Source organism: Rhizobium leguminosarum bv. viciae, assembly GCF_012276115.1.
GTDB classification, from domain to species: Bacteria; Pseudomonadota; Alphaproteobacteria; order Rhizobiales; family Rhizobiaceae; genus Rhizobium; species Rhizobium leguminosarum_T.
This window is the reverse complement of the sequence record NZ_WIEU01000003.1, coordinates 455771-538241: the sequence shown is the minus strand read 5'-3', so window position 1 is coordinate 538241 and position 82471 is coordinate 455771. Positions and strand designations below refer to the sequence as shown.

The following is an 82471-nucleotide window of genomic DNA, read 5'->3' as shown; positions in this document are numbered from 1 at the left end:
TCCAAACTCGCGCCCAGAACACAAACCAGCAATCGCCAATCCGCTTGAGTTTCTTTAGAACGAAAGACTTCGTCGCCAGCAGCGCCGCCGCCCTCGTTCAGTGAGTGGGCTTATAGAACTAACCCTCATAAACAGTCAACACACCCAACCAAAGTTTTTTGACATTTTTGTAACAGGTTGAAAATGAAGGGCTTTTATCGCCTGCCTCCAAAAACGAGCAAATCCACCACCCAATCGGACGGTTTTTGAGATTCGTTTTTGCCGAATCCTGAAGGATAGGCTTCGGCGAGGGAGATGAGCCTTATATGGGGCGCCTGACGCGGAATTCCAGGGTGCTTGCCTATGCCGCGCCTCACTCGCTAGTTTGGCGATGAAGAACGATGCGGCGGAGTGAAGAATGCTTGTCCTTGATGAAGAACAAACGCGCGCGGCCCTGCCCTGGCCGGAACTGATCGAGGCGATCGCCCGCATGTTCCAGAGCGAATGCGTGATGCCGGTGCGCCATCACCATGAGATGGAGGTACCGGGTGAGGAGAGCGCCACACTGCTCCTGATGCCGGCCTGGGTTCCTGGACGCTATGCCGGGGTGAAGACTGTCTCGGTCTTTCCAGGCAATGTGCGGCGGAGCCTGCCGGCGATCTTCGGAACCTATCTTCTTTCCTCCGGCGCTACCGGGGAAATGCTTGTCGCAATCGACGGCGGCGAGTTGACGGCGCGGCGGACGGCGGCAGCATCGGCGCTGGCGGCCCGATATCTCGCCCGTGCCGACGCGGAAGAGCTGCTCGTCTGCGGAACCGGGCGGCTGTCGCTCAACCTGATGCTTGCCCATGGCACGACCCGGCCGATCAAGAGGTACCGGGTCTGGGGCCGTAACGGGCAAGCGGCGGAAAAGATCGCAGCCGAAGCCCGGGCGCTCGGACTGAATGCCGAGGCGGTCGCGGATGCTGAAGCCGCAGCGCGGACGGCCGATATCATTTCCTGCGCCACGCTTTCCAGCACGCCGCTGATATCAGGCGGATGGCTGAAGCCCGGCGCGCATCTCGATCTCGTCGGCGCTTTCAAGCCGAGCATGCGCGAAAGCGACGACGAGGCCATCCGCCGTGCCTCCGTTTATGTCGACACCCGCGCCGGCGCCATCGCCGAGGCAGGCGACATCGTCCAGCCGCTGAAAAGCGGCGTGCTGAAGGAAGGCGACATCAGGGCTGAGCTTGCGGAACTCGTCAGCGGCGCCCATGGCGGACGAAGCCATGACGCAGAAATCACGCTGTTCAAGTCGGTGGGTGCGGCGTTGGAGGATCTCGCCGGCGCCATCCTTGCCTATGAGACAGTGACGGGCCAAAAGTGACAATCAGTGCATCCTTGCCGGAGCTTCCGGTTTCACATGTCCTGCCGGCCGTCGCTACCGCGCTGGAAAAGCAAAAACGCGCCGTTCTTTCCGCCCCGCCCGGTGCCGGCAAGACGACGCTGGTACCGCTTTACCTGCTCGACAAGACCTGGCGCGGCGACGGCAAGATCATCCTGCTGGAGCCACGGCGGCTGGCGGCGCGAGCAGCGGCAAGCCGGATGGCATCGCTCATCGGCGAACAGGTCGGCGAGACGGTCGGCTACCGCATGCGCCTCGACAACAGGATATCGGCAGCGACACGGATCGAGGTGGTGACCGAAGGGGTTTTCGCCCGGATGATCCTCGACGATCCGGAACTGAACGGCGTCTCGGTCGTGATCTTCGACGAATTCCACGAGCGTTCGTTGGACGCAGACTTCGGGCTGGCTCTGGCGCTCGACGTCCAGTCGGCGCTGCGCGAGGATCTGCGCATCCTCGTGATGTCGGCAACCCTCGACGTCGAACGCGTGGCCGGCTTGCTCGACCATCCACCTGTTATCGAAAGCCTGGGGCGCAGCTTTCCGATCGATATCCGTTACCAGGATCGGCCGGGCGGCGAGCGTATCGAGGATGCGGTGACGCGGGCGATACTCGATGCCCATGCCAATGAGGCCGGCTCGATCCTCGCCTTCCTGCCCGGCCAGGCGGAAATCACCCGGACCGTCGAACGACTGCAGGCGCGATTCGGAGCCGAAACGCTGATTGCGCCCCTTTACGGCAATCTCAGCCAGAAGGAGCAGGATGCGGCGATCCGGCCGGCATCCCAGGGGACGCGCAAGATCGTGCTTGCGACATCGATCGCCGAAACATCGATCACCATCGACGGTGTCAGGATCGTGATCGACAGCGGGCTGCAGCGCCTGCCGGTGTTCGAGGCGTCGACCGGGATCACGCGGCTGGAGACGGTGCGCGTGTCGCGGGCTTCCGCCGATCAGCGGGCCGGCCGTGCCGGACGAACGGAACCGGGCATCGCCGTCAGACTGTGGCACCAGGGACAGACGGCGGCGCTGCCGGCCTTCACCCCGCCGCAGATCCTTTCCAGCGATCTCTCGGGGCTGGTGCTCGATCTCGCGCATTGGGGCGTTCAAGATCCGGCATCCCTTGCCTTTGTCGATCAGCCGCCGGAAACGACGCTGAGGGAAGCGCGGGTGCTGCTTGGCCAGCTTGGCGCGCTCGACAAGGACGGAGCGCTGACAGCGCGCGGCAAGGTGATGCGCGATCTGGCTTTGCCGCCGCGGCTTGCCGCCATGGTCGTCTCGGCGGGAGAAGCGGGATATGCACGCGATGCGGCGATGATCGCCGTGCTGCTCACCGAACAGGGGCTTGGCGGAACGAGTGTCGATATCGAGGAGCGGCTGCGACGCTTCAAGGCCGAGCGGGGCGAAAGAGCGGAGGCCTCGCGGCGGCTGGCGGGGCGGCTGGCGAGCGGCCTCGACAGGGTTGCCTCAACAGCGCCGGCGCTTGCAGGTCAGCTGCTGCTGCATGCGTTCCCGGATCGAATCGCACTTCAGCGCGGCGGGCGCGGCCGATTCGTGATGGCGAACGGGCGCGGAGCAGAGCTGCCGGAAACCGAGAGGCTGGCCGGCAGCCAGATGCTGGTGATCGCCGACCTGACCGGACGGGCGGCGCAGGCGCGGGTTCTGGCGGCAGCCGAGGTGACACGCGGCGACATCGAAGCCGAACTGCCCGGTGAGATCAAAACCGGCGACCAGATATTCTTCGACCGCCAGAGCCGGCAAATCCGGGCGCGGCGGGCAACCCGGCTCGGCGCGATCGTCTTCGAAGAGACGCCCTTGCCGCGCCCTTCCGGGGCAGCAGTCACCCAGGCGCTAGTGGAAGGGGTACGCGAGTTGGGGCTCGATCAGCTTGCCTTCTCGAAGGAGGCCATTCAGCTTCGCGAGCGGATCGGCTTTCTCCACAGGACGATCGGTGAGCCCTGGCCCGATGTCAGCGATAGTGCCCTGCTTTCCCGGCTGGACGACTGGTTCGCACCCTTTCAGACGGAAGCCCGCGGCCTTTCCGAGATTTCCGCAGCCGGGCTTTCGAACGGACTGATGTCGCTGGTGCCGCACGAATTGCAACGCGACCTTAGCCGGCTTGCGCCGACTCATTTCGAAGCGCCGACCGGCCAAAGGCATCCGATCCAATATGAGGGCGAGGAGCCGGTGCTGATGATCCGCGTGCAGGAGCTGTTTGGACTGAAGCAGCATCCAGCCATTGCCGGTGGCCGCCTGCCGCTGCTGCTCGAGCTCACCTCGCCAGCACACCGGCCGATCCAGACGACACGCGACCTGCCGGGCTTCTGGGCCGGATCGTGGAAGGATGTGCGCGCCGATATGCGCGGGCGCTATCCCCGGCATCCCTGGCCGGAGCGGCCGGAGGATGCGTTGCCGACGACACGGGCAAAACCGCGTGGTACATGAGGGCCACTCAAGGAGCCGTCGGCATGATCGATAAGCCTGACATGATCGACAAGACGGAAGGCTATACGCTGGAGGACCGGCATAGTAGCCGCAGGCTGCGCCTGCAGACACTGGTGCGGCTGCGCTGGCTTGCCGTCGGCGGACAGGCGCTGACGGTTTTCATCGTTGCCTTCTGGCTGAAATTTCCCCTGCCGCTGATTGCCAGCTCTTCGTTGATCGCCGCCCTGGCCTGGGTGAATTTCTACCTGACGATCCGCTATCCGCCGACGCATCGGCTGGAACCGCCGGCCGCCTTTGCGCTGCTCGGCTTCGACCTTTTGCAGCTCTGCGCGCTGCTCTTCATCACCGGCGGCCTTGCCAATCCCTTCGCAGCGCTCGTCTGCGTGCCGGTCATCATCTCCTTTGCCTCGCAGCCGATTCGCTACAGCACCGCGCTGATCGGCGTTGCGATGGTCTGCATTACGGTGCTTGCCTTTTCGCCCTTTCCGCTGCCCTGGTTCGACGGGGCCGAGATCAACGTGCACACCGTCATGCAGTTCGGTGTCTGGTGCTCGATCGCCTCGACCATGGCATTCGCCGCTTTCTATGCCTATCGGGTCTCGATGGAAGCAAGCCAGCTCGCCGATGCGCTGGCTGCGACCGAACTGGTGCTGCAGCGGGAAAAGCACCTTTCGCAACTCGATGGGCTGGCCGCCGCGGCCGCCCATGAACTCGGCACGCCGCTGGCGACGATCAGCGTCGTTGCCAAGGAAATGGAGCGGGAACTCAAGGATGACGATCGTTTCCGCGAGGACGTCATGCTGCTGCGCAGCCAGAGCGAACGCTGCCGCGACATCCTGCGGCGGCTGACGACGCTTTCCTCCGAAGGCGAGGCGCATATGCGCCGGCTGCCGCTTTCCTCGATGATCGAGGAGATCGTCGCGCCGCACCGGGAATTCGGCATCAGATTGGAGCTTATCGAAAAGAGCCCGCGCAAGGGCGAGCCGGTCACCGACCGCAATGCCGGCATCATGTATGGGCTCGGCAATCTGATCGAAAATGCCGTCGATTATGCGCGGGAGAAAGTGACCGTTACCGTCGAGCACGATCACGACAAAGTGCTGATCGTCATCGAGGACGACGGCAACGGTTATGCGCCCGATATTCTGACGCGGATCGGCGAACCCTATGTGACGAAGCGGCAGAAAGAGGATACGGCGGGTGGCCTCGGGCTCGGGCTTTTCATCGCCAAGACGCTGCTGGAGCGCTCCGGCGCATCGCTGATTTTCGAGAACCGCGATCCGGAAAGTGCGGGCGCGCGTATCCGGATCGAATGGCCGCGCATGCTGATCGACGCAAATTCGACAAAATGACTTGGTCGGCATAAACAGGATATAAGCGGTTGACGCAGATCGGGCGTTCAACCGTCGGGACCGGGACGATGACAGAACAGAATCATGACAATTTCGCCGCGTCGGATGAGGACCATATCGGTCCCGACGCCAGCCTGCTGATCGTCGATGACGACGGGCCGTTTCTGCGCCGCCTGGCACGGGCGATGGAGACACGCGGCTTCCAGGTGGAGACGGCCGAATCAGTGGCGGAGGGCGTTGCGAAATCGAAAGGCCGGCCGCCAAAATATGCGGTGGTCGACCTTCGGCTCGGCGACGGCAATGGGCTCGACGTCATCGAGGCGATCCGCCAGCGGCGCGACGACACCAGGATCATCGTGCTGACCGGCTATGGCAATATCGCAACGGCGGTCACGGCCGTGAAACTCGGCGCCGTCGATTATCTTGCAAAGCCTGCGGATGCCGACGACGTGTTTTCGGCGCTGACGCAGCGGCCGGGTGAAAAGGCCGAGCTTCCCGAAAATCCAATGTCGGCCGACCGGGTGCGCTGGGAGCACATCCAGCGGGTCTATGAAATGTGCGAGCGCAATGTTTCCGAAACGGCGCGCCGGCTCAACATGCACCGGCGGACGCTGCAGCGTATCCTTGCCAAACGCGCGCCGAAATAGACGCGCACGTCGCGCCCATTAAATATCATCCACGGTGAACGGTTTTCCGTTCGCCCATTCGGCCATCATCAGCCTTTGCGCGGCGGCACGCGAGAAGTTGAGCGTGACGGATTTGCGCGTGGCCGGCGCCATGCGGTGTTCCGGCGCCTCGCGAATCATATGGGCGCCATAACCATCCGACAGGAACAGTCCGCATTCCTCGGGAAAGATCTCCAACGGCACATCCTGGTGAGTCGCGAAGAACAGGCGGTCGCAATGCAGCCTGTATTCCGGCCATTTGCGATCCACCCTGAAATCTTCGATCGAGGTCTTGATTTCGATGATCCAGACCTCGCCCTTTTCAGAAAGAGTGATCAGATCGGCGCGGCGACCGCTGGCCAGCGGCAGTTCGGGCAGCACGGCGTGGCGCATTTCATGCAGCAATATCTGCGTTCCGCGCCGCACCATCATGGCCCTGTCCGATTGCCGGCCATCGATTAACGGATTGTTATTGTAAACACTCAAAATCGTCATGGATAACCACCGCGGGGACTGGCGTGTTGTTGCAAAAAAACCATGCGCTTCTAATTTGCGCGGCAGACGGATTTGTCGCGCTGCAGTAGTCTTGCAAAGCGCAAGTTAATCGAAAATAAACCATAATCAACGATGGTCGAAAGACCGTTCTCCTTGCCCCAAAACTTCAAGAGTCATCCATGCGCATCCGCAATGCATTCCCTGTCTTTGGCCTGCTGGCGACATTCGCTCTGGCCGGTTGCTCCACGACCTCAGACAGCGCATCCGTCGACGACAAGGGCGCAGGCCCGACGGTTCAGACGGCACAGATCTTCAATGACGCCTACGGCCTGACGAAGGATGCCGGATACTCCCTGCCGGCGATCCCGATCGACAGGGTCAAGCCGCAGTTCCGCCGCCAGGTCGTCAGCTACCAGACCACAGAGCGTCCAGGAACGATCATCGTCAACACGCGCGAGCGCTTCCTCTATTACATCCTGGCCAACGGTAAGGCGATGCGCTACGGCATCGGCGTCGGCAAGCAGGGCTTCGCATGGGCCGGCACCGCCTACGTCGCCTGGAAGCAGGAATGGCCGAACTGGCACCCGCCGAAGGAAATGGCTGTCCGCCGGCCTGATCTCGCCAAATACGTCGAGGATGGCATGGGTCCGGGTCTCAGCAATCCGCTCGGCGCGCGCGCCATGTATCTCTTCAACGAGGACGGCAAGGACACGCTCTTCCGCCTGCACGGCACGCCGGAATGGGCCTCCATCGGCACCGCCGCATCCTCGGGCTGCATTCGCCTGATGAACCAGGACGTCATCGATCTCTACAGCCGCGTCCGTCCGGGCAAGGGCACGTCCAAAGTCGTCGTCATTCAGTAAGCTAATTATCGAATTCGGTATAAAAAAGGCCGCCGAACTATCGTTCCGGCGGCCTTTTCGTATTCTCCGTCAGGCAGTCTGCTTCGCCTTGAGCTCGAGGCGGCGGCGGTGAAGCACCGGCTCGGTGTAGCCGTTCGGCTGTTCTCTGCCCTTGAGGACGAGATCGAGGGCAGCCTGGAAGGCGATCGAATCGTCGAAATTGCCGGCCATCGGCTGATAGGCGGGGTCCGACGCATTCTGCCGGTCGACGATGGCGGCCATGCGCCTCATCGTCTCGACGATCTGAGCTTCGGTGACGACCTTGTGATGCAGCCAGTTCGCCATGTGCTGGGCCGAGATGCGCAGCGTGGCGCGATCTTCCATCAGGCCGACATTGTTGATGTCGGGCACCTTCGAGCAGCCGACGCCCTGATCGACCCAGCGCACGACATAGCCGAGGATGCCCTGGGCATTGTTGTCGAGCTCGCGCTGGATTTCTTCCGGCGTCCAGTTCGGCCGCACCGTGACCGGCACGGAGAGAATATCGGAGAGCTTGGCGCGGGCGCGATCCTTCAGCCCCTGCTGAACACGAGCGACATTGACCCGGTGATAATGGGTGGCATGCAGGGTTGCGGCCGTCGGCGATGGCACCCAGGCGGTGTTGGCGCCGGCCTTCGGGTGGGCAATCTTCTGTTCGAGCATTGCCGCCATCAGATCCGGCATCGCCCACATGCCCTTGCCGATCTGGGCGTGGCCGGAAAGGCCGCATTCGAGGCCGATGTCGACGTTCCAGTTCTCATAGGCGGAAATCCAGGCCGCCTGGCGCATGTCGCCTTTGCGAATCATCGGGCCGGCTTCCATCGAAGTGTGGATCTCGTCGCCGGTGCGATCGAGGAAGCCGGTATTGATGAAGACGACGCGCTCGCGGGCGGCACGGATGCATTCCTTGAGGTTGACGGTCGTGCGGCGCTCCTCATCCATGATGCCCATCTTGATGGTGTTGCGCGCCAGGCCAAGCGCATCTTCGACCCGCGAGAAGATCTCGACGGCGAAGGCGACCTCTTCGGGCCCATGCATCTTCGGCTTGACCACATACATGGAGCCGGTGCGGGAATTCTTCCGCCGGCCGGAGGGACCAATATCATAAAGCGCGATCAGACCGGTGATCGCAGCATCCATGATGCCTTCAGGCACTTCGTTGCCGTCGCGGTCGAGGATCGCCGGGTTGGTCATGAGGTGGCCGACATTGCGCACCAGCATCAGCGAGCGGCGGTGTACCTCGAAGGCGGCACCATCCGGGCCAGCATATTGCAGATCCGGGTTGAGCTTGCGGATGAAGCTCGTTCCGCCCTTTGCCACCTCTTCCTGCAGGTCGCCCTTCATCAGACCGAGCCAGTTGCGATAGACGACGACCTTGTCCTCGGCATCGACAGCGGCAATCGAATCCTCGCAGTCCATGATCGTCGTAATTGCCGATTCCAGCCAGACATCGGAAATATCAGCCGGATCGGCTTTTCCGATCGTCGTCGCCGCATCGATGACGATTTCGATGTGAATGCCGTTGTTCTTCAGGAGAATATGGGTGGGAGCGGCGGGATCTCCGCGATAGCCGGCAAAATGCTTGCCGTCTGTCAGCATGGCCTGCTCGCCATCGACCGATCTGACGACCAGCGCTCCATCCTTGACGGCGAAGCTTCCGACGTCCCTCCAGCGGCAGTCCTGCAGCGGCGCTGACGTATCGAGGAAATCGCGCACCCAGCTGATGACCTTCTCGCCGCGCTTCGGATTGTAACCCTTACCCTTCTCTGCGCCATCGCTCTCCGGAATGGCGTCCGTGCCGTAGAGCGCATCATAGAGCGAACCCCAGCGGGCATTGGCGGCGTTCAAGGCGTAACGGGCGTTCATGACGGGAACGACGAGTTGCGGGCCGGCGGTGGAGGCGATCTCCGGATCGATATTGTCGGTCGAAACCTGGAAGTCGGATCCCTCAGGCAGGAGATAGCCGATTTCGCGGAGGAAGGCCTGGTATTCGTCCATATCGGCCGGCGCGCCGTGCCGACGGTACCAGTCGTCGATCTTTACCTGCAGCTCGTCGCGTTTTGCCAGCAAAGCACGATTTTTCGGGGCGAGATCGTGGATGATCGCCGAAAAATCGGCAATGAACTTGTCCGCATCGACCGCCAGACCCGGCAGCACCTCCTCGACGAGGAAATCATGAAGGACGGTTTCGATGGCAAGACCGTTCTTATCAACGCGGCTCATGCGACATTCTCCCTGGCAACGACTTTTGAATGCTGGCACTTTGCCCGGCTTTCATTCACAGTCAATTCTGCAATAATTCGAAAGATTTATGCCTTGGTGGAAACTATGCGCGGCGTCACCCGCATCGGCAGTCCGTTCTGCGGCTGCGTCGTCAGCTTCTGCACCGGCCAGGGATTGGTCTGATCGGTGGAATCGAAGCGATAACGATGCATCAGGACAGCAAGGGCGATCACCGCCTCCTGAAGCGCAAAGGTTGCGCCGATGCAGACACGCGGGCCAGCGCCGAAAGGCAGGAACTGAAAGCGGCCGATAGAGCCGCGATTTTCCGGCAGGAAGCGTTCGGGCATATAGGCGCGCGGCCTGTCCCAGTGAAGTTCGTGGCGATGCAGCGTCCAGGGCATGACGAGCACCGTGACACCGGCCTCAAGCTCGACCCGCTCGCCCTTGGCGCTTGTCCAGGAATCATCCGATATGGCGGCGCGATTGATCGATGGCGCCGGCGGATAAAGGCGCAAGGCCTCCTCAAAGGCGGCGCGCGTCTGCGGCATCATCTCCAGCCATTCCACAGGTTCGGCCCCAGTGGCGAGCACCGCGTCGATTTCTGCTTCCATCGCCTCACGGATATGCGGGCTGTTCGATACGCAATACAGCGTCCAGGCCAATGCCCGGGCGGTGGTTTCATGCCCCGCGCCGATGAAGGTCAGAATATTGTCTTCGATCTCTTCTTTGGTCAGCCCGTCGGGGCCGGCCTGCTCCAGGAGCAGGGTCAAGAAATCCTCGGGCGCTGTGCTGCGATTCGCTTTCATCTTTGCGAGCCGCATATCCATCGTGTTGCGCACGATGGCACGGAATTTCTCCAGCACTTTCTGACCGCCGATGCGTGTCACACGTGGAACCCAGGACGGAGCGCGCATCAGGTCCATCGGATCGACGCGGCCCATGCGATGCAGGAGTTCATTGACATCGTCGGCGAAATGGCCGCTCGATGTGACGATTTCGCCAGAGAACAATGTGTCAGCCAGAATCGCGAAGGTCAGCTCGGTCATATCGGTGCTGATATCGAAAATTGCGCCTGCCTCGCCTGCGCTCTCATATTTGCGGGCATAATCTTCGGACTGGCGCAGCATCTGCCCGGCAAAGCCTTGGGCATGGCGGGGTGTGAAAATAGGCGCCACCGCCTTGCGCGATCTTTTCCAGACAGGACCTTCGGCGGTCAGAAGGCCATCGCGGAGGATCGGACGCAGGACGAGCTGGCGCACATCCGACATGCGGTAATTATTGGCATTGTCGACCAGCACATGCTTAATCAAGCCGGGATCGTTGACGATCAGCGTCCTTTGGCCGAAGAAATTGGTGCGGATCCAGGGCAGCGTGTAGGACGGCTCGCCCCAGAGTTCGAGCGGATTGCGCAGGATGATGCTAATGATTTCCAACCGGCTCGGCGGCACGGTACGCGGCAGCGGTGCTGGCGGTACGAAGGGGTCCGGACGCATGTCCATCGTAAAAGCCTTTCGGGGAAGATCTAGGCCTTCCCGGCAAGCTTGAAGCTAGAGCAGGCCCTTGAGTTCGTCCAGCTTGTCGTTGATCAGCCAGCCGTAATAATTCTCTTCCGGCCAGACCGTTGCACCGGCGCCGCGGTTCTTCGCAGCAAGTGCTGCGGCGCGCTGGCGCGAATTGCCGACATTATAGAGCGTCGCCGTCAGGCCGGGATTGCCCGAGATATCCATGCCGGCGATCTCCTTGTAATCGTCGATCGACCTGCGGATCGAGGCCGCGACGAAGGCGAGCGAGATATCGGGATCCATGATGGCCCTGTAGACGGCGCCGGCATTCTTCTCGTTCAGCTTCGGATAGCCGGACACGCGGGTCACGAGATCGGAGAGCATCAGCGCCGTCAGCGGATTGACCTGGCCGAGGCCGAAGGTCTGGCCGGCATAAAAGGGCTGGAAGAAGACCGCGCTGAAACGGTTATTGGGAAAGCTCGTACCACCCACCGTCTTGCCGCGGAAATCGGTTTCCCAGACATCTTCGCGGCAGGACCAGAGCGTGTAGGAATCGCTCTTGCCCTTGCATTCGGAAAATTGCGGCCGCGCCACGAATTCGTCGACGCTTTCGCCATCATAGGAGAAGCGGAAGCTTTCTCCGGCATAGGAGGCAGCCTTGACATAATAGGCCTGCAGCCGGTCGTAGGCATCGACATTATAGGTGTGTTCGCCGACGATCGCGCCGACGACATGGATGGGATTGATGCCGTACGCGCTGGAAATCTTGCGGATCTTGCCCATCAGCTCGCGATCGGTCGCCAGAAGCTCATGAACCTTTTCGTATTTCAGATCGAAGCTGCTCTTGGTGCCCTTGGTGCGCCGGATGGAAGCGCCCGGAATATCGGGCTGCTCGGCATGACGATTGCCCGCCGGCACCGTCTGCATTGCGAAGGCAGGCGCCGAATTCACCAGGGCAACGGCAATCATAAGGCTTGTCAAAAGGCGTCGCACGATCCGTTATCCCGTCCGTTCCATCGTCCTGTTTTGTGATGCGGCTGACTGGACCAGAATCTTGGCCGAATAAAGCCGGAGCGGAAAACAAAACGGGCCTTCACTAGAAAGTAAAAGGCCCGCTGTCGAGAGTTGTTTTCGTCACAACCGGTCGTCACATCGGTAAAGACAAGGACCGGTGCGCCGATATCACAGAATGAAGCGCGAGAGATCGGTATTCTGTGCGAGATCGCCGACATGTTCGCGCACATAGGCGGCATCGATCGTCACGGCCGTCCCGCCGCGATCCGGCGCGTTGTAGGAAATATCGTCGAGGACCCGCTCCATCACCGTCTGCAGACGGCGTGCGCCGATATTTTCGACGGAGGAGTTCAGATGCACGGCGACATCGGCAAGCGCGTCGATCGCGTCGTCGGTGAATTCGAGGCTCAGGCTTTCCGTCTCCATCAGCGCGCGGTACTGGCGGATGAGGCTTGCTTCCGTCTCGGTCAGAATCCGGCGGAAATCATCCTTGTTCAGCGGACGCAATTCGACGCGGATCGGCAGGCGGCCCTGCAATTCCGGCAGAAGATCCGAAGGCTTGGAGACATGGAAGGCGCCGGAGGCGATGAACAAGATATGGTCGGTCTTGACCGGCCCGTATTTGGTCGAAACCGTCGTGCCTTCGACGAGCGGCAAGAGGTCGCGCTGCACGCCTTCGCGCGAAACGCCGGCGCCCATGCCACCGTCGCGGGCTGCAATCTTGTCGATTTCGTCAAGGAAGACGATACCGTCATTCTCGGTGGAGCGAACGGCTTCACGCTGGATCACTTCGTTGTCGATCAGCTTGTCGGATTCGTCGCGGATCAGGTCACTATACGAGGCCTTGACTGTGGTGCGGACCTTCTTGGTGCGGCCGCCCATCGCCTTGCCGAACATTTCCGACAGGTTCAGCACGCCGATATTGGCGCCCGGCATGCCGGGAATTTCGAAACCTCCCATGCCGGAACCGGCATCGGCCACTTCGATATCGATTTCCTTGTCGTCAAGTTCGCCGTCCCGGAGCTTCTTGCGGAAGTTTTCGCGCGTTGCGGGTGATGCTGTCGTGCCGACCAGCGCATCGAGAACACGCTCCTCGGCGCTCACATGCGCCTTGGCCTGCACCTCGGCCCGCTTCTTCTCGCGCACCAGGCCGATGCCGACCTCGACGAGGTCGCGGATGATCTGCTCGACATCGCGGCCGACATAGCCGACTTCGGTGAACTTGGTGGCTTCCACCTTGATGAAGGGCGCGCCGGCGAGTTTTGCCAGACGGCGGGAGATTTCCGTCTTGCCGACACCGGTCGGGCCGATCATCAGGATGTTCTTCGGCATGACTTCGTCTCGCAGGCTCGGATCGAGCTGCTGGCGGCGCCAGCGGTTGCGCAGCGCAATCGCAACGGCGCGCTTGGCGTCATGCTGGCCGATGATGTAGCGATCGAGCTCGGAAACGATCTCGCGGGGGGAAAAAGTGGTCATTGCGTATCATTCTCCTGGCGGTCCAGGGCCATCAACAGCGCCCGGCCGTAATTAGTCGTTGTTTCGCCAAGTCCTTGAAAGCCCGCCTTGGTATAGGCTCTGATTGCGAATGCATTGTCAGGATGCGGATCGACGAGGATCCGCTGCGCGCCCTTTGCAAAGAGCACATCGCAGAACCCTACCATAAAGGCCGGTCCATGACCCTTGCCCGCGAGTTCCTCGATGCCGATGAACTGGTCGATGCCGTAGGTGCCCTTCGGCTGATCGGCGAGCGCTTCATCGTCCACGTCGTCGAGATCGGCCGCCTGGATAAAGGCGAAGTCCCTTCCATTCAGCGTGACGATGAAGCACGAGACGGAGGCCGAATCGATATGCTTTTCCATCGAAGCCAGCGCCTTGGCCGGTTCGCTCCACCAACGCCTGACATGCCGGCTTTCCAGCCATTCGGCGAGGAGCGGCAGGTCAGTCGCGGCAAGCGGCCGGAAGGCATAGGGTTCAGCCTTCGGCATCCAGCGATTCCACCACGACGTTGTGGTTTGTGTAGACGCAGATGTCGGCGGCGATATCGAGGGCGCGGCGAGCAATCTCTTCGGCCGATTTGTCGGTATCCATGAGTGCGAGGGCGGCGGCGAGGGCAAAATTGCCGCCGGAACCGATCGCCGTCGTGCCATGCTCCGGTTCCAGAACGTCGCCATTGCCGGTGATCGCCAGCGTGATCGACTTGTCGGCGACGAGCATCATGGCTTCGAGATTGCGCAGGTATTTGTCGGTGCGCCAGTCCTTGGCAAGCTCGACGGCAGCGCGCATCAGCTGACCGGGATATTGCTCAAGCTTCTTTTCAAGCCTTTCGAGCAGGGTAAAGGCATCGGCAGTGGCGCCGGCGAAACCGGCAACGACTTCGCCCTTGCCGATACGGCGCACCTTGCGGGCATTGCCCTTCATGACGGTCTGGCCGAGGCTCACCTGGCCGTCGCCCGCCATCACCACCTTACCGCCTTTTCGAACTGTAATGATTGTTGTCATAAAACACCTGTCTGCCGGGCCGCATGCCGGCCCCGTTGAGCCCTATGTAAGTGGACTGGCGCCGATTGCAAATGGGCCGGCTTTTCTCTTGCCCGGCTTCTGGATATTTCCCGATGCGCCTGATAAGGAACGGCCTTATTCCCGATGGAGGGCCATATGGCCGAGACCGCAGCAAGCCGCACGGGCAGCGTTTCCCGCAAGACCAACGAAACCTCGATTTCCGTTTCCGTCAATCTCGACGGCACCGGCAAATCGACGATTTCGACTGGCGTCGGCTTCTTCGACCACATGCTCGACCAGCTTTCGCGACATTCGCTCATCGACATGGAGATCGATGCCAAGGGCGACCTGCATATCGACGACCATCATACGGTCGAAGATACCGGCATCGCCATCGGCCAGGCGATCTCCAAGGCTCTCGGCGACCGGCGCGGCATCACCCGCTACGCGTCGATCGATCTCGCCATGGACGAGACGATGACCAAGGCTGCGGTCGATCTTTCCGGCCGGCCGTTCCTCGTCTGGAATGTCGCCTTCAGCGCGCCGAAGATCGGCACTTTCGACACCGAACTCGTTCGCGAATTCTTCCATGCGCTCGCCCAGAATGCCGGCATCACCTTGCATATTCTCAACCATTATGGCGCCAACAATCACCATATTGCCGAGACATGCTTCAAGGCCGTTGCGCGTGCATTGCGCACGGCGACAGAGATCGATCCGAGACAGGCAGGCCGTGTTCCCTCGACCAAGGGCACGCTCGTCTGAGCCCTTCAAGGGAGCGGCGGCAATGACATCCAGCTATATCTTCCTGACACCGCCCGGTAGCACGAGCGCCACGGCCGACGAGACGCGAACCATCCGTGACGGCTTCACGCTGCTCGGCTTCCTGTTTCCATGGGTTTGGCTGCTGGCGCATCGGCTTTGGCTGCATGCGGCCGCGGCCTTTCTGCTGCAGGGGATTGGTGGTGCGCTGATGGACGAACCCGGCCTCGGGCCGGCGGGAGCGGCAATCTTGCTGGGCGTGAATATGCTGGTCGGTCTCGAGGGCCAGAATTTCCGGGTCCGCAACCTTGCTGCCAAGGGCTGGAACGAAGACGCACTCATTGCAGCCGATACGATCGGCACTGCTGAGCAGGTCTATTTTTCGGACAGGGCGGCTATCGCAACCAGTGACGACGCCGCGGCACCGGACTGGCAGAACAAGGCCCGTCCGAACGGCCCGCACGGCGATGCAACATCGCTTGGTCTCTTTGGTTTTGATGGAGGACGCTGACGATGCGCGTCGCGATTATCGACTATGGCTCCGGCAACCTGCGCTCGGCGACCAAGGCTTTCGAGCGTGCCGCCCACGAAGCTGGCATCGATGCCCATATCGATCTCACCGACAGGGCGGAGGATGTTGCCGCGGCCGATCGTATCGTGCTTCCCGGTGTCGGCGCCTATGCCGATTGCCGGCGCGGCCTCGATGCCGTGCCTGATATGGCCGAGGTGCTGATCGAGGCTGTCGAGAAGAAGGCGCGGCCGTTCCTCGGCATCTGCGTCGGCATGCAGCTCATGTCCTCGCGCGGCCTCGAGAAGACCGTGACGCAGGGTTTCGGCTGGATTCCCGGTAACGTCGTCGAGATGACGCCGGATGATCCGGCACTCAAGATCCCGCAGATCGGCTGGAACACGCTCGACCTGAAGCGCGAACATCCGCTCTTCGAAGGAATTCCGACGGGGTCGCAGGGACTGCACGCCTATTTCGTGCATTCCTACCATCTTGCCGCCGAAAACGCCGAGGATGTTATTGCGACGGCCGACTATGGCGGTCCGATGACTGCTTTCGTCGGGCGCGACAACATGGTCGGGGCGCAGTTTCACCCGGAAAAGAGCCAGAAGCTCGGCCTGGCCCTGATCGCCAATTTTCTGCGCTGGAACCCGTAGAGCCCCGCACCCGTCAAGCATTGTTCACACAATCCCGAAGCAAAACGGCTACACGGTTTTGCTGGAATTTCTCCAAGGGCTGGCTTTTAATACAGCCGTCTATGTCCCTAGAGCATGATGCCGAAAAATGTGAGCGGTTTTCGGACGACATCATGCTCTGACTGTATAATGTGGAACAGGATTCAGATTTTAGGCCGACCCGGCCTAAAATCATCCTGTTCGAGTATGGAACGGCGGAACAGGAGTGCGCTCGATGCCGGCTTCACGGAAATCAGGCAAGGTGTTCTACACGTTGCGGCCCTCCAGGGAAGGCTTGCCCCCCTTTTCTGATATCAAGCTTCCCGGCGGCACGGTCATCCGCCGTGTCGACGAAGCCATCCACAGGAAGGCGCTTTCCAATGCAGCCAAGGCGCTGAAAGAAAGGCTGGACCGATGATCCATGACTCTTTCCCCGCAAACGACGGTTCGAGCCGGCGGCAAAACGGGGTCAGCGCCGGCGATATCGCCGAGGCCGTGCTGGAATTCTATATAGAAGGTGAGGACGATCTGATCGGCCTGCTCGCCTACGCACTCTACGAGCGGCAAAAGCGCGATTTCGTTCTCAGCCATCGCAAGCGAAATGCCGGCCGTTCGCCCGATGAGGCCGAGCTTGCCGCCGTCAACAGCAATTATCTCTCGACCGACCTGCGCAACACGCTGCGCGACCGCGCCTCGCAGATCCTTTCGAGTTATGCCGAAACCTATGTCGAGGCGATGGAGCCGCAGATCCGGCTGACCGCCGTCAACAGCGATGCGTTGCGCCAGGTGCGAAACATCGAGAAATCGATCAAGAGGCGCCTGGGCTTCTGGCGTCAGGTCCGGGCCGGCTTTGCCGTCACCCTGCTCCTCCTTCTGCTTTTCGGCGCGGCTGCCATTGCCGCTGTCTTTTTCCGATCGGATATCGTAGATGCGTGGAATGCGCTGATGGTACCGACCACTCTACGGACGTAAGACGACATGATCCTTTTTCCCGCGATCGACCTGAAAGGCGGCCAATGCGTCCGCCTGAAGCTCGGCGACATGCAGCAGGCGACGGTCTACAACACCGATCCGGCCGCCCAGGCGAGATCCTTCGAAGATCAGGGTTTCGAATGGCTGCATGTGGTCGATCTCGACGGCGCCTTTGCGGGACATTCGGCCAATGGCGATGCCGTCGAAGCGATCTTGAAGGCAACGGATAATCCCGTGCAGCTCGGCGGCGGCATTCGCACGCTCGATCATATCGAGGCCTGGCTGTCACACGGGCTGCGGCGCGTCATTCTCGGCACCGTCGCGGTCAGAAATCCGGCGCTGGTCATCGAGGCCTGCCGGAAATTTCCCGGTCATGTCGCCGTCGGCATCGATGCCAAGGGCGGCAAGGTGGCCGTCGAGGGTTGGGCGGAGGCCTCCGAACTCGGTATCATCGAACTCGCCAGGAAATTCGAAGGCGCCGGCGTCGCTGCGATCATCTACACCGATATCGACCGTGACGGTATTCTGACCGGCATCAACTGGAGTTCGACGCTGGAACTTGCCGACGCCGTTTCCATTCCCGTCATCGCCTCGGGCGGCCTTGCCTCTCTCGACGATATCCGCCGCATGCTGGAGCCCGATGCGCGGAAGCTGGAAGGGGCGATTTCAGGCCGTGCGCTTTATGACGGCCGTATCGATCCCAAGGAAGCGCTGGCGCTGATCAAGGCGGCCCGGGCCAAGGAGACCGCATAAATGACCCTCAAGGCCCGTGTCATTCCCTGCCTCGACGTCAAGGACGGCCGTGTCGTCAAGGGCGTCAACTTCCTCAATCTGGTCGATGCCGGCGATCCCGTCGAAGCCGCGAAGGCCTATGATGCGGCCGGCGCCGACGAACTCTGCTTCCTCGACATCACCGCTTCCTCGGACAATCGCGAGACGATCTTCGATGTCGTGTCGCGCACGGCCGACCAATGCTTCATGCCGCTGACCGTCGGCGGCGGGGTGCGCACCATCGCCGATATCCGCAAGCTGTTGCTGTGCGGTGCCGACAAGGTCTCGATCAATTCGGCAGCCGTCAGCAATCCCGACTTCGTCACTGAGGCAGCCGACAAGTTCGGCGACCAGTGCATCGTCGTTTCGATCGATGCCAAACGCCGGCGCACGCAGGCGGTCGGCGGCGACAATCTCAGCGCCTGGGAAATCTATACGCATGGTGGCCGCAACGCGACCGGCATCGATGCCGTCGAATTCGCGGAGAAGATGGTGGCGCGCGGCGCCGGTGAGCTGCTGGTCACCTCGATGGACCGCGACGGCACAAAGGTCGGCTACGATCTGGAGCTGACGCGGGCGATCGCCGATGCGGTGCGTGTGCCCGTCATCGCGTCCGGCGGCGTCGGCGATCTCGACGATCTCGTCGCCGGGGTGAAGGAAGGCCATGCCAATGCGGTGCTTGCCGCGTCGATCTTCCACTTCGGCACCTATTCCGTCAGCGAAGCGAAGCACTATATGTCGAAGTGTGGCATCGACATGCGTCTCGACTGAACTTTGAAAGCGGACCTATGAGCGGATTTTCCCTTTCCGATCTCGAAAGCATCGTCGCAGAGCGATCGAAAGCCTCGCCGGAGCAATCCTGGACAGCCAAGCTCGTGGCCGCCGGCCAGCCGAAAGCGGCAAAAAAGCTCGGCGAAGAGGCGATCGAAGCCGTGATGGCGGCGGTGACGGGCGACCGCGACAATCTGACCTATGAGGCTGCCGATGTGCTCTATCACCTATTGGTCGTATTGAAGATTGCTGAAATACCGTTAGAGAATGTCATGGCCGAGCTCGAGCGCAGAACCGCGCAGTCCGGCCTCAAGGAAAAGGCCAGCCGGCAGAGTTCATGAGTATCGCGACTGAGATTATCGGGGTGCCGGAAACGTTGGATCATTTCCAGTCGGAATCCTATTCGCCTTACCACTTCTTCTCTTCCGAGCAATGGGCGAAATTCCGCGCCGATACGCCGTTGACGCTGACGAGCGACGAGGTCAAACGGCTGCGTTCGATGGGCGATCCGATCGATCTCGACGAGGTTCGGCGCATCTATCTGTCGCTGTCGCGGCTGCTCTCGGCGCATGTCGAATCCTCGCAGATGCTGTTTGAACAGCGCAACCGCTTCCTCAGCCTGTCCGATGTGACGAAGACGCCCTTCGTCATCGGCATCGCCGGCTCGGTCGCGGTGGGCAAATCGACCACCGCCCGTATCCTCAAGGAGCTCCTGGGGCGCTGGCCTTCCAGCCCGAAGGTCGATCTCGTCACCACCGACGGCTTCCTCCATCCGAACGCCGTGCTGCAGCGGGAAAAGCTGATGCAGCGCAAAGGCTTTCCGGAAAGCTACGACACGGGTGCGATCCTGCGCTTCCTCTCGGCGATCAAGGCCGGGCGGCCGGATGTGAAGGCGCCCAGCTATTCGCACCTCGTCTATGACGTGCTGCCGGACGAATACAAGATCGTCGACCGGCCCGACATCCTGATCTTCGAGGGCATCAACGTGCTGCAATCGCGCGACCTGCCGGCCGGCGGCAAGATCGTGCCGATGGTCTCCGACTTCTTCGACTTCTCGATCTATATCGATGCCGCCGAAGACGAGATCCACAACTGGTACGTCACGCGCTTCATGCGGCTGCGCGAGACCGCCTTCCGCGATCCGAATTCCTATTTCCATCGCTATGCCTCGATATCAGACGCGGAAGCGCTCGAAATCGCCGAGGATCTTTGGGCAAACATCAACCTGAAGAACCTGCGGCAGAACATTCTGCCGACGCGTCCACGCGCCGATCTCATCCTGAAAAAGGGCAAGGATCACCTGATCGAGCAGGTCGCGCTGCGAAAACTATAGCGGCGGTCGTTAGAGCCTTTCCGTTTTTCTCCGAATCACGGAAACGCTCTATCGCTTTGTTTTTACGCAATTCCGGACGCAAAACCGCTGCACACTTTTGCTGGAATTGCTCTAGTCAGGGATTAACGCGGCGCAGCGTCAGATTGATGCGGCCGCCATTCTTCAGCAGCGTCGACGTCGCCGGATGGATACGGTCGACGCCGTGGAAACACAGCCTCCCCTCGCCGCCCAGCACGACCAGATCACCGCTCGAAAGCTTGAAAGATAGCGTTCGCTCATTGCGGCTGAGGCCGCCGACGCGAAAGAGGCAGCTGTTGCCGAGCGAGATCGAGACGACCGGGGCTTTGAGATCCTGTTCATCCTTGTCCTGATGCAAGCCCATGCGCGCTTCGTCGGAGTAGAAATTAACGAGGCAGGCTTCCGGCGGCTTGTCGTAACCCGAAACGTCATTCCAGATATCGAGCAATTGCTGCGGCATATCAGGCCAGGGCCTGCCGGTTGCCGGGTGCGTCGGCTGGTAGCGATAGCCGCGCTCTTTGTCCGTCACCCAGCCGAGCGGCCCGCAATTGGTCATGCGCACGGACATCGGCTTGCCGGTGCCAGGCATGGCGGGCACATAGAGCGGCGCTTCGGCGACGACGGTGCGGATTACCTCGACCAATGCCTCCTGACGCGCTCGGTCGAGGTAACCGGGGAGATGGCGGATGCCGCTCAAGAGCTCCGGCATGTCACTCACCGCTGCTGCCGCCGGGGCGGCCGCGCATCTTCTTGACTTCCGAGCGACCGGATTTTTCCTTCAGGCGGCGTTCGACCGAACCCTTGGTCGGCCTGGTCTTCTTGCGCGGCGGCGGCGGCGGCTTGGCGGCCTCGAGGATCAGTTCCTTCAATCGGTCGCGCGCATCCTCGCGGTTTCGGTCCTGGCTGCGAAACCGGCTCGCCTCGATCATCAGCACGCCCTCCTTCGACAAACGCCGGCCGGCGAGCTTGATCGCATTGGTTTTGACACGATCATTGAGGGACGGCGAATTCGCGATGTTGAAGAACAGCTGGACAGCGGTCGAGACCTTGTTGACATTCTGCCCGCCGGGACCGCCCGCCAGAACGAACTGTTCCGTCAGCTCCCATCCCGCGATGGTGATCCTGTCATCGATATAGAGCGCGTCGCTGGCCATGCGGCGTTCTATCTCACATCGGCGGCGAATTGAAAATATCGGCTGTGACATGGAAAACCCGGCGATCTTGCGATGCCGGGTTTCACGTGAGTCAGAGGTTTGATCTGCTTATTCGGCAGCGACCTTTACGCCGGGGGCTGCATCGCGGACGCCGCCGTCGACATGATTCTCGAATTTGGCGAAGTTCGCGATGAACATCGAGACCAGCTTTTCGGCCTGCGCGTCATAGGCTGCCTTGTCGGCCCAGGTCGAGCGCGGATCGAGAATGCCGCCGTCGACACCGTCGACGGAGACCGGCACGGCGAAGCCGAAGTTGGTGTCAGCACGGAATTCGGCCTGTCCAAGTTCACCGCTGAGGGCGGCAGCGAGAAGCGCACGCGTCGCCTTGATCGGCATGCGCTTGCCGGTGCCGTAGGCGCCACCGGTCCAGCCGGTATTGACAAGCCAGCATTGGACGCCATGCCGACCGATCAACTCTTTGAGCAGATTGCCATATTCGGCCGGATGCCGCGGCATGAAAGGAGCGCCGAAACAGGTGGAGAAGGTCGCTTCCGGCTCGACGACACCCTTTTCGGTGCCGGCCACCTTGGCGGTGTAGCCGGAGAGGAAGTGATACATCGCCTGATCAGGCGTCAATCGGGCGATCGGCGGCATGACGCCAAAGGCATCGGCGGTCAGCATGATGATCGTCTTCGGATGCCCGGCACGGCCGGTTTCCGAAGCGTTCGGGATGAAGTCCATCGGATAGGCGCAACGGGTGTTCTCGGTCAGCGACCCGTCGTCGAAATCCGGCTCGCGGCTTTCGTTCAGCACGACGTTTTCCAGCACGGTGCCGAAGCGCTGCGTTGTCGCATAGATTTCCGGCTCGGCTTCGGCCGAGAGGCGGATGGTCTTGGCGTAGCAGCCGCCTTCGAAGTTGAAGATGCCGTTTTCGCTCCAGCCGTGTTCGTCATCGCCGATCAGCGTCCGGGCCGGATCGGCCGAAAGCGTCGTCTTGCCCGTGCCGGAAAGGCCGAAGAAGACCGCCGCGTCACCGTCCGGGCCGACATTGGCCGAGCAGTGCATCGGCATCACGCCCTTGGCCGGCAGCAGGTAGTTGAGCACGGTGAAGACCGATTTCTTCATTTCGCCGGCATAAGAGGTGCCGCCGATGAGGACGAGGCCGTTGGTGAGATCGCAGGCGATCACAGTTTCCGAACGGCAGCCGTGGCGGGCCGGATCGGCCTTGAAGCTCGGCAGATCGATGATTGTCAGCTTCGGCACGAAGCTGGACAGCGCTGCGGTGTCAGGGCGGATCAGCAGATTGCGGATGAACAGCGAATGCCAGGCGAATTCGGTCACGACGCGGGTCGGCAGAGCATGGCCTTCCTCGGCACCGCCGACGAGATCCTGTGCGAAAAGCTCCTTGCCCGCGGCATGCGCCAGCATATCGTCGCGCAGCACGGCGAAATGCTCCGGCGAGATCGGCTTGTTGTTGTCCCACCAGATTTCGCCATCGGTGTTGATATCGCGAACGACGAACTTGTCGCGCGGCGAACGGCCGGTGTGCTGGCCGGTGATGGCCCGCAGTGCGCCTTGAGCGGTCAGTTCGGCTTCGCCCCGGCGGATCGCTTCTTCATAGAGCGCGGCGGCGGAAAAGTTGTAGCGAACGCTGGCTGCGCCGCCCAATCCAACCGTTGCCAGCTCTATTGCCGGGTTATGAACTCCGAACATTTCCATGGCTAGTTCCCTTCACTCAGGCTCGTTGCCGTTAAAACTAACCGCGAAAATACGGGCAGAAATTTTAAAACACAAGATGGAAAACTTGAGAAAATTCAGTGATATCAAACAATTAATCGATTTAAATTTATCGTCTTAATTTTAAATCGTTTGAATAGGGCACGTTTAAACTTTCGAATGCGCTACCTCAGATTGCCGGCGAATTTAACGACAATCCTCCCCTTTATCTTTGCCACAATTTGTTCCACCTTTATCCTCCATAAGCGCATCCGGTCACTGAGACCGCCTGGGGAGAGCAAATCCGGGAGATTGCGCACTGATGACGGAGACCAACACCATGCCGACAATCGCGCTCGTTGATGACGACCGCAACATCCTCACCTCGGTGTCGATCGCACTGGAGGCCGAAGGATATAAGGTCGAGACGTATACGGACGGTGCTTCGGCGCTCGACGGCCTGCTGGCGCGACCGCCGCAGCTGGCGATCTTCGACATCAAGATGCCGCGCATGGACGGCATGGAACTGCTGCGCCGCCTGCGGCAGAAGTCGGATATTCCCGTCATCTTCCTCACCTCCAAGGATGAGGAGATCGATGAACTCTTCGGCCTGAAGATGGGCGCCGATGATTTCATCACCAAACCTTTTTCGCAGCGTCTGCTGGTAGAGCGCGTGCGCGCCGTCCTGCGCCGCGCGTCAAGCCGCGAAGCCGCCGCCGCCGGCACCAGCTCCAGCGGCGCGCCGAAGACCGGCGCGGTGCAGCAGGCCCGCTCGCTGGAGCGCGGGCAGCTGGTCATGGACCAGGAACGCCATACCTGCACCTGGAAAGGCGAGGCCGTGACGCTGACGGTGACCGAATTCCTGATCCTGCATTCGCTGGCGCAGCGCCCCGGCGTCGTCAAAAGCCGCGACGCGCTGATGGACGCAGCCTATGACGAACAGGTCTATGTCGACGACCGGACTATCGACAGCCACATCAAGCGGCTGCGCAAGAAATTCAAGATGGTCGACACCGACTTTGATATGATTGAAACACTCTACGGAGTGGGATACCGCTTCCGCGAAGCAGCCTGAGCCCCGGCGGCGCAGCGCGCTCCTGCATGATTTCCTAAATCGGCATCGATTTAAGGATTAAATTATGCAGCAGTTCAAAATGTCACAGCGTCCTTTGCGCGTCTGAAACGACGCGCGGCGCTGTCGGAAATGTTGAGGGCTGCGGGCCGGTCCATCCGGCCCCGCCCTTCGAAAGGGCCTGTCATTGGCACAGTTGGTGCAGGAAAGGGATCTCGACGATGCGGAGGGCGTGAGCACCCGTCGCGTCCGAGGCCGCCGTTGGTCGCATCCCTTCACGCTGATCCGCCGCATCTTCGGCAATGCCGTCTTTTCGAGCCTGACGCGGCGCATCCTGTTCTTCAATCTCGTCGCGCTGGTGGTGCTCGTCGGCGGCATCCTCTACCTTAACCAGTTCCGCGAGGGATTGATCGACGCTCGCGCCGAAAGCCTATTGACGCAGGGCGAAATCATCGCCGGCGCTGTTTCGGCCTCCGCGTCGGTCGATACGAACTCGATTACCATCGATCCGCAGAAGCTGCTCGAGCTGCAGGCCGGCCAGAGCATCACCCCGGTGCCGAACGACGAGGACCTTGAATTCCCGATCGATCCCGAAAAGGTCGCGCCGGTCCTGCGCCGGCTGATCTCTCCGACGCGCACCCGCGCGCGCATCTTCGATGCCGATGCCAACCTGCTGCTCGACTCGCGCCATCTCTATTCGCGCGGCCAGGTGCTGCGCTTCGACCTGCCGCCGGTGGAGGAAGAGAAACAGACCTGGAGCGAGTGGTTCGCTACCCTGTTCAACAAGGCGTTGCAGCCCGGCAATCTGCCGCTCTATAAGGAAGCGCCGGGCGGCGACGGCTCGATCTATCCCGAAGTGATGAACGCGCTCACCGGCGTGCGCGGCGCAGTCGTGCGCACCACCGAAAAAGGGGAGCTCATCGTTTCCGTCGCCGTGCCGATCCAGCGCTTCCGTGCCGTGCTCGGCGTGCTGTTGTTGTCGACACAGGCGGGCGACATCGACAATATCGTCCACGCCGAGCGGCTTGCCATCATGCGCGTCTTCGGCGTGGCGACACTCGTCAACGTGCTGCTTTCGCTGGTGCTGTCGTCGACCATCGCCAATCCGCTGCGCCGTCTTTCGGCAGCTGCCATCCGTGTGCGCCGCGGCGCCAAGACGCGTGAGGAAATCCCCGACTTCTCTGCCCGCCAGGATGAAATCGGCAACCTTTCCATCGCATTGCGCGAGATGACGACGGCGCTCTACGACCGCATCGATGCGATCGAAAGTTTCGCGGCCGATGTCAGCCATGAGCTCAAGAACCCGCTGACCTCGCTGCGCAGCGCCGTCGAAACGCTGCCGCTTGCCAAATCCGACGATTCCAAGAAGCGGCTGATGGACGTCATCCAGCATGATGTCCGCCGCCTCGACCGGCTGATCAGCGATATCTCCGACGCCTCCCGTCTCGACGCCGAACTCGCACGCGTCGATGCCGGTTCCGTCGACATGGAGGTGCTGCTGCGCGACCTCATCGAGGTTTCGCGCCAGGTCAGGAGCACCAAGAAGCAGGTGGAAATCGAATATGCGATCGAACGCAAGCCGAACGTCAAGACGCGCTTCGTCGTCAACGGCCACGATCTACGCATCGGCCAGATCATCGCCAACCTGATCGAGAATGCCCGCTCTTTCGTGCCGGAAAAGGGCGGCAAGATTACCGTGCGGCTGGTGCGGACACGCTCGCGCTGCGTCACCACGATCGAAGACAACGGCCCCGGCATCCAGGCAGAAAATATCGACCGTATCTTCGAGCGCTTCTATACGGACCGGCCGGAGGCGGAAGGCTTCGGCCAGAATTCGGGGCTCGGCCTGTCGATCAGCCGGCAGATCGCCGAAGCGCATGGCGGTTCGCTGAGAGCCGAAAACATCACCGATGCCGAGAGCGGGCATATACTCGGCGCGCGCTTCATCCTCTCTTTGCCAATCGGCGCCGCAGCATGACCGAGGCAGGTTTCAACGTCCATGCGACGGCGATCGTCGTCGGCAAGACGGGGCTGCTGTTCAGCGGCCCCTCCGGCTGGGGAAAATCGATGCTGGCCTTCACCTGCATGACCGAGGCGCGGCGGCTCGGTCTTTTCACGGCGCTGGTCGCCGACGATCAAGTTCTTCTCTCAAGAGAGGCCGGCGCGGTGATCGCCTCGTGCCCGCCGTCGATCACCGGGCTGATCGAACTTCGCGGCACCGGCATCGTTCGTCAGGACCATATTCCCAGGGCGGCCATGCATTATGCCGTGCTTCCGGGCAGCGCTACCGGTGAAAACCGGGTGCCTCCCGAGGGCGAAATGGTGAGCCTTGCCGCCGGTTTTTCACTTCCCGCATTGCGGTTGCTCACAGGCGTTTCCTCACCCCTTGCGATCCTGATGGCAAAAGTGCCGGATATCGGGCGCTGAGGCCTTCCGGATTGGTCAATCTGCCTTATATATTCGCATTTTTATCTTGCACTTCGGCTTTTCATAGCCAAGATGTGCCCCCACCGGTGGACGTAATTGCTGCATTGCGATATTGGGGCCACCGTTTGTATATGGGAGCAGTAATATCATGATCGGACTTGTGCTTGTCACTCATGGCAAGCTGGCTGAAGAGTTTCGTCATGCTGTCGAGCACGTCGTCGGTCCTCAGAAATTCATCGAGACGGTCTGTATTGGCCCCGAAGACGACATGGACCAGAGACGGCAGGACATTCTGGAAGCCGTTTCCGGTGCCGATGATGGCCACGGCGTCGTCATTCTGACCGACATGTTCGGCGGCACACCGTCCAATCTTGCCATATCAGTCATGAGCAGCGGCCATACCGAGGTCATTGCCGGCGTCAACCTGCCGATGTTGATCAAGCTTGCCGGGGTGCGCGGCGAGAACAACATGGAGAAGGCGCTGGTGGAGGCCTCCGAAGCCGGGCGAAAATATATCAACGTCGCCAGCCGTGTGCTCAGCGGAAAATAACGGGCATTCATGACGTCGCTCTCCCGGGAACTCCTTATCATCAACAAGCGCGGTCTTCACGCGCGCGCTTCCGCCAAATTCGTGCAGATGGTCGAGACCTTCGATGCCGCCATCACCGTTTCCAAGGACGGAATGACGGTCGGCGGTACCTCCATCATGGGCCTGATGATGCTTGCGGCAAGCCCCGGCTCGAGCGTCGTCGTCTCGGCAAGCGGCAGCCAGGCCGAGGAAGCGCTGGAGGCGCTGGACCAGCTGATCCAGAACAGGTTCGGCGAGGAGATGTGAGCTCGGATCGCGTTCATATAAACATATAAAGACTTCTTTATATCCTTATTGCCATCACCGGCGAAGCCTGCTAAACGGCGGACATGCCGTGCGCTTGCACGTGGGTCATCCTTCGCGCCTGCGCCAATTTTGAGACGTTTTTCAGCCTGGAGGCCTCTATGAGCACTGAAAAAGATTATGTCGTCGCCGATATCGGGCTTGCGGATTTCGGCCGCAAGGAAATTACGATCGCCGAAACCGAAATGCCGGGGCTGATGTCCTGCCGCAGCGAATTCGGCCAGACAAAGCCGCTGAAGGGCGCGCGCATCACCGGCTCGCTGCACATGACTATCCAGACGGCCGTGCTCATCGAGACGCTGGTCGCGCTCGGCGCCGAAGTCCGCTGGGCCTCGTGCAACATCTTCTCGACGCAGGATCATGCCGCTGCCGCGATCGCCGCTTCCGGCGTGCCTGTCTTCGCCATCAAGGGCGAATCGCTCGAAGATTACTGGGTCTATACCGACAAGATCTTCCAGTGGGCCGATGGCGGCCTTTCCAACATGATCCTCGATGACGGCGGCGACGCCACCATGTATATCCTGCTTGGCGCCCGCGCAGAAGCCGGCGAGGATGTGCTGTCTCATCCACATTCCGAAGAAGAGGAAATCCTCTTCGCACAGATCAAGAAGCGTCTTGCCGCTTCGCCCGGCTGGTTCACCAAGCAGCGCGACGCGATCAAGGGCGTCACCGAGGAAACGACGACCGGCGTCAACCGCCTTTACCAACTCAGCCAGAAGGGCCTGCTACCCTTCCCGGCGATCAACGTCAACGACTCGGTCACCAAGTCGAAGTTCGACAACAAGTATGGCTGCAAGGAATCGCTGGTCGACGGCATCCGCCGCGGCACCGACGTCATGATGGCCGGCAAAGTTGCCGTCGTCTGCGGATACGGCGACGTCGGCAAGGGTTCTGCCGCTTCGCTCTCCGGCGCCGGCGCCCGCGTCAAGGTGACCGAAGCCGATCCGATCTGCGCATTGCAGGCTGCGATGGACGGTTACGAAGTCGTTCTGCTCGAGGACGTCGTTTCCTCGGCCGATATCTTCATCACCACCACCGGCAACAAGGACGTCATCCGCATCGACCATATGCGGGCGATGAAGGATATGGCGATCGTCGGCAATATCGGTCACTTCGACAACGAAATCGAAGTCGCTGCACTGCGCAATCTCAAGTGGACCAACGTCAAGCCGCAGGTCGACCTGATCGAATTCCCCAAGGGCAACCGCATCATCCTTCTGTCCGAAGGCCGTCTGCTCAACCTCGGCAACGCCACCGGCCATCCGTCCTTCGTGATGTCGGCTTCGTTCACCAACCAGACGCTGGCGCAGATCGAGCTCTTCACCAAGCCCGACCAGTATTCCAACCAGGTCTATATCCTGCCGAAGCATCTCGACGAGAAGGTCGCACGCCTGCATCTCGACAAGCTCGGCGTGAAGCTGACCGAGCTTTCTGCGGAACAGGCTGCCTATATCGGCGTCTCGCCGAAGGGCCCGTTCAAGTCCGACCACTACAGATATTGATTTGATCGTTAATATCCACAAGATGTAGAAGCCGCGGCATTGACAAATGCCGCGGCTTATTTTTTGGACGCTCCCTTCCCGCAGATTCCCTTCCGAAGTATTGTTTTAAGACTTGATTCGTGGCGCAGGACCCTGTCCGACCGCTGCGAAAATGGGATGTCTTGTCGTAATGCGGCACATTGAAGGACGGAGACATACCGCGGATGTCGGAAATGAAAAGCAGCCTGCCCGGTCAGGTCGATGATGGCGCTCGCGCCGATCGCCGCCCGCTCATGGCAGGCCAAGGATATCAATCTGCAACGGCGCACGAGGCCGTAAAGCAAGAGCACGGACCATTGGCGCGCTTCCTGAAAAGCTGCGCGGCCGGGACGGCGCTCGCCACCCTGGCGCGGCCGGCTCTGGCACAGGCGGAGCAGCAGGCGGCGGCCTCGGCTCACCTCTTCACATCCTCGCAGGTGATCGGTGTTTCCGTCGTCATCGGCGTCATATCGGCAGCCCTGCTGTCGACGCTGTGGCTGGTGCGCCAGCGCGGCAACCTGGAAAACGAGAGCCGGGAAATCCGCTCGGCGCTCTCCGATGCCCAGCAGCGCATTTCGCAATACCAGGCTCTGATCGCCGACAAGAACCGGCGGATCGTCATCTGGGACGGCAATGCGCGGCCCGAACTGCTCGGCCAGCTTCCGCCCGAGACCGGCGCGCCGCAAGACGGCGAATTCCTGGCCTTCGGCCTGTGGCTGAAGTCACGTTCGGCTTCCGAGCTGGAAAAGGCGATCGACCGGCTGCGCGACGAGGCGCAGAGCTTCGACATGGTGGTCGAAACCATCCGCGACGAGATCCTCGAGGCGCAGGGCCGGGTTTCCGGCGGGCGTGCCTTCGTCCGTTTCGTGGCGCTCAACAATCTGCGCGCCGAGCTGGCAGAGCTCAGGATCGAGCGCGACCGGCTGATGACCTCGATCTCGGCCTTCCAGACCATGCTCGACGCGATCGACATGCCGGCCTGGCAGCGCGACCCGGTGGGCCGCCTCACCTGGGTCAACCAGGCTTATGGCGAGGCGGTCGAAGCGCGATCGCCGCAGCAGGCGATCAATGAAGGCCGCGAGATGCTGACGACCGTCGCGCGCGAACGCATTCGCGCCACGACGACGCCGGAATCGCCCTTCCACGACAAGATCTCGACGGTCGTGCACGGCAACCGGACATTCTTCGACGTTGTCGACGTCAGGGTTCCCGGCGGCTCGGCCGGCATCGCGATCGATGTGTCCGACATAGAGGCCGTGCGTGCCGAGCTGGAACGGACGCTGAAGAGCCATGCCGAAACGCTCGACCATCTCGCCACGCCGGTTGCCATCTTCGACGGCGAGCGCCGGCTGCAATTCTACAACCAGGCCTTCGTCGCGCTCTGGGAGCTTGATATCGCCTTCCTCGAAGGCCGGCCCGACAATAGCGAGTTGCTCGAGCGGTTGCGCGCCGCCAAGAAGTTGCCGGACCAGCTCAACTGGAAAAGCTGGAAGGAAGCCGCGCTTTCCGTCTATCGCGCGCTCGACACGCAAACGGATCTCTGGCACCTGCCGAACGGGCAGACGTTGCGGGTCTTCGCCACCGCTCATCCGCAGGGCGGCGCCACCTGGGTGTTCGAAAATCTGACCGAGCAGGTCGACCTCGAAACGCGCTACAACACGCTGGTCAAGGTGCAGGGCGAAACGATCGACCATCTTTCCGAAGGTGTGGCGGTGTTCGGTCCTGACGGACGCATCCGCCTTTCCAACCCGGCCTTTCGCGCGCTTTGGGGGATCACCGAAACCGAAGCCAAGCCCGGCACCCATATCCGTGCGCTGGGCGAGGCCTGCGCCCCGTCCTATGACCGGCCGGACGGCTGGAAGACCTTCGCGGAACTGATCACCAGCTTCGACGACGAACGCCGCTCGGGCCAGGGAACGCTGGAACTCTTCTCCGGCCTCGTGCTCGACTATGCCGTCATCCCGCTGCCGAACGCCCAGACCATGCTGACCTTCGTCAACATGACGGACAGCGTGCGCGCCGAGCGGGCGCTGACCGAGAAGAACGAAGCGTTGCGCAAGGCCGACGAGCTGAAGAACGACTTCGTCCAGCACGTTTCCTATGAACTGCGTTCGCCACTGACCAACATTATCGGCTTCACCGATCTCCTGCGCACACCGGGCGTCGGGCCGCTGACCGAACGGCAGGCCGAATATATCGACCATATCTCCACCTCGTCCTCGGTTCTGTTGACGCTCGTCAACGATATTCTCGACCTTGCGACCGTCGATGCCGGCATCATGCGCCTCAATTATGCGGATATCGATCTCAACGGCCTGCTCGACGACGTCTCGATGCAGATCGCCGATCGGCTCCACGAAAGCGGCGTCGCACTTGAAATCACCGCTCCTGCCTATCTCGGCTCGATCGTTGCCGATCCGCAGCGGCTGAAACAGATCCTTCTGAAGCTTCTGTCCAATGCGGCGAATTTCTCGCCCGAAGGCACGTCGATCTCGCTGGAATGCCATCGCGAAGGCACGGATTTCGTCTTCGCCGTCAGTGATCGCGGCCCCGGCATCTCACCCGACATGATCGCGACCGTCTTCGACCGTTTTGCCACGGGAGCGAAAAGCGGCAAACGCGGCGGCGCCGGCCTCGGTCTCTCGATCGTCGACAGCTTCGTCAGTCTGCATCATGGCGATGTGACGATCGACAGCGAGCCGGGCAAGGGGACGACCGTCGTCTGCCGTATCCCCTCGGTCGATGTACCGCATTCCGCCGCAGCCGAATGACCACCGGTGATACGATTTCGCTTTTCCTGAAAGACGAGGCGGCCACCATCCGCCTCGGTGAGGACCTGGCGCTGGCCCTGAAGGCCGGCGATTGCCTTGCCCTTTCCGGCGATCTCGGCGCGGGGAAATCCTCGCTCGCCCGCGCGATCCTGCGTGCCATGGCCGATGACGAGGGGCTCGAGGTTCCGAGCCCGACCTTCACGCTGGTGCAATCCTATGATCTGCGCATCGCCGTTTCGCATTTCGATCTCTACCGGCTCGGCGATCCTGCCGAACTGACGGAGCTTGGCTTCGACGAGGCTCTGCAAAATGGCATCTGTCTCGTCGAATGGCCGGAGATGGCGGGGAGCGAACTGCCCGCGGAGCGCATCACCCTGACGTTGGCGCATGAAGGCAGCGGCCGGCGGGCGACGATCGAAGCTGCTGGCGCGCAAAATACACGCATCCACCGCGTCCTGGCGATCCGCGATTTCCTTGACGGTGCAGGTTATCCCGAAGCGAAACGCCGATTCCTGACCGGTGATGCCTCGTTGCGCGCCTATGAGGCGATCTATCCGAAGGCCGGGAACCGACGCATCATCCTGATGGACTGGCCGCCGCTTGCTGAAGGCCCGCCGGTTCTCGACGGCAAACCCTATCCGAAAGTCGCGCATCTCGCCGAAAACGCTTATCCCTTCGTGGCGATCGCCGATGCGCTGCGCAAGAACGGTTTTGCGGCGCCCGAAGTCTACAAGGTGGATTATGACAAGGGTATCCTGCTGATCGAAGATCTTGGCAGCGAAGGCGTGCTGGATGCCCACGGACAGCCGGTTGTCGAACGCTATCGCGAAAGCGTTGCCTGCCTGGCCAGACTGCACGCCCTGAAATTTCCGCAGGACATCCCCGTTGGAAAGGGGCATGTCCATCATATTCCTGATTTCGACCGCACGGCGATGAAGATGGAGGTGCGGCTGGTGCTCGACTGGCACCTGCCCTGGAAGCGCCAGGGCGCACCTGCAACGGAAGCCGAACGGGCGGAATATCTGGCGATCTGGGACGCGCTCATCGACGAGCTCGCAACGGCCGAGAAGAACCTGCTGCTGCGCGACTTCCACTCGCCGAACATCATCTGGCGCGAACATGAAAGCGGTATTCGCAAGATCGGCCTCATCGATTTCCAGGACGCGATGATCGGACCAACGGCCTATGATCTTGCCTCGATCGTCCAGGATGCGCGCGTAACGATCGAGCCGGACCTCTTCCGGCAGCTGATGGATGATTATCTGACGCTTCGCCGCGCAGAGCGCGGTTTCGACGAAGCCGGATTTATGAAGGCCTGGGCGATCATGTCGGCGCAGCGCAACTGCAAGCTTGCCGGCCTCTGGGTGCGGCTGTTGCGGCGCGACGGCAAGCCGGGCTATCTGAAACATATGCCGCGCACGCTTTCCTATCTGCACGTCGCGCTCGAGCATGAAACGCTTGCCCCCTTGCGCGATTGGTGCGCAAGGGCTGGAATAGGCCAGAGCGAATCATAAGTTCCGGATCAGAATGACCATCAGACAAGCCATGGTACTGGCCGCGGGTCTCGGAACCCGCATGCGCCCGATCACCGACACGATCCCGAAGCCGCTGGTGAAGATCGACGGCAAGCCGATGATCGATTACGCGCTGGATTGCCTGGTGGCCGCCGGTATCGAACGCGCCGTCGTCAACGTTCATCACCACGCCGACCAGATGCTCGAACATCTCAGGAATTATCACGGCCTCGACATCGTCATATCGGACGAGCGGGACGCACTGATGAATTCCGGCGGCGGCCTTGCAAAGGGGTTGAGGCTGCTTGACCGCGACAATATCTTCGTCATGAACGCCGATCTCTTCTGGATCGGCGAACAGCCGGGGCGGCCGACGAACCTGGAACGCTTAGCCGGATTCTTCGATGCCGAGCGCATGGATATGGCGCTGCTTTGCGTCGGGATCGAGGATACGACGGGTCACAATGGCAAGAACGACTTCAGTCTTGCGGCCGATGGCCGGCTGACGCGTTATCGCGACGATCCGTCCAATCCCGTCGTCTATGCCGGCGCGATCACCATGAACCCGTCGCTGTTCGACGATGCGCCGAAGGATGCCTTCAACCTCAATATCTATTTCGACAAGGCGATTGCGCGTGGCCGGCTTTTCGGCATGGTGCTCGAAGGCCATTGGCTGACGGTCGGCACGCCCGAGGCGATCGGCGAGGCGGAGGAAACGATCCGGCGATTGCGGACGTTTGCGTAAGCCATGGCGGAGCGGCACCAGCCACGCATCCTGACGATCCCGGCGGGCCTCTCCTTCCTGAAAACGCTGGCAACGACACTTTGCGACGGCCGATTGACGCCGATTTTCCGGCACGACGCCAATGATCCGCTATCGCTTGCCAAAGTAACGATCTATTTGCCGACCCGGCGCGCCGTGCGTGTGCTGCGTTCCGAATTCGTCGACCTGCTCGGCGGCCGCTCGGCGATCCTCCCCGTCATCCGCCCGCTCGGCGAAACCGATGACGATAGCGGCTATTTCGACGAGGCGCTGCCGGCAACGATCGATCTCGCTCAGCCGCTATCGAATACCGCCCGTCTGCTGGAGCTTGCGCGTCTGATCCTCGCCTGGCGAAACAAGCTGCCGGAGATCGTCCGCCACATTCACTCGGACTCGCCGCTCGTCGCGCCGGCAAGCCCGGCCGATGCGATCTGGCTCGCCCGCAATCTTGCCGAGCTGATCGATTCCATCGAGACCGAGGATCTCGACTGGTCGGAGCTGTCGAAACTCGATACTGGCGATTATGCCGCCTGGTGGCAGTTGACGGCGGAGTTCCTGCAGATCGCCAGCGCCTTCTGGCCCGAGCGGCTGTCCGAGCTCGGCAAATCCTCGCCGGCGCGGCACAGAAACGCCATTCTCCGGGCCGAAGCAAGCCGGCTTTCGGCAACGAAACCCGCCGGGCCGATCATCATCGCCGGTTCGACGGGTTCCGTTCCCGCCACTGCCGATCTCATTGCCGCGGTCGCCCATCTGCCGGAAGGCGTAATCGTGCTTCCGGGGCTCGATCTCTCCATGCCCGAGAAGCACTGGCAGATGGTCGCGCCGGAACCGGCGCCAGGCCAACATGCCAATCCGGCAAGCCGGAGCCATCCGCAATATGGTCTGTCGTCGCTGCTCAAGCGGCTGAAGCTGACGCGGGCCGATGTCACGCTTCTCGACAGACCGGAGGCCGATCTTGAGCGGCGTGCCGAAATCCTGTCGCGGGCACTTGCCCCGGCGGAGGCGACCAGTGACTGGGGAGCATGGAAAAACAACCTGCCGGCAGGCGCGCTGTCTTCGGCGGTCTCCGATATCTCGCTGATTGAAGCCGCCAATGAGCGCGAGGAAGCAACCGCAATTGCCATCGCGCTCCGGCTTGCGTTGGAGAGGCCGGGACAGGACGGCGAGAGCCGGGCAGCGCTCATCACTCCGGACCGCAATCTCGCGCGGCGGGTGATGGCCGAGCTTTCCCGCTTCGGCATCCTCGCCGACGATTCGGCGGGCACACCGCTTTCGGCCATGCCGCAGGGTACCTTGCTGCAAGTGCTGCTGGAGGCAGCGCTGCGGCCGGGCGATCCGGTGGCGATCGTCTCGCTGCTCAAACATCCGCTTGCCCGCTTCGGCCTGGAGCGCGGCGCCTTGATTTCCGCTACCGAGGCGCTCGAGCTGCTGGCGCTGCGCGGCGGCGTGTCAGAGGTGGATATCAGCACGCTGGAATTGCTGCTCACGCACCAACTTGCCGAACAAGCCCTGGACAGGCACGCGCCGCAATGGCGAAAAGCGTTTTCGCGGGATGCCGCCGACGCCGCATACGACCTTGCCCGGCGGGTCACACAGGCGACCGAGCCTCTGGCTTCGGCGCTGATGCGGCACCGGCCGGAAGATCGCGGAAGAACAGCGCGCTTCACATTGTCCGAATGGGCGGAACGCACCGGCCGTTCGCTTGAAGCGGTCGCAGTCGATCCGCAAGGCAATCTCGCCGATCTCTGGTCGAACGAAGCGGGAGATGCCCTCGCCGCCCTGCTCGGTGAAGTGATCGACACGGACGGCCAGATGGAGGCCGACGGACCGCAATGGATCGACATCATGGCAGCCCTTGCCGCCGGTCATGCGGTGAAGCCACGGGCGCTCAGCCATCCGAGGCTTTTCATCTTCGGCACGCTGGAAGCCCGCCTGCAGAGCGTCGATACGTTGATCCTCGGCGGCCTGAACGAAGGCACCTGGCCGGGACAGACCGCCAACAATCCCTTCATTCCGCGAATGATGAAGACGGAAATCGGCCTCGAGCCGCCGGAGCGGCGCATCGGCCAGCTGGCGCATGATTTCGAGATGGCAAACGGCACGCGCCATCTGATCTATTCGCGCGCGCTGCGCCAGGGCTCGACGCCGACCGTTGCCTCGCGTTGGCTGCAGCGGCTGCTGGCGCTCGGCGGAGAGGCGTTCGAAGCGGAATTGAAGGGACGCGGCAATCGTTTCCTGCAGTGGACCGCTCTCATCGATCGGGGCGACAGTCAGGCGCCGGCGCAACGACCCTCGCCGAAACCGCCGCTGGCGCTGCAGCCGAAATCCTATTCCTTCAGCGAAGTCGGCCGGCTGCGCCGTGATCCCTATGCCATCTATGCCCGCCGCATCCTGCGGCTCGACCCCGTCGACCCGTTCAATCGCGACCCGGGTGCGGCCGAACGCGGGACGCTCTACCACAAGATCATCGACCGTTTCATCCGCGAAGCCCATATCGCCGGCACGCCGGATGCGGCAGCGGCGATGGAGCACGTCCTTTCCGAGCTTTTCGACATGGAAAAGTTGCCGCCGCATATCGATGCCGTGTGGCGGCCGCGTTTTCGCGCCGTCGCCCGCGTCTTCCTCGAATGGGAGGCCGGACGGCGACATGGCATCCTGAAAACGTTGACGGAAGTGCGAGGCGGCATGGAGCTGGAGCCGATCAATATCCGGCTCACCGGCGTCGCAGACCGGATCGACGTCACCGGACCACACTCGGCCGACATCATCGACTATAAGACCGGCTACAATCCCTCGCCGGCGCAGGCACGCGTGCTTCTCGATCCGCAGCTGGCACTTGAAGCAGCGGCCTTGAGCGCCGGCGCTTTTCGCGATGCCGGCAGCCTCGTGCCGCAGGACCTTCTCTATGTGCGTCTGCGACCGGGAAGCCGCTTTCAAGTCGATACCGTCAACAACGAGAGCTCGGCCCGCAGCGACAAGGCGAAATCGGCGATGGATCTCGCCGCCGAATCGATCGACCAGCTGGTCAAATTCGTGGGGTTGCTGCAATCCAACGAAAGGGGCTTTACCTCGCGGCTGATCCCGGCCCAGCAATTCGATTTCGGCGGCGACTACGATCATCTTGCCCGCGTCTCCGAATGGTCGACGGCCGAAACCGAAGAGGGCGGCGATGAGTGATGTGACCGCCCTTCCCAACGACGACGATCCGGGCGCCTGGATCGGCTGGACGACGATCCAGCAGGCGATTGCCTCCGATCCGCTGCGGTCGGCATGGGTCTCGGCCAATGCCGGTTCCGGCAAGACGCATGTGCTGACACAGCGCGTCATCCGGCTGCTGCTATCAGGCGCGCGGCCTTCCGCCATTTTATGCCTCACCTACACCAAGGCTGCGGCGTCGGAAATGTCGAACCGCGTTTTCGAACGGCTGGCGGAATGGGTGGTGCTTGACGATGAAGACCTCGGCCGGCGCATCACGCAGATCGAAGGCGTGGCTCCCGACGGACTGAAGCTTGCCGAGGCTCGCCGGCTGTTTGCCAAGGCGCTGGAGACGCCCGGCGGACTGAAGATCCAGACGATCCATGCCTTTTGCGAAGCGCTGCTGCATCAGTTCCCGCTGGAGGCCAACGTTGCCGGCCATTTCTCGGTTCTCGACGATCGCGCGGCGGTGGCGCTGCTTTCCGATGCGCGCCGGGCGCTGCTGACGGCAACGGCGCCTGACGAAGACAGCGCCCTTGCCGAGGCATTCGCCTACGTGCTCAATCTCGGCGACGAATCCGGGCTGGAGAACCTGCTCGGCGACATCGTCGCCAACCGCAATGCCATTCGTCGTTTCACCGCGACGGCCGAACGGCAGGGCGGCGTGGAAATGGTTCTGCGCAAAAGGCTCGGCCTTGCGGCCGGTGACACGGAAGCCAGGATCGCGGCGCAATATTGGCCTTTGCCCGCGCTTTCGGGTGGCACGCTGGAGCTTTATCTCTCGCTGGCCGACCAGAAGGGTGGCACGAAGGCGCAGGAGGTTGCCTACGGCCTCAGGCTGGCCGGGCGGGAGCGCGATGACGCAAGACGCGCGCAATTTCTCGAGAAGATCTTTCTGACCGTGAAGGGCGAGCCCAAGGCGGACTCGCAATTCTTCGTCAAGGCCATGCTTGCCGAGGCACCGCAGCTGGCAGAGGCCATCGCCATTGCCCGCGCGCATGTCGCAGCAAGTCGCGACCGGCTGAAGCTGATGCGGATGTACGGCGCCACGCATGCAGCGCTCGTGCTCGCCGATCGGCTGAATCACGACTATGAGGAGTTGAAGAAGCAGCGCAGCCAACTCGATTTCGAGGACCTAATCACCCGCACTGCCGACCTGCTGACCAAAAGTGGCGTCGGCCCCTGGATCCACTACAAGCTCGATCGCGGCATCGATCATATCCTCGTCGACGAGGCGCAGGATACCAGCCCGATCCAGTGGAGCGTCATCCAGTCGCTCGCCGAAGATTTCTTCTCCGGCGAAAGCGCCCGGCCGATCGTGCGCACGCTTTTTGCCGTCGGCGACGAAAAGCAGTCGATCTATTCCTTCCAGGGGGCGCGGCCCGAGCGTTTTTCCGAGGAGAGCGACCGGACGCGGCGGCGCGTTTCCGATAGCGGGCAGAGTTTTTCCTCGGTGCGGCTGCCGCTGTCGTTCCGCTCGACTGCCGACGTGCTCGAGGCTGTCGACCACATTTTCAAGACACCCGAGAATGCGCGCGGCCTCAGCGCGCTCGGCGAACCGGTCGTGCATCGTTCCAGCCGCATCGGACATCCCGGCGCCGTCGATCTCTGGGAGATGGTTGCGCCGGAAGCGGTGGTGAAGGAGGAGGACTGGACGGCGCCCTTCGATGCGACGCCGGAAAGCGCGCCGGCCGCAATCCTGGCGCGGCGGATCGCCCATTCGATCGGCACGCTTGTTGGCCGCGAAACGATCGTCGACAAAGGCAAGGAGCGCCTGATCGAGGCCGGCGACATCCTGGTGCTGGTGCGCAAGCGCGACGCCTTCGTCAACGCGTTGACGCGGGCGTTGAAGCGCCGCGGCGATATTCCCGTCGCCGGCGCGGACAGGCTGGTGCTGACCAGCCATATCGCCGTGCAGGATCTGCTGGCGCTCGGCCGTTTCCTGCTTCTGCCGGAAGACGATCTTTCGCTCGCCGCCGTGCTGAAGAGCCCGCTTTTCGATCTCTCGGAGGACGACATCTTTGCGATCGCCGCGTTGCGCGGCGACAATGAAAGCGTCTGGAGCCATCTCAAAAGCTTCGCCGCCGACGGCACCGAACGTTTCCGCGCTGCCGTCGAGAGGCTGGAGCTGTTTCTCCGGCAGTCCAGGAGCCTGTCGGTTCACGATTTCTATGCGCGCGTGCTGGGCAGCTATGGCGGGCGGCGGCAATTCCTTGCCCGTCTCGGCACCGAGGTCAGCGATATTCTCGACGAATTCCTGACCTTCACGCTCAACCACGAGAGCTCCGGCCTTCCCGGGCTGCAATCCTTCATCTCGACGCTGGAGCTCGAAGCACCGGTGATGAAGCGCGAGCAGGACAAGGGGCGCAACGAGGTGCGGATCATGACGGTGCATGCCTCCAAGGGTCTTGAAGCACCGATCGTTTTTCTCGTCGACGGCGGTTCGAAGGCCTTCACCCATACCCATCTGCCGAAGCTTCGCCTGATCGAGACCGGCCCCGACGAGCCGCCGATGCCCGTCTGGGTTCCTGTCTCCGATCTCGCCAATTCGTTGACCCAGGACGATGCCGCGCGTATCCAGATGCTGGCGGAAGAAGAATATCGCCGGTTGCTCTATGTCGCCATGACGCGTGCCGCCGACAGGCTGGTCGTCTGCGGCTATCGTGGCGTGCGTGTGAATAACGACACCTGGCATATGATGATTTCGACGGCACTGCGCGACGACCATCCGCATGTGGAGGCAACCACATTCTCCGGTCCCGATGGGGAATGGCCGGGCGTCAAATGGCGCGTGCCGCGGGTGGAACGACGCTTCGAGCGTATCGATCGCAGCGAAGAGCGCGGCAGCGAGGAGACCTTGCCCGACGGTCTGTTGCGGCCATTGCCGCCGCAGGCTGAGCTGCCCCGGCCGCTCAGTCCTTCCGGCGCCGGGACGATTATCGATGAGGATGAGGGCGGTCTGCTGGTCGTCTCGCCGCTGTTCGGCGAAAAGGAGCGCAGCGATCGTTCGCTGGAAAAGGGCAGGCTGATCCATCGCATGCTGCAGGCGCTTCCCGAAATTCCGCTTGGCGAACGACCTGACGCGGCGAGCCGTTACGCCGAAAGGGCGGCCCGATTCTGGCCGGAAGCCGAACGGCGCAAGCTTGTCGATTCGGTTCTGAAACTATTGGACGAGGAAGGTCTACAGGCTGTTCTCGGTGCACAGGCCCAGCCCGAGGTCTCGATCATGGGAACATTGACGCTCGAAGACCGGCGCTATGCCGTCTCCGGCCGCATCGACCGGCTTGCCGTCCTTGCCGATCGCGTCGTCATTCTCGACTACAAGACCAATCGGGTGCCGCCGGCAACGGAGGAGGCTATCCCCTTCGCGCACCGGGCGCAGCTGGCGATCTACCGCGAGATTCTGACGCCGCTCTATCCTGACAAGCGTATCGATTGCATGCTTGTCTATACCGAGAACGCTTCGCTCTTCACGCTGAGCGAAAAGGCGCTCGGTTTGGCGCTTGCAGCGGTCAAGACAAAGTGAAATACCGGACATTGAAAATTCGGCACCGGACCATCACATGTGGTTCAACACCCAATTCCGTTAAAGGAGCAGCCATGGCTACCGTGAAAGTCGATATCAATAACTTCCAGTCGGAAGTTCTGGAATCCGCAGAACCCGTCGTCGTCGATTTCTGGGCCGAATGGTGCGGCCCGTGCAAGATGATTGCTCCGAGCCTCGAAGAAATCGCCGTCGAGATGGAAGGCAAGGTCAAGGTCGCCAAGCTGAATATCGATGAAAACCCGGAACTCGCCGCACAGTTCGGTGTGCGCTCCATTCCGACCCTTGCGATCTTCAAGGGCGGCGAAGTTGCCGATATCTCGGTCGGCGCAAAGCCGAAGACGGCTCTTTCGAACTGGATTTCGAGCGCTGCCTGATTGATATCGACGAACTATATCACATTGACGAAAAAGCCCGGCTCGACCGGGCTTTTTTCATTTCGCAGCCTTCATTTTGGCGGCGTGCCGTTGTCGGCAAGCACGTCGCCGACAAGATAGAGAGAGCCGCCGACCAGGATGCGCGGCGGCAATGCCTCCGGATCGGCGACGGCTTTTATCGCTTCCAGCGCATCGCCGACCGTCGACATCGGTTCGGCAACCAAGCCGGCATCATAAGCGGCATTCGACAAGATCACCGGGTCGATCATCGCTTCGCTGCCGCGGATCGGCACGCAGAAAACCTTCTCGACCAAGCCGGCAAAGGCCTTGAAATAACCGACCGGATCCTTGGTGTTGATCATGCCGGTAATCAGGAAAAGCGGCCGCGACTGGCGCTCCTCGAAATTGGCCATGGCTTCGGCGATCACTTCGCCGGCACCGGGATTATGCCCGCCATCGATCCAGATCTCGGCGCCGGCGGGCGCATGCGACAGCAGCCGGCCCTCGCTCAGACGCTGCAGCCGGCCCGGCCATTCGACCGAACTCATCGCCTTTTCCATCATCGTCTCGGTGACGGTGAAACCCGCCGCCTTGACGGCACGAATGGCGGCGGCGGCATTGGCATATTGATGCCGGCCGGGAAGGCGCGGCAACGGCAGGTCGGCAAGACCGAACTCGTCCTGGTAGACGAGCCGGCCATATTCCTCATGCGCCATGAAATCCTGCCCGAAAACGGCGCTCGGGCAATGCAGCCGTTCGGCCGTCGACATCAGCATGTCGAGCGCTGCGTCATATTCCTGATGACCGATGACAACTGGAAATCCCGGTTTCATGATGCCGGCCTTTTCGGCCGCGATCAGCTCGACCCTGTCGCCGAGATAGGGCTGATGATCCAGCGAAATCGGCATGATGACCGAGACGGCCGGATCTGAAATGACATTGGTGGCGTCGAACCGGCCGCCGAGACCGACTTCGATGATCGCGGCATCGGCCGGATGTTCGGAAAACAGGATGAAGGTGACCGCCGTCAGGATTTCGAAGACGGTGATCTGCTGTCCGGCATTGGCATCGGCCACGCGACGCACGGCCTCGGCAAAGACGGCGTCGTCGACAAGCTGTCCGCGTCCGCCCTTGACGCCAATGCGATAACGTTCGTGCCAATTGACGAGATGCGGCGAGGTGTGCACATGAGCGCTGTAGCCGCCGGCTTCGAGCAGGGCGCGGCAGAAGGCGGTGAACGACCCCTTGCCATTGGTGCCGGCGACATGAATCACCGGCGGCAGTTTCCTGTGCGGATTGCCGAGTTGATCGAGAAGACGGGTGATGCGATCGAGAGACAGATCAAAACCCTTGGGATGCAATCCCATGAGCTTGTCGATCTCCTGCGCTGCCTCACTCACCGCGGTTTGGCCTCTGGGTATCAATTCGGCACCCCGCCTGCTTGTCGGTTATCAGGCGCTCGCCGCCAGGGCAATCGCGCCGCCATTCATGTCGTTCGCCGCCGAAACCGGCTTCTTCGTCAGGATCTTCAAGAGGCGCGCCAGCGTTTCCGGAATATCGTGACGCTTGACGACCATATCGACCATACCATGCTCCAGCAGATATTCGGCGGTCTGGAAGCCTTCGGGCAGTTTTTCACGCAACGTCTGCTCGATCACGCGCTTGCCGGCAAAGCCGATTTCGGCGCCGGGCTCGGCCAGATGAATATCGCCAAGCATGGCATAGGAGGCCGTGACGCCACCCGTCGTCGGGTTGGTCAACACGACGATATAGGGCTGGCCGGATTCTTTCAGCATGTCGACGGCAACCGTCGTGCGCGGCAGCTGCATCAACGACAGGATGCCTTCCTGCATGCGCGCACCGCCGGAAGCGGGAAACATCACCAGCGGGCACTTTTCAGACGTCGCACGCTCGAAAGCCTTGACGATCGCCTCGCCGGCGGCCATGCCGAGCGAACCACCGATAAAGTTGAATTCGTGCACAACGGCCACGAGTTTCAGTCCCTGCACCTTTCCGACACCGGCGAGGATCGTATCCTCCTGTTCGGTCTTCAGGCGGCTGTCGCGTAGGCGATCGCTATATTTCTTCGAATCGCGGAACTTCAGCGGATCCTGCGCGACCTTCGGCTGCGGCAGCGATTCGAACTCGCCATTGTCGAAAAGATCGGCCAGGCGGGCCTTGGCCGGCATCTTCATGTGATAACCCGACGCCGGAATGACCCATTTGTTGCCTTCCAGGTCCTTATGGAAGACCATCTCGCCCGTTTCCGGGCACTTGATCCAGAGGTTCTCCGGCACTTCGCGACGGCCCAGCATGGAATTGATCCGCGGGCGAACGTAGTTGGTGATCCAGTTCAACTCGAATACTCCTGATAGTCTAAAGCGCGTCGCGATCTTTCAGATTCGCTGCCACGCTTTAGGTCCTGGTTTCCTGCATGTCGTTGCCGCAAAACCGCTGCACACTTTTGCGCGACATGCTTTATTGCCAATGTGGGCAAACTATTCGGCAGCAACAAGGCGCGCCGAACGTGTTCCCGTGGAAAGGCCGCGCACCAGCGTGGCAACCGCCTGAACCGTGTCCGCCGTCGCCTTTCCGTCATGCGTCAAGCTGGTCGCGACCTGATTGACGATCGCGGTGCCGACGACGACGCCGTCGGCCGAACTGCCGATGACCTTTGCATGTTCCGCCGTCTTGACGCCGAAGCCGACGCAGACGGGCAGCTTGGTGTGCTGCTTGATGCGCTCGACCGCGCCCGAAACCAGCGACGGATCGGGCAGCGCCGAACCGGTGATGCCATTCATCGAGACGTAGTAGACGAAGCCTGAAGTGTTCTTCAGGACCTTCGGCAGGCGCTTCTCATCGGTCGTCGGCGTCGCCAGGCGAATGAAATTGATGCCTTTGCGGATGGCCGGAATACAGAGTTCGTCATCCATCTCGGGCGGCAGGTCGACAACGATCAGGCCGTCGATGCCGGCGGCGAGCGCGTCGTCGAGGAATTTCTCGACGCCGTAAATATAGATCGGGTTGTAGTAACCCATCATCACGATCGGCGTCGCATCATTGGTCTTGCGGAAATCGGCCGCCAGCTGCAGCGTCTTCTTCAGCGTCTGGCCGCCTTTCAGGGCGCGCTGGCCGGCCAGCTGGATCGCCGGGCCGTCGGCCATCGGATCGGAAAAGGGCATGCCGAGCTCGATGATGTCGGAGCCCGCCTCCGGCAGCGCCTTCATGATGCCGAGCGAAGTGTCGTAATCGGGATCGCCGCCCATGAAATAGGTCACAAGTGCCGGACGGCCCTCGGCCTTCAGCTCGGCAAAGCGTTTGTCCATGCGTGCGGTCATGTCTTACAGTCCCATTCCCAGAATCTTGCCGACGGTGAAGATATCCTTGTCGCCGCGGCCGGAGAGGTTCATCAGGATGATCTCGTCCTTGCCCATCGTCGGTGCGCGTTTGATCACCTCGGCAATCGCATGCGAGGGCTCGAGCGCCGGGATGATGCCTTCGAGGCGGGTCAGGGTCTGGAAAGCCTCGAGCGCTTCGTGATCCATGATCGGCACATAGTCGACGCGGCCGGTATCGTTCAGCCAGGAATGTTCGGGGCCGATGCCGGGATAATCGAGACCGGCCGAAATCGAATGGCCTTCCTTGATCTGACCGTCGCCATCCTGCAGCAGATAGGTGCGGTTGCCGTGCAGCACGCCCGGCGAACCGGCAGTGATCGAGGCGCAATGTTCGTCGCCCTGCAGACCCTTGCCGCCGGCTTCGACGCCGACCATCTTCACAGAGGGATCATCCAGGAAAGGATGGAAAATGCCGATGGCGTTCGAGCCGCCGCCGACGGCAGCGATGACGAGATCCGGAAGACGGCCTTCGGCCGCCAGCATCTGCTCTTTCGCTTCGATGCCGATCACCGACTGGAAATCACGGACCATCTCCGGATAGGGATGCGGACCGGCTGCCGTTCCGATCAGGTAATAGGTATCCTCGACATTGGTGACCCAGTCGCGAAGTGCCTCGTTCATGGCGTCCTTCAGCGTGCCGCTGCCTGCCGTGACCGGCTTGACTTCCGCGCCGAGCAGCTTCATGCGGAAAACGTTCGGCGCCTGACGCTCGACGTCGGTGGCGCCCATATAGACGACGCAGGGAAGGCCAAAGCGGGCGGCAACGGTCGCGGAGGCGACGCCGTGCTGGCCGGCACCGGTTTCGGCGATGATGCGGGTCTTGCCCATGCGCTTGGCGAGCAGGATCTGGCCGATGCAGTTGTTGATCTTGTGTGAGCCGGTATGGTTCAGCTCTTCGCGCTTGAAATAGATCTTGGCGCCGCCGAGTTCGGCCGTCAGCCGCTCGGCGAAATAGAGCGGGCTCGGGCGGCCGATATAGTGCGCGCCGAGATGCTTCAATTCGGCCTGGAATGCCGGATCGTTCTTTGCCCTGTTCCACTCGTCCTGCAGATCAAGGATCAACGGCATCAATGTTTCGGCCACGAAACGACCGCCATAAATGCCGAAACGGCCATCTTCATCGGGGCCGGAACGGAAGGAATTCGGTTTAGGCGTCTCGTTCACTCTCAACTCCCTGAGGCCATGACAGGCGCATTCGCCTTTTCGACCGCGTCAAAAAATTCATCGATCTTCGCGACGCTCTTCACGCCAGGCGCAGTTTCGACTCCCGAGGAGACGTCGATACCCGGTGCCTTGGTGATGAAAAGCGCTTCCGCGACATTGTCCTTGTTCAGCCCGCCGGAAAGCATGTAATCGACGCTGCCGTCAAGCCAGCTGAGAAGGCTCCAATCGAAGGAAATACCGTTGCCGCCAGGCAGTTCCGAACCCTTCGGCGCTTTGGCGTCGAAGAGGAAACGGTCGGCGATGCCGATATAGGCCTCGACGCGTTTCAGGTCGTCTGCCGTGCGCACCGAAAAGACCTTCATCACAGGCAGACCATAGAGCGCCTTTATGGTCAGCACATGTTCGGGGCTCTCGTTACCATGAAGCTGGAGCATATCCGGCTTCAACAACGTTACGATCTCGTCGAGTTCGTCATTGGTCGGATCGACGACGACGGCGACGATCTTCGCCTTGCCGCGCGCAGGTTCGGCCAGTTTTGCCGCCAGGTCCGGCTCGATATAGCGCGGGCTCTTTTCGAAGAAGATAAAACCGATATGGGTCGCGCCGCGCTTCAGCGCGCGATCGACAGCCTCAGGCGTCTTCAAACCACAGATCTTGATATCCGGTCTCATGGCAGCGAAGTGACACGAAATGCGGAAAGAGTCGAGCCAATTTGCGACGAACACTGAATTTAGCGCGGCTCTCGGCTAGAGCGCCGCGCGTCCAAAGGACGCGCTAAGGACGCTCTATCACTTTAAATCTGCGCATAATGCTTTCCGAAAAATCGACTCAGATTCTCGGGGTTACGCGCTAGTCGAAATCGATGGCATGCAACTGGCTGCCATGCCGCTTGAGCCAGGATTTCGCCTCGTCCATGCCGGGGCAAAGTTTGCCACAGAGCGCCCAGAAGTGCGGGCCGTGATTCATTTCCTTGAGGTGGGCGACCTCATGGGCGGCGAGATAATCGATCACCGAAGGCGGCGCCATGACGATACGCCAGGAAAAACTCAGATTTCCCTCAGACGAACACGAGCCCCAGCGGCTACGGGTATCCTTCATCGAGATCGAACGGATCGGCGCCCGGATCGTTGCGGCATGCATCGTCGCCAGTCTTGCGAGATCGGCGCGCGCCTCTTTCTTGAGAAAAGCCGCAATGCGTCGTCCGACATGTTCCGGCATGCCGCTGACGCGCAGCACCGGCCTTCCGTCTATGGAAACCGCCTCCGTCAGCCCGCGCAAGCTGCCGCTATGCTGGATGCGATGGGAAACGCCGCGAAGGAGGATTTCGCCGCCGTCACGCAGGCCGGCATCGGTCGAAAACTTGGCAAGCTTGGTGAGCAGCCAGCCCTGGTGACGATCGAGGAAGGCATTGACCTCACGCGCCGCAAGGCCTTTCGGAACCGTCATCTTCAAGGCGCGGCCACCCGGTTCGATGCGCAGCGTGATGCGTGTCGCCCGGTCATGCTGCTTGATCGTCAGCGGCATGAGCCGGCCGGCGACATCGAGCGTCCGCATTTCATGCGGAGCCGGCTTTCGCGCCTTCGACCTTGTTTTCAGAAGCGAGAACATGCGTGTTTTCTATACGATTCGCCGGCAAATCTAAATGCCGGAAGGGCAGACATGGAAAAACCGGCATCGCGAGATGCCGGTCATCATTTCATCGTTCAGGCGTTTACGGCGTCTGATATTCAGCCACCGGACCGTTGTCATCGCGCTTGGCGTTCCTGCGGTCGCGCATGAAGCGGTCGAACTCTTCCTGATCCTTGGCGCGGCGGAGTTCGCGCAGATAGGAGTCGAATTCCTCGCGCATTTCGTCAAGCTTTCGGCGCTCTTCCTCGATTCGGTCGAGTTCGGCCTTGCGCCAGTCGTCAAAGGCGACGTTGCCGGTCGAAAAATGCGGGCGGTGACGGCCATGCGGGCGGCGGCAGGAGGCAAAGAAGCCATCGGTCGCCTGGTTGACGTCACTCTTGAAGCCGCGCAGACGGTCGCCGAAGATGATGTAGGCAAGCATGGCAAGACCCAGAGGCCAGAAAACCATGAAGCCGAGAATCATCAGGGCAATGGTAGCCGGAGTCCAATCCGGTCGAAGCAATGCTGACTGGTTCATCGTGCGGGTATCCCTCGCTTTCCGCGCCCGGCAGAATACCGAACGCTGAAATCGATGTGGTTACCGCAATAACCGCCTTCAAGACGATTGCCCGCGAAATCGGACAACACCTTGAATCCGTTTTGCTAATTCAGCTATTCCTGATTCAGCCCGTTCGGCCGCCCTTGATGACACGCGGGAGCGGAGGCCTAACGGCGGAACGGGAATGCTGGCGGACGAAATCGATGATGCGCGGCGCGATCTCGCGGCGGAAACGTGAGCCGTTGAAAACGCCATAATGGCCGACATCCGGCTGAAGATAATGCATGCGCATATCTTCGGGAATGTTCACGCAGATGGTCTGCGCCGCCTCCGTCTGGCCGACCCCTGAGATATCGTCATTCTCACCTTCGACGGTCAGCAGCGCCACATTGCGAATGGCCGCCGGATCGACGCGTCTGCCGCGATGCATCAGTTCGCCCTTCGGCAGCGAATGCTTGATGAAGACCTCCTCCACCGTCTGCAGATAGAATTCGGCGGTCAGATCCATGACGGCGAGATATTCGTCGTAGAAATCGCGATGCCTTTCCGGCTCGCCGTCGTTCTTCACGAGATGCATGAAGAATTCCTTGTGTGCGACGAGATGGCGATCAAGATTCATCGACATGAAGCCCGAAAGCTGCAGGAATCCCGGATAGACCGGGCGCATGAAGCCCGGCTGCGGCCAGGGCACGTTCATGATGACATTGTCGGAGAACCACTGCAGCGACCGCTCCTGGGCGAGCTTGTTGACCGCCGTCGGGTTGATGCGCGTGTCGATCGGGCCGCCCATCAGCGTCATCGACGCCGGCGAAAGCGGATCCCTGGCTTCCTCCATCACCGCAGCGGCTGCCAGCACCGGAACGGAAGGCTGACAGACGGCGATGACATGCGTGTCGTGACCGAGGAAATGCAGCATCTCGATGACGTAGTCGACGTAGTCGTCGAAATCGAACGTGCCTTCCGTCATCGGCACCATGCGGGCATCGATCCAGTCGGTGATGTAGATATCGGCACTCGGCAGCAGCGCCTCGACCGTGCCGCGCAGCAGCGTGGCATAGTGGCCGGACATCGGCGCGACGATCAGGATGCGTGGATCATTGCCGCGGGCGGCTGGAATACTGCGGGCGAAATGCAGAAGATTGCAGAAGGGTCGCGACCAGACGACCTCTTCGCGGACGGACACCGTCTTGTCACCGATCGTCGTCTGCTTCAATCCGAATTCCGGTTTCCCGTAGCGGCGCGTCGTGCGTTCGAACATTTCGAGACTTGCCGCCATCGTCCGGCCGAATGGCGTATGGGAGAACGGGTTCAGCGGATTGGCATAGGCAAATCGCATGATATCGGCCGCGGCGCGAAACGGCGCCATGGCGGCATGGTTCAATTCATAAAGCTGATAAAACATTGGAAGGCGCCACCTTTCTCTATCGAAAAGATGACACCGATTGAGAGGCATCGACTCTTTTCGTAACGCGGGCACGTAACGCAGACTAACAGGTTTCTGTTGCACAGCAACATTGACGCACCAGACCCGCACAAGAAATGCCGGAGAATTGATCCCCGGCATCATAATCGACCTGAGAACTTAAGTTTCTCAACAGGAAGCGTCGTTAACGATCCGCTACGAAGGTCTGTTTCTGCGTGCCGAGACCTTCGATTCCGAGTTCGACCACGTCGCCGTTCTTGAGATAGCGCGGTGGCTTGAGGCCCATGCCGACGCCCGGAGGCGTACCGGTCGAGATCACGTCGCCGGGATGCAGCGACATGAACTGGCTGAGGTAGGAGACGAGGAAAGCAACGCCGTAAACCATCGTCTTCGATGAACCGTTCTGCATCTTCTGACCGTTGACCGTCAGCCACATGCCGAGGTTTTGCGGCTCGGCAATTTCATCCTTGGTCACGAGCCAGGGGCCGATCGGACCAAACGTGTCGCAGGATTTGCCCTTGGTCCATTGACCGGAACGCTCGGTCTGGAAAGCGCGCTCGGAAACGTCATTGGAAACGCAATAACCGGCGACATAATCCAGCGCTTCGGCTTCCGTCACATATTTGGCGGTCTTGCCGATGACGACACCGAGTTCGACTTCCCAATCGGTCTTTTCCGAACCGCGGGGGATGACGACATTGTCGTTCGGTCCGACGATTGCGGATGTTGCCTTCATGAAGATGATCGGCTCGGGCGGCACGGTCGCACCGGTTTCGGCAGCATGATCCGAATAATTCAAGCCGATGCAGATGAATTTGCCAGTACCCGCGACGCAAGCGCCAATGCGGCCGGGTGCGATTTCCGGAAGGCTCTTCGGATCGATGGCCGCTATCTTTGCAAGGCCTGTCGGTGTGATCGCTTCACCGCCGATATCGGCGACATGACCGGAGAGATCACGGATCTTGCCATCGGCATCGAGAAGTGCTGGTTTTTCACTGCCCGCTTCGCCAACACGCATCAGCTTCATGGAATTCCTCCTCATCGAAAACGGATTTGCAGCCACCTATGAACGAATTATTCATCGGTGTCATTACGGCTTTGCCAGGAAGCGGTACGGCTTTGCCGCGATTCGGATGATTTTCTGCCGAAAACCGCCCGTACCTGCCGGCATCATGCTCTAAAAATTTCCGCCAGATCCGGGCCGGAGGGAATGATCTTCGTTGGATTGAGGCTTTCGATCGAATAGTAGCCGCGCTTGATATGATCGAGATTCACCGTTTCACCGATGCCCGGCCAATCCAGCATTCGGCGGCAGAAGGCGCGCAGATTGGCATAGTCGGAAAGCTGGCGCAGATTGCATTTGAAGATGCCGTGATAGGCGACGTCGAAGCGCACCAGCGTTACAAAAAGCCGGATATCGCTCTCGGTGGGATGATCGGCGAAGAGAAAAGACCGGCCCTCGAACTGCTGCTCGACCCAGTCGAGGCAGGCAAAGACATCGGCAAAGGCTTCTTCGTAGGCGATCTGCGTGGTGGCGAAACCGGCGCGGTAGACACCGTTGTTGAGGGCAGGATAGATGCGATCGTTGAAAGCATCGATCTCGGTGCGCCTCTCCGCCGGGCAAAGATCGATCGGATTTTTTGCCAGACCGCCGAAGCCGCTGTTCAGCATACGCAGAATATCGGCGGATTCATTGTTGACGATGGTCTTTTTCTGTTTGTCCCAGAGAACCGGCACGGTGGCCCGGCCGGTGAAATCGGGTGCTGCCCTGGTATAGATTTCATGCATATAGGTTACGCCGTTGACGTGATCCTCCGTCGCGCCGGGATAATCACCGAAGCGCCAGCCCTGCTTGCCCAGCAGCGGCTCGACGACCGAGATCGAGATGATATCTTCCAGGCCCTTGAGCTTGCGGCCGATCACGGTGCGCGAGGCCCAGGGGCAGATATAGGCGACATAGAGATGGTAACGGTCGGCGCTGGCTGCAAAGCCGGCTTCGCCGGTCGGCCCGGCGCTACCATCCGGGGTCACCCAATTGCGGAAACTCGAGGTCTGACGGATAAAGCCGCCCTTTTCGTCCTTTGCCTGAACGGGCTGCCAGTCTTCCGTCCACTTTCCGTTCACCAGCATGCGCAACTCCCCGATCGATTGATTAAGACAGTTCATTATCCTGCTTCGACGCCGGCGTGAGGCCGCGTTTATGAAGACAGTCTGTACACCCAAACTGCGACGATGCTGCGCTTGCCAAGCCGGTGAAGCAGGAAATATGTCTCTGCTATACAAAATGACGTGGAGTTCGAAATGCATCTCTCGAAGGCCGTCGTGCCGACCGAACATGCGAGCCGCTACCTGCAGCAGCTCTGCAAACACTGGAGCCACAAGTTCAGCGTCGATTTTGATCCTCTGAGGGGCCGGGTGCCGTTCAGCGATACGGCCGAGGTGACGTTTGCGGCCGACGATGCGGCGCTGACCATGACACTTTCCGTCGCCGATCCCTCGCAGCAGGAAAGGATGCAGCAGGTCATCGACGATCATCTGAAGCGATTCGCCTTTCGCGAAAAACTCGACATCGTCTGGTCGCACTAAGCCCGGCCCGATCCAAATTTTTTATCCCTAACCCTGGAACAAGCATGACGAAGAGCAATCACCGCGAATCCGACTATCCGATCGATCCGATGTTTCTTGATCGCTGGTCGCCCCGCGCCTTCACCGGCGAAATCATCGAGGAAGCACAGCTGCTCGGTCTGCTCGACGCTGCCCATTGGGCGCCGTCCTCGGCCAACCACCAGCCATGGCGCTTCATTTATGCGCTCAAGGGTTCAGGGCATTGGGAGAAATTCGTCGCATTGCTCGTCGACGCCAACCAGGAATGGGCCAGGAATGCGTCGGCGCTGATCTTCGTCGTGTCGCGTGCCTTCACCGGGGCTGCCGGCTCAGCTGAGGAAAAGCCGAGCTACACTCATTCCTTCGATGCCGGTGCGGCATGGGGGCATCTGGCGATGCAGGCGCGCCTCGCCGGCCTTTACGCCCATGGCATGGGCGGCATCAAGCATGAAGAGGTCAGGCAGGCTTTCGCCATTCCCGAGGGATACCGGGTCGAAGCAGGCGTCGCCATCGGCCGCCTGGCCGACAAGAGCGTTCTTTCCGAACGCAATCAGGCGCGCGAATTCCCCAGCCAGCGCAAGCCGCTCTCCGAGGTCGCCTTCAACGGGCGCTTCGTCGCGAATTGAGCGAAGCCAGAGGCTGAGCAGATATCGGGCAAACGAAAGCCCCGCCATCCTAGAGATAGCGGGGCCATTTATTTCTGCAATATCAACTAGATATCGAGGTTTGCAACGCTTAGCGCATTCTCCTGGATGAATTCGCGCCGCGGCTCGACTTCGTCACCCATCAGGCGGGCGAAGAGACCATCGGCGTCGGTGGCGTCGTTGACCCTGACCTGCAGCAGCGAGCGAACGTTCGGATCGAGCGTCGTTTCCCAGAGCTGCTCGGCATTCATTTCGCCGAGGCCCTTGTAGCGCTGCATGGTGAGGCCTTTGCGGCCGCTTGCGAAGATCGCGTCGAGCAGGGCGCGCGGGCCAGAGATTTCGACGTCGCCTTCGCGGCGATGCAGCGATGGCGGCGTCTGATAGATTTCCTTGAGGCGTGCCGTCAGCTGGTCGATGTGACGGGCATCCGAGGAACCGATCAGCGCCATGTCGAGCACGACGAGTTCCTTGACGCCGCGGACCATGCGCTCGAGGCGCAGGCCGCCATCGGTTGTCAGATCGCCCCGCCAGCCGCGCTCGGTTTCCTCGGCGATGATATCGAGGCGCCCAGCCACTTCGTTTGCCAGCGCCAGCGCCCTCCCCGGGTCGCTGGCGAGCTCGGCATTGAGCGCGCCGGCAATCGCCGCTTGTTCGACGGCGGAACGATTGTAGCGCGAATGGAGATTGTCGAGCAGCGCGCGCATACGCAGGGCATCGAGGATGACCTCGCGCAGATCCTGGCCGGTGCGAACCTCGCCGCTACCGAGCCTCAGCGAAGCATCTTCCAGGCCCTGGCTGATGAGATATTCTTCGAGCGCCTTCTCATCCTTCAGATACTGCACCGACTTGCCGCGCGAGACCTTATAGAGCGGCGGCTGGGCGATATAGAGATGACCGCGCTCGATCAGTTGCGGCATCTGGCGGAAGAAGAAAGTGAGCAGCAGGGTGCGAATATGGGCGCCGTCGACGTCAGCGTCCGTCATGATGATGATCTTGTGGTAGCGCAGCTTTTCGACATTGAACTCGTCCTTGCCGATGCCGGTACCGAGCGCGGTGATCAATGTGCCGATTTCCTGGCTCGACAGCATCTTGTCGAAACGGGCGCGTTCGACGTTCAGGATCTTGCCGCGCAGCGGCAGGATCGCCTGGTTCTCGCGCGAGCGGCCCTGTTTGGCCGAACCGCCGGCAGAATCGCCCTCGACGAGGAAGACTTCGGATTTTGTCGGATCACGCTCGGAGCAGTCGGCGAGTTTGCCCGGCAGCGAAGCGATATCGAGGGCGCCCTTGCGGCGGGTCAACTCGCGGGCCTTGCGGGCCGCTTCGCGGGCGGCGGCTGCCTCGACGACCTTGCCGACGAGGATCTTGGCTTCGCTCGGATGTTCTTCGAACCAGGTGTTCAGCGCCTCGTTGACGAGACTTTCGACAACAGGACGGACTTCCGAGGAAACCAGCTTATCCTTGGTCTGCGACGAGAATTTCGGATCCGGCACCTTGACCGACAGAACCGCGGTCAGGCCTTCGCGGCAATCTTCGCCCTGCAGCGTCACCTTTTCCCTTTTGGTGATGCCGGAACTGTCGGCATAGGAAACGACCTGGCGCGTCAGCGCCGCGCGGAAGCCGGCCATATGCGTGCCGCCATCGCGCTGAGGGATGTTGTTGGTGAAGCACAGCACGTTCTCGTGATAGCTGTCGTTCCACCACATCGCGACTTCGACGGTGATGCCGTCCTTTTCGCCGTGGATGGCAACCGGCTTGTCGACGAGCGACTTCTTGGCGCGGTCGAGATAGGCGACGAAAGCCTCGAGGCCACCGTCATAACGCAGTTCTTCCTGCTTGATATCGGAGTGGCGCTTGTCGGTCAGCAGGATGCGGACGCCTGAATTCAGGAAGGCGAGCTCGCGAAGGCGATGTTCCAGCGTGCCGTAGTCGAACTCCGTCATGGTGAAGGTGCCGGTGCTCGGCATGAAGCTCACTTCCGTGCCGGTTTCATTCGGCGCGTCGCCCGTAACCTTCAGCGGAGCATCGGCCACGCCATGGGTGAAGCTCATTTCATGGATCTTGTCGTGACGGCGGATCTTCAGCTTCAGCCAAACGGACAGCGCGTTGACGACGGAGACGCCGACGCCGTGCAGGCCGCCGGAAACCTTATAGGAATTCTGGTCGAACTTACCGCCGGCATGGAGCTGCGTCATGATGACTTCGGCAGCCGACACGCCTTCGCCGGTGTGAATGTCCGTCGGGATGCCGCGACCATTGTCGGTGACGGTCACCGAACCGTCCGGATTGAGAGTGACGGTGACGATGTCGGCATGGCCGGCAAGCGCTTCGTCGATCGCGTTGTCGACGACTTCATAGACCATGTGATGCAGGCCGGAACCGTCGTCGGTATCGCCGATATACATGCCGGGGCGTTTGCGCACGGCATCGAGGCCCTTCAGAACCTTGATGGAATCTGCGCCATATTCGGTGCTTACGCCGTTTTCCGTCGCGGATGTATCGCTCATTCTGTCGAGATTTTCCCTGTTGTCGTAAAGCTGCGGTGCGCCTTGCGAATCACCGGCTTTCTTCACTCTCGTATATAGGTTTTTTGAACCCACTTCCCAATGGCAAGCCCCTAGAACAAGGCATAAAACAGGGGATTATGACGCTTTTCCGTCGCCTTTGCCGTCATTTTCGAGAAGAGCCGATAGCCGGCCTATCTCCGCGCTGTCAAGGCTGCGGATTCGCCGGGCCAGCCGGTTGGCAAAATCGGTATATTCGGGGGGCAGGCCGGAGGTGTCGATCACGACGCGCGGGTCCGAAGAGCGGGCGAGCAGGAACAGTTCCTCGGCCTCATCCCAGATGATGTTGAAATAACCGGCGATGCGCTGCAGCAGATCGAATGTCGGCAAACCACGCTTTCCATGTTCGAGTGCCGAGAGATAGGCGGGAGAGACATTCAGTGCCTCCGCCATCTCCTTCTGCGAGACGCCCTTGCGCGCTCTCAGTCTGCGAACCGCCTCTCCGAAGGGTGTCATGGCCTTTCCCCATGTCGCCGCGACAGGCGAATGTAGAGCGCGCCCTCACCGCCATGATGCTGTGCGGCCGGTTCATAGGAGGAGATCAGGTAGCGGAATTCCGGCTTCGAGAACCAAAGAGGCACAGCCCGCTTCAGCGCGCCGTCGCTGCCCATGGAGCTGCCCTTGCCAGTAATGACCAGCACATGGCGCATGCCGCGCTCATGGGCGCGGATCAGGAAATCGAGAAGGATGGCATGGGCCTGGCTCTGCACCAACCCGTGCAGGTCGATCCGCGCTTCGAGCGCCAGCCGGCCCTTGGCGATCTTCCGCTTGACCGGCTTTTCCAGCGGATGATGCACCCCGGCCGATGGTTTCGCCGTTGACGGTGCTGCCGGCTGCGGCGGCGTGGGTGTGGCGGGCGTCTGCTTTTCCTGCTCCCGTTCGGCTGCCGCTTCGGCTTCGGCAAGAAAGGCATCGAGTTCGGTCAACGCCCCTGCCTTGCCGGGCATCGGCCGCGTGCTGCGGGCGACCTTGCCCCAGAGTATCCTCTCATCGGCGCTCAGCTTGCGGTCCCTGGCCATCAGTCGAATCGTCCGGCGGCGGCATTGGGAATGAGGATGACGAAATCGGCGTCGTTGCGGACGGTGCCGGCACTTTCCCCGGCGATATCCCCCGAGCCGGTGAAGATATCCCCGCGCGACGGCCCGACGATCGCCGAGCCGGTATCGAGCGCCAGCATCAGCCTGCGGAACGGCCGGCCCTGGTCGAGATGGGTGAGGCTTTCGGCGCGAATGAAAAAGGGAAAACCGAAGGTATGGATCATCCGGTCGACCGCAAGCGCGCGCCCGGCGAGAAGCGGCACCTTGGCGGCTGCGATCGGACCCGCCTCAGGATCGGCAACCGGCGCTTCACGGAAGAAAATATAAGAGCGGTTATGCCATAAGACTTCGTCGACGTGCTCGGGATTTCGCGCCAGCCAGGCACGGATCGCCTGCATCGAAATCTCCGCCCGATCGATCTCGCCGCGCTCGATCAGCAGCTTGCCGATCGCCGAGAAAACATGGCCAGCCTTCGCGGCATAGGTGATGCGGCCGATACGACCATCCTCATAACGCAGGCGGGCAGCACCTTGCACATGCACGAAGAAGACATCGACCTTCGACTTCGCCCAGGCGATTTCGAGGCCGCGGCCCTCGAGAAATCCCTGATCGATGGCGCGGCGGTCCGGATGGGCAGTGACGTGGCCCTCATGCAGACGGCCGAAAGCATAGGCCTTGTCGAGTTCGGCGGGGCGATTGGCGTCGTCGAGATCGATCAGATCGTCCGGACGCCGGTAGAAGGGAAAACGGAAAATTTCGTCCGGCCGCTCCGACACGTCGATATCAGGTTCGTAGAAGGCGGTGACGAAGCCGGCCTTGTCGTCCTTGCGGCAGACCAGAAAGGGCCGACAGTGCGTCTCGAAAAAAGCGCGTGCCGATGCCGGAGATGACGGGATGAAATCTTCGGCGGCGGCGAGAAGCGGAAGCAGGTCTTCCGAGCTCAGGCCCAGCGATCCGGTGCGGTACGGTTTGACATCGGTGATCTGCCGCCGGCAGCTTCGCATGGCTTCAAAAAGGCCGGAGGGATCATCATCCTTCCAGCCTTCCAGAGTGTCGAAGCTTATGGCCTGCAGGACGAAGTCCGATGCGTGGTCACTCATGTTCCGATTCGGTCGCCACGAGTTTCCAGTTCGGATCGCGCGAGCGGGTGTCGCGGGCAAAGGTCCAGAGGTCGTTGACCTCGGCGACGTTTTCGGCGTCGCCTTCGATCAGCACATCCGCCTTGTCGTAGGTGGCCGATATCAGCTGGCTGACGATGCGCACGGAGATCTGCGCTTCGCTGCCCTTTGTTTCCGCATGGGTGATTTCGGCCTTGTCGATGCCGACGAAAGTGGACTTCACCTTCTCGCCCCGGGCTTCACGCTCGCCGATCGCCGCATCGAAGCCGTCATAGACTTCGCGAGACAGCAAGTTCTTCAGCGTTTTCCGGTCGCCATCCGCATAGGCCATGACGATCATCTCATAAGCCATGCGGGCGCCGTTCAGAAACTCCTTCGGGCTGAAGGCGGGATCGGCCTTGTTCAGCGCACGCAGCGATTCGTTGAGCGGCGTTCCGGGCGCCGCGAAAGCATCGATGGCGGCGAAGCGATCCTCATCCTCCGTCGTCGCATCGCGCCGCGGCAGCGTCACGACCTTGCCGGCTTCGGCCGGGGCCGCATCCCGCGGCGTATAGAGATCGCGCGGCGGCTTCTCATTTCCTGTACGGCGCCCGAGCACGGAGCGGAGCTGAAAGAAAATCAGCACAGCCGCCACCAGGAAAAATAATGTGATGAAGTCGTTCGAACTCATATCGTATCGCAGCCGCCGTTAACATCTCTGATTTGTACTCCCATATAGTCTGCCTATACAGATGATTCAAATGATGGCTGGCATCTTCGCCGGCGCAAAGAGGAGACCGGCGAGCCCGGGACATGACCGACATGCGTTTTTCGATCCTGCCAGCCTTCATTCTGCTGCTGCCGTTCGCCGAAATTGCCGGTTTCGTCGTCGTCGGCCAGGCTATCGGATTGTGGCTGACGCTTGTTCTGGTCATGCTGGGTTTCGTTGTCGGCGTGGTTCTGCTGCGCCGGCAGGGAATCGGTATTTTGCGCCGCATGTCGAGCGAAGGACGAAATGGGGTGATGCCGGGCCGCGACCTGCTGCGGCCGGCGATGAACGTCATCGCCTCGCTGCTCCTGATCATTCCCGGCTTCCTCACGGATATCATCGCGATCCTCATTCTCATTCCGCCGGTGCGCGATCTCGTCTGGCGGGCGATCGCCAAACGCTTCGTCGTCGTCAACGCCAAGGGCGGCTCTTCCTCCGGTCCGCAACCCGATTTCCGCGACCGCAAGCCGAACTCGAAGGTGGTCGATCTCGACGAGGAGGACTATCATAGGGAGCCGGATCGCAACTCGCCGTGGTCCGGCAAGCATCTTGGCGATTGAGGCACTGCGGCTGATCAACCGGGCCAAGCGCCCAGGGTTGTAAGCCCTTCCCTGAAATGTTAGATGGCGGCACCATTCCCATGCCCCTCGAGGAAAAGCCAATGGCAGACGATAACAACAGCAACGGTGCGGCCAACCCCACCCTTTCGATCCTTGCGCAATATACCAAGGATCTGTCCTTCGAAAATCCGGGTGCGCCGCGTTCGCTGCAGGCCCGCGACAAGGCGCCGACGATCAACATCAATGTGAACGTCAACGCCAACCCGCTTTCCGATACGGATTTCGATGTGGTGCTGTCGCTGAATGCCGAAGCCAAGGACGGCGACAAGACGGTTTTCCATGCCGAACTCACCTATGGCGGCGTTTTCCGCGTTGCCGGTTTCCCGCAGGAACACATGCTGCCGGTTCTCTTCATCGAGTGCCCGCGCATGCTCTTCCCCTTCGCTCGTCAGATCATCGCCGACGTCACCCGCAACGGCGGTTTCCCGCCGCTGATGATCGACCCGATCGACTTCACGCAGATGTTCGCTCAGCGCGTTGCCGAAGAACAGGCCCGCGCCAAGGTTCAGGCCGTTCCGAACTGACCGGCTCTTTCATGTCTGAAATGCGGATGCCCGGGCTGGTCCCGGGCATTTTCAATTGAGGACCGGTTTAATCGAGGTTGGCGTATTTCGCCCAGACGCTTTTTTCACCGAGCTTGGCGACGAGCGCTTCATGCGCCTGCTCCTCGGTTTGGCTGAGGCGCGGGGCGAGCGGCCGGGGCCGCTCGAGCACGGCGGCAATCACCACGTCGTCTTCCATCCCCATGTCACCGCGCGCTGCCTGGTTGGATTTGCCGACCATGCCGAGGCCAAGGGCCGCCTGTCTGCCGCCGATCATCTCGATATAGACTTCGGCAAGCAGTTCGGAGTCGAGCAGCGCGCCGTGTTTGGTGCGGTGCGAATTGTCGATGCCGTAGCGCCGGCAAAGCGCATCGAGCGAATTTGGTCCCATCGGGTGTTTGCGCCGCGCCATCGATAGCGTGTCGAGCACCCGTTCCGGCAGGATTGGCGGCAAACCGATCCGCGCGAATTCCGCGTTGATGAAGCCCATATCGAAGGTGGCGTTATGGGCAATCCACTTCGCATCGCCGAAGAAGGTGAGGATTTGTTCGGCAACTTCCGCGAAAGGCTGCTTGTCCTTCAGGAATTCATCGGTAATGCCGTGCACGGCGAGCGCATCCGGATGAACCTTCTGATCTCCAGGATTGATGAAGATATGGATCGTGTTGCCCGTGGGGAAATGATTGAAGAGCTCGATGCCGCCGATTTCGATGATGCGGTCGGCGCGGTTGTCGAGGCCGGTTGTTTCCGTATCGAAGATGATCTCACGCATTCCGGAAATCTCCCTTGGCAATCCGCGTTTTCAGGTCGGCGACGATTTCAAGCACTCGTTCCCTCGTCGTCGCGATACTGTGACTGGTATCGACCAGATAATCGGCCCGCCGCCGTTTTTCGGCGTCCGGCGTCTGGCGGGAGAGAATCATCTCGAATTTTTCCTCGGTCATGTCTTCGCGCGCAAGCACCCTTTGGCGCTGAATCTGTGGATCAGTGCTGACGACGACGATGACATCCACTCTTGCCGCGGCGCCGGTTTCGAAAAGTAATGGAATATCGAGCAATACCATGTCGGCGCCGGCGGCGCGTTGCCGCTTCAGAAATTCCGTCTCGCGTTTGCGAACCAGCGGATGGACGATCGCTTCCAGGCGTTTGAAGCCGGCAGGATCAAGAGCGAGCTGGCGGCCGAGTTCATGCCGGTCGACGGCTCCATCCTTCATCGTGCCGGGGAAGGCAGCATTCACCAGGGGTGCAGCCTCGCCGGCATAGAGATCGTGGACCACGGCATCGGAATCGTTCACCGGGATTCCGGCATCGGCGAAGAGCCTTGCCGCTGTCGATTTTCCCATTCCGATGGAGCCGGTGAGACCTATCTTCAGCATCAGTGTGCTTCCATATCCGCGATGATGAGCGCGCGTAGCGCCGCGTCGACGATGGGACGCCGGCCGAACCATTTCTCGAATCCGGGCACGGCCTGGTGCAAGAGCATGCCGAGACCGTCGACGATGGGAAATCCTTGCTCTTCCGCCTGTGCCAGGATCGGCGTCTTCAACGGCACATAAACGATATCGGTGACGACGGCATTGGCTGCAAGAGGCGAGAAATCGAGTTGCGGCGCTGGCTCGCCGTCCATGCCGAGCGAGGTTGTGTTGATGAAGAGGCCGGCGCCCTTCATGACTTCGGCAAGCGCCCCGATCGGGTGGGCCCGAACACGCGGGCCAAAACGATCCGCGAGTTCACGCGCGCGTTCGACGGTGCGGTTGACGACGTGGATCTCCTTGAAACCGCGATCACGGACCGCCTGGATGATCGCCCGGCTGGCGCCGCCGGCGCCAAAGACGACGGTCGTGCCATGCCGGTCCCAGCCCGGATGGCGTTCATCAAGATTGGCGATGAAGCCACGACCGTCGGTATTCGTCGCATGCAGGGCGCCTTCCTCCAGCCAGAGCGTGTTCGCGGCGCCGAGCTCTTGCGATAGCGCGTCCGGTTTGTCGGCGAGCCGGAACGCCAACTCCTTGTGAGGAATGGTGACATTGCCTCCGGTAAAGCCGGAACTGCCATCCTTCAACGAGTGAATGAAATCGGCAAAGCCCCCGGGTGCCACTTCATGAGCGCGATAACTGCCCGGCAGGCCAAGCGTCTTCAGCCAGTATCCGTGGATCAGTGGCGAGCGCGAATGCTTGATGGGAAAGCCCGTGACAAACGCTTTCGGCCCGAATGTTTCACGTGAATCACCCATCGATCGCTCCGAGTTCTCGCAATTTTTTTAAGAGCGGCAGCATCGGCAGGCCGAGAATGGTGAAATAATCACCCTCGATCTTTTCGAAGAGCTGGATGCCCTCCCCCTCCAATTGATAGGCGCCGACGCTGGAAAGCGCCCGTTCGCCAACCCGCGCCAGATGTCTGGCGATGAACTCCACCGTCAGCGGCCGCATCGTCAATTCCGCATGCGCAAGATGTTCCCACAAGACCACGCCGTCGCTGACGATGGCGACGGCGCTGTTCAATCGGTGGGTTACGCCGGAAAGAGCTTGAAGGTGGCTAGCCGCGTCGGCCAGGTCCCTCGGCTTATGGAAGACGCTGTCGCGGAGCGACATCGTCTGATCCGAACCGATGACCAGGCTATCCGGAAAACGGTGGCTGACATCCTCGGCCTTGGCCCTGGCCAGGACGAGGGCCACGGCATCAGGCTTAGCGCCGGCTCTTTCCAGCGGCGCTTCAACGGCCCGTTCATCGATCCTTGCGGCATGCGCCTCGAAGGACAGACCGGCATTTTCCATCAGCATCCGGCGAAAGGGGCTCGACGATGCAAGGATGAGTTTCGGCGTCATGGGTTCCTCGGCGTGCCGGCTTTTCGTCAGCGCTTAGCGCAGCTTCGGCCGCAGGGCAACGATTGCCGCGGCTGTTTCCTCGATTGAGCGGCGTGTGACGTCGATCAGCGGCCAGTTATGGCGGGCGCAAAGCGAGCGGGCATATTTCAGCTCCTCCGAAATCGCGGCGCGATCGGTGTAGTGTTCGCGATCGAAGCCCTGTGTCACCCCGAGCACACGATTTTCCCGCACCTGGGAAATACGGTCGGTGGTGGCGATCAGGCAGACGATCAACGGTTTGCTCGCCACGAAGAGGCTCTCCGGCAATGGCACGCCATAGACGATTGGAATGTTCGCCGTCTTGATGCCTCGGTTGGCGAGGTAGATGCTGGTCGGTGTTTTCGACGTACGGCTGATGCCGATGATCACGACATCGGCATCGTTGTAATCGTCGGGCATCTGGCCGTCATCGTGATCCATGGTGAAATTCAGCGCTTCGATGCGCGCGAAGTAGCCGGCATTCATCACATGCTGGGCCCCGACACGACGGCGAGACGGGGCGCCGAGATAGATCTGGAAGGCATTCATCACCGGCTCCAGCACATTCACCGAGGCGACACCCATCTCGATGCAGCGCTCATCGATCAGGCTCGCAAGCTCCCGGTCGACAATGGTGTAGAGCACGATACCGGGTGCGTCATCGATCGCCTGCAGAACCGGCAGCAGCTGCTTGCGATTGCGGATCAGCGGATAGACATGTTCGATCGGCTGCGCCGATCTGAACTGCGCCGACGCGGCGCGCCCGGCGGAGATCAGAGTCTCTCCCGTTGAGTCAGAAATCAGATGCAGATGAAAGAAGTTCGTTCTGTTCTCCACGCTATTTTCCGCTGCCTGTTGAAAAGACTGGATGAAACAGAGCTACGGCGGCGAGGCCGTCTCCGGCAAGGGAAAACATGCCCCCTTATCCACATTTCGGATTCTGCGGATCGGTTTCGATTGGCCCTGTGGACGATGGGGAAGAGATCTATTTCCTGAAAGCTGGTCCACAGGCTATCCACAGCAAAGCGAAAAATTGCCGGTCCGGAAGGATTTGGAATCATTTTCAGATTCGGCTTCTCCCCGAGATTCGGAGGAGACCGGCAAATCTTTCCGATGTTCTTTTGCAGGCGCGCGACAAATAGCATCGGCGGTGGATGGATTTTAATCCTTGATAGTCACCGACTCTAAGAAATAGAAACCTTTTAAAATATCTTTGATTTTATATAGGGAAGAAGCGCTTGAGCGATACGCGCCGAAAGATCATGAGGGTTTTGAGTGGCGAGAGCCTCTCCCCTCCTCCTGTCTGGCTGATGAGACAGGCAGGACGTTATCTTCCGGAATATCGGGAGACACGGGCAAAGGCAGGGAGTTTTCTCGATCTCTGCTACACACCCGACCACGCCGTCGAAGTGACATTGCAGCCGATCCGCCGCTATGGCTTCGATGCGGCCATTCTGTTTTCCGATATCCTGGTCATTCCAGACGCGATGAAGCGGAATGTCCGGTTCACCGAGGGCCATGGCCCGGAGATGGATCCGATCGATGAAGCCGGGATCGGCAGTTTGAACGGCGAAGAGGTTGTCGATTATCTCAGGCCGGTTCTGGAAACGGTACGGCGGCTGCGTGAAGAGCTGCCAGCGGAGACGACGCTGCTCGGTTTCTGCGGCGCACCCTGGACGGTTGCGACCTACATGATCGCCGGTCACGGCACGCCGGATCAGGCCCCTGCCCGTCTCTTCGCCTACAAGCATGCCCGCGCTTTCGAGCATCTGCTGATGCTGCTTGCCGACGTATCGGCTGATTATCTCGTCGCCCAGATCGATGCCGGCGCCGATGCCGTGCAGATCTTCGATTCCTGGGCAGGTGTTCTCGGCGAAAAGGAGTTCGAGGCGTTCGCGATCAAGCCGGTTGCGCGGATGATCGCTTCCGTCAAATCACAACGGCCGCATGCTCGCATCATCGCTTTTGCCAAGGGCGCCGGCTATCAGCTCAAGACCTATCGCCAGAAGACGGGTGCTGATGCGATCGGCCTCGACTGGTCGGTTCCGCTGGCCTTTGCGGCCGAACTTCAAAAGGATGGACCGGTTCAGGGCAACCTCGATCCGATGCGTGTCGTTGCCGGCGGCCAGGCGCTGATTGACGGCATCGATGATATTCTGCAGCACCTCGGAAATGGTCCGCTGATCTTCAATCTCGGTCACGGCATTACACCGCAGGCTGACCCCGAGCATGTGCGTCTGCTGGTGGATCGCGTGCGAGGCGGGGCGTGACGATGGAAAAGCAGACCGATCGGAGATCTGGCGCCTACGCCCGGCGCCGGGCTCATTTTGCGCTGGCCTTCTTTGCGCTGGTGGCGGTCGGGCTTTTTGCCTGGAACCCCGATAATCTCTACCTCTGGATCAAGGCGCTGCACATCATCGCGGTCATTTCCTGGATGGCCGGGCTGTTTTACATGCCGCGGCTGTTCATCTATCACACCGATGCGGAGCCCGGCTCGGTACAGTCGGAAACCTTCAAGGTGATGGAGCGTCGGCTGCTTCGGATCATCATGACGCCGGCGATGATGCTGACGTGGATTTTCGGGCTCTATCTCGCCTGGTCGGTTTATGGATTCCAGGGCGGCTGGCTGCATGCCAAGATTGGTCTCGTTGTCCTGCTGACCGGTGTTCATATGTTCTTCAGCCGCGCTGTCAGGGCGTTCGAGCGAGATGAAAACCGCCGCTCGGCGCGCTATTGGCGATTCATGAACGAAGCCCCGACACTGCTGATGATCGTGATCGTCATCCTTGTCGTGGTGAAGCCGTTCTGAGGAAAATCGTCCTCAGGTTAAATTTGCTTCATTTTAACCAGCCCTCTTGCGGCAACGATTGCGAGTCGCTATTTTCCGCGCACCTCATCTACGTGGCATGTGTGTAGAGTTCAGTCGTCTGCGAGCCCTTTCGCGGTACCGAATACGACCCAACATCGCCTTTCCCCTTTGAAATTGAAAAGAGTATTGGTCACTTCATGGCTGAAATGAAGCTTCAGGAACTTAAGAGTAAATCCCCGACGGATCTGCTGGCATTTGCCGAATCGCTCGAGGTCGAGAATGCAAGCACAATGCGCAAGCAGGAGCTGATGTTTGCGATCCTCAAGATGCTTGCCAGCCAGGATGTCGAAATCATCGGCGAAGGCGTCGTCGAAGTGCTGCAGGACGGTTTCGGCTTCCTGCGGTCGCCCAATGCGAACTACCTGCCGGGCCCGGACGATATTTATATCTCCCCGTCGCAGATCCGCCGTTTCTCGCTGAAAACCGGCGATACGGTCGAGGGCCCCATCCGTGGGCCGAAGGAAGGCGAGCGCTATTTCGCGCTACTCAAGGTCAACACCATCAATTTCGACGATCCGGAAAAGATCCGTCACAAGGTTCATTTCGACAATCTGACGCCGCTCTATCCGAACGAGCGCTTCAAGATGGAACTGGATATTCCCACCACCAAGGATCTGTCGCCACGTGTGATCGACCTGGTGGCGCCGCTCGGCAAGGGCCAGCGTGGATTGATCGTCGCACCGCCGCGTACCGGCAAAACCGTGTTGTTGCAGAACATCGCGCATTCGATCACCGCCAACCATCCGGAGTGCTATCTGATCGTCCTGCTGATCGATGAACGTCCCGAAGAAGTGACCGACATGCAGCGTTCGGTTCGCGGCGAGGTAATCTCCTCGACCTTCGACGAACCGGCCGTGCGTCACGTGCAGGTGGCCGAGATGGTTATCGAGAAGGCCAAGCGCCTTGTCGAACACGGCCGCGACGTTGTCATCCTGCTCGATTCGATCACGCGCCTGGGCCGTGCCTATAACACGGTCGTTCCCTCGTCAGGCAAGGTCCTGACCGGCGGTGTGGACGCCAACGCTCTGCAGCGGCCGAAGCGCTTCTTCGGCGCGGCGCGTAACATCGAGGAAGGCGGCTCTTTGACGATCATCGCGACGGCGCTGATCGATACTGGCAGCCGCATGGACGAAGTGATCTTCGAAGAATTCAAGGGTACCGGCAACTCGGAAATCGTCCTCGATCGCAAGGTCGCTGATAAGCGCATCTTCCCGGCAATGGACATCCTGAAGTCCGGCACGCGTAAGGAGGACCTTCTGGTTCCGCGCCAGGATCTGCAGAAGATCTTCGTGCTCCGCCGTATCCTGGCTCCGATGGGCACAACCGATGCGGTCGAATTCCTGATCGACAAGCTCAAGCAGACGAAGAACAATTCCGACTTCTTCGAATCGATGAACACATAATCCTTAGCCGGATTCACCCCTTAAAGCTGGAGGCATCTCGCGATGCCGCCAGCTTTTCTATTTGAGAGGAATCGATTTCGATTCCAACCGATGAACCAGGCGATATGGCCATGTTGAACGATACCATATATGCACTATCGAGCGGCGCCCTGCCTTCGGGTGTTTCTGTCGTTCGAATCAGCGGCCCGCTGACCAGAGACATATTGGTGAGGCTCGTCGGATCCGTTCCGGCAGCCCGGTATGCGTCTTACCGAACGATTCGGACTCGTAACAATCAGCCGATCGATAGCGGCCTGGTGCTGTTTTTTCCTGCTCCGAATTCGTTTACCGGCGAGGATGTTGCCGAGCTGCAGATCCACGGCAGCAGAGCCGTGCTGGCGGCGCTGTTTCACACTCTTGGCGATATTCCGGGTGTTCGGATGGCGGTCGAGGGTGAGTTCTCCCGCCGGGCCTTCGAAAACGGCAAGCTTGATCTCGTCGAGGTGGAAGGGCTGGCCGATCTCATCAGCGCCGAGACCGAAATGCAGAGACGCCTTGCGGTCGAACATAGCGCAGGCGGGCTTTCTGCAATTTACGATTCGTGGGCGGAACGATTGACGCGCGCCCGCGCGCTGATCGAGGCGGAACTTGATTTCCCCGACGAGGATGACGTTCCAGGGTCGGTATCGGATGCAGTCTGGGCCGATATGGCGAAGCTTCGCAGCGATATCGGGGATCACCTGGCGGCAGCTTCGGCCGGCGAGATTATCCGAGACGGCTTCAAAGTGGTCATCGCCGGTGCTCCGAATGCTGGAAAATCGAGCCTGTTGAACGCTTTGGCGCGTCGAGACGTCGCAATCGTGACGGAGATTGCCGGAACCACCCGCGATGTCCTGCAGGTTGATCTCGATATTGATGGTTACCTGATCAAGCTCTATGACACTGCGGGTCTTCGCGAGGCGGACGACAGAGTCGAAATGGAAGGTGTGCGGCGCGCGCGCGTAGCACTCCGTGATGCCGATCTTGTCCTGTTGCTGGTCGACAGGACGAATCCTCTGATTCCCGACGACTTGGAGCAGTCCGCTGCGCATGTTACTGTCGGGACAAAGAAGGATCTGACCGAAATCGCTTCGGGTCGGTATGATTTGCAGATTTCGACGGCGACGGGTGACGGTCTGCCGGAACTACGGCGGTTGATCGGCGACATCGTTGAGAGACGTTTTGCCGGCCTGTCTATGGCAATTCCCAGCCGGCAGCGGCATAAGGATTCGCTCGCGAAATGCTTGGCGGCGCTTGATGCGGCCATATCGCAGCCGGATGTGAATCTTGAACTGCGGACCGAGCAGCTGCGAATTGCCGCTGAGTATCTGGGCAGAATTACCGGTCGAGTGGATGTCGAACAACTGCTCGGGGTAATCTTCTCCGAATTTTGTATTGGCAAATGATTCACGTGAAACCTTTAGGGCTAAAGATCCTGCACGGTTTCACGTGAAACGTCTACCGGATATGGAGTCTTGAATGACGGATAATGTCTTCGATGTGATTGTGATCGGTGGCGGCCATGCGGGGTCGGAGGCTGCCAGCGCAGCTGCGCGCCTGGGGGCAAAAACCGCTCTGATTACGCATAGGCGGGACACGATCGGAGTCATGTCCTGTAATCCGGCAATTGGCGGGCTGGGCAAGGGCCATCTTGTTCGGGAGATCGATGCGATGGATGGCCTGATGGGTCGCGTCGCCGATGTTGCAGGTATTCAATTCAGGATGCTCAACAAGAAGAAAGGCGCTGCCGTCCGAGGACCGCGGACGCAGGCCGATCGAAAGCTCTATCGCCTGGCAATGCTGGCGGCGATCGAAGCGACGCCGAACCTGGATGTCATCGAGGGTGATGCGTTTGATCTGGACGTTGTCGATGGTTGCGTCGCTGGGGTGATCATGAAGGATGGTCGGACCCTGAAAGCACCGGCGGTGGTTTTGACCACTGGAACCTTTCTGCGCGGTCTTATTCATATCGGGTCGGAAAAGACACCGGCCGGACGTGTCGGTGAAGCGCCGTCGATCGGATTGTCTGCGACCCTCGCCCGGCTGGGGCTGCGGCTGGGACGCCTGAAGACCGGCACACCCGCCCGGCTGGACGGAAAGACGATCGACTGGCAATCCATCGGTCGACAGGGGGCTGACGAGGAGCTTGTCCCCTTCTCCTTCATGACCGACACGATTACCACGCCACAAATCGACTGCGGGGTCACCAGGACGACCGAAGCGACCCACCGCATCATTGTCGACAACATCATGCGCTCGGCAATGTATTCCGGGCAGATCGAAGGTGTCGGGCCTCGTTATTGCCCGTCTATCGAAGACAAGTTGGTGAAATTCGGAGAGCGGGATGGACATCAGGTCTTTCTCGAACCTGAGGGACTGGACGATGACACGGTCTATCCGAACGGGATTTCTACCTCCTTGCCGGCGGAGGTGCAGTCAGACTTCATCAAAACGATCCCCGGCCTCGAAGCGGCAAGAATACTGCAACCGGGCTATGCGATCGAATATGATCATGTCGATCCGAGAGAGCTTGCTCCATCGCTGGAGGTCAAGCGGCTGAGAGGCTTGTTTCTCGCTGGCCAGATCAATGGCACCACCGGATATGAAGAGGCGGCCGCGCAGGGACTGGCAGCCGGGCTGAATGCCGCATTGCGAAGCAGCGATTCGGATCCGTTCCATTTCAGCCGGACGAGTTCTTATATTGGCGTCATGATCGACGATCTCACGTCACGAGGCGTTACGGAGCCGTATCGAATGTTTACATCGCGTGCGGAGTATCGGCTGAGTCTGCGGGCTGACAACGCCGATATGCGCTTGACGCCGCTTGCCATGCGGCTTGGATGCGTCAGTGACGCGCGAGCGCAGCGATTCACATCCTATCAGGCAGAGATCGAAACCAGTCGGGCGCTGCTGCAGTCGCTGGCGGTGACACCGAATGAGGCACGCCGCGCGGGCTTGAATATCAATCTCGATGGGCAGCGCCGAACCGCGTATGACTTACTGTCCTATCCGAATTATGATTTCGCCGCGCTTCGGCATGTTTGGCCGGAGAAGCTCGACATGATTGGACGGAAAGTTGCGGAAGCCCTGGAAATCGAGGCAGGCTATTCGGTTTATCTCGATCGACAAGCCTCGGCGATTGCCGATCAACAACGCGACGAGGAGCGGCAGATACCGTTTGATTTCAACTATGATGCACTGTCCGGTCTCTCGAACGAGCTGAAGGTCAAGCTCAGCGCTGCTCGCCCTTTCAATATTGCCCAGGCCGCAATCGTTGAAGGGATGACGCCTGCGGCAATCGCGTTGCTGCTCGTGCACTTGCGTCGACTATCCTCTGCCGAACGCCATAGCGCTTGATACAAGATTTGAGAGTCTTTCAGAATGGAATTAAACGGTTTGCGTGTTTCACGTGAAACACAGGAGCGGTTGCAACACTTTGCAGCGCTGTTTCAGAAGTGGGCAAAAGCAATCAATCTGGTGGCGCCGTCGACACTGGATGATCTGTGGCACCGGCACATCGCTGATAGCAGCCAGGTCTTTCAGATTCATCCTCAACCGATTACTTGGGTTGACCTCGGCAGTGGGGGCGGCTTTCCCGGTATTATTACGGCGATTTTTCTGGCCGAGCTGCAAGGTGGATGGGTCCATCTGGTCGAAAGCAACCATAAAAAGGCAGCGTTTCTGCGGACAGCGCTACGGGAGACAAATGCGCGCGGCAGCGTCCATAGCATTCGAATCGAAGATGCTTATACGGAGGTTGGCGAATGTGGTGCGATTTCGGCGCGCGCCCTTGCGGATCTTGATGGGCTCATCGGTTATTCATCCCCCTGGATGCTTGGCAAGGAGAATTGTCGTGGCTTCTTTCATAAAGGCCGGGATTACCTGAGGGAAATTGACAAAGCACGTGGTCGGTGGGAATTCGATCTGTTAGAACATAAGAGCGCCGTCGAGCAGGAATCTGTTATTCTGGAAATATCAAATCTCCGGCGCTTGGTTTAACAGATCGGATATTGCGGCAATGGCTGGCGAACGACATCGGATTATCACCATCGCAAATCAGAAGGGTGGCGTTGGCAAAACGACCACAGCAATCAATCTGGCAACGGCGCTTGCTGCTATTGGCGAGCGCGTCCTGATCGTCGATCTCGACCCGCAGGGCAATGCCAGCACAGGCCTCGGTATCGATCGTCGTGATCGCAAGCTGTCTTCCTACGATCTGATGGTCGGTGATCGTGGGATTCCCGAAGTGACTCTCGAAACAGCGGTTCCTAATCTGTTTATCGTCCCGTCGACGATGGATCTTCTTGGCATCGAGATGGAAATCTCGCAGCAGAGCGATCGGGTGTTCAAATTGCGGAAGGCGCTCTCTTCGCCCGAAGCCATGGCGTTTTCTTATATTCTTCTGGATTGCCCGCCGTCGTTCAATCTGCTGACGATGAATGCCATGGCGGCGGCGCATTCGGTCCTGGTGCCGCTGCAATGTGAATTCTTTGCGCTGGAAGGGCTGAGCCAGCTGCTTGAGACCGTGAGCCAGGTTCGGCGGACGGTGAACCCGCGTCTGGATATTCAGGGTATCGTCTTGACGATGTTCGATGCGCGCAACAATCTTGCCCAGCAGGTTGTCAATGACGTGCGTACGCATCTGGGAGACAAGGTTTACCACACGTTAATTCCGCGCAACGTCCGGGTTTCCGAGGCTCCGTCCTACGGTAAGCCGGCTATTCTCTATGACTTGAAGTGCGCGGGCAGTCAGGCCTATCTGCAGCTGGCCTCCGAGGTCATCCAGCGAGAACGCCAAAGACTGGCCGCGTGATATCATTTTAGGGGTGTAGGTGAGTGTAGATCATGAATGACGATGTATCAAAGAGGCGATTGGGCCGCGGCCTTGCGGCGCTGATTGGTGAAATGGATCAGCCTGTCCCGGTGGAAACCGAGCGGACGATCAGCGCCGACAGAATGATCCCGATCGAGTTCGTCAGCCGCAATCCCCGCAATCCCCGTCGGTTCTTCGATGACTCGGAGCTGCACGATCTCGCAAGCTCCATTCGTCAACACGGTATCGTTCAGCCGATTGTTGTGCGGACGATGTCGCGGGATCGATATGAGATCATCGCCGGCGAACGACGCTGGCGCGCAGCTCAGCTTGCCGGGCTGATCGAGATTCCTGTCATTATCCGTGATGTGGATGATAAGACGGCGCTGGAAATCGCCATTGTCGAAAACGTGCAGCGCGCGGATCTCAATGCGCTCGAAGAGGCCTTGGGCTATGAGCAGCTGATCGCGGAATACGGCTACACCCAGAACGACCTCGGCGAGATTATCGGGAAGAGCCGCAGCCATGTTGCCAACTCGTTGCGTCTGTTGAAATTGCCTGATCCGGTTCGCGATCTGCTTGCTGCCGGCAGCCTATCGGCTGGTCACGCGCGCGCACTGGTTTCGACATCCGACCCGGCAAGTCTTGCCCGTACGATCGTTGCCAAGGGCATGTCGGTGCGTGATGCGGAAAAGCTGGCGCAAAACAATATCAAGGCCCAATCGGAGCCGCAGCAGGCGGCCTTGCGGCGAGATCAGAAAGATTCCGACACGCTGGCGCTGGAACGGACACTTTCCGATGCGCTCGGCCTTGATGTTGCGATCAATCACAAGGCAAGCGGCGGCCAGATCAAAATTTCCTATAAGTCGCTAGAGCAGCTCGAGGAAATCTGCCGCTTGCTCGAGAGGCGCTAGAACAGGATGATTTTAGGCCGAGTCGGCCTAAAATCTGAATCCTGTTCTACATTATACAGTTAGAGCATGATGTCGTCCGAAAACCGCTCACACTTTTCGGCATCATGCTCTAGAGCACCGACGCTTTAACTCCTTGAAACAACGGCATCGTGCTTTCCGAAAATCGGTTATGATTTTTGGGCCGACATGCGCTGGTCAGGCGGATTTTCGGCCGGATTGAAGGGTGGTGGACAGAAGCGTTTGCATCGCAACGCTGTCTTCCAGCACCTGCCGCCGTCTGGTTTGCAGAATAGCGGCCTGTAGCCGATTGGATTCACGGGCGATGCTTTCCGCGGTCCATTGGCGCAGCGCCTGTTCGATGACCGGCTTGCGGCGGAAATGCAGATGCCGGCCCATTGTCTGCATGATTTGAGGCGGTTGCAGCCGTTTTTCATCCATTTCGGCGCGCATCGCATCCAGAAGCTGGAATTGCTTCAGGCATGCCTGCAGAACCAGAAAGATCGCGGTTTTCGAACTGCTGATCTTTTGCATGGCGTGCAGAAAAGCGTTGAGATCACCGGTGAGGATGGCATCGACGGCGTCGTCAACCGAGATGGCGCTGGCGTCGCCGATTATTTCGGTAACGTGATGTTCTTCGACGGTATCGAAGCCCCGGCAATAAAGAGCAAGCTTGCGCACCTCGTTTCGGGAAGCGATCCTGTCGCCGCCGATCAACGCGATCAGCGCTTGTCGCGCGGCCGGCGTAATGCCGAGCTTCTCTGCACCGAGCTCCGTATCGATCAAAGCATTCAGGGCGCGGCTGTCATCGGGGTAGGAGGGGATCGTCATGACGGATCGGGCGGCTTCCGCGGTCTTGCGCAGCAGGGAACCTTTCTTGAGGTCACCGGCCTCGACGATCAGATAGGCGGCTTCGAGTGGTTTTTCAGCCAGCAGTGCCAAGGAATCGACGAGATATTTCTCGTTGGCGGCACCGCGGATCCAGATCAGTTTCTCGCCGCCGAACAGACCGATCGACTGGACCTCGTCGACCAACCGACCGGGGTCTTTCTGCAGGTCGCCGATATCGAGCTTGGTCAGCGAAAAGGGATCATCGAGAGCAACACCGCTCTTGCCGGCGAGCAGGCTTGCCCGTTCGGAAACAAGACCGCGATCCGGCCCGTAGATGACGTAAATCCGATAGTTCCGTGCCGATTTCTGCAGGAAAGTCTCGAATTCGTGGGATTTTATCTCGGCCACATCTCCGCCCTCAGCGGCTGAGGGCAGCGGCGATATCGGCCCCTACGAATTCCGCCACCTGATCCGCCGCACGATTTTGGGCATCACGGATCGCCCGCTGCTTGGCGAATTCCTGGTCAGGGAAATCAACCAGCGCCGTGGTAGCGCGGCTGCCGGCCTTGATGACGTGATTGTCGGTCGCCGAACGCAGCGTGTAGGTGACGCTGACGGTCACACGGCCAGCGCGCGACGTATCGTCGGATTCCGTCAGCAACGTATCGGCAACGGTCGACGTGGCGTGCATTTCGACCAGATATTCCGGTTTTTCCGGCTCGCCGGCACCGCGCGATGCAAGGAAGATCAGGCGATTGCGCACCTGCTGCTCGACGCGGCTGCTGGCTGGGGAAAAGCCGACCGAAGAAAGCTTTTCGACGACACCGGAACTCTCGGAGTAAAGCGGTCGGACCTGGCAGGCGGAGAGAAAAGCCGCCGAGGCAAGGATCATGGCGATGCCAGCATTGCGGGCCAGCTTGCAAGCGATATCAGACGACAATGTTTACAATCCTTTGGGGAACCACGATGATCTTCTTCGGTGTCTGTCCGTTCAGCGCGTTCTTCACCGCATCCAGATCCAGCACGGCGTTGGTGACGGCATTCTGATCTGCATCGCGAGAAATTGTCAATTCAGTGCGTTTCTTGCCGTTGATTTGTACCGGCAAGACGACATCGTTTTCGATGACGAGTGTTTCGTCGTATTGTGGCCAGCTTGCCCGGGCAAGCAGGCCTTCATTGCCGAGCGCGGCCCAGCATTCCTCAGCCAGATGCGGCGTCATCGGAGAGACGAGCTGAATCAGAATCTCGGCGGCATCGCGCACCGCCGCGCGATAGGTGGCATCACCCTCACCTGCCGCAACCCTCGTCATCGGTGCGGCCAGCGCGTTGACGAGTTCATAAATTCGAGCAACGGCCTTGTTGAACCAGAGCTTGTCATAGTCGTTTTCGACAGCCTTCAGCGTCTTGTGGGCGGCCTGCGAGATCGATAACGCCTCCCCATCGGTTGCCGGCGCAGGTACCACGGCGGAGAGCGCGCCGGCTGCTTCGGAAATCAAGCGCCACAGACGCTGAGTGAAACGATGAGCGCCTTCGACGCCCGCTTCGGACCAGATGACGTCACGCTCGGGCGGGGAGTCGGACAGAACGAAGAAACGGGCGGTATCGGCACCGTAGGAGGCGATGATATCGTCGGGATCGACAACGTTCTTTTTCGATTTCGACATCTTCTCGATCGAGCCGATCGCAACTTCCTCATTGTTCGTCAACAGGAAGGCTCGGCGTTTGCCGTCGAGTTCGTCGATGCGGACATCGGCGGGTGCCACCCATTCGCGGCTGGCGCCGGCGCCGCGGCTATAGGTTTCGTGGACCACCATGCCCTGGGTGAAGAGACCCTTGAAAGGTTCGGTGGCGGCGACGTGACCGGTCTCGCGCATGGCGCGGGTGAAGAAGCGGGAATAGAGCAAGTGCAGGATCGCGTGCTCGATGCCGCCAATATACTGGTCGACCGGCAACCAGCGGTTTGCCGCCTCCGGATCGGTCGGCTTTTCTTCCCAGGGCGCGGTAAAGCGGGTGAAATACCAGCTCGAATCGACGAAGGTGTCCATCGTATCCGTCTCGCGGCGGGCATCCTTGCCGCAGTTCGGGCAGGAGACATGGCGCCAGGTCGGATGACGGTCGAGCGGATTGCCCGGCTGGTCGAAGGTGACGTCGTCGGGCAGCTTGACCGGCAGGTCCGCCTTCGGCACCGGCACGACACCGCAATCGTCGCAATGGATGACCGGGATCGGGCAGCCCCAATAACGCTGACGGGAAATGCCCCAGTCGCGCAGACGGAAATTGACCTTGCGTTCGCCCTGCGGCGCATTGCCGAGCGAAGCAGCCGACAGCCGGTCGGCAACGATACTGAAGGCTTCCTCGGTGGTCTTGCCGTCGAGGAAGCGTGAGTTGATCATCACGCCATCGCCGTCATAGGCGGTGTCGCCGACGGCAAAGCTTGCCGCATCGCCATCTTTCGGCATGACGACGGCCACGACCGGTAGGCCGTATTTGCGAGCAAAATCGAGGTCGCGCTGATCGCCTGATGGGCAGCCGAAGATGGCGCCCGTGCCATAATCCATCAGGACGAAATTGGCGATGTAGACCGGCAGTTCCCAGGAGGGATCGAGCGGGTGTCGGACGCGGATACCGGTATCCATGCCCTTCTTTTCGGCGGTCTCGAGTGCTGCGAGCGAGGTGCCGGCGCGGCGGCACTCGTCGCAGAAGGCGTCGATATCAGGGTTCTTCGCGGCGGCATCCTTCGCCAGCGGATGATCGGCGGCGATTGCCAGGAAGGAAGCGCCGAACAGCGTGTCCGGCCGGGTGGTATAGACCGTCACTTCGCTCTCGCCGGCAGGTGCCGTTTCCGGCACGATCTCCCAGCGGATCGTCAGGCCTTCCGAGCGGCCGATCCAGTTCTTCTGCATCAGCCGCACTTTTTCCGGCCACTGGTCGAGCGTATCCAGCGCGTCGAGCAGATCCTGGCTGAAGTCGGTGATCTTGAAGAACCATTGCGTCAGTTCGCGCTGTTCGACCAGCGCGCCGGAACGCCAGCCGCGGCCGTCGATCACCTGTTCGTTGGCGAGCACGGTGTTGTCGACAGGATCCCAGTTGACCTTCGACTGCTTGCGATAGACCAAGCCCTTTTCCAGGAAATCCAGGAAGAGATGCTGCTGGTGCTGATAATATTCGACGTCGCAGGTGGCAAACTCACGGCTCCAGTCCAGTGAAAGCCCCATGGCCTTCAGCTGCGCCTTCATCGAGCCGATATTTTGGTACGTCCAGGAAGCGGGATGCACGCCGCGCTCCATGGCGGCATTCTCCGCCGGCATGCCGAAGGCGTCCCAGCCCATCGGATGCAGCACGTTGTAACCGCGGGCTCGCTTGTAGCGGGCGACGACGTCGCCCATGGCGTAATTGCGGACATGACCCATATGGATGCGCCCCGACGGATAGGGGAACATTTCGAGGACGTAATATTTTTCGCGCGGATCGGCATTGTCGGTCTCGAAGACCTTGTCTTCATTCCATTTCTGCTGCCAGCGGGGCTCGGCATCGCGCGGATTATAACGTTCGGTGGCCATGGTATTCGTATTTCCGGAAAATCAGGGGAGGTTGGTCGAGACCTTCACCATGAAACCACTGTAGCGTCAAGTTTTGCAGGCGCTGCAAGCGTGCGATCTTGATCGTGACCAGGCGATTTCGCCGGGGCGGGACTTGGCAAGCACAGAATGGCTGGCTAGTTCATTCCAATCCTTTCATGCAGGTATGTCGAGGCAGAATGATGGAACTTCAAGAGCGCTTGAACGAGGTGCGGTCGCGGATCGCCGCCGCGGAACGCGAAGCAGGCCGTTCGGCGGGTTCGGTTCAGCTCGTCGCGGTGTCGAAAACCTTCGAGGCGGACGCGATCCGCCCGGCCATCGAAGCCGGACAGCGTGTCTTCGGCGAGAACCGGGTGCAGGAAAGCCAGGGCAAGTGGCCGGCGCTGAAGGCCGAGCATCAGGATATCGAGCTGCATCTGATCGGACCGCTGCAATCAAACAAGGCGGCGGATGCTGTGGCGCTTTTCGACGTCATCGAGACAGTGGACCGGGAAAAGATCGCCCGCGCACTTGCCGAGGAGATGAGGCGGCAAGCCAAGGCGCTACGGCTCTATATCCAGGTCAATACCGGGCTCGAACCGCAGAAGGCCGGCATCGCTCCTGACGACACGCCGGCCTTCGTCGCTCTCTGCCGCGACGAACTCGGCCTTTCGATCGAAGGTTTGATGTGCATTCCGCCGGCCGAGGAAAATCCCGGACCGCATTTCGCCCTGCTGGCAAAGCTCGCGCTCAAATGCGGCGTCGGAAAACTTTCCATGGGCATGTCGGGCGACTACGGGACGGCGATCGCCTTTGGTGCTACTAGCGTGCGTGTGGGGTCAGCGATTTTCGGCACGCGCTGAAACGCTGCTTTGGTCGGGCTTCCTGTTCCCCTCAATGCCGCCTAGATTAGGTTTGCATGTCCTGGGGAGGAGCAGATGCGGAACGGCTATCATCAGGCCTATGCGGCCTGGAAACGCGATCCCGAAGCCTTCTGGCGCGAAGCGGCCAGTGACATCGATTGGTTCAAGCCGCCAGAGCGGATTTTTTCACCCAATGAAGGCGTCTATGGCCGTTGGTTCTCAGACGCCGAAACCAATACATGCCACAATTGCCTGGACCGGCATGTGGCTGCCGGCCGGGGCGGCGAGACAGCGGTCATCTTCGACAGTGCAATGAACGGCGAGAAGCGCCGTTTCACCTATGATGAGGTGCTTCGGGAGGTGATGGCCATCGCAGCAGCACTGGTCGAGCGTGGCATCGGCAAAGGCGATCGCGTCATCCTTTATATGCCGATGGTGCCGCAGGCGGTCTTTTCGATGCTTGCCTGCGCCCGCATCGGTGCGGTTCACTCCGTCGTTTTCGGCGGGTTTGCCGCCAGCGAACTTGCGGCGCGCATCGACGATTGCGCTGCGAAGCTGGTGATCACCGCGAGCTGCGGGCTCGAGCCCGGCCGCATCGTCGCCTACAAGCCACTGGTCGATCAGGCGATCGAGATCGCGCGTTCGAAGCCGGAGCGCTGTCTGGTGATGCAGCGGCCGGAGCTTCGGGCAGATCTCGTCGGCGGTCGAGATCAGGATTTCGAGGTGGCGGTGGCGCAGCATCGTGGCGATGAGATCGCCTGTGTCTCCGTCAAGGCGACCGATCCGCTCTACATCCTCTATACTTCGGGCACGACGGGCCAACCGAAGGGCGTGGTGCGCGACAATGGCGGCCATATGGTCGCGCTCAACTGGTCGATGCGGAATATCTACGGCTCGAAGCCGGGCGAGGTCTTCTGGACGGCTTCGGATATCGGCTGGGTCGTCGGGCATTCCTATATCGTCTATGCCCCGCTGCTATCAGGCGTAACCACTCTGATCTTCGAGGGAAAACCGGTCGGAACTCCGGATGCCGGCACATTCTGGCGCATCGTTTCGGAATATCGGGTGCGGGTGCTGTTCACGGCGCCGACGGCATTCCGCGCCATCCGGCGGGAGGACGGTGACGGTGAACTGATGCGCCAATATCCCATGCCGGATTTGCGCGCACTGTTTCTTGCCGGCGAGAGGGCGGATCCGGAGACGTTGAAATGGGCCGAGCGCATGCTTGGCATACCCGTCATCGATCATTGGTGGCAGACGGAGACCGGCTGGCCGATCGCCGCAAATCCGCTCGGTCTCGGCGCCCTTCCCGTCAAGCACGGGTCGCCGGCGCTGCCGATGCCCGGCTACGATATCGCGGTGCTCGACGATGCCGGTCATCCGATCGAGGCGGGAACGCTCGGCAATATCGTCGTGAAGCTGCCCCTGCCACCCGGCTGTCTGCCGACCCTCTGGAACGCCGACGAGCGTTTTCGCTCGGCCTATCTCGGTGAGTTTCCCGGCTATTACAAGACGGCCGATGCCGGCTATGTCGATGAGGACGGCTATCTCTTCATCATGTCGCGCACCGACGACATCATCAATTGCGCCGGTCATCGGCTCTCGACAGGGGCGATGGAGGAGGTCTGTGCGCGGCATCCCGATGTCGCCGAATGCGCGGTCATTGGCGTGATCGATGCGCTGAAGGGTCAGGCGCCCTGCGGTTTCCTGGTGTTGAAACGACATGTTTCCCGTGACGCGACGGCGATCGAATCAGAGGTCGTGGCGATGATTCGTGATTCGATCGGGCCGGTTGCCGCCTTCAAGACGGCCATCACCGTTAACCGGTTGCCGAAGACACGCTCCGGCAAAATACTGCGCGGCACGATGCAGAAGATCGCCGACGGCATACCCTGGAAAATGCCAGCAACCATCGATGATCCAACGATTTTAGAGGAAATTGCCGAGGCGCTGCGCGGACGCGGTTTAGGCTCCTTGCCGATGTGAATTAAATTTTCGGTAAGCCTAATTGAGGAATTGTTAACTATGTTGATGCAAGCATTTGTTAACGGCAATGGCTTGCATAGCAGGCTTTGCATGACGCGGTCGCCGTTACCGGCCTACTGCATAATTTCTTAAATCGGAATCGATTTAAGGACAAAATTATGCAGCAGTTGAAGTGCTACGGCGTCCTTTGCACGTCTGAAAGACGTGCGGCGCTGTAGTCCGGATTGCCCCCTTTCTCAACGATTGTGGAACGGATCATGACAAGCATCCTCACCAACAACGCTGCTATGGCAGCGCTGCAGACTTTGCGCGGCGTAAACGATAGCCTCAAGGACACCCAGGGTCGTGTTTCATCGGGTTATCGTGTGGAGAAAGCGGCCGACAACGCCGCCTATTGGTCGATTGCTACGACCATGCGTTCCGACAACATGGCGCTTTCAGCCGTCTCCGACGCGCTCGGGCTCGGCGCGGCAAAGGTCGATACCGCCTATTCGGCCATGGACAGCGCACTCGATGTCGTCAGCGAAATCAAGGCCAAGATCGTCGCCGCCACCGAAAAGGGCGTCGACAAGACGAAGATTCAGCAGGAACTCGACCAGTTTCAGGAGCAACTGCTCAGCATTGCCCAATCGGCGTCCTTCTCCGGCGAAAACTGGGTTGCCGGCGCCTCCGGCACGAAGAGCGTCGTTTCGTCTTTCGTGCGCGATGGCAGCAATGCCGTTTCGGTCAAGATGACGGACTACGTGCTCAATGCGGGCACGCTTGGAAACGTGCTTTTCGGCATGACCAGTACCGGTGCGATCGAGACGACCAGCGGTATCATTGGTACGGCCTTCAACGGAACCTATGGCGGCGCCGTCATCGTCATGCCGTCGATATATGCTCTCGACATCACCAATTTCACCCAGGGTCAGCTCGACGCAGCCCTGACCGGTATCGAACTGGTTCTCGGCGCCATGACCGCCGCCGGCTCGGCGCTCGGCTCGATCTCGACCCGTATCCAGCTGCAGGAAACGTTCGTCAGTGGCTTGCACGATTCGATCGACTCCGGTGTCGGACGCCTGGTCGATGCCGATATGGAAGAGGAATCGAGCAAGCTATCGGCGTTGCAGACGCAGCAGCAGCTTGCCATCCAGTCGCTCTCGATCGCCAATACCTCGGCGCAGAACATCCTCACCCTGTTCCGTAGCTAATCGAAACAGGTCATCCGCAATAAAAAACCCCGCCGGTCAGCTCATACCGGCGGGGTTTTTTATAAGATGGGCTGATATCTCAGTACTGATCGTCGTCCTCGTCCTTCGGCGCCGAGCGTAGCGAGCTCAGCTTGCGGAAGACGGCATCGGCGTCGATTTCTTTTTCCTTTTCCTCCTCGCGCTCGTAGCTCGGGCTCAGCCGCTCGGTCTCCTGGGCCGATTGCAGCGTCGCGCCAAGCTCGGCGGCGGTCGGCAGTGGACGGCCCTTGGAGGCCTTTTCCACTTCCATGTCGAGATCAATCTGGCTGCAGAGGCCGAGCGTGACCGGATCCATCGGCGCCAGGTTGGCGGAGTTCCAGTGGGTGCGCTCGCGGATCTGCTCGATCGTCGATTTCGTCGTGCCGACGAGGCGGGAAATCTGCGCGTCCTTCAGCTCCGGATGGTTGCGAACGAGCCAGAGAATGGCGTTCGGGCGGTCCTGACGCTTGGAAACCGGGGTATAACGCGGACCGCGGCGCTTGGATTCCGGCACCCGCACCTTCGGTTCGGAAAGCTTCAGCTTGTGGTTCGGATTGGCCTCGGCGCGGGCAATCTCGTCGCGGGAAAGCTGTCCTGTCGAGATCGGGTCGAGGCCCTTGATGCCCTGCGCCGCTTCGCCGTCGGCGATCGCCTTGACTTCGAGCGGATGCAGTTTGCAGAACTGCGCAATCTGATCGAAAGACAGTGCCGTATTGTCGACGAGCCAGATGGCGGTCGCCTTCGGCATGAGCAGTGTTTGAGCCATGGATATAGTCCTTCTATCGTCCGCGCCGGTCGCGGTCCGTGGATTGTCACCACAATGTCCGGGAAATATGCCGCTATATAACCGCACTGTCGCAGAATTGCAATTCTTCCGAAATGAAATGACCTTCGTCTAATTGCCGTGGCGATGCGAACTGCTATGAATTGCCGTGATTTCAAGTCCGGGCCATAGCTCACGCGGCCCGTCGCATGTCCCATGAGGAGGAGTTGCATGTCGGAGAAGATCTATCCGGTCACGAAGCCGGTGAAGGCGCGCGCCCTGATCGATAAGGAAAAGTACCTGAAATGGTACGAGGAAAGCGTCGAGAACCCGGACAAGTTCTGGGGCAAACACGGCAAGCGCATCGACTGGTTCAAGCCCTATACCAAGGTCAAAAACACTTCCTTTACCGGCAAGGTTTCGATCAAGTGGTTCGAGGACGGTCAGACAAACGTCTCCTACAATTGCATCGACCGTCATCTGAAAACGAATGGCGACCAGGTGGCGATCATCTGGGAGGGCGACAATCCCTATATCGACAAGAAGGTCACCTATAACGAGCTCTACGAGCATGTCTGCCGGATGGCGAACGTGTTGAAGAAGCACGGCGTCAAGAAGGGCGATCGCGTCACCATCTATATGCCGATGATCCCGGAAGCGGCCTATGCGATGCTCGCCTGCGCCCGCATCGGCGCGGTGCATTCGGTCGTCTTCGGCGGTTTCTCGCCGGAGGCCTTGGCGGGGCGTATCGTCGACTGCGAATCCACCTTCGTCATCACCTGCGACGAAGGCCTGCGCGGCGGCAAGCCGGTGCCGCTGAAGGACAATACCGATACGGCGATCCATATCGCCGCCCGCCACCATGTCAATGTCAGCAAGGTGCTGGTCGTTCGCCGCACCGGCGGCAAGACCGGCTGGGCACCGGGCCGCGATCTCTGGCATCACCAGGAAATTGCCACGGTGAAGGCGGAATGCCCGCCGGTGAAGATGAAGGCGGAAGACCCGCTCTTCATTCTTTATACGTCAGGCTCGACCGGCAAGCCGAAGGGCGTACTGCACACGACGGGCGGTTATCTCGTCTATGCGGCGATGACGCATGAATATGTCTTCGATTATCACCACGGCGACGTCTACTGGTGTACGGCCGATGTCGGCTGGGTGACCGGCCACTCCTATATCGTCTAT

76 protein-coding genes (1 of these 76 only partly in view) are annotated in these 82471 nt (G+C 60.5%); 42 read left to right on the top strand and 34 right to left on the bottom strand.

Annotated features, from left to right (window positions below; translation table 11 throughout):
- The first annotated feature begins 397 nt into the window (after positions 1–397).
- From GFM02_RS08380 to GFM02_RS08365, 4 genes are all read left to right on the top strand, one after another.
- Positions 398–1345 (top strand): ornithine cyclodeaminase family protein, encoded by a 948-nt coding sequence (locus GFM02_RS08380; RefSeq protein WP_168321377.1) that lies wholly within the window; start codon positions 398–400, stop codon positions 1343–1345.
- Positions 1342–3807 carry an ATP-dependent helicase HrpB gene (hrpB, locus tag GFM02_RS08375; RefSeq protein ID WP_168321376.1) on the top strand — a complete coding sequence of 822 codons (2466 nt, stop codon included), beginning with the start codon at positions 1342–1344 and terminating at the stop codon, positions 3805–3807. The genes GFM02_RS08380 and hrpB overlap by 4 nt, the downstream gene beginning before the upstream one ends.
- Before the next feature lie 23 nt (positions 3808–3830).
- A complete protein-coding gene (locus GFM02_RS08370) occupies positions 3831–5159 on the top strand; it encodes an ActS/PrrB/RegB family redox-sensitive histidine kinase (RefSeq protein WP_205930214.1) in 1329 nt (442 codons plus the stop codon).
- A 68-nt stretch (positions 5160–5227) separates the two neighbouring features.
- Entirely contained in the window at positions 5228–5806 is a 579-nt protein-coding gene (locus GFM02_RS08365) for an ActR/PrrA/RegA family redox response regulator transcription factor (RefSeq protein WP_025396545.1), read from the top strand.
- A gap of 18 nt (positions 5807–5824) precedes the next feature.
- On the opposite strand, the gene GFM02_RS08360 is transcribed toward GFM02_RS08365, so the two are convergent.
- Complete coding sequence (locus tag GFM02_RS08360) at positions 5825–6319, bottom strand: MmcB family DNA repair protein (RefSeq protein WP_168321375.1); 495 nt, start codon at positions 6317–6319, stop codon at positions 5825–5827.
- A 179-nt stretch (positions 6320–6498) separates the two neighbouring features.
- Here GFM02_RS08360 and GFM02_RS08355 point away from each other — a divergent pair, with 179 nt between their 5' ends.
- Complete coding sequence (locus GFM02_RS08355) at positions 6499–7182, top strand: L,D-transpeptidase (protein WP_017962671.1); 684 nt, start codon at positions 6499–6501, stop codon at positions 7180–7182.
- Positions 7183–7251: 69 nt separating this feature from the next.
- Here GFM02_RS08355 and GFM02_RS08350 read toward each other — a convergent pair whose 3' ends face one another.
- From GFM02_RS08350 to hslV, 6 genes are all read right to left on the bottom strand, one after another.
- Positions 7252–9423, bottom strand: a complete 2172-nt coding sequence (locus GFM02_RS08350) for a malate synthase G (RefSeq protein ID WP_168321374.1) — start codon at positions 9421–9423, stop codon at positions 7252–7254.
- An 86-nt stretch (positions 9424–9509) separates the two neighbouring features.
- Positions 9510–10922, bottom strand: a complete 1413-nt coding sequence (locus tag GFM02_RS08345; RefSeq protein WP_168321373.1) for a cytochrome P450 — start codon at positions 10920–10922, stop codon at positions 9510–9512.
- A 48-nt stretch (positions 10923–10970) separates the two neighbouring features.
- Complete coding sequence (locus tag GFM02_RS08340) at positions 10971–11918, bottom strand: DUF1402 family protein (protein WP_168321372.1); 948 nt, start codon at positions 11916–11918, stop codon at positions 10971–10973.
- 189 nt (positions 11919–12107) lie between these two features.
- Complete coding sequence (gene hslU / locus GFM02_RS08335) at positions 12108–13415, bottom strand: ATP-dependent protease ATPase subunit HslU (protein ID WP_011649875.1); 1308 nt, start codon at positions 13413–13415, stop codon at positions 12108–12110.
- On the bottom strand, positions 13412–13924 hold the full coding sequence (locus GFM02_RS08330) for a GNAT family N-acetyltransferase (RefSeq protein ID WP_168321371.1): 513 nt from the start codon (positions 13922–13924) through the stop codon (positions 13412–13414). The genes hslU and GFM02_RS08330 overlap by 4 nt, the downstream gene beginning before the upstream one ends.
- Positions 13911–14438: an ATP-dependent protease subunit HslV gene (hslV, locus tag GFM02_RS08325; protein ID WP_017962666.1), complete on the bottom strand. Its 528-nt coding sequence runs from the start codon at positions 14436–14438 to the stop codon at positions 13911–13913. Before hslV ends, GFM02_RS08330 begins: the two co-directional genes overlap by 14 nt.
- A 156-nt stretch (positions 14439–14594) precedes the next feature.
- Between hslV and hisB the strand changes: the two genes are divergently transcribed.
- The 9 genes from hisB (at position 14595) to coaA (ending at position 20229) form a co-directional block, all read left to right on the top strand.
- Positions 14595–15203 (top strand): imidazoleglycerol-phosphate dehydratase HisB, encoded by a 609-nt coding sequence (hisB, locus tag GFM02_RS08320; protein ID WP_003544176.1) that lies wholly within the window; start codon positions 14595–14597, stop codon positions 15201–15203.
- A 22-nt stretch (positions 15204–15225) separates the two neighbouring features.
- The gene (locus tag GFM02_RS08315; protein WP_168321370.1) at positions 15226–15711 is read left to right on the top strand and encodes a DUF2628 domain-containing protein; all 486 of its coding nucleotides are present in this window, start codon (positions 15226–15228) and stop codon (positions 15709–15711) included.
- Between the two features lie 2 nt (positions 15712–15713).
- Positions 15714–16364: an imidazole glycerol phosphate synthase subunit HisH gene (hisH, locus tag GFM02_RS08310; RefSeq protein WP_003544174.1), complete on the top strand. Its 651-nt coding sequence runs from the start codon at positions 15714–15716 to the stop codon at positions 16362–16364.
- A gap of 253 nt (positions 16365–16617) precedes the next feature.
- The gene (locus GFM02_RS08305) at positions 16618–16800 is read left to right on the top strand and encodes a hypothetical protein (RefSeq protein ID WP_003544173.1); all 183 of its coding nucleotides are present in this window, start codon (positions 16618–16620) and stop codon (positions 16798–16800) included.
- Positions 16797–17354, top strand: coding sequence for a hypothetical protein (locus tag GFM02_RS08300; RefSeq protein ID WP_017962662.1), 558 nt, complete (start codon positions 16797–16799; stop codon positions 17352–17354). The genes GFM02_RS08305 and GFM02_RS08300 overlap by 4 nt, the downstream gene beginning before the upstream one ends.
- Positions 17355–17360: 6 nt before the next feature.
- Positions 17361–18107, top strand: coding sequence for a 1-(5-phosphoribosyl)-5-[(5-phosphoribosylamino)methylideneamino]imidazole-4-carboxamide isomerase (gene hisA / locus GFM02_RS08295; RefSeq protein ID WP_168321369.1), 747 nt, complete (start codon positions 17361–17363; stop codon positions 18105–18107).
- Complete coding sequence (hisF, locus tag GFM02_RS08290; RefSeq protein WP_017962660.1) at positions 18108–18896, top strand: imidazole glycerol phosphate synthase subunit HisF; 789 nt, start codon at positions 18108–18110, stop codon at positions 18894–18896.
- 17 nt (positions 18897–18913) lie between these two features.
- Positions 18914–19237 carry a phosphoribosyl-ATP diphosphatase gene (locus GFM02_RS08285; RefSeq protein WP_017962659.1) on the top strand — a complete coding sequence of 108 codons (324 nt, stop codon included), beginning with the start codon at positions 18914–18916 and terminating at the stop codon, positions 19235–19237.
- Positions 19234–20229 (top strand): type I pantothenate kinase, encoded by a 996-nt coding sequence (gene coaA, locus GFM02_RS08280; RefSeq protein ID WP_003544165.1) that lies wholly within the window; start codon positions 19234–19236, stop codon positions 20227–20229. The genes GFM02_RS08285 and coaA overlap by 4 nt, the downstream gene beginning before the upstream one ends.
- Before the next feature lie 115 nt (positions 20230–20344).
- On the opposite strand, the gene GFM02_RS08275 is transcribed toward coaA, so the two are convergent.
- The 3 genes from GFM02_RS08275 to GFM02_RS08265 form a co-directional block, all read right to left on the bottom strand.
- A complete protein-coding gene (locus GFM02_RS08275; protein ID WP_168321368.1) occupies positions 20345–20956 on the bottom strand; it encodes an alpha-ketoglutarate-dependent dioxygenase AlkB in 612 nt (203 codons plus the stop codon).
- A gap of 1 nt (position 20957) precedes the next feature.
- Positions 20958–21401, bottom strand: a complete 444-nt coding sequence (gene arfB, locus GFM02_RS08270; protein WP_020052247.1) for an alternative ribosome rescue aminoacyl-tRNA hydrolase ArfB — start codon at positions 21399–21401, stop codon at positions 20958–20960.
- A gap of 108 nt (positions 21402–21509) precedes the next feature.
- On the bottom strand, positions 21510–23120 hold the full coding sequence (locus GFM02_RS08265; protein ID WP_168321367.1) for a phosphoenolpyruvate carboxykinase: 1611 nt from the start codon (positions 23118–23120) through the stop codon (positions 21510–21512).
- Positions 23121–23457: 337 nt separating this feature from the next.
- Between GFM02_RS08265 and GFM02_RS08260 the strand changes: the two genes are divergently transcribed.
- The 12 genes from GFM02_RS08260 (at position 23458) to trxA (ending at position 41192) form a co-directional block, all read left to right on the top strand.
- Positions 23458–24192: a response regulator transcription factor gene (locus tag GFM02_RS08260; protein ID WP_196232227.1), complete on the top strand. Its 735-nt coding sequence runs from the start codon at positions 23458–23460 to the stop codon at positions 24190–24192.
- A gap of 184 nt (positions 24193–24376) precedes the next feature.
- Positions 24377–26167 carry a sensor histidine kinase gene (locus GFM02_RS08255; protein WP_027667952.1) on the top strand — a complete coding sequence of 597 codons (1791 nt, stop codon included), beginning with the start codon at positions 24377–24379 and terminating at the stop codon, positions 26165–26167.
- On the top strand, positions 26164–26616 hold the full coding sequence (locus GFM02_RS08250) for an HPr kinase/phosphorylase (protein ID WP_168321366.1): 453 nt from the start codon (positions 26164–26166) through the stop codon (positions 26614–26616). Before GFM02_RS08255 ends, GFM02_RS08250 begins: the two co-directional genes overlap by 4 nt.
- Before the next feature lie 148 nt (positions 26617–26764).
- Entirely contained in the window at positions 26765–27166 is a 402-nt protein-coding gene (locus tag GFM02_RS08245) for a PTS sugar transporter subunit IIA (RefSeq protein ID WP_003544139.1), read from the top strand.
- Positions 27167–27175: 9 nt separating this feature from the next.
- Positions 27176–27451, top strand: coding sequence for an HPr family phosphocarrier protein (locus GFM02_RS08240; protein WP_003544133.1), 276 nt, complete (start codon positions 27176–27178; stop codon positions 27449–27451).
- 158 nt (positions 27452–27609) lie between these two features.
- Positions 27610–29010, top strand: a complete 1401-nt coding sequence (ahcY, locus tag GFM02_RS08235; RefSeq protein WP_168321365.1) for an adenosylhomocysteinase — start codon at positions 27610–27612, stop codon at positions 29008–29010.
- A gap of 203 nt (positions 29011–29213) precedes the next feature.
- Positions 29214–31799: a sensor histidine kinase gene (locus GFM02_RS08230; RefSeq protein ID WP_168321364.1), complete on the top strand. Its 2586-nt coding sequence runs from the start codon at positions 29214–29216 to the stop codon at positions 31797–31799.
- The gene (gene tsaE, locus GFM02_RS08225) at positions 31796–33313 is read left to right on the top strand and encodes a tRNA (adenosine(37)-N6)-threonylcarbamoyltransferase complex ATPase subunit type 1 TsaE (protein WP_168321363.1); all 1518 of its coding nucleotides are present in this window, start codon (positions 31796–31798) and stop codon (positions 33311–33313) included. The genes GFM02_RS08230 and tsaE overlap by 4 nt, the downstream gene beginning before the upstream one ends.
- 13 nt (positions 33314–33326) lie before the next feature.
- Positions 33327–34058 carry a nucleotidyltransferase family protein gene (locus GFM02_RS08220; RefSeq protein ID WP_168321362.1) on the top strand — a complete coding sequence of 244 codons (732 nt, stop codon included), beginning with the start codon at positions 33327–33329 and terminating at the stop codon, positions 34056–34058.
- Between the two features lie 3 nt (positions 34059–34061).
- Positions 34062–37253 carry a double-strand break repair protein AddB gene (addB, locus tag GFM02_RS08215; protein WP_168321361.1) on the top strand — a complete coding sequence of 1064 codons (3192 nt, stop codon included), beginning with the start codon at positions 34062–34064 and terminating at the stop codon, positions 37251–37253.
- A complete protein-coding gene (gene addA / locus GFM02_RS08210; RefSeq protein WP_168321360.1) occupies positions 37246–40797 on the top strand; it encodes a double-strand break repair helicase AddA in 3552 nt (1183 codons plus the stop codon). The genes addB and addA overlap by 8 nt, the downstream gene beginning before the upstream one ends.
- 74 nt (positions 40798–40871) lie before the next feature.
- Complete coding sequence (gene trxA / locus GFM02_RS08205; RefSeq protein ID WP_003544118.1) at positions 40872–41192, top strand: thioredoxin; 321 nt, start codon at positions 40872–40874, stop codon at positions 41190–41192.
- Between the two features lie 71 nt (positions 41193–41263).
- On the opposite strand, the gene GFM02_RS08200 is transcribed toward trxA, so the two are convergent.
- The 10 genes from GFM02_RS08200 to GFM02_RS08155 all read right to left on the bottom strand — a co-directional run bounded on the left by GFM02_RS08200 (position 41264) and on the right by GFM02_RS08155 (position 51474).
- On the bottom strand, positions 41264–42616 hold the full coding sequence (locus tag GFM02_RS08200; protein ID WP_205930213.1) for a bifunctional folylpolyglutamate synthase/dihydrofolate synthase: 1353 nt from the start codon (positions 42614–42616) through the stop codon (positions 41264–41266).
- A gap of 27 nt (positions 42617–42643) precedes the next feature.
- On the bottom strand, positions 42644–43549 hold the full coding sequence (gene accD, locus GFM02_RS08195; protein WP_033182047.1) for an acetyl-CoA carboxylase, carboxyltransferase subunit beta: 906 nt from the start codon (positions 43547–43549) through the stop codon (positions 42644–42646).
- 141 nt (positions 43550–43690) lie between these two features.
- On the bottom strand, positions 43691–44530 hold the full coding sequence (gene trpA, locus GFM02_RS08190) for a tryptophan synthase subunit alpha (RefSeq protein ID WP_168284780.1): 840 nt from the start codon (positions 44528–44530) through the stop codon (positions 43691–43693).
- 3 nt (positions 44531–44533) lie between these two features.
- Positions 44534–45754: a tryptophan synthase subunit beta gene (gene trpB / locus GFM02_RS08185; protein WP_020052236.1), complete on the bottom strand. Its 1221-nt coding sequence runs from the start codon at positions 45752–45754 to the stop codon at positions 44534–44536.
- A gap of 2 nt (positions 45755–45756) precedes the next feature.
- On the bottom strand, positions 45757–46425 hold the full coding sequence (locus tag GFM02_RS08180) for a phosphoribosylanthranilate isomerase (protein WP_168321359.1): 669 nt from the start codon (positions 46423–46425) through the stop codon (positions 45757–45759).
- A 178-nt stretch (positions 46426–46603) separates the two neighbouring features.
- On the bottom strand, positions 46604–47362 hold the full coding sequence (locus tag GFM02_RS08175) for a M48 family metallopeptidase (protein WP_168321358.1): 759 nt from the start codon (positions 47360–47362) through the stop codon (positions 46604–46606).
- A 103-nt stretch (positions 47363–47465) separates the two neighbouring features.
- Positions 47466–47900 (bottom strand): DUF2852 domain-containing protein, encoded by a 435-nt coding sequence (locus tag GFM02_RS08170; protein ID WP_168321357.1) that lies wholly within the window; start codon positions 47898–47900, stop codon positions 47466–47468.
- A gap of 145 nt (positions 47901–48045) precedes the next feature.
- Positions 48046–49323, bottom strand: a complete 1278-nt coding sequence (locus GFM02_RS08165; RefSeq protein WP_168321356.1) for a polyhydroxyalkanoate depolymerase — start codon at positions 49321–49323, stop codon at positions 48046–48048.
- A gap of 205 nt (positions 49324–49528) precedes the next feature.
- Entirely contained in the window at positions 49529–50371 is an 843-nt protein-coding gene (locus GFM02_RS08160) for a fumarylacetoacetate hydrolase family protein (protein WP_168321355.1), read from the bottom strand.
- A gap of 143 nt (positions 50372–50514) precedes the next feature.
- Positions 50515–51474: a glutathione S-transferase family protein gene (locus GFM02_RS08155; RefSeq protein ID WP_168321354.1), complete on the bottom strand. Its 960-nt coding sequence runs from the start codon at positions 51472–51474 to the stop codon at positions 50515–50517.
- Between the two features lie 171 nt (positions 51475–51645).
- Between GFM02_RS08155 and GFM02_RS08150 the strand changes: the two genes are divergently transcribed.
- Positions 51646–51930: a DUF2218 domain-containing protein gene (locus tag GFM02_RS08150; protein WP_168321353.1), complete on the top strand. Its 285-nt coding sequence runs from the start codon at positions 51646–51648 to the stop codon at positions 51928–51930.
- A 44-nt stretch (positions 51931–51974) separates the two neighbouring features.
- Positions 51975–52574: a nitroreductase family protein gene (locus tag GFM02_RS08145; RefSeq protein ID WP_020052229.1), complete on the top strand. Its 600-nt coding sequence runs from the start codon at positions 51975–51977 to the stop codon at positions 52572–52574.
- Positions 52575–52660: 86 nt separating this feature from the next.
- Here the strand turns inward: GFM02_RS08145 and gyrB are convergent, their stop codons facing one another.
- The 5 genes from gyrB to GFM02_RS08120 all read right to left on the bottom strand — a co-directional run bounded on the left by gyrB (position 52661) and on the right by GFM02_RS08120 (position 57978).
- Positions 52661–55096: a DNA topoisomerase (ATP-hydrolyzing) subunit B gene (gyrB, locus tag GFM02_RS08140; protein WP_026265520.1), complete on the bottom strand. Its 2436-nt coding sequence runs from the start codon at positions 55094–55096 to the stop codon at positions 52661–52663.
- Between the two features lie 135 nt (positions 55097–55231).
- Entirely contained in the window at positions 55232–55609 is a 378-nt protein-coding gene (locus tag GFM02_RS08135; protein ID WP_020052227.1) for a helix-turn-helix domain-containing protein, read from the bottom strand.
- Positions 55606–56172, bottom strand: a complete 567-nt coding sequence (locus GFM02_RS08130) for a Smr/MutS family protein (protein ID WP_020052226.1) — start codon at positions 56170–56172, stop codon at positions 55606–55608. The genes GFM02_RS08135 and GFM02_RS08130 overlap by 4 nt, the downstream gene beginning before the upstream one ends.
- The gene (gene mltA, locus GFM02_RS08125) at positions 56172–57290 is read right to left on the bottom strand and encodes a murein transglycosylase A (protein WP_168321352.1); all 1119 of its coding nucleotides are present in this window, start codon (positions 57288–57290) and stop codon (positions 56172–56174) included. The genes GFM02_RS08130 and mltA overlap by 1 nt, the downstream gene beginning before the upstream one ends.
- The gene (locus GFM02_RS08120; protein ID WP_020052224.1) at positions 57283–57978 is read right to left on the bottom strand and encodes a Tim44/TimA family putative adaptor protein; all 696 of its coding nucleotides are present in this window, start codon (positions 57976–57978) and stop codon (positions 57283–57285) included. Before GFM02_RS08120 ends, mltA begins: the two co-directional genes overlap by 8 nt.
- A gap of 131 nt (positions 57979–58109) precedes the next feature.
- Here GFM02_RS08120 and GFM02_RS08115 point away from each other — a divergent pair, with 131 nt between their 5' ends.
- Together GFM02_RS08115 and secB are read left to right on the top strand one after the other, a co-directional pair.
- Positions 58110–58616, top strand: coding sequence for an FxsA family protein (locus tag GFM02_RS08115; protein ID WP_032999562.1), 507 nt, complete (start codon positions 58110–58112; stop codon positions 58614–58616).
- Between the two features lie 101 nt (positions 58617–58717).
- A complete protein-coding gene (secB, locus tag GFM02_RS08110; RefSeq protein WP_003544086.1) occupies positions 58718–59200 on the top strand; it encodes a protein-export chaperone SecB in 483 nt (160 codons plus the stop codon).
- Positions 59201–59267: 67 nt separating this feature from the next.
- On the opposite strand, the gene dnaQ is transcribed toward secB, so the two are convergent.
- Genes dnaQ through GFM02_RS08085 form a run of 5 tightly spaced genes read right to left on the bottom strand, consistent with a single transcriptional unit; the run spans position 59268 to position 62898 of the window.
- Positions 59268–59990, bottom strand: coding sequence for a DNA polymerase III subunit epsilon (gene dnaQ / locus GFM02_RS08105; protein ID WP_168321351.1), 723 nt, complete (start codon positions 59988–59990; stop codon positions 59268–59270).
- The gene (gene coaE, locus GFM02_RS08100) at positions 59983–60594 is read right to left on the bottom strand and encodes a dephospho-CoA kinase (RefSeq protein ID WP_168321350.1); all 612 of its coding nucleotides are present in this window, start codon (positions 60592–60594) and stop codon (positions 59983–59985) included. The genes dnaQ and coaE overlap by 8 nt, the downstream gene beginning before the upstream one ends.
- The gene (locus tag GFM02_RS08095) at positions 60594–61451 is read right to left on the bottom strand and encodes a shikimate dehydrogenase (RefSeq protein ID WP_168321349.1); all 858 of its coding nucleotides are present in this window, start codon (positions 61449–61451) and stop codon (positions 60594–60596) included. Before GFM02_RS08095 ends, coaE begins: the two co-directional genes overlap by 1 nt.
- Positions 61444–62043: a Maf-like protein gene (locus GFM02_RS08090; protein ID WP_168321348.1), complete on the bottom strand. Its 600-nt coding sequence runs from the start codon at positions 62041–62043 to the stop codon at positions 61444–61446. Before GFM02_RS08090 ends, GFM02_RS08095 begins: the two co-directional genes overlap by 8 nt.
- A 33-nt stretch (positions 62044–62076) precedes the next feature.
- On the bottom strand, positions 62077–62898 hold the full coding sequence (locus tag GFM02_RS08085; protein ID WP_011649834.1) for a pyruvate, water dikinase regulatory protein: 822 nt from the start codon (positions 62896–62898) through the stop codon (positions 62077–62079).
- 401 nt (positions 62899–63299) lie between these two features.
- Between GFM02_RS08085 and hemE the strand changes: the two genes are divergently transcribed.
- From hemE to GFM02_RS08045, 8 genes are all read left to right on the top strand, one after another.
- Positions 63300–64331, top strand: a complete 1032-nt coding sequence (gene hemE, locus GFM02_RS08080) for a uroporphyrinogen decarboxylase (RefSeq protein WP_168321347.1) — start codon at positions 63300–63302, stop codon at positions 64329–64331.
- Positions 64332–64333: 2 nt separating this feature from the next.
- Positions 64334–64870, top strand: coding sequence for a protoporphyrinogen oxidase HemJ (hemJ, locus tag GFM02_RS08075; RefSeq protein WP_032999283.1), 537 nt, complete (start codon positions 64334–64336; stop codon positions 64868–64870).
- A gap of 197 nt (positions 64871–65067) precedes the next feature.
- Complete coding sequence (gene rho, locus GFM02_RS08070) at positions 65068–66333, top strand: transcription termination factor Rho (RefSeq protein WP_020052216.1); 1266 nt, start codon at positions 65068–65070, stop codon at positions 66331–66333.
- Between the two features lie 104 nt (positions 66334–66437).
- Positions 66438–67757 carry a tRNA uridine-5-carboxymethylaminomethyl(34) synthesis GTPase MnmE gene (gene mnmE, locus GFM02_RS08065; protein WP_168321346.1) on the top strand — a complete coding sequence of 440 codons (1320 nt, stop codon included), beginning with the start codon at positions 66438–66440 and terminating at the stop codon, positions 67755–67757.
- A 73-nt stretch (positions 67758–67830) separates the two neighbouring features.
- Positions 67831–69708, top strand: a complete 1878-nt coding sequence (gene mnmG / locus GFM02_RS08060) for a tRNA uridine-5-carboxymethylaminomethyl(34) synthesis enzyme MnmG (RefSeq protein ID WP_020052214.1) — start codon at positions 67831–67833, stop codon at positions 69706–69708.
- A gap of 24 nt (positions 69709–69732) precedes the next feature.
- Positions 69733–70350 carry a 16S rRNA (guanine(527)-N(7))-methyltransferase RsmG gene (gene rsmG / locus GFM02_RS08055; RefSeq protein ID WP_020052213.1) on the top strand — a complete coding sequence of 206 codons (618 nt, stop codon included), beginning with the start codon at positions 69733–69735 and terminating at the stop codon, positions 70348–70350.
- 19 nt (positions 70351–70369) lie between these two features.
- Positions 70370–71164 (top strand): ParA family protein, encoded by a 795-nt coding sequence (locus GFM02_RS08050; RefSeq protein ID WP_011654065.1) that lies wholly within the window; start codon positions 70370–70372, stop codon positions 71162–71164.
- 32 nt (positions 71165–71196) lie between these two features.
- Entirely contained in the window at positions 71197–72078 is an 882-nt protein-coding gene (locus GFM02_RS08045; RefSeq protein ID WP_168321345.1) for a ParB/RepB/Spo0J family partition protein, read from the top strand.
- Between the two features lie 195 nt (positions 72079–72273).
- On the opposite strand, the gene holA is transcribed toward GFM02_RS08045, so the two are convergent.
- Genes holA through leuS form a run of 3 tightly spaced genes read right to left on the bottom strand, consistent with a single transcriptional unit; the run spans position 72274 to position 76466 of the window.
- Complete coding sequence (holA, locus tag GFM02_RS08040; RefSeq protein ID WP_168321344.1) at positions 72274–73314, bottom strand: DNA polymerase III subunit delta; 1041 nt, start codon at positions 73312–73314, stop codon at positions 72274–72276.
- A gap of 10 nt (positions 73315–73324) precedes the next feature.
- The gene (lptE, locus tag GFM02_RS08035) at positions 73325–73846 is read right to left on the bottom strand and encodes an LPS assembly lipoprotein LptE (protein ID WP_168321343.1); all 522 of its coding nucleotides are present in this window, start codon (positions 73844–73846) and stop codon (positions 73325–73327) included.
- Positions 73836–76466, bottom strand: a complete 2631-nt coding sequence (gene leuS, locus GFM02_RS08030) for a leucine--tRNA ligase (RefSeq protein ID WP_168321342.1) — start codon at positions 76464–76466, stop codon at positions 73836–73838. Before leuS ends, lptE begins: the two co-directional genes overlap by 11 nt.
- A 200-nt stretch (positions 76467–76666) precedes the next feature.
- Between leuS and GFM02_RS08025 the strand changes: the two genes are divergently transcribed.
- From GFM02_RS08025 to GFM02_RS08015, 3 genes are all read left to right on the top strand, one after another.
- Positions 76667–77326, top strand: a complete 660-nt coding sequence (locus tag GFM02_RS08025) for a YggS family pyridoxal phosphate-dependent enzyme (protein WP_168321388.1) — start codon at positions 76667–76669, stop codon at positions 77324–77326.
- Positions 77327–77401: 75 nt separating this feature from the next.
- On the top strand, positions 77402–79312 hold the full coding sequence (locus GFM02_RS08020; RefSeq protein ID WP_168321341.1) for a propionyl-CoA synthetase: 1911 nt from the start codon (positions 77402–77404) through the stop codon (positions 79310–79312).
- A gap of 257 nt (positions 79313–79569) precedes the next feature.
- Positions 79570–80505 carry a flagellin gene (locus GFM02_RS08015; RefSeq protein WP_020052207.1) on the top strand — a complete coding sequence of 312 codons (936 nt, stop codon included), beginning with the start codon at positions 79570–79572 and terminating at the stop codon, positions 80503–80505.
- 79 nt (positions 80506–80584) lie between these two features.
- Here GFM02_RS08015 and GFM02_RS08010 read toward each other — a convergent pair whose 3' ends face one another.
- The gene (locus GFM02_RS08010; protein WP_003544022.1) at positions 80585–81289 is read right to left on the bottom strand and encodes a DUF1013 domain-containing protein; all 705 of its coding nucleotides are present in this window, start codon (positions 81287–81289) and stop codon (positions 80585–80587) included.
- A gap of 228 nt (positions 81290–81517) precedes the next feature.
- On the opposite strand from GFM02_RS08010, the gene acs reads away from it, so the two are divergent.
- Positions 81518–82471, top strand: the start of a protein-coding gene (acs, locus tag GFM02_RS08005; RefSeq protein WP_168321340.1) for an acetate--CoA ligase. It continues 1002 nt past the right edge of the window; the window shows 954 of its 1956 coding nt (coding positions 1–954); its start codon is at positions 81518–81520; its stop codon lies off the right edge, out of view.

Excerpts from the sequence above, each read along its gene's own strand:
- tsaE (WP_168321363.1), top strand. The coding sequence starts at position 31,796 with ATGACCACCGGTGATACGATTTCGCTTTTCCTGAAAGACGAGGCGGCC.
- GFM02_RS08010 (WP_003544022.1), bottom strand. The coding sequence starts at position 81,289 with ATGGCTCAAACACTGCTCATGCCGAAGGCGACCGCCATCTGGCTCGTC.
- rsmG (WP_020052213.1), top strand. The coding sequence starts at position 69,733 with ATGGAATTAAACGGTTTGCGTGTTTCACGTGAAACACAGGAGCGGTTG.
- GFM02_RS08090 (WP_168321348.1), bottom strand. The coding sequence starts at position 62,043 with ATGACGCCGAAACTCATCCTTGCATCGTCGAGCCCCTTTCGCCGGATG.
- GFM02_RS08020 (WP_168321341.1), top strand. The coding sequence starts at position 77,402 with ATGCGGAACGGCTATCATCAGGCCTATGCGGCCTGGAAACGCGATCCC.
- gyrB (WP_026265520.1), bottom strand. The coding sequence starts at position 55,096 with ATGAGCGATACATCCGCGACGGAAAACGGCGTAAGCACCGAATATGGC.
- mnmG (WP_020052214.1), top strand. The coding sequence starts at position 67,831 with ATGACGGATAATGTCTTCGATGTGATTGTGATCGGTGGCGGCCATGCG.
- addB (WP_168321361.1), top strand. The coding sequence starts at position 34,062 with ATGGCGGAGCGGCACCAGCCACGCATCCTGACGATCCCGGCGGGCCTC.
- GFM02_RS08240 (WP_003544133.1), top strand. The coding sequence starts at position 27,176 with ATGACGTCGCTCTCCCGGGAACTCCTTATCATCAACAAGCGCGGTCTT.
- trxA (WP_003544118.1), top strand. The coding sequence starts at position 40,872 with ATGGCTACCGTGAAAGTCGATATCAATAACTTCCAGTCGGAAGTTCTG.
- GFM02_RS08305 (WP_003544173.1), top strand. The coding sequence starts at position 16,618 with ATGCCGGCTTCACGGAAATCAGGCAAGGTGTTCTACACGTTGCGGCCC.
- hslU (WP_011649875.1), bottom strand. The coding sequence starts at position 13,415 with ATGACCACTTTTTCCCCCCGCGAGATCGTTTCCGAGCTCGATCGCTAC.
- GFM02_RS08120 (WP_020052224.1), bottom strand. The coding sequence starts at position 57,978 with ATGAGTTCGAACGACTTCATCACATTATTTTTCCTGGTGGCGGCTGTG.
- GFM02_RS08025 (WP_168321388.1), top strand. The coding sequence starts at position 76,667 with ATGGAACTTCAAGAGCGCTTGAACGAGGTGCGGTCGCGGATCGCCGCC.
- hisF (WP_017962660.1), top strand. The coding sequence starts at position 18,108 with ATGACCCTCAAGGCCCGTGTCATTCCCTGCCTCGACGTCAAGGACGGC.
- GFM02_RS08285 (WP_017962659.1), top strand. The coding sequence starts at position 18,914 with ATGAGCGGATTTTCCCTTTCCGATCTCGAAAGCATCGTCGCAGAGCGA.
- GFM02_RS08095 (WP_168321349.1), bottom strand. The coding sequence starts at position 61,451 with ATGGGTGATTCACGTGAAACATTCGGGCCGAAAGCGTTTGTCACGGGC.
- GFM02_RS08130 (WP_020052226.1), bottom strand. The coding sequence starts at position 56,172 with ATGGCCAGGGACCGCAAGCTGAGCGCCGATGAGAGGATACTCTGGGGC.
- GFM02_RS08145 (WP_020052229.1), top strand. The coding sequence starts at position 51,975 with ATGACGAAGAGCAATCACCGCGAATCCGACTATCCGATCGATCCGATG.
- mnmE (WP_168321346.1), top strand. The coding sequence starts at position 66,438 with ATGGCCATGTTGAACGATACCATATATGCACTATCGAGCGGCGCCCTG.
- hslV (WP_017962666.1), bottom strand. The coding sequence starts at position 14,438 with ATGACAACAATCATTACAGTTCGAAAAGGCGGTAAGGTGGTGATGGCG.
- addA (WP_168321360.1), top strand. The coding sequence starts at position 37,246 with ATGAGTGATGTGACCGCCCTTCCCAACGACGACGATCCGGGCGCCTGG.
- GFM02_RS08175 (WP_168321358.1), bottom strand. The coding sequence starts at position 47,362 with ATGTTCTCGCTTCTGAAAACAAGGTCGAAGGCGCGAAAGCCGGCTCCG.
- GFM02_RS08345 (WP_168321373.1), bottom strand. The coding sequence starts at position 10,922 with ATGGACATGCGTCCGGACCCCTTCGTACCGCCAGCACCGCTGCCGCGT.
- ahcY (WP_168321365.1), top strand. The coding sequence starts at position 27,610 with ATGAGCACTGAAAAAGATTATGTCGTCGCCGATATCGGGCTTGCGGAT.
- GFM02_RS08355 (WP_017962671.1), top strand. The coding sequence starts at position 6,499 with ATGCGCATCCGCAATGCATTCCCTGTCTTTGGCCTGCTGGCGACATTC.
- GFM02_RS08350 (WP_168321374.1), bottom strand. The coding sequence starts at position 9,423 with ATGAGCCGCGTTGATAAGAACGGTCTTGCCATCGAAACCGTCCTTCAT.
- GFM02_RS08135 (WP_020052227.1), bottom strand. The coding sequence starts at position 55,609 with ATGACACCCTTCGGAGAGGCGGTTCGCAGACTGAGAGCGCGCAAGGGC.
- coaA (WP_003544165.1), top strand. The coding sequence starts at position 19,234 with ATGAGTATCGCGACTGAGATTATCGGGGTGCCGGAAACGTTGGATCAT.
- GFM02_RS08160 (WP_168321355.1), bottom strand. The coding sequence starts at position 50,371 with ATGAAGCTGATGCGTGTTGGCGAAGCGGGCAGTGAAAAACCAGCACTT.
- secB (WP_003544086.1), top strand. The coding sequence starts at position 58,718 with ATGGCAGACGATAACAACAGCAACGGTGCGGCCAACCCCACCCTTTCG.
- GFM02_RS08115 (WP_032999562.1), top strand. The coding sequence starts at position 58,110 with ATGCGTTTTTCGATCCTGCCAGCCTTCATTCTGCTGCTGCCGTTCGCC.
- GFM02_RS08015 (WP_020052207.1), top strand. The coding sequence starts at position 79,570 with ATGACAAGCATCCTCACCAACAACGCTGCTATGGCAGCGCTGCAGACT.
- GFM02_RS08330 (WP_168321371.1), bottom strand. The coding sequence starts at position 13,924 with ATGCCGAAGGCTGAACCCTATGCCTTCCGGCCGCTTGCCGCGACTGAC.
- hisH (WP_003544174.1), top strand. The coding sequence starts at position 15,714 with ATGCGCGTCGCGATTATCGACTATGGCTCCGGCAACCTGCGCTCGGCG.
- GFM02_RS08165 (WP_168321356.1), bottom strand. The coding sequence starts at position 49,323 with ATGTTTTATCAGCTTTATGAATTGAACCATGCCGCCATGGCGCCGTTT.
- GFM02_RS08045 (WP_168321345.1), top strand. The coding sequence starts at position 71,197 with ATGAATGACGATGTATCAAAGAGGCGATTGGGCCGCGGCCTTGCGGCG.
- hisB (WP_003544176.1), top strand. The coding sequence starts at position 14,595 with ATGGCCGAGACCGCAGCAAGCCGCACGGGCAGCGTTTCCCGCAAGACC.
- GFM02_RS08180 (WP_168321359.1), bottom strand. The coding sequence starts at position 46,425 with ATGAGACCGGATATCAAGATCTGTGGTTTGAAGACGCCTGAGGCTGTC.
- GFM02_RS08315 (WP_168321370.1), top strand. The coding sequence starts at position 15,226 with ATGACATCCAGCTATATCTTCCTGACACCGCCCGGTAGCACGAGCGCC.
- GFM02_RS08370 (WP_205930214.1), top strand. The coding sequence starts at position 3,831 with ATGATCGATAAGCCTGACATGATCGACAAGACGGAAGGCTATACGCTG.
- GFM02_RS08260 (WP_196232227.1), top strand. The coding sequence starts at position 23,458 with ATGCCGACAATCGCGCTCGTTGATGACGACCGCAACATCCTCACCTCG.
- GFM02_RS08245 (WP_003544139.1), top strand. The coding sequence starts at position 26,765 with ATGATCGGACTTGTGCTTGTCACTCATGGCAAGCTGGCTGAAGAGTTT.
- dnaQ (WP_168321351.1), bottom strand. The coding sequence starts at position 59,990 with ATGCGTGAGATCATCTTCGATACGGAAACAACCGGCCTCGACAACCGC.
- GFM02_RS08380 (WP_168321377.1), top strand. The coding sequence starts at position 398 with ATGCTTGTCCTTGATGAAGAACAAACGCGCGCGGCCCTGCCCTGGCCG.
- GFM02_RS08230 (WP_168321364.1), top strand. The coding sequence starts at position 29,214 with ATGTCGGAAATGAAAAGCAGCCTGCCCGGTCAGGTCGATGATGGCGCT.
- GFM02_RS08150 (WP_168321353.1), top strand. The coding sequence starts at position 51,646 with ATGCATCTCTCGAAGGCCGTCGTGCCGACCGAACATGCGAGCCGCTAC.
- GFM02_RS08050 (WP_011654065.1), top strand. The coding sequence starts at position 70,370 with ATGGCTGGCGAACGACATCGGATTATCACCATCGCAAATCAGAAGGGT.
- hemJ (WP_032999283.1), top strand. The coding sequence starts at position 64,334 with ATGGAAAAGCAGACCGATCGGAGATCTGGCGCCTACGCCCGGCGCCGG.
- leuS (WP_168321342.1), bottom strand. The coding sequence starts at position 76,466 with ATGGCCACCGAACGTTATAATCCGCGCGATGCCGAGCCCCGCTGGCAG.
- GFM02_RS08300 (WP_017962662.1), top strand. The coding sequence starts at position 16,797 with ATGATCCATGACTCTTTCCCCGCAAACGACGGTTCGAGCCGGCGGCAA.
- coaE (WP_168321350.1), bottom strand. The coding sequence starts at position 60,594 with ATGCTGAAGATAGGTCTCACCGGCTCCATCGGAATGGGAAAATCGACA.
- trpA (WP_168284780.1), bottom strand. The coding sequence starts at position 44,530 with ATGACCGCACGCATGGACAAACGCTTTGCCGAGCTGAAGGCCGAGGGC.
- GFM02_RS08360 (WP_168321375.1), bottom strand. The coding sequence starts at position 6,319 with ATGACGATTTTGAGTGTTTACAATAACAATCCGTTAATCGATGGCCGG.
- GFM02_RS08170 (WP_168321357.1), bottom strand. The coding sequence starts at position 47,900 with ATGAACCAGTCAGCATTGCTTCGACCGGATTGGACTCCGGCTACCATT.
- GFM02_RS08155 (WP_168321354.1), bottom strand. The coding sequence starts at position 51,474 with ATGCTGGTGAACGGAAAGTGGACGGAAGACTGGCAGCCCGTTCAGGCA.
- rho (WP_020052216.1), top strand. The coding sequence starts at position 65,068 with ATGGCTGAAATGAAGCTTCAGGAACTTAAGAGTAAATCCCCGACGGAT.
- mltA (WP_168321352.1), bottom strand. The coding sequence starts at position 57,290 with ATGAGTGACCACGCATCGGACTTCGTCCTGCAGGCCATAAGCTTCGAC.
- GFM02_RS08220 (WP_168321362.1), top strand. The coding sequence starts at position 33,327 with ATGACCATCAGACAAGCCATGGTACTGGCCGCGGGTCTCGGAACCCGC.
- GFM02_RS08275 (WP_168321368.1), bottom strand. The coding sequence starts at position 20,956 with ATGCCGGAGCTCTTGAGCGGCATCCGCCATCTCCCCGGTTACCTCGAC.
- hisA (WP_168321369.1), top strand. The coding sequence starts at position 17,361 with ATGATCCTTTTTCCCGCGATCGACCTGAAAGGCGGCCAATGCGTCCGC.
- GFM02_RS08265 (WP_168321367.1), bottom strand. The coding sequence starts at position 23,120 with ATGGAAATGTTCGGAGTTCATAACCCGGCAATAGAGCTGGCAACGGTT.
- GFM02_RS08250 (WP_168321366.1), top strand. The coding sequence starts at position 26,164 with ATGACCGAGGCAGGTTTCAACGTCCATGCGACGGCGATCGTCGTCGGC.
- arfB (WP_020052247.1), bottom strand. The coding sequence starts at position 21,401 with ATGGCCAGCGACGCGCTCTATATCGATGACAGGATCACCATCGCGGGA.
- GFM02_RS08365 (WP_025396545.1), top strand. The coding sequence starts at position 5,228 with ATGACAGAACAGAATCATGACAATTTCGCCGCGTCGGATGAGGACCAT.